106 protein-coding genes (1 of these 106 only partly in view) are annotated in these 114741 nt (G+C 60.3%); 57 read left to right on the top strand and 49 right to left on the bottom strand.

The genetic code is table 11. The features are described from left to right. The 5 genes from LIX91_RS18040 to LIX91_RS18020 all read right to left on the bottom strand — a co-directional run. Window positions 1-287, bottom strand: the 5' portion of a protein-coding gene (locus LIX91_RS18040) for a CDP-6-deoxy-delta-3,4-glucoseen reductase (protein ID WP_003414123.1). The gene continues 682 nt to the left of window position 1, outside the view; 287 of the gene's 969 nt are visible here — the first part of the coding sequence; it begins with the start codon at window positions 285-287; its stop codon lies off the left edge, out of view. Next, a complete protein-coding gene (ubiD, locus tag LIX91_RS18035) occupies window positions 287-1753 on the bottom strand; it encodes a 4-hydroxy-3-polyprenylbenzoate decarboxylase (RefSeq protein WP_003317344.1) in 1467 nt (488 codons plus the stop codon). The genes LIX91_RS18040 and ubiD overlap by 1 nt, the downstream gene beginning before the upstream one ends. Before the next feature lie 127 nt (window positions 1754-1880). Next, window positions 1881-3140, bottom strand: coding sequence for a transcription termination factor Rho (gene rho / locus LIX91_RS18030; RefSeq protein WP_002551560.1), 1260 nt, complete (start codon window positions 3138-3140; stop codon window positions 1881-1883). Between the two features lie 231 nt (window positions 3141-3371). Then, window positions 3372-3701 carry a thioredoxin TrxA gene (gene trxA / locus LIX91_RS18025; RefSeq protein WP_103697364.1) on the bottom strand — a complete coding sequence of 110 codons (330 nt, stop codon included), beginning with the start codon at window positions 3699-3701 and terminating at the stop codon, window positions 3372-3374. A gap of 121 nt (window positions 3702-3822) precedes the next feature. Next, window positions 3823-4527, bottom strand: coding sequence for a FadR/GntR family transcriptional regulator (locus tag LIX91_RS18020; RefSeq protein ID WP_003414120.1), 705 nt, complete (start codon window positions 4525-4527; stop codon window positions 3823-3825). Window positions 4528-4777: 250 nt separating this feature from the next. Here LIX91_RS18020 and LIX91_RS18015 point away from each other — a divergent pair, with 250 nt between their 5' ends. The 5 genes from LIX91_RS18015 (at window position 4778) to ppx (ending at window position 10212) form a co-directional block, all read left to right on the top strand. After that, window positions 4778-5563 (top strand): transporter substrate-binding domain-containing protein, encoded by a 786-nt coding sequence (locus LIX91_RS18015; protein WP_003317349.1) that lies wholly within the window; start codon window positions 4778-4780, stop codon window positions 5561-5563. A 29-nt stretch (window positions 5564-5592) separates the two neighbouring features. Continuing rightward, window positions 5593-6258, top strand: coding sequence for an amino acid ABC transporter permease (locus LIX91_RS18010; RefSeq protein WP_226488884.1), 666 nt, complete (start codon window positions 5593-5595; stop codon window positions 6256-6258). Continuing rightward, complete coding sequence (locus LIX91_RS18005) at window positions 6255-6905, top strand: amino acid ABC transporter permease (RefSeq protein ID WP_032697623.1); 651 nt, start codon at window positions 6255-6257, stop codon at window positions 6903-6905. The genes LIX91_RS18010 and LIX91_RS18005 overlap by 4 nt, the downstream gene beginning before the upstream one ends. After that, window positions 6892-7626: an amino acid ABC transporter ATP-binding protein gene (locus LIX91_RS18000; protein WP_226488883.1), complete on the top strand. Its 735-nt coding sequence runs from the start codon at window positions 6892-6894 to the stop codon at window positions 7624-7626. The genes LIX91_RS18005 and LIX91_RS18000 overlap by 14 nt, the downstream gene beginning before the upstream one ends. A 1083-nt stretch (window positions 7627-8709) precedes the next feature. After that, the gene (gene ppx / locus LIX91_RS17995) at window positions 8710-10212 is read left to right on the top strand and encodes an exopolyphosphatase (RefSeq protein ID WP_032697643.1); all 1503 of its coding nucleotides are present in this window, start codon (window positions 8710-8712) and stop codon (window positions 10210-10212) included. On the opposite strand, the gene ppk1 is transcribed toward ppx, so the two are convergent. Together ppk1 and hemB are read right to left on the bottom strand one after the other, a co-directional pair. Then, window positions 10199-12409, bottom strand: coding sequence for a polyphosphate kinase 1 (ppk1, locus tag LIX91_RS17990; protein ID WP_003341573.1), 2211 nt, complete (start codon window positions 12407-12409; stop codon window positions 10199-10201). The genes ppx and ppk1 overlap by 14 nt on opposite strands. 16 nt (window positions 12410-12425) lie before the next feature. Continuing rightward, window positions 12426-13436, bottom strand: coding sequence for a porphobilinogen synthase (hemB, locus tag LIX91_RS17985; RefSeq protein WP_003317357.1), 1011 nt, complete (start codon window positions 13434-13436; stop codon window positions 12426-12428). A gap of 231 nt (window positions 13437-13667) precedes the next feature. Between hemB and LIX91_RS17980 the strand changes: the two genes are divergently transcribed. From LIX91_RS17980 to LIX91_RS17960, 5 genes are all read left to right on the top strand, one after another. Next, window positions 13668-14330 carry a DedA family protein gene (locus LIX91_RS17980; RefSeq protein WP_032697621.1) on the top strand — a complete coding sequence of 221 codons (663 nt, stop codon included), beginning with the start codon at window positions 13668-13670 and terminating at the stop codon, window positions 14328-14330. Between the two features lie 201 nt (window positions 14331-14531). Next, window positions 14532-15200, top strand: a complete 669-nt coding sequence (gene elbB, locus LIX91_RS17975; RefSeq protein WP_226488882.1) for an isoprenoid biosynthesis glyoxalase ElbB — start codon at window positions 14532-14534, stop codon at window positions 15198-15200. 120 nt (window positions 15201-15320) lie between these two features. Continuing rightward, window positions 15321-16379 (top strand): PA0069 family radical SAM protein, encoded by a 1059-nt coding sequence (locus tag LIX91_RS17970; protein WP_003414105.1) that lies wholly within the window; start codon window positions 15321-15323, stop codon window positions 16377-16379. A 207-nt stretch (window positions 16380-16586) separates the two neighbouring features. Further along, window positions 16587-17327 carry a carbonic anhydrase gene (locus tag LIX91_RS17965; RefSeq protein ID WP_003414103.1) on the top strand — a complete coding sequence of 247 codons (741 nt, stop codon included), beginning with the start codon at window positions 16587-16589 and terminating at the stop codon, window positions 17325-17327. Window positions 17328-17431: 104 nt separating this feature from the next. After that, window positions 17432-18964, top strand: a complete 1533-nt coding sequence (locus LIX91_RS17960; protein ID WP_003392495.1) for a SulP family inorganic anion transporter — start codon at window positions 17432-17434, stop codon at window positions 18962-18964. A 120-nt stretch (window positions 18965-19084) separates the two neighbouring features. Here LIX91_RS17960 and LIX91_RS17955 read toward each other — a convergent pair whose 3' ends face one another. Further along, entirely contained in the window at window positions 19085-19735 is a 651-nt protein-coding gene (locus LIX91_RS17955) for a hypothetical protein (RefSeq protein WP_100073311.1), read from the bottom strand. 279 nt (window positions 19736-20014) lie between these two features. On the opposite strand from LIX91_RS17955, the gene LIX91_RS17950 reads away from it, so the two are divergent. Together LIX91_RS17950 and LIX91_RS17945 are read left to right on the top strand one after the other, a co-directional pair. Continuing rightward, window positions 20015-20509, top strand: a complete 495-nt coding sequence (locus LIX91_RS17950) for a cytochrome c oxidase assembly protein (protein WP_032702542.1) — start codon at window positions 20015-20017, stop codon at window positions 20507-20509. A 63-nt stretch (window positions 20510-20572) separates the two neighbouring features. Next, window positions 20573-21205, top strand: a complete 633-nt coding sequence (locus LIX91_RS17945) for an SCO family protein (protein WP_226488881.1) — start codon at window positions 20573-20575, stop codon at window positions 21203-21205. A 245-nt stretch (window positions 21206-21450) separates the two neighbouring features. Here LIX91_RS17945 and LIX91_RS17940 read toward each other — a convergent pair whose 3' ends face one another. Genes LIX91_RS17940 through LIX91_RS17930 form a run of 3 tightly spaced genes read right to left on the bottom strand, consistent with a single transcriptional unit; the run spans window position 21451 to window position 23957 of the window. Next, on the bottom strand, window positions 21451-22224 hold the full coding sequence (locus LIX91_RS17940) for a MetQ/NlpA family ABC transporter substrate-binding protein (protein ID WP_046236104.1): 774 nt from the start codon (window positions 22222-22224) through the stop codon (window positions 21451-21453). 51 nt (window positions 22225-22275) lie between these two features. Continuing rightward, entirely contained in the window at window positions 22276-22950 is a 675-nt protein-coding gene (locus LIX91_RS17935) for a methionine ABC transporter permease (protein WP_003317371.1), read from the bottom strand. Then, window positions 22950-23957 carry a methionine ABC transporter ATP-binding protein gene (locus tag LIX91_RS17930; protein ID WP_003414095.1) on the bottom strand — a complete coding sequence of 336 codons (1008 nt, stop codon included), beginning with the start codon at window positions 23955-23957 and terminating at the stop codon, window positions 22950-22952. The genes LIX91_RS17935 and LIX91_RS17930 overlap by 1 nt, the downstream gene beginning before the upstream one ends. 307 nt (window positions 23958-24264) lie before the next feature. Here LIX91_RS17930 and katE point away from each other — a divergent pair, with 307 nt between their 5' ends. Continuing rightward, the gene (gene katE, locus LIX91_RS17925; protein ID WP_226488880.1) at window positions 24265-26415 is read left to right on the top strand and encodes a catalase HPII; all 2151 of its coding nucleotides are present in this window, start codon (window positions 24265-24267) and stop codon (window positions 26413-26415) included. 328 nt (window positions 26416-26743) lie between these two features. On the opposite strand, the gene LIX91_RS17920 is transcribed toward katE, so the two are convergent. Genes LIX91_RS17920 through LIX91_RS17905 form a run of 4 tightly spaced genes read right to left on the bottom strand, consistent with a single transcriptional unit; the run spans window position 26744 to window position 29547 of the window. Beyond that, on the bottom strand, window positions 26744-27460 hold the full coding sequence (locus LIX91_RS17920; protein WP_003414093.1) for a PA5502 family lipoprotein: 717 nt from the start codon (window positions 27458-27460) through the stop codon (window positions 26744-26746). Between the two features lie 38 nt (window positions 27461-27498). Further along, window positions 27499-28287 (bottom strand): zinc ABC transporter permease subunit ZnuB, encoded by a 789-nt coding sequence (znuB, locus tag LIX91_RS17915; protein ID WP_226488879.1) that lies wholly within the window; start codon window positions 28285-28287, stop codon window positions 27499-27501. Further along, on the bottom strand, window positions 28280-29065 hold the full coding sequence (znuC, locus tag LIX91_RS17910) for a zinc ABC transporter ATP-binding protein ZnuC (RefSeq protein WP_226488878.1): 786 nt from the start codon (window positions 29063-29065) through the stop codon (window positions 28280-28282). The genes znuB and znuC overlap by 8 nt, the downstream gene beginning before the upstream one ends. After that, window positions 29065-29547: a Fur family transcriptional regulator gene (locus tag LIX91_RS17905; RefSeq protein ID WP_057407288.1), complete on the bottom strand. Its 483-nt coding sequence runs from the start codon at window positions 29545-29547 to the stop codon at window positions 29065-29067. Before LIX91_RS17905 ends, znuC begins: the two co-directional genes overlap by 1 nt. Before the next feature lie 67 nt (window positions 29548-29614). Between LIX91_RS17905 and znuA the strand changes: the two genes are divergently transcribed. Continuing rightward, window positions 29615-30556 (top strand): zinc ABC transporter substrate-binding protein ZnuA, encoded by a 942-nt coding sequence (gene znuA, locus LIX91_RS17900; RefSeq protein WP_003414087.1) that lies wholly within the window; start codon window positions 29615-29617, stop codon window positions 30554-30556. Window positions 30557-30681: 125 nt separating this feature from the next. Here the strand turns inward: znuA and LIX91_RS17895 are convergent, their stop codons facing one another. Continuing rightward, window positions 30682-31632 (bottom strand): homoserine kinase, encoded by a 951-nt coding sequence (locus LIX91_RS17895; RefSeq protein ID WP_024665687.1) that lies wholly within the window; start codon window positions 31630-31632, stop codon window positions 30682-30684. 36 nt (window positions 31633-31668) lie between these two features. Beyond that, a complete protein-coding gene (locus LIX91_RS17890) occupies window positions 31669-31956 on the bottom strand; it encodes a DUF2782 domain-containing protein (protein WP_003414082.1) in 288 nt (95 codons plus the stop codon). 74 nt (window positions 31957-32030) lie between these two features. On the opposite strand from LIX91_RS17890, the gene polA reads away from it, so the two are divergent. Beyond that, window positions 32031-34796: a DNA polymerase I gene (gene polA / locus LIX91_RS17885; RefSeq protein WP_100073305.1), complete on the top strand. Its 2766-nt coding sequence runs from the start codon at window positions 32031-32033 to the stop codon at window positions 34794-34796. Between the two features lie 241 nt (window positions 34797-35037). Here the strand turns inward: polA and yihA are convergent, their stop codons facing one another. Continuing rightward, window positions 35038-35673, bottom strand: coding sequence for a ribosome biogenesis GTP-binding protein YihA/YsxC (gene yihA, locus LIX91_RS17880; protein ID WP_003341625.1), 636 nt, complete (start codon window positions 35671-35673; stop codon window positions 35038-35040). Between the two features lie 294 nt (window positions 35674-35967). Here yihA and LIX91_RS17875 point away from each other — a divergent pair, with 294 nt between their 5' ends. The 4 genes from LIX91_RS17875 to LIX91_RS17860 all read left to right on the top strand — a co-directional run bounded on the left by LIX91_RS17875 (window position 35968) and on the right by LIX91_RS17860 (window position 40441). Then, a complete protein-coding gene (locus LIX91_RS17875) occupies window positions 35968-36612 on the top strand; it encodes a thiol:disulfide interchange protein DsbA/DsbL (RefSeq protein ID WP_003414077.1) in 645 nt (214 codons plus the stop codon). Window positions 36613-36621: 9 nt separating this feature from the next. Then, complete coding sequence (locus tag LIX91_RS17870) at window positions 36622-37497, top strand: endonuclease/exonuclease/phosphatase family protein (protein WP_003367393.1); 876 nt, start codon at window positions 36622-36624, stop codon at window positions 37495-37497. Next, window positions 37494-39566 (top strand): GGDEF domain-containing protein, encoded by a 2073-nt coding sequence (locus LIX91_RS17865; RefSeq protein WP_100073304.1) that lies wholly within the window; start codon window positions 37494-37496, stop codon window positions 39564-39566. The genes LIX91_RS17870 and LIX91_RS17865 overlap by 4 nt, the downstream gene beginning before the upstream one ends. Before the next feature lie 95 nt (window positions 39567-39661). Further along, entirely contained in the window at window positions 39662-40441 is a 780-nt protein-coding gene (locus LIX91_RS17860; protein ID WP_226488877.1) for an N-acetylmuramoyl-L-alanine amidase, read from the top strand. Window positions 40442-40469: 28 nt separating this feature from the next. Here the strand turns inward: LIX91_RS17860 and LIX91_RS17855 are convergent, their stop codons facing one another. Further along, window positions 40470-42257, bottom strand: a complete 1788-nt coding sequence (locus LIX91_RS17855) for a KinB sensor domain-containing domain (RefSeq protein WP_003414071.1) — start codon at window positions 42255-42257, stop codon at window positions 40470-40472. Window positions 42258-42267: 10 nt separating this feature from the next. After that, window positions 42268-43614, bottom strand: a complete 1347-nt coding sequence (algB, locus tag LIX91_RS17850; protein WP_003318895.1) for a sigma-54-dependent response regulator transcription factor AlgB — start codon at window positions 43612-43614, stop codon at window positions 42268-42270. 197 nt (window positions 43615-43811) lie between these two features. Here algB and LIX91_RS17845 point away from each other — a divergent pair, with 197 nt between their 5' ends. From LIX91_RS17845 to LIX91_RS17830, 4 genes are all read left to right on the top strand, one after another. Then, entirely contained in the window at window positions 43812-44651 is an 840-nt protein-coding gene (locus LIX91_RS17845; protein WP_003414069.1) for a BON domain-containing protein, read from the top strand. A gap of 228 nt (window positions 44652-44879) precedes the next feature. Beyond that, window positions 44880-45167 (top strand): hypothetical protein, encoded by a 288-nt coding sequence (locus tag LIX91_RS17840; RefSeq protein WP_011266283.1) that lies wholly within the window; start codon window positions 44880-44882, stop codon window positions 45165-45167. A 54-nt stretch (window positions 45168-45221) separates the two neighbouring features. Next, window positions 45222-45386 (top strand): DUF1328 domain-containing protein, encoded by a 165-nt coding sequence (locus LIX91_RS17835; protein WP_002555679.1) that lies wholly within the window; start codon window positions 45222-45224, stop codon window positions 45384-45386. A gap of 2 nt (window positions 45387-45388) precedes the next feature. After that, window positions 45389-45856 carry an inhibitor of vertebrate lysozyme family protein gene (locus LIX91_RS17830; protein WP_003414065.1) on the top strand — a complete coding sequence of 156 codons (468 nt, stop codon included), beginning with the start codon at window positions 45389-45391 and terminating at the stop codon, window positions 45854-45856. A gap of 254 nt (window positions 45857-46110) precedes the next feature. Here LIX91_RS17830 and LIX91_RS17825 read toward each other — a convergent pair whose 3' ends face one another. Together LIX91_RS17825 and ompR are read right to left on the bottom strand one after the other, a co-directional pair. Next, entirely contained in the window at window positions 46111-47421 is a 1311-nt protein-coding gene (locus LIX91_RS17825) for an ATP-binding protein (RefSeq protein ID WP_003392530.1), read from the bottom strand. 162 nt (window positions 47422-47583) lie between these two features. Continuing rightward, entirely contained in the window at window positions 47584-48324 is a 741-nt protein-coding gene (gene ompR, locus LIX91_RS17820; protein WP_003318889.1) for a two-component system response regulator OmpR, read from the bottom strand. 299 nt (window positions 48325-48623) lie between these two features. On the opposite strand from ompR, the gene LIX91_RS17815 reads away from it, so the two are divergent. The 3 genes from LIX91_RS17815 (at window position 48624) to gshA (ending at window position 53160) form a co-directional block, all read left to right on the top strand. Continuing rightward, a complete protein-coding gene (locus LIX91_RS17815) occupies window positions 48624-50942 on the top strand; it encodes a Tex family protein (RefSeq protein ID WP_003414063.1) in 2319 nt (772 codons plus the stop codon). Beyond that, entirely contained in the window at window positions 50942-51325 is a 384-nt protein-coding gene (locus LIX91_RS17810; protein ID WP_226488876.1) for a PaaI family thioesterase, read from the top strand. Before LIX91_RS17815 ends, LIX91_RS17810 begins: the two co-directional genes overlap by 1 nt. Window positions 51326-51567: 242 nt before the next feature. Next, window positions 51568-53160 carry a glutamate--cysteine ligase gene (gene gshA / locus LIX91_RS17805; RefSeq protein WP_181017167.1) on the top strand — a complete coding sequence of 531 codons (1593 nt, stop codon included), beginning with the start codon at window positions 51568-51570 and terminating at the stop codon, window positions 53158-53160. Between the two features lie 506 nt (window positions 53161-53666). Here gshA and argA read toward each other — a convergent pair. Then, window positions 53667-54965, bottom strand: a complete 1299-nt coding sequence (argA, locus tag LIX91_RS17800) for an amino-acid N-acetyltransferase (protein WP_003414058.1) — start codon at window positions 54963-54965, stop codon at window positions 53667-53669. 140 nt (window positions 54966-55105) lie between these two features. Beyond that, window positions 55106-56254 carry an acetylornithine deacetylase gene (gene argE / locus LIX91_RS17795; RefSeq protein ID WP_103689122.1) on the bottom strand — a complete coding sequence of 383 codons (1149 nt, stop codon included), beginning with the start codon at window positions 56252-56254 and terminating at the stop codon, window positions 55106-55108. 163 nt (window positions 56255-56417) lie between these two features. On the opposite strand from argE, the gene LIX91_RS17790 reads away from it, so the two are divergent. Next, the gene (locus LIX91_RS17790) at window positions 56418-57785 is read left to right on the top strand and encodes an inorganic triphosphatase (RefSeq protein WP_226488875.1); all 1368 of its coding nucleotides are present in this window, start codon (window positions 56418-56420) and stop codon (window positions 57783-57785) included. A gap of 347 nt (window positions 57786-58132) precedes the next feature. Here LIX91_RS17790 and LIX91_RS17785 read toward each other — a convergent pair whose 3' ends face one another. Further along, a complete protein-coding gene (locus LIX91_RS17785) occupies window positions 58133-58603 on the bottom strand; it encodes an Lrp/AsnC family transcriptional regulator (protein WP_003305413.1) in 471 nt (156 codons plus the stop codon). A gap of 125 nt (window positions 58604-58728) precedes the next feature. Between LIX91_RS17785 and LIX91_RS17780 the strand changes: the two genes are divergently transcribed. From LIX91_RS17780 to LIX91_RS17770, 3 genes are all read left to right on the top strand, one after another. Next, a complete protein-coding gene (locus LIX91_RS17780; protein WP_226488874.1) occupies window positions 58729-59076 on the top strand; it encodes a hypothetical protein in 348 nt (115 codons plus the stop codon). A gap of 110 nt (window positions 59077-59186) precedes the next feature. Continuing rightward, window positions 59187-60971, top strand: a complete 1785-nt coding sequence (locus tag LIX91_RS17775) for a GspE/PulE family protein (RefSeq protein WP_003414050.1) — start codon at window positions 59187-59189, stop codon at window positions 60969-60971. A 141-nt stretch (window positions 60972-61112) separates the two neighbouring features. Then, window positions 61113-61433, top strand: coding sequence for a DUF2388 domain-containing protein (locus tag LIX91_RS17770; protein WP_002551535.1), 321 nt, complete (start codon window positions 61113-61115; stop codon window positions 61431-61433). Window positions 61434-61502: 69 nt separating this feature from the next. On the opposite strand, the gene gcvH is transcribed toward LIX91_RS17770, so the two are convergent. The 5 genes from gcvH to LIX91_RS17745 form a co-directional block, all read right to left on the bottom strand. Next, window positions 61503-61889, bottom strand: coding sequence for a glycine cleavage system protein GcvH (gene gcvH / locus LIX91_RS17765; protein ID WP_004408970.1), 387 nt, complete (start codon window positions 61887-61889; stop codon window positions 61503-61505). 44 nt (window positions 61890-61933) lie between these two features. Next, complete coding sequence (gcvT, locus tag LIX91_RS17760) at window positions 61934-63016, bottom strand: glycine cleavage system aminomethyltransferase GcvT (protein WP_226488873.1); 1083 nt, start codon at window positions 63014-63016, stop codon at window positions 61934-61936. 154 nt (window positions 63017-63170) lie between these two features. Further along, window positions 63171-64787 (bottom strand): ABC transporter permease, encoded by a 1617-nt coding sequence (locus LIX91_RS17755; protein WP_032702539.1) that lies wholly within the window; start codon window positions 64785-64787, stop codon window positions 63171-63173. Between the two features lie 259 nt (window positions 64788-65046). Further along, window positions 65047-66048, bottom strand: coding sequence for an extracellular solute-binding protein (locus LIX91_RS17750; protein WP_003414043.1), 1002 nt, complete (start codon window positions 66046-66048; stop codon window positions 65047-65049). 116 nt (window positions 66049-66164) lie between these two features. Next, on the bottom strand, window positions 66165-66875 hold the full coding sequence (locus tag LIX91_RS17745) for a Crp/Fnr family transcriptional regulator (RefSeq protein WP_032697593.1): 711 nt from the start codon (window positions 66873-66875) through the stop codon (window positions 66165-66167). An 81-nt stretch (window positions 66876-66956) separates the two neighbouring features. Between LIX91_RS17745 and LIX91_RS17740 the strand changes: the two genes are divergently transcribed. Then, a complete protein-coding gene (locus LIX91_RS17740; RefSeq protein ID WP_226488872.1) occupies window positions 66957-67481 on the top strand; it encodes a DUF962 domain-containing protein in 525 nt (174 codons plus the stop codon). Window positions 67482-67535: 54 nt separating this feature from the next. On the opposite strand, the gene LIX91_RS17735 is transcribed toward LIX91_RS17740, so the two are convergent. The 6 genes from LIX91_RS17735 to dadA form a co-directional block, all read right to left on the bottom strand. After that, window positions 67536-69467 (bottom strand): acetyl-CoA hydrolase/transferase C-terminal domain-containing protein, encoded by a 1932-nt coding sequence (locus LIX91_RS17735; RefSeq protein WP_100073294.1) that lies wholly within the window; start codon window positions 69465-69467, stop codon window positions 67536-67538. A 300-nt stretch (window positions 69468-69767) separates the two neighbouring features. Beyond that, window positions 69768-70091 (bottom strand): c-type cytochrome, encoded by a 324-nt coding sequence (locus LIX91_RS17730; protein ID WP_226488871.1) that lies wholly within the window; start codon window positions 70089-70091, stop codon window positions 69768-69770. 24 nt (window positions 70092-70115) lie between these two features. Beyond that, the gene (locus LIX91_RS17725; protein WP_181017164.1) at window positions 70116-70664 is read right to left on the bottom strand and encodes a cupin domain-containing protein; all 549 of its coding nucleotides are present in this window, start codon (window positions 70662-70664) and stop codon (window positions 70116-70118) included. Window positions 70665-70789: 125 nt separating this feature from the next. Beyond that, window positions 70790-71863: an alanine racemase gene (gene alr / locus LIX91_RS17720; protein WP_226488870.1), complete on the bottom strand. Its 1074-nt coding sequence runs from the start codon at window positions 71861-71863 to the stop codon at window positions 70790-70792. A 73-nt stretch (window positions 71864-71936) separates the two neighbouring features. Further along, complete coding sequence (locus LIX91_RS17715; protein ID WP_226488869.1) at window positions 71937-72290, bottom strand: RidA family protein; 354 nt, start codon at window positions 72288-72290, stop codon at window positions 71937-71939. Further along, complete coding sequence (dadA, locus tag LIX91_RS17710; protein ID WP_003414029.1) at window positions 72262-73563, bottom strand: D-amino acid dehydrogenase; 1302 nt, start codon at window positions 73561-73563, stop codon at window positions 72262-72264. The genes LIX91_RS17715 and dadA overlap by 29 nt, the downstream gene beginning before the upstream one ends. Window positions 73564-73720: 157 nt before the next feature. On the opposite strand from dadA, the gene dadR reads away from it, so the two are divergent. Then, a complete protein-coding gene (gene dadR, locus LIX91_RS17705) occupies window positions 73721-74209 on the top strand; it encodes a transcriptional regulator DadR (protein ID WP_003314011.1) in 489 nt (162 codons plus the stop codon). Between the two features lie 7 nt (window positions 74210-74216). On the opposite strand, the gene LIX91_RS17700 is transcribed toward dadR, so the two are convergent. Continuing rightward, on the bottom strand, window positions 74217-74570 hold the full coding sequence (locus LIX91_RS17700; RefSeq protein ID WP_003314010.1) for a YkgJ family cysteine cluster protein: 354 nt from the start codon (window positions 74568-74570) through the stop codon (window positions 74217-74219). A 105-nt stretch (window positions 74571-74675) separates the two neighbouring features. On the opposite strand from LIX91_RS17700, the gene LIX91_RS17695 reads away from it, so the two are divergent. Continuing rightward, window positions 74676-75989, top strand: coding sequence for an NAD(P)/FAD-dependent oxidoreductase (locus LIX91_RS17695; RefSeq protein WP_103696927.1), 1314 nt, complete (start codon window positions 74676-74678; stop codon window positions 75987-75989). Between the two features lie 4 nt (window positions 75990-75993). Here the strand turns inward: LIX91_RS17695 and LIX91_RS17690 are convergent, their stop codons facing one another. Then, window positions 75994-76245: a DUF1127 domain-containing protein gene (locus LIX91_RS17690; protein ID WP_003414025.1), complete on the bottom strand. Its 252-nt coding sequence runs from the start codon at window positions 76243-76245 to the stop codon at window positions 75994-75996. 175 nt (window positions 76246-76420) lie between these two features. Between LIX91_RS17690 and LIX91_RS17685 the strand changes: the two genes are divergently transcribed. Together LIX91_RS17685 and LIX91_RS17680 are read left to right on the top strand one after the other, a co-directional pair. Next, window positions 76421-77842 carry a PLP-dependent aminotransferase family protein gene (locus tag LIX91_RS17685; protein ID WP_003414024.1) on the top strand — a complete coding sequence of 474 codons (1422 nt, stop codon included), beginning with the start codon at window positions 76421-76423 and terminating at the stop codon, window positions 77840-77842. A 72-nt stretch (window positions 77843-77914) separates the two neighbouring features. After that, window positions 77915-79495, top strand: a complete 1581-nt coding sequence (locus tag LIX91_RS17680; RefSeq protein WP_046236128.1) for a phospholipase D family protein — start codon at window positions 77915-77917, stop codon at window positions 79493-79495. On the opposite strand, the gene LIX91_RS17675 is transcribed toward LIX91_RS17680, so the two are convergent. Continuing rightward, window positions 79492-80640 carry an MFS transporter gene (locus LIX91_RS17675; protein ID WP_003414022.1) on the bottom strand — a complete coding sequence of 383 codons (1149 nt, stop codon included), beginning with the start codon at window positions 80638-80640 and terminating at the stop codon, window positions 79492-79494. The two genes, LIX91_RS17680 and LIX91_RS17675, sit on opposite strands and share 4 nt — an antisense overlap. 132 nt (window positions 80641-80772) lie before the next feature. Continuing rightward, the gene (locus tag LIX91_RS17670) at window positions 80773-82266 is read right to left on the bottom strand and encodes an aldehyde dehydrogenase (RefSeq protein ID WP_003414021.1); all 1494 of its coding nucleotides are present in this window, start codon (window positions 82264-82266) and stop codon (window positions 80773-80775) included. Between the two features lie 239 nt (window positions 82267-82505). Here LIX91_RS17670 and LIX91_RS17665 point away from each other — a divergent pair, with 239 nt between their 5' ends. Further along, a complete protein-coding gene (locus LIX91_RS17665) occupies window positions 82506-82874 on the top strand; it encodes a cupin domain-containing protein (protein ID WP_003403970.1) in 369 nt (122 codons plus the stop codon). 81 nt (window positions 82875-82955) lie between these two features. Here the strand turns inward: LIX91_RS17665 and rpmG are convergent, their stop codons facing one another. Further along, a complete protein-coding gene (gene rpmG / locus LIX91_RS17660) occupies window positions 82956-83111 on the bottom strand; it encodes a 50S ribosomal protein L33 (RefSeq protein WP_002551515.1) in 156 nt (51 codons plus the stop codon). 11 nt (window positions 83112-83122) lie between these two features. Beyond that, window positions 83123-83356 (bottom strand): 50S ribosomal protein L28, encoded by a 234-nt coding sequence (rpmB, locus tag LIX91_RS17655; RefSeq protein WP_002551514.1) that lies wholly within the window; start codon window positions 83354-83356, stop codon window positions 83123-83125. Window positions 83357-83720: 364 nt separating this feature from the next. Between rpmB and LIX91_RS17650 the strand changes: the two genes are divergently transcribed. Continuing rightward, a complete protein-coding gene (locus tag LIX91_RS17650; RefSeq protein WP_226488868.1) occupies window positions 83721-85307 on the top strand; it encodes an ABC transporter substrate-binding protein in 1587 nt (528 codons plus the stop codon). Window positions 85308-85459: 152 nt separating this feature from the next. Here the strand turns inward: LIX91_RS17650 and radC are convergent, their stop codons facing one another. After that, window positions 85460-86134 (bottom strand): RadC family protein, encoded by a 675-nt coding sequence (gene radC / locus LIX91_RS17645; protein WP_032697584.1) that lies wholly within the window; start codon window positions 86132-86134, stop codon window positions 85460-85462. Between the two features lie 135 nt (window positions 86135-86269). Between radC and coaBC the strand changes: the two genes are divergently transcribed. From coaBC to argB, 4 genes are read left to right on the top strand one after another with little or no spacing between them, the layout of a single operon-like run. Further along, on the top strand, window positions 86270-87478 hold the full coding sequence (gene coaBC, locus LIX91_RS17640; protein WP_003414013.1) for a bifunctional phosphopantothenoylcysteine decarboxylase/phosphopantothenate--cysteine ligase CoaBC: 1209 nt from the start codon (window positions 86270-86272) through the stop codon (window positions 87476-87478). 6 nt (window positions 87479-87484) lie between these two features. Continuing rightward, window positions 87485-87940, top strand: coding sequence for a dUTP diphosphatase (gene dut, locus LIX91_RS17635; protein ID WP_003414011.1), 456 nt, complete (start codon window positions 87485-87487; stop codon window positions 87938-87940). 51 nt (window positions 87941-87991) lie between these two features. Continuing rightward, window positions 87992-90577, top strand: a complete 2586-nt coding sequence (locus LIX91_RS25650; protein WP_317135435.1) for a phosphomannomutase/phosphoglucomutase — start codon at window positions 87992-87994, stop codon at window positions 90575-90577. Between the two features lie 28 nt (window positions 90578-90605). After that, a complete protein-coding gene (gene argB / locus LIX91_RS17625) occupies window positions 90606-91511 on the top strand; it encodes an acetylglutamate kinase (RefSeq protein ID WP_003414007.1) in 906 nt (301 codons plus the stop codon). 524 nt (window positions 91512-92035) lie between these two features. On the opposite strand, the gene LIX91_RS17620 is transcribed toward argB, so the two are convergent. Then, entirely contained in the window at window positions 92036-92593 is a 558-nt protein-coding gene (locus LIX91_RS17620; RefSeq protein WP_180301323.1) for a DUF4124 domain-containing protein, read from the bottom strand. Window positions 92594-92678: 85 nt separating this feature from the next. Further along, the gene (gene pyrE, locus LIX91_RS17615; RefSeq protein WP_003403990.1) at window positions 92679-93320 is read right to left on the bottom strand and encodes an orotate phosphoribosyltransferase; all 642 of its coding nucleotides are present in this window, start codon (window positions 93318-93320) and stop codon (window positions 92679-92681) included. An 82-nt stretch (window positions 93321-93402) separates the two neighbouring features. Here pyrE and LIX91_RS17610 point away from each other — a divergent pair, with 82 nt between their 5' ends. Next, window positions 93403-94182, top strand: a complete 780-nt coding sequence (locus tag LIX91_RS17610) for an exodeoxyribonuclease III (protein WP_002551505.1) — start codon at window positions 93403-93405, stop codon at window positions 94180-94182. A 69-nt stretch (window positions 94183-94251) separates the two neighbouring features. On the opposite strand, the gene LIX91_RS17605 is transcribed toward LIX91_RS17610, so the two are convergent. Together LIX91_RS17605 and rph are read right to left on the bottom strand one after the other, a co-directional pair. Then, window positions 94252-94620: a DUF4870 domain-containing protein gene (locus tag LIX91_RS17605; RefSeq protein ID WP_003313990.1), complete on the bottom strand. Its 369-nt coding sequence runs from the start codon at window positions 94618-94620 to the stop codon at window positions 94252-94254. A 20-nt stretch (window positions 94621-94640) separates the two neighbouring features. Beyond that, entirely contained in the window at window positions 94641-95363 is a 723-nt protein-coding gene (gene rph / locus LIX91_RS17600) for a ribonuclease PH (protein WP_003313989.1), read from the bottom strand. Window positions 95364-95675: 312 nt separating this feature from the next. On the opposite strand from rph, the gene LIX91_RS17595 reads away from it, so the two are divergent. The 6 genes from LIX91_RS17595 (at window position 95676) to LIX91_RS17570 (ending at window position 100971) form a co-directional block, all read left to right on the top strand. Further along, complete coding sequence (locus LIX91_RS17595) at window positions 95676-96539, top strand: YicC/YloC family endoribonuclease (protein WP_003344441.1); 864 nt, start codon at window positions 95676-95678, stop codon at window positions 96537-96539. A 13-nt stretch (window positions 96540-96552) separates the two neighbouring features. After that, window positions 96553-97197 carry a guanylate kinase gene (gmk, locus tag LIX91_RS17590; protein ID WP_003344442.1) on the top strand — a complete coding sequence of 215 codons (645 nt, stop codon included), beginning with the start codon at window positions 96553-96555 and terminating at the stop codon, window positions 97195-97197. A gap of 147 nt (window positions 97198-97344) precedes the next feature. Then, on the top strand, window positions 97345-97608 hold the full coding sequence (gene rpoZ / locus LIX91_RS17585; protein WP_003320174.1) for a DNA-directed RNA polymerase subunit omega: 264 nt from the start codon (window positions 97345-97347) through the stop codon (window positions 97606-97608). A gap of 60 nt (window positions 97609-97668) precedes the next feature. Continuing rightward, window positions 97669-99774: a bifunctional GTP diphosphokinase/guanosine-3',5'-bis pyrophosphate 3'-pyrophosphohydrolase gene (gene spoT, locus LIX91_RS17580; RefSeq protein WP_003404001.1), complete on the top strand. Its 2106-nt coding sequence runs from the start codon at window positions 97669-97671 to the stop codon at window positions 99772-99774. A gap of 24 nt (window positions 99775-99798) precedes the next feature. Beyond that, entirely contained in the window at window positions 99799-100179 is a 381-nt protein-coding gene (locus LIX91_RS17575) for a RidA family protein (RefSeq protein ID WP_003313984.1), read from the top strand. Window positions 100180-100233: 54 nt separating this feature from the next. Further along, on the top strand, window positions 100234-100971 hold the full coding sequence (locus LIX91_RS17570) for a hypothetical protein (RefSeq protein ID WP_003413993.1): 738 nt from the start codon (window positions 100234-100236) through the stop codon (window positions 100969-100971). A gap of 52 nt (window positions 100972-101023) precedes the next feature. On the opposite strand, the gene LIX91_RS17565 is transcribed toward LIX91_RS17570, so the two are convergent. Then, entirely contained in the window at window positions 101024-101872 is an 849-nt protein-coding gene (locus tag LIX91_RS17565) for an SDR family oxidoreductase (RefSeq protein ID WP_003413992.1), read from the bottom strand. Window positions 101873-102145: 273 nt separating this feature from the next. Between LIX91_RS17565 and LIX91_RS17560 the strand changes: the two genes are divergently transcribed. The 8 genes from LIX91_RS17560 (at window position 102146) to LIX91_RS17525 (ending at window position 111504) form a co-directional block, all read left to right on the top strand. Next, window positions 102146-102586 carry a hypothetical protein gene (locus LIX91_RS17560; RefSeq protein WP_003413990.1) on the top strand — a complete coding sequence of 147 codons (441 nt, stop codon included), beginning with the start codon at window positions 102146-102148 and terminating at the stop codon, window positions 102584-102586. 427 nt (window positions 102587-103013) lie between these two features. After that, window positions 103014-103967, top strand: coding sequence for a tonB-system energizer ExbB (exbB, locus tag LIX91_RS17555; RefSeq protein WP_226488867.1), 954 nt, complete (start codon window positions 103014-103016; stop codon window positions 103965-103967). A 3-nt stretch (window positions 103968-103970) separates the two neighbouring features. Beyond that, window positions 103971-104396, top strand: a complete 426-nt coding sequence (exbD, locus tag LIX91_RS17550) for a TonB system transport protein ExbD (RefSeq protein ID WP_002551495.1) — start codon at window positions 103971-103973, stop codon at window positions 104394-104396. Next, the gene (locus LIX91_RS17545) at window positions 104393-105139 is read left to right on the top strand and encodes an energy transducer TonB (protein WP_003413986.1); all 747 of its coding nucleotides are present in this window, start codon (window positions 104393-104395) and stop codon (window positions 105137-105139) included. Before exbD ends, LIX91_RS17545 begins: the two co-directional genes overlap by 4 nt. 92 nt (window positions 105140-105231) lie before the next feature. Further along, window positions 105232-106155, top strand: a complete 924-nt coding sequence (locus LIX91_RS17540; protein ID WP_002551493.1) for a hydrogen peroxide-inducible genes activator — start codon at window positions 105232-105234, stop codon at window positions 106153-106155. 11 nt (window positions 106156-106166) lie between these two features. Next, on the top strand, window positions 106167-108242 hold the full coding sequence (recG, locus tag LIX91_RS17535) for an ATP-dependent DNA helicase RecG (RefSeq protein WP_003413985.1): 2076 nt from the start codon (window positions 106167-106169) through the stop codon (window positions 108240-108242). Window positions 108243-108328: 86 nt separating this feature from the next. Beyond that, the gene (locus LIX91_RS17530; RefSeq protein WP_003413983.1) at window positions 108329-109726 is read left to right on the top strand and encodes an aminoacyl-tRNA deacylase and HDOD domain-containing protein; all 1398 of its coding nucleotides are present in this window, start codon (window positions 108329-108331) and stop codon (window positions 109724-109726) included. A gap of 470 nt (window positions 109727-110196) precedes the next feature. Further along, window positions 110197-111504 carry a CitMHS family transporter gene (locus tag LIX91_RS17525; protein ID WP_003313973.1) on the top strand — a complete coding sequence of 436 codons (1308 nt, stop codon included), beginning with the start codon at window positions 110197-110199 and terminating at the stop codon, window positions 111502-111504. 69 nt (window positions 111505-111573) lie between these two features. Here the strand turns inward: LIX91_RS17525 and LIX91_RS17520 are convergent, their stop codons facing one another. Further along, window positions 111574-113067, bottom strand: a complete 1494-nt coding sequence (locus LIX91_RS17520) for a YifB family Mg chelatase-like AAA ATPase (RefSeq protein ID WP_226488866.1) — start codon at window positions 113065-113067, stop codon at window positions 111574-111576. Between the two features lie 399 nt (window positions 113068-113466). On the opposite strand from LIX91_RS17520, the gene LIX91_RS17515 reads away from it, so the two are divergent. Further along, window positions 113467-114741: toxin VasX (locus LIX91_RS17515; protein WP_317135434.1), on the top strand; the 1275-nt coding region annotated here is incomplete at its 3' end.

Below are 114741 nucleotides of genomic sequence, written 5' to 3'. Positions count from 1 at the left end.
TGGCAGGCAAAACTGCGCACCGGCAGTTCACCCTTGGCCAGCACGCCATCCCAGAGCACCACGCAGTCCGTCAGCGGCTCGGCCACACAGGTATGAATTTCGCCGTGATCGAGCGTCTGCCCCGACTGCATCACCCGGCCCTCGACCAGCAGAGCCGAGCACACATGGCAGTTGCCATTGCGACAGCTCTGCGGGCACTCATAACCCAGGCGCTGTGCCGCATCGAGTATCCGCTCGCCCGGCAGGGTTTCCAGCACCGCACCTGATGGCTGCAAGGTTACGCGCATCAGTCTATTCCCAACTGAGTCCAGATTTCGTCCACCCGGCGTGTGGTGGCTTCGTCCTTGACGATCGCCCTGCCCCACTCGCGGCTGGTCTCGCCTGGCCATTTGTTCGTGGCATCCAGTCCCATTTTCGACCCCAGGCCGGACACCGGCGAGGCGAAATCGAGGTAATCGATGGGCGTGTTGTCGATCATCACCGTGTCGCGCTTGGGGTCCATGCGCGTGGTGATGGCCCAGATCACGTCGTTCCAGTCCCGCGCATTGATATCGTCGTCGGTGACGATCACGAACTTGGTGTACATGAACTGGCGCAAGAACGACCAGACACCCAGCATCACGCGCTTGGCATGACCGGGATACTGTTTCTTGATGGTCACCACCGCCATGCGGTACGAGCAACCCTCGGGCGGCAGGTAGAAATCGACGATTTCCGGAAACTGCTTTTGCAGAATCGGCACGAACACTTCGTTCAGCGCGACGCCCAGAATCGCCGGTTCATCAGGCGGACGACCGGTGTAGGTGCTGTGGTAGATCGGCTTGATACGGTGCGTGATGCGCTCGACGGTCAGCACCGGAAAGCTGTCGACTTCGTTGTAATAGCCGGTGTGGTCGCCGTAAGGTCCCTCGTCGGCCATCTCGCCCGGATGAATCACGCCTTCGAGCACGATTTCGGCGCTGGCCGGGACTTGCAGATTGCTGCCACGGCACTTGATCAGTTCGGTGCGCGAGCCACGCAGCAGACCGGCAAAGGCATATTCGGAGAGGCTGTCCGGTACCGGCGTCACGGCACCGAGAATGGTCGCCGGGTCCGCGCCCAGTGCGACGGCCACCGGATAAGGCTCGCCAGGATGCTTGACGCACCAGTCGCGGAAGTCCAGCGCGCCACCGCGATGGCTGAGCCAGCGCATGATGATCTTGTTGCGACCGATGACCTGCTGGCGATAGATGCCGAGGTTCTGGCGCTCCTTGTTCGGGCCTTTGGTGACCGTCAGGCCCCAAGTGATCAGCGGCGCGACATCGCCCGGCCAGCAGGTTTGTACGGGCAGCATGCCGAGGTCGACGTCATCGCCTTCGATGACGACCTCCTGGCAGGGCGCATCCTTGACGACCTTCGGGGCCATGGCGATGACCTTGCGGAAGATCGGCAGCTTGGACCACGCATCCTTCAAGCCCTTGGGTGGCTCGGGCTCCTTGAGGAACGCCAGCAGCTTGCCGATTTCACGCAGCTCACTGACCGCTTCGGCGCCCATGCCCATGGCGACGCGCTCTGGCGTGCCGAACAGGTTGCCCAGCACCGGGATATCAAAGCCAACCGGTTTTTCGAATAACAGCGCCGGGCCCTTGGCACGCAAGGTACGGTCACAGATTTCAGTCATTTCCAGCACAGGCGAGATCGGCATCTGGATGCGTTTCAACTCTCCGCGCTGCTCAAGCTGCTGCACGAAATCCCTAAGATCTTTGAATTTCATTAACCCGGCCATTTATCCAATAGACGCACATCGTACCTGCTCCAGCCCGTCAAGGCAGCTAATCGGCGGCATGCAGGCAAAAAAAATGGTGCCCCGAAGGACACCATTTTTTGTTTCAGCCTGCCCGTTACTTGCGTTTCATGGACAGGAAGAACTCGTCGTTGGTCTTGGTCTGCTTGAGCTTGTCGATGAGGAACTCGATAGCCGCGACTTCGTCCATCGGGTGCAGGAGCTTGCGCAGGATCCACATGCGCTGCAGCTCGTCATCAGCGGTCAACAGCTCTTCACGGCGTGTGCCGGAGCGGTTGATGTTGATGGCCGGGAACACGCGCTTCTCTGCGATCTTGCGATCCAGAGGCAGCTCCATGTTGCCGGTACCCTTGAACTCTTCGTAGATCACTTCGTCCATCTTCGAACCGGTTTCAACCAGTGCGGTGGCGATGATGGTCAACGAGCCGCCTTCTTCGATGTTACGCGCAGCACCGAAGAAACGCTTAGGCTTCTCGAGTGCATGAGCATCGACACCACCGGTCAATACCTTGCCGGAGCTCGGGATGACGGTGTTGTAGGCACGTGCCAGACGGGTGATGGAGTCGAGCAGGATAACGACGTCTTTCTTGTGCTCGACCAGGCGCTTGGCCTTCTCGATCACCATTTCGGCAACCTGTACGTGACGGGTTGGCGGTTCGTCGAATGTCGAGGCAACCACTTCGCCGCGCACGGTGCGCTGCATTTCGGTCACTTCTTCCGGGCGCTCGTCGATCAGCAGAACGATCAGATGCACTTCCGGGTTGTTACGCGTGATGTTCGACGCGATGTTCTGCAGCATGATGGTCTTGCCCGCCTTCGGCGGAGCAACGATCAGACCACGCTGACCTTTACCGATCGGTGCGCACAGATCTATCACACGACCGGTCAGGTCTTCGGTGGAACCGTTACCGGCTTCCATCTTCATGCGGATCGTCGGGAACAACGGCGTCAGGTTTTCGAACAGAATCTTGTTCTTGGCGTTTTCCGGACGGTCGTAGTTGATCGTGTCGACCTTGAGCAGAGCGAAATAACGCTCGCCTTCCTTGGGTGGACGGATCTTGCCAACGATGGTGTCGCCGGTACGCAGGTTGAAGCGGCGGATCTGGCTGGGGGAGACATAGATGTCATCCGGGCCGGCCAGGTAGGAAGCGTCTGCAGAGCGCAGGAAACCGAAGCCGTCCTGGAGAATCTCCAGCACGCCATCACCGGATATTTCCTCGCCACTTTTGGCGTGCCGTTTGAGCAGGGAGAAAATGACGTCCTGCTTGCGCGAACGGGCCATATTCTCGATGCCAGCCTGTTCGGCCATTTCGAGCAATTCGGTAATCGGCTTTTGCTTGAGTTCAGTCAGGTTCATATGGGGAATGACGTAATCATGTATGGAGGGGGAAATTAAGCTTTTGGCTTAATGAGGCCGCGCCGCAGAGAAGGCGACAGGATCGCGTACTAAATCGAAAGGAGAGCGTCGGCGACGGCTAGCAGGGGGCAACGGAGAAGCCGTTGCGGGGCCGAATGTACCACCTGATTTTCCAGGCGTCTAGTACGACACCCGAAAAAAACCCCGCGATTTGCGGGGCTTTGAAACGCTTCAGATGTTGGCGTCGAGGAACGCAGCCAGCTGCGACTTCGACAGCGCACCAACTTTGGTCGCTTCCACATTGCCGTCCTTGAACAACATCAGCGTAGGAATACCGCGAACACCGTGCTTGGCAGGAGTGTCAGGGTTTTGATCGATATTCAGCTTGGCAACAGTCAGCTTGCCTTCATAGGTACCGGCGATTTCGTCCAGAACCGGGGCAATCATTTTGCAAGGGCCACACCATTCAGCCCAATAGTCAACAAGCACAGGACCCTGAGCCTTGAGTACTTCGGCGTCAAAGGTGGCGTCGGTGACGTGTTTGATAAGGTCGCTACTCATGGAAGTCTCCGAGGTCATAGGCTAAAAACGACGCTCATCATAGCGGGCCTCAGGTGATTCAGGAAGCGAAGGTTCATTGAGTCTGACTATGATGACTCATGACTGGAGTTATGGCAGGGGCTCAGTTGGAAGGCGACACGAACACGATGCCGGTGCGCAGTGCTGCGCCACGGATATGATCCTGCATGGCCTTTTGCGCGGGCCCCGACGCATGCCGAGCCAGCGCGCGAAGGATCTTGCGGTGCTCCTGCCAGGTTTCCATGACCCTGGCCGCCCGGATGAACGGCATCTTCTGGCTTTCCAGAAAGATGTCGGCCCCGGCAGTCACGATCCCCAGCATCGCCTGATTGCCGCTGGCGACCAGAATGTGCCGATGAAACTCGAAGTCCAGCCGCGCCGCAGCCTCGAAGTCACCGGCCCGCAACTCCAGACGCATAGCTTCGACGTTGTCCTCCAGTACATCGCGCTCGTCGGCGGTCAGGGTCACGGCGGCCATGCCTGCTGCGAAACCTTCCAGTGCATAGCGCAACTGAAAAGTGTCGGCCGGGGAAACCTGAGCTTCATAAGGCCAGGAAAAACCACTCGTGCGCTGTTCTGGTTCAGAAATCGACTGCACGAAGACGCCTTTGCCGGGCTGGACACTGACCACTCCGAGTGCGCTGAGCGATGACAGGGCTTCACGCAAAGACGCCCGACTGACCCCCAGCAAAACCGCCAGATCGCGTTGCGACGGCAGACTTTCGCCGGGCTTGTACCCTTGCTCGGCGATCAATTTGCGAATGGCCCGGAGGGCTGATTCGGGTACTGCGAGTGAGGTGTGCGGCATCACTGTTCAGGCCAGTCAGTCCAGTAAAAATCCCTTTTATCCCCATCTCGAACATTCGGCAAGCGACGCCCAGCACTGGGGCGGCAAGGCTTTAAAGCGCGCCAAAGCAGGGCGCGAAGCCGCTCGACTGGTCTGACCAGTAAGACCATAAACGCGCTGCAAACCCTGATTCATGGCAGTTCACGAGCGGATGGCATGCGCTGTGCACTGGAGACAGGCCAACACCTTTCGTTTCGCCCGGAGACTTCATATGACCAAGCGTTACAGCGCCCTGCTTACTGCACTGTTTGCCAGTCTGATGCTGAGCCAGACACCCGCCCACGCCAACGGCCTGGACGACGTTGTAGCGCGCGGCACCCTCAAGGTGGCCGTTCCGCAGGACTTCCCGCCATTCGGCTCGGTCGGCCCGGACATGAAACCGCGCGGCCTGGACATCGACACCGCACAGCTGCTGGCCGACAAGCTCAAGGTCAAGCTGGAGCTGACCCCGGTCAACAGCACCAACCGCATTCCGTTCCTGACCACCGGCAAGGTCGACCTGGTGATTTCCAGCCTGGGCAAGAACCCGGACCGCGAGAAAGTCATCGACTTCTCGCGTGCTTATGCGCCGTTCTATCTGGCGGTATTCGGGCCACCTGATTCGCCGGTCAAGGACATCGCTGACCTGAAAGGCAAGACCATCAGCGTCACCCGTGGCGCCATCGAGGACATCGAGCTGTCGAAAGTGGCTCCGGAAGGCGCGGTCATCAAGCGCTTCGAAGACAACAACTCGACCATCGCGGCCTATCTGGCCGGCCAGACCGACCTGATCGCCAGCGGCAACGTGGTGATGGTCGCGATCAGCGAGCGCAACCCCAAGCGCATCCCGGCGCTGAAAGTGAAACTCAAGGATTCGCCGGTCTACGTCGGCGTGAACAAGGGTCAGCCGGAACTGCTGGGCAAGGTCGATGAGATTCTGAATGCCGCCAAGGCTGACGGCTCGCTGGAAAAAGCTTCCCAGACCTGGCTGAAGCAACCGCTGCCTGCCGATCTCTGATCACTGCTTTCCGGTAACAGGATTCACCAATGGCTTATCACTTCGACTTTACACCGGTCCTGCAGAGCATCGATCTGCTGTTGCGCGGGGCTTTGTTCACGCTGGAACTGACGGCCATTGGCACGCTGCTGGGCGTCAGTCTCGGTATTGTCGGTGCCGTCGTGAGGGCCTGGAAGATTCAGCCTTTTGCGACGATCTTTGCCATCTATGTCGAGCTGATCCGCAATACGCCGTTTCTGGTCCAGCTGTTCTTCATTTTCTTCGGTCTGCCGTCGCTGGGCGTGCAGATCATGGAATGGCAGGCAGCGGTGCTGGCGATGGTCATCAACTTGGGTGCCTACTCGACCGAAATCGTGCGGGCGGGTATCCAGGCGATTCCCAAGGGTCAGCTTGAAGCGTCGGCTGCGCTGGCGATGAACCGTTATGAAGCCTTTCGCCACGTGGTGCTGGTTCCGGCGCTGGGCAAGGTCTGGCCGGCACTGAGCAGCCAGATCATCATCGTCATGCTGGGCTCGTCAGTCTGCTCGCAGATCGCCACTGAAGAACTGAGCTTCTATGCCAACTTCATTCAGTCACGCAACTTCCGCTCGTTCGAAACCTACATTGTGACCACGCTGATCTACCTGGCCATGGCACTGCTGATCCGGCAGTTGCTGGCCTGGATCGGGCGGCGCTACATCTCGAGGAACCGCTGATGGATTTCACCCTCTGGGACATCGTGCGCAATCTGCTGATCGGCCTGCAATGGACCTTGGCCTTGTCGCTGGTGGCCTTCATCGGCGGCGGGCTGATCGGTTTGCTGATCATGGGCATGCGCACCTCGGAAAAATCCGGCCCGCGCGTGACCGCGAAGCTCTATATAGAACTGTTTCAGGGCACACCGCTGTTGATGCAGTTGTTTCTGGTGTTCTTCGGTGTCGCTCTGATGGGCATGAACATTTCGCCCTGGGCTGCGGCGGCACTGGCCTTGACGCTATTTACCAGCGCCTACCTCGCGGAAATCTGGCGTGGCTGCGTCGAATCTATTTCCAAGGGCCAGTGGGAAGCATCCGCGAGCCTGGCGCTGACCCCGTTCGAGCAGATGCGCTATGTGATTCTGCCGCAGGCGTTGCGCATCGCGGTCGCGCCGACGGTCGGCTTTTCGGTGCAGGTGGTCAAAGGCACGGCGGTGACGTCGATCATCGGTTTCACCGAACTGACCAAGACCGGCAGCATGCTGGCCAACGCCACGTTTGAACCATTCATGGTCTATGGCTTCGTTGCCTTGGGCTACTTCATCCTGTGCTACCCCTTGTCGCTGTGCGCGCGCCATCTGGAAAGGAGACTGCATGCCTCTGCTTAGAATTTCCGCCCTGCATAAATACTATGGCGATCATCACGTGCTCAAAGGCATCGATCTGTCGGTCGAAGAAGGCCAGGTCGTGGCGATCATCGGTCGCAGCGGCTCGGGTAAAAGCACCCTGTTGCGCACGCTCAACGGCCTGGAGTCGATCAACGATGGTGTCATCGAGGTCGATGGCGAATACCTGGATGCCGCACGCGCCGACCTGCGCACGCTGCGCCAGAAGGTCGGCATGGTGTTCCAGCAGTTCAACCTGTTCCAGCACCTGAGCGTGGGTGAGAACGTCATGCTTGCGCCGCAGGTCGTGCAGAAAGTACCGAAGGCCGAGGCCGCTAAACTGGCGAGGAAGATGCTCGAGCGCGTCGGGCTGGGCGAGAAATTCGACGCCTTCCCGGATCGCCTGTCCGGTGGTCAGCAGCAACGCGTGGCGATTGCCCGCGCGCTGGCGATGTCGCCCAAGGTCTTGCTGTGCGACGAAATCACCTCGGCGCTGGACCCGGAGCTGGTCAACGAAGTACTCAGCGTGGTGCGTCAGTTGGCAGCCGATGGCATGACCCTGATCATGGTCACCCACGAAATGCGCTTCGCGCGTGAAGTGGGCGACAAGCTGGTGTTCATGCATCAGGGCAAGGTGCATGAAGTGGGCGATCCGAAAGTACTCTTCGCCAACCCGAAAACCCCGGAACTGGCGAACTTCATCGGCACAGTGGAGCACGCCTGACGCTGAACGCAGAGCGTCCGGAACAGCATGTCCACGCGAAGCGATCAGCGTTATGCACAAACCCCGAAGAGCCTGGAAAAGGGCTGAAGCGGCAGTGTCTGGCTGGACAGAAATCTTGGTGGGCGTGAGCTTCCTCACGAAGACTTTGGTCCAAACACCATATCTCCGGGGGCTGCACCGGCCTCTTCGCGAGCAAGCTCGCTCCCACGAAGACTGTGTATTACGCTGAGCGCGGAGCATGTTGCGGGCACTTATCGTTCCTCACGCTCCGTGGACTGCATTACGTGACGCTCCGCGCCACAGCTACATGCTGTATCGGGCTGGACAGAAATCTTGGTGGGAGTGAGCTTGCTCACGAAGGCGTTGGTCCAAACACCATATCTCCGGGGGCTGCACCGGTCTCTTCGCGAGCAAGCTCGCTCCCACGAAGACTGTGTATTACGCTGAGCGCGGAGCATGTTGCGGGCACTTATCGTTCCTCACGCTCCGTGTGGAAATGCATTTCGTGACGCTCCGCGTCACAGCTACATGCTGCATCACGCTGGACAGAAATCTTTGTGGGAGTGAGCTTGCTCACGAAGGCGTTTGTCCAAACACCATATCTCCGGGGGCTGCACCGGCCTCTTCGCGAGCAAGCTCGCTCCCACGAAGACTGTGTATTACGCTGAGCGCGGAGCATGTTGCGGGCACTTATCGTTCCTCACGCTCCGCGCCACAGCTACATGCTGTATCGGGCTGGACAGAAATCTTGGTGGGAGTGAGCTTGCTCACGAAGGCGTTGGTCCAAACGCCATATTTCCCGGGGCTGCACCGGCCTCTTCGCGAGCAAGCTCGCTCCCACGAAGACTGTGTATTACGCTGAGCGCGGCGCATGGACACGATGGCGTTCTTAGGGATACCTCTCGTTCCGCACGCTTTAGCGTGGCAATGCATTTTGGTGACGCTCTGCGTCACATGGCATTGATAGCCATACGCCACGCACGCGAGTAATACCGGGTATTTCCGGTGCCTGAACAGCTTCGCGTTGGCGGCAAGCATGGATCGTGGCACGATGGTCCGGTTATCGAACCGGACTTCCTGACCATGCCGCACTCAACACCCAAGAATTTTTCACTGATCGCCGCTATCGACCTGGGCTCCAACAGCTTTCATATGGTTGTGGCAAAAGCCAATCAGGGCGAGATTCGCATTCTTGAGCGCCTGGGCGAGAAGGTGCAGTTGGCCGCTGGCATCGACGAAGAGCGCCAGTTGACCGAAGAATCCATGCAGCGCGGTCTCGACTGCCTGAAACGCTTCGCCCAGTTGATCAATGGGCTGCCGCTCGGTGCGGTGCGCATCGTGGGCACCAACGCCCTGCGCGAGGCGCGTAACCGCAACGACTTCATTCACCGCGCCGAAGAAATCCTCGGCCACCCGGTGGAAGTGATTTCCGGCCGCGAAGAAGCGCGCCTCATTTACCTGGGCGTTTCCCACACGCTGGCCGACACCCCGGGCAAACGTCTGGTCGCCGACATCGGCGGCGGCAGTACCGAATTCATCATCGGCCAGCGCTTCGAGCCGCTGCTGCGTGAAAGCCTGCAGATGGGCTGCGTGAGTTTTACCCAGCGCTATTTCCGCGACGGCAAGGTGACACCGGCCCGGTACGCTCAGGCCTACACCGCTGCCCGCCTGGAAATCATGAGCATCGAACACGCGCTGCATCGCCTCAAGTGGGATGAAGCGATCGGTTCGTCAGGCACCATTCGTGCTATCGGCCTGGCGCTCAAGGCCAATGGTTACGGCGCTGGCGAGGTCAACGCCGAAGGGCTGGCCTGGCTCAAGCGCAAGCTGTTCAAGCTGGGTGATGTGGAAAAGATCGACTTTGACGGCATCAAGCCCGACCGTCGCGCCATTTTCCCCGCAGGCCTGGCGATTCTCGAAGCCATCTTCGACGCCCTCGAGCTCAAGCGCATGGATCACTGCGAAGGTGCCCTGCGTGAAGGCGTGCTGTATGACCTGATGGGCCGCCATCATCATGAAGACGTGCGTGAGCGTACGCTCAGCTCGCTGATGGAGCGTTATCACGTCGATCTGGAACAGGCCGCACGCGTCGAAGCCAAGGCGCTGCATGCGCTGGAGCAGGTTGCCGAGAGCTGGGAGTTGCAGCACGAGAGCTACGCCGAACTGCTGAGCTGGGCGGCCAAGGTGCACGAGATCGGTCTGGACATCGCTCACTATCACTACCACAAGCACGGCGCGTACCTGATCGAGCACTCGGACCTGGCCGGCTTCTCACGCGAAGACCAGCAAATGCTCGCACTGCTGGTGCGCGGTCATCGCCGTAATATTCCCAAGGACAAGTTCGCCGAGTTCGGCGATGAAGGCATCAAGCTGATTCGCCTGTGCGTGCTGTTGCGTTTTGCGATTCTGTTTCACCACATTCGTGGCACCCAGGAGATGCCACGTGTGACGTTGCGTGCCGACGGCCCGAATCTGGACGCCGAATTCCCGAAAGGCTGGCTGGAAAACAACCAGCTGACTCAGGCCGACTTCGCGCTGGAAGCGGAGTGGCTGACCCGAGTCGGCATCGTCTTCAGCGTACGCTGAGGACCGGGTTGCTCAGGCGCTCCAAAAGGGTCGCCTGGGCGCTTCGCGGGTTCTGGTTGCCGGTCGGCGTGCTGCGCACGTAACGCCCGTCCGACTGCAACAGCCAGCTGTGGGTGTTGTCGGTCAGGTAGCTTTCCAGCTCCTTCTTCACACGCAGAATCAACTTCTTGCCTTCCACCGGGAAGCAGGTCTCGACGCGCTTGTCGAGGTTGCGCTCCATCCAGTCGGCACTCGACAGGAACATCTGCTCGTCTCCGCCGTTGAGGAAGTAGAACACCCGCGTGTGCTCCAGGAAGCGACCGATGATCGAGCGCACATGGATATTGTGCGAAACCCCGGCGATGCCCGGACGCAGGCAGCACATGCCGCGCACCACCAGATCGATGCGCACGCCGGACTGGCTGGCCTTGTACAACGCCCGGATGATCTTCGGATCGGTCAGCGAGTTGAACTTGGCGATGATGTGCGCAGGTTTGCCATCGAGCGCAAATTGCGTCTCGCGGGCGATCATGTCGAGCATGCCTTTCTTGAGCGTGAACGGCGCATGCAGCAGCTTCTTCATGCGCAGCGTCTTGCCCATGCCGATCAACTGGCTGAACAGTTTGCCGACGTCTTCGCATAACGCGTCATCGGAGGTCAGCAAGCTGTAGTCGGTATACAGACGTGCGTTACCGGCGTGGTAGTTGCCGGTCCCGAGATGCGCATAACGCACGATCTCGCCCGCTTCGCGACGAAGAATCAACATCATCTTGGCGTGGGTCTTGAAGCCGACCACGCCGTAGATCACCACGGCACCGGCGGCCTGCAGACGGCTGGCCAGTTGCAGGTTGGACTCTTCATCGAAACGCGCACGCAACTCGATCACCGCAGTGACTTCCTTGCCGTTACGCGCGGCATCGACCAGCGCATCGACGATTTCCGAGTTCGCGCCGCTGCGATACAGCGTCTGGCGTACTGCGAGCACGTGCGGGTCTTTTGCCGCCTGGCGCAGCAGGTCGACCACCGGCGTGAACGACTCGAAAGGGTGCAGCAACAGGATGTCCTGCTTGCTGACCACGCTGAAAACGTTTTCGCTGTTCTGCAGCAGCTTGGGGATGGCTGGCGTGAACGGCGGGTATTGCAATTCGGGGTGGCTGTCCAGGCCGGTGATGCTGAACAGACGTGTCAGGTTGACCGGGCCATTCACCTGATACAGCTCGGACTCGTGCAGGTTGAACTGCTTGAGCAGGTAATCCGACAGGTGTTTCGGGCAGGTGTCCGCCACTTCCAGACGTACCGCATCACCATAGCGACGCGAGAACAGCTCGCCACGCAGTGCGCGCGCCAGGTCTTCCACGTCTTCGGAGTCCAGCGCCAGGTCGGCGTTGCGGGTCAGGCGGAACTGGTAGCAGCCCTTGACCTTCATGCCCTGGAACAGATCGTCAGCGTGGGCGTGGATCATCGACGACAGGAACACGAAATTATCGCCAGGCCCGCAGACCTCCTCCGGCACCTTGATCACACGCGGCAGCAGACGCGGCGCGGGAATGATCGCAAGACCGGAGTCGCGCCCGAAGGCATCGATACCTTCCAGCTCGACGATGAAGTTCAGGCTCTTGTTGACCAGCAACGGGAACGGGTGCGTCGGGTCGAGGCCGATCGGGGTGATGATCGGCGCGATCTCGTCGCGGAAGTAGCGTCGTACCCAGGCCTTGAGCTTGGCCGTCCAGTGACGGCGGCGAATGAAGCGGACCTGATGTTTCTCCAGCTCCGGCAGCAGAATGTCGTTGAGGATCGCATACTGACGATCCACATGACCGTGGACCAGCTCGCTGATCCTGGCCAGCGCCTGATGCGGCTGCAGACCGTCGGCGCCCGCCTGTTCGCGGGCAAAGGTGATCTGCTTCTTCAGGCCTGCAACACGAATCTCGAAGAACTCATCGAGGTTGCTGGAGAAGATCAGCAGAAACTTCAGCCGCTCCAGCAATGGGTAGGACTCATCGAGCGCCTGTTCCAGAACCCGGATATTGAACTGCAGTTGCGACAGCTCACGGTGGATATACAGGCTGCTATCGTCCAGGTTTGGCGCGACGATAGCGGGCACCGCAGCGGCGGGTGCCTCGATGGCCGGGATTACTTCGATGTCAGGTTCGACCACGGGTGTTGCCTCCGGGACATCGACTTGAACAGCGGCTTCGATGAGTGCTTCGGTATTCATGAATGTTCCTGTGAGGCTATTGCCCCTTCAACAGTTGAGCGGCGCGAACAGCAAAGTAGGTAAGAATGCCGTCGGCGCCGGCGCGTTTGAAGGCAGTGAGGGACTCGAGAATCACCCCTTCACTCAGCCAACCGTTCTGGATTGCGGCCATGTGCATCGCGTATTCACCGCTGACCTGATAAACAAAGGTCGGCACTTTGAACTCATCCTTGACCCTGTACAGAATGTCCAGATAAGGCATGCCTGGCTTGACCATGACCATGTCGGCGCCTTCGGCAAGGTCGGCGGCCACTTCGTGCAGTGCCTCGTTGCTGTTGGCCGGGTCCATCTGATAGGAAGCCTTGTTGGCCTTGCCCAGATTCAGGGAGGAACCCACCGCATCACGGAACGGACCGTAGTAGGCACTGGCGTACTTGGCCGAATAGGCCATGATCCTGACATTCACATGCCCGGCCAGCTCGAGAGACTCGCGGATGGCCTGAATGCGACCGTCCATCATGTCCGACGGCGCGACCACCTGAGCACCGGCATCGGCGTGCGACAGCGCCTGCTTCACCAGCGCGTCGACAGTGATGTCGTTCTGAACGTAGCCCTCTTCGTCGAGGATGCCGTCCTGACCATGCGTGGTGAACGGGTCCAGCGCCACATCAGTGATGACGCCCAGCTCCGGGAAACGGTCACGCAGGGCGCGGGTCGCGCGCTGGGCGATGCCGTCCGGGTTCCAGGCTTCGGCACCGTCGAGGGATTTCTTTTCCGGCGGTGTCACCGGGAACAGCGCCAGCGCAGGGATACCCAGTGCGACCCAGTGCTCGGCTTCCTTGAGCAACAGATCAACGCTCAAGCGCTCGACGCCAGGCATCGAGGCGATGGATTCACGACGGTTTTCACCATCGAGAACAAATACGGGAAGAATCAGATCGTCGACAGTGACAACGTTTTCACGCACCAGCCGACGGGAAAAGTCGTCGCGGCGATTACGGCGCAGACGAGTGAGAGGAAACAGGCGGTTAGCGGGGGTAAAGCTCACGGCGAGACTCCTGAGCCCGCTTACGCGGGCAAGCGCGACAGTTATAAGCCGCCATTATGACCAATGTGTGACAGTCATGGTTCGACCTGCGACTGCACATCGCGGTCACGGCCTTAAAGGGGATACGACCATTGTGGTTGCAAGAATCTTTAACGTCGAGACACATATGGACACTTTCATGATTGCCTTGGGCGCGTTAGGCTGCGCGTTCATTTCGCCAGCATCCAGACAATGCTCCAGAATTTCTTGAACGAATTCGGCTACTTTGCCCTGTTCCTCGGCACCTTTTTTGAAGGCGAGACCATTCTGGTTCTTGCCGGATTCCTGGCGTTCCGCGGATACATGGACCTCAACATCGTCATCCTTGTGGCCTTTTTTGGCAGTTATGCGGGCGACCAGTTGTGGTATTTCATGGGGCGCAAGCACGGCCGCAAGCTTCTGGCGCGCAAGCCTCGCTGGCAACTCATGGGCGACAAGGCGCTACGACTGGTCCGCAAGCACCCGGACATCTGGGTATTGGGCTTCCGCTTCGTGTACGGCCTGCGAACGGTCATGCCCGTGGCCATCGGCCTGTCGGGTTATCCACCCGGGCGTTATCTTCTGCTGAACGGTATCGGCGCGGCTGTCTGGGCTGCGGCGCTGGGTTCGGCTGCTTACCACTTCGGCGCGGTGCTCGAAGGCTTGCTGGGTAACGTCAAGAAATATGAACTCTGGGTGCTGGGGGCGCTGGTTCTGCTGGGGCTGGCCCTGTGGATACGCAGACGCATCAAGAACGCCCGTATCGCCCGTGAAGAGCGTGAAGAAAAAAGCCGCTTCTGCGCATCGGCAGCGGCCTCCGACCTGGAAACGCCGGTCACCGTACCGGTCGATCTGACGAAAAAATCCGACGAATAAACTCCCCCGTACCTCTCCCGAGCCAGGCTGACAGGCCTCGCTCGGCGACAGCGCGATCACCGCCCTCCCCGTGCACCTCGTGCGCAGTCGGCTTTGCACCGCCGACGATGCCTCAACTGAACACTCGGCCCGCAAAACGATCAACTGAACAGACAAATTAAAACAAGCCTCAGGTTGATCGAGCACAAGGAGCCGAAATCGATGCAGAAAAAAGTGGCTGTAATCCTCTCCGGCTGTGGCGTCTACGACGGTGCCGAGATCCACGAAAGCGTTCTCACCCTGTTGCGTCTGGATCAGCGCGGTGCGCAGGTTCAGTGCTTCGCGCCCGACATCACTCAGCATCACGTCATCAATCACCTGACCGGTGAGGAAATGCCCGAGTCGCGCAATGTGCTGGTCGAGTCTGCGCGCATTGCACGGGGCGAAGTGAAGGACATCCGCGAAGCAAATGTCGAAGACTTTGACGCCCTGATCATCCCGGGCGGCTTCGGCTCGGCAAAGAACCTTTCCGACCTTGCCCTGCAAGGTCCGGCCTGCCAGGTCGAAGCGGGATTGCTGGAGCTCGCCGAGGCGTTTGCCGAAGCCGGTAAACCGGTCGGGCTGATCTGCATCACCCCGGCACTCGCAGCCAAGATCTATGGGCCCGGCGTGACCTGCACCATCGGCAGCGACCCTGAAACCGCTGCGGCCATCACCAAAATGGGTGGCAGCCATGCGGAATGCGCCGTCGATGACATCGTCGAGGACGAAGCGCGAAAACTGGTCAGCACACCTGCCTATATGGTCGCCAAGAGCATCAGCGAGGCGGCCTCGGGCATCAACAAGCTGGTTGACCGCGTGCTGGAGCTGACTCACGAGGGCGATGCCTGACCGTCGCCCCGCCTGCAAAACACCGCCCGTCAGGCGAGCGGTGTTTTGCAGGCCGGCCATGGTGATCCACCCGGGCTTTATGCTGTACTGTATGCATGAACAGTATATGAGTAATGCCAGATGTCCAGCCTCTATCCGGTTCGTGGCCGAGGTACTGCCAGCAATCCGCATAACCGCTTCGCGCCCAGTCAGTCGGTGGCCGAAGACGATGGCTGGTATCAGGAAGTGCCGCTTACGCAAGGTACTCAGGTCACCAGCGAAACAGCCAAAAGCATCATTACCCGCAACAGCTCGCCGGATATCCCTTTTGACAGGTCGATCAACCCTTACCGGGGCTGCGAGCACGGCTGCATCTATTGTTTCGCCAGACCCAGCCACGCCTACTGGGACATGTCGCCGGGCCTGGACTTCGAGACCAAGCTGATCGCCAAGACCAACGCGGCGGCGCTGCTCGAGCAACAACTGTCCAAACCCGGCTACCGCTGCGCGCCCATCACCCTCGGGGCCAATACCGACCCTTACCAGCCGATCGAGCGTGAGTACCGCATCACCCGGGCGACACTGGAGGTGTTACTGCGTTATCGGCATCCGGTCAGCATCATTACCAAAGGCTCGCTGATCCTGCGCGATCTGGATCTGCTGGCAGAAATGGCCAGGCTGCGGCTGGTGTCGGTGTTCATCAGCCTGACGACGCTGGATGACGAGCTCAAATGCATCCTCGAACCCAGGGCCGCAGCGCCCAAGGCTCGCCTGCGGGCCATTCGGGTATTGCGTCAGGCGGGGGTCCCGGTCGGTGTGCTGTGTGCGCCGATGATCCCGATGATCAACGACAGCGAGCTGGAGGCACTGCTGAGCGAAGCGAAAGCTGCGGGCGCCTTGAGCGCCAGCTACGTGATGCTGCGCCTGCCGCTGGAAGTCGCACCGCTGTTCGACGAGTGGCTGAAGACGCATTACCCGCAACGCGCCGAGCATGTCATGAGTCTGATTCGTCAAAGTCGCGGCGGAGCCGTGTACGACAGCACGTTTGGTTCTCGAATGCGTGGCGAAGGACCGTTTGCCGACCTGCTGGCTCAACGCTATGCCTTGGCAATCAAACGACTCGGATTGAACAAACGGGGTGGATTTGCACTCGATTGCGATGCGTTTTGTCCGCCGGGAGGGCAAATGTCGCTGCTGTGACGAACTTGGTACTATCGTGCAAACCCGCGTCCCAGAGCCATCGCATTCAGTTTCGTTTAAGCTTCGGCGATTAGTCTGTAACTCGGAGTGTCATCAGCGATAGCGCTCAAGGGATTTGTTCGTGATGCCCTTCAGAGAGGGATCACATCCGGCTCTGGTCAAACAGGCATGAAGAATCCACATCAATTCGTCAGAGAGGGTGAAGACATGACAGACATCGGTAAACAGCATTCGGCTACGTCGTCCAGCACATCAAGCCATTCAGACAGCGCCGACGTAGCGTTGAAACATATCGTCGATGGCTTTGTACATTTCCGTAAAGAGGTCTTCCCCCAGCAGGAAGAACTGTTCAAGAAGCTGGCGACTGCCCAATCGCCACGGGCCATGTTCATCACCTGCGCCGACTCGCGCATCGTGCCCGAATTGATTACCCAAAGTTCGCCAGGCGACCTGTTCGTCACGCGTAACGTCGGCAACGTCGTACCGCCGTATGGCCAGATGAATGGCGGCGTGTCCACCGCTCTGGAATACGCAGTGGTTGCACTGGGCGTGCAGCACATCATCGTTTGCGGACACTCTGACTGCGGCGCCATGCGCGCAGTGCTCAACCCTGACAGCCTGGACAAGATGCCTACGGTAAAAGCCTGGTTGCGCCATGCCGAGGTTGCCCGCACGGTGGTCGAGCAGAACTGCAGCTGCAGCGGCGAACTGGAAACCATGCAGGTCCTGACTCAGGAAAACGTGATTTCCCAGTTGCAACACCTGCGCACCCACCCTTCGGTCGCAGCGAAAATGGCCAGTGGCCAATTGTTCATTCACGGCTGGGTCTACAGCATCGAAACCAGCGAGATCCTGGCTTATGACGCCGAGCTCGATCGTTTCATACCGCTCGACGGTACGGGACCGACGCCGATGGCTTCACCGAAAGCACGCTTTTCAGCCGACTGATCACCAGTCCGACTGACGGCAAGCCCTTCTTAATCAGCTGATGGCGACTGCGCAGGATGCGCGTCGCCCGTCTTGCCTCGTCTGAAGAATCCCGGAGAAGCGTCATGGGTATTACAGCATTGAAAACCGCTTTACCCCGGGAGCTGCTCGCTTCCGTGGTCGTGTTCCTGGTCGCCCTGCCGCTGTGCATGGGGATCGCCATTGCATCCGGCATGCCTCCGGCAAAAGGTCTGATCACCGGCATCGTGGGCGGGCTGATAGTCGGCTGGATAGCCGGTTCGCCGTTGCAGGTCAGCGGTCCCGCAGCCGGTCTGGCAGTACTGGTTTTTGAAGTGGTGCGCGAGCACGGCATGGCCATGCTGGGTCCTATTCTGGTACTCGCCGGACTGCTTCAGCTGCTGGCAGGTCGATTCAAGCTTGGCTGCTGGTTCCGCGTCACGGCACCTGCGGTGGTCTATGGCATGCTCGCCGGTATCGGTGTGCTGATCGTACTGTCACAGGCACACGTGATGTTCGACAGCGGTCCCAAACCCTCCGGGCTGGACAATCTGATCGCCTTCCCTTCCACACTGATCCAGGCCTTCGGACCCGGCACCGGCATGCAGGCCGGTATGCTCGGCCTGGGCACCATGCTGATCATGTGGGGCTGGGAAAAACTCCGTCCGCAGTCCTTGCGCTTCGTACCCGGCGCGCTGCTGGGCGTGGGCATCGCCACCGGCATCAGCCTGTTCATGGCCTTGCAGGTCAAGCGTGTCGAAGTACCTGACAACCTGGCCGACGCCATCGACTGGCTTCGCCCGGCCGACCTGATGAATCTGGCCGATCCGGCCATTCTGGTTGCCGCGATCGTCGTAGCCTTCATCGCCAGTGCCGAAACGCTGCTTTCCGCCTCGGCGGTTGACCGCATGCACAGCGGCCAGCGTTCGGACTTCGACAAGGAACTCAGCGCTCAAGGCGTGGGCAACATGCTCTGCGGCCTGCTCGGTGCGTTGCCGATGACCGGCGTTATCGTACGCAGCTCGGCCAATGTCCAGGCCGGTGCTACCACGCGCTTCTCGACGATCTTCCACGGCCTGTGGCTGCTGGCGTTCGTGTTGCTGCTGTCGAGCGTACTGCAGAGCATTCCGGTCGCGAGTCTGGCTGGCGTGCTGGTCTACACCGGTCTGAAGCTGGTCGATCTGAAGGCGTTTCGCGGTCTGGGCCGCTATGGCCGGATGCCGATGTTCACCTATGCGGCAACTGCCATTGCGATCATCTTCACCGACCTGCTGACCGGTGTACTGGTCGGTTTCGGCCTGACTCTGGTGAAGCTGGCGTTCAAGGCTTCGCGTCTGAAGATCAATGTGGTCGAACTGGCGGGCGAGAAGGAATTCGAGCTGCGTTTGGTCGGTGCCGCAACCTTCCTCAAGGTACCGGCGCTGACTCAGGCACTGGGCACTATCCCGCAGGGCAGCACGGTGCATGTACCGTTGGGCAATCTGTCCTACATCGACCACTCGTGTCTGGAACTGCTGGAAGAATGGGGTCGTTCCAATGCCGCTCATGGCACCCGGTTGCTGATCGAATCGCGTGGCTTGAAGCGTCGTCTTGAAGGGCGGATCTACACGACAACGGGGATCGGCTCGGGCGCCGCCTGATAGTCGCGGCCCTGTTATCACAGCCCCGGAAACATGGGAGCCGGATGGGTCTTCGCGTAGCAGCGGAGCGATATCCGGCTCCTTCCATTGCCGGCGAAGACAGTGATTCGGGCCTCTGAATCAGACCGCGGAGCGCTCCAGCTCCAGGCCGACGCCCAATTGCCGTGACAGGCTTGGCCAGCGCTGCCAGGCCGCCCCCGTTGCAGGGCTGATCAGCTTCTCGCGATAGGCCTCGACCGAGTCCAGCGCGAAACTCTCCTCATCAAGCAATTCATCGACAGCATGGTGCACCGCTTCGTCCAGCTGGTTGGCAAATTGCTCGCCGATCAACTGGTGGGCGATCACGCTGGCAACCGTGGTATTGGACGGTATCAGCGGCTGACCGAAATGCTTGATGTACAGGTCATTCACTTCCTCGACCAGCCGGTGGGCCAGATAAGCCTCGTCCAACAGGCTTTCCAGGCCTTCGTGCCCATTCATGATGGAAGGCGGGGCCGCGAAAAAATGCTCGGCGATTTTCAGCACCGGCTTGATCTGCCCTTCGATCCCGGCTTGCAGCGCGACCTCATGAGCAGCGTCCAGCAGATCGGGGACCAGATCGATATAGGCCGTGACGAAACGCGTCAGTACGTCTTTCGCGTCGACTTCCGGCAGGTGAATGGCGGGATGAAGATGTGGGAGCTTTTGTTCCAACTGTTGCAGCAAGTGGCCGGTCCGGGCCTCATGTTGATGGGCTAGTTGTATCTGCTCGCGCAATGCGGCGGTGTTCATGGCTGCTGGCACTCCTTGAGGCGTCAGACCCCGTGGTTGGTTGATGAAGAGTCATACGTTAGCTTGCTTAACTAACCGCCTAAGACGGTTTTGCTATATGCGACTCACATTTAGATATTTCGGCTATATCAAGATATCTTTTGCTCAATTTCTGACCAAAGCCGGCTGCCGTGCCCGGCTATGCGGACGCGCTGCAGCTCGCGTTTTGCATAAGCAGGCTACTCTGAAGTCGCCCGCAGCTCTTTCGACACGCGGTCCGACATAAAAAGTGAGCCACGCATGAGCCAGCCTCTTTTGTCCAAACGGCTCGTTCTGCGTTTGACGTGTTTAATAGTGATCATGCTGATGTGCGGATTGGCATTGCCGTCGCTCTACGGCGTGCTGACCGGACATGGCAGGACCGGCGTGCAGGGTCAGGACGCTTCGCGTCAGGTCGAGGTGCAGTTCACTGCCAGCAACGCGGCCGGGATGACCTGGGCGTTCTACCCGCAGTCCCGCCAGATGCAGGTCCACCCCGGTGCGGTCAACGAGATGATCTTCATCGCGCAGAACCCGACCGACAGGCCGATGCAAGCCCAGGCCGTACCGGGTATTTCGCCTGTAAAGGCGGCAGCGTGGTTTCACAAGACCGAATGCTTCTGCTTCACCCAACAGACATTGCAACCGGGCGAGCGCATCGAGATGCCGGTGCGCTTCATCGTCGACCGTGACCTGCCCGACGATGTAAAAAGTCTGACGCTGGCTTATACGCTGTTCGATGTCACCACGCGCTAGGCTCGGTGCGCAATATAGGCCATCATCCCCGGCCTTACGCCGATCACGACTCGCGCTGACACCATGACCCGTACCCAGAAAGCCGTTTTCATTGCTGCCGCCATCGTCGCCCTGATTCTGGGCGTGATCCTCAGTCAGGTGCTGCCTGGCCGCAGCTCCCAGGACCAGGCGGCACTCAACGACGCGGGTATTGTGCTGCTCCCCAAAAGCCGCCAATTGCCAGCCCTGAGCATGACCGACCAGAACGGCGCGGCTATAGCGCTTGATGGCTTGAAAGACCAATGGACGCTGATGTTCTTCGGCTACACCTTCTGCCCGGACATTTGCCCCACGACGCTGGCGCAGATCAAGCAGATCAGGGCCGATCTGCCCGAAGAGACAGTCAAGCGTATGCGGGTGGTACTGGTCAGCGTCGATCCGAACCGCGACACGCCGCAGCAGCTCAAGCAGTACCTGGGCTACTTCGACCCGCAGTACATCGGCCTGACGGCACCTGTCGCTGATATTCAGACACTGGCCAATGCGGTGAGCATTCCGTTCATTCCCGCAGACACTAGTAAACCGAACTACTTCGTCGATCACAGCGGTAACCTGGCTTTGATCGGCCCGGATGGTACGCAGCGAGGCTTTATCCGCGCACCGCTGAACAATCAGAAGCTGGTGAAGCAATTGCCGGGGCTGCTGGAAAGGGATTAGGACCTGTGAGATTCCTGCGAGAGTGACCGGGGCAGCGATCCGCGTTGCTCACGAAGACTTGGTCCAAACGCTCTATTTTCTGGAGGCTTTACCGGCCTCTTCGCGAGCAAGCTCGCTCCCACGACACGCATGTATAACTATGAGCGCAGAGCGTGGGAGCGATAGAGTGCTCCAGAATGCAGCCCGATGCTCTGCGTCGCAAGGGACGCAGAGCATTGGCGCGAGAACCGCAGGTCGCGATCAGATCAGAACGCCGGAACCACAGCGCCTTTGTACTTCTCGGCCAGGAATGTTTTCACTTCCGGGCTTTGCAAGGCGGCGACCAGCTTCTTCATCGCGTCCGAGTCCTTGTTGTCCGGGCGGGCCACCAGAATGTTCGCGTAGGGCGAATCGGCACCTTCGATGATCAGCGCGTCCTTGGTCGGATCGAGCTTGGCGCTCAAAGCATAGTTGGTGTTGATCAGCGCCAGATCGACCTGAGTCAGCACGCGGGGCAGCGTAGCGGCTTCCAGTTCACGGAATTTCAGGTCTTTCGGGTTATTCACGACATCCGAAGGCTTGGACAGAATGTTGTCCGGCTCCTTCAGGGTGATCAGACCGGCCTTGGCCAACAGCAGCAAGGCGCGGCCTTCGTTGGTGGCGTCATTGGGCAGCGCGACGTTGGCACCATTGGGCAGGTCTGCCAGCGTCTTGAGCTTGTCCGAGTAAGCGCCGAAAGGCTCGATGTGCACCTTGGCCACGGCCACCAGATCAGTACCTTTGCCCTTGTTGAACTCATCCAGATATGGCTGGTGCTGGAAGAAGTTCGCGTCCATACGGTTCTGCGACACCTGCACGTTAGGCTGAATGTAGTCATTGAACACCTTGATGTTCAAATCCACGCCTTCTTTGGCCAGGGTCGGTTTGACGAACTCGAGGATCTCGGCGTGCGGCACGGCAGAGGCCGCGACGGTCAGGGTTTCGTTGGCTTGCGCGGACAAGGCGGTGACAGCGGCGAATATGGCCAATAGTTTTTTCATGCAACAACTCCTTTGGGCCCGTGCGAGACGGGCCGATACCAACGGGTTCGATCAACGATGTGTGAAATGCGCGACCAGTCTGTCGCCGATGGTCTGCAGAATCTGCACCAGCACCAGCAACAATACGACCGTCACGAACATCACATCGTTCTGGAAGCGTTGATAACCATAACGGATCGCCAGGTCGCCCAGCCCGCCAGCGCCCACGGCACCGGCCATGGCCGTGAACGACACCAGCGCAATGGCGGTCACCGTGATCGCTGCCAGAATGCCCGGCCGCGCCTCGGGCAGCAGCGCCTTGACGATGATCTGCCGAGTCGTTGCGCCCATGGCCTGCGTGGCTTCGATGATGCCGCGGTCCACCTCGCGCAAGGCGGTCTCTACCAGGCGCGCAAAGAACGGCGTGGCGCCGGCGATCAGCGGCGGCAACGTGCCGAGGATGCCCAGTGATGTGCCGGTAATGATCTCGGTCAGCGGCATCATCACGATCAGCAGGATGATGAACGGCAGCGCGCGCAGCATGTTGACGATCACCCCGACCGTCGCATACAGCTGCTTGTGCTCCAGCAACTGACGCGGCGAGGTGAGAAACATCAGCACGCCCAGCGGCAGGCCGAGCAGGATGGTGAAACCGAGCGATACACCGAGCATGATCAGCGTGTCGCCAGTGGCCACCCAGATCTCGTACCAGTCGACATTGGAAAACAGGTTCAGGAAAGCGTCCATCAGCGCAGCACCTCCATATGAACATCAGCGGCGGTGAAGCGCGCGAAGGCGGCGTCCATGTCGCCGCCGGTGATGGCCAGCGTCAGCTGCCCGTAAGGGGTGTCCTTGATGCGGTCGATACGACCGGCGAGGATGCTGTAATCGACGCCGGTTTCCCGCGCCACGGTGCCGAGCAACGGCGCGTAGGTGGCCTCGCCCTGAAACGTCAGACGCACGATACGGCCTTGAACGTGAGCGAAGTCGTCACGCTGCTCGTTTTCGTCGACCTGCTCGTCTTCCTGCACAAAGCGCCTGGTCGTCGGGTGTTGTGGATGCAGAAACACATCAGCGACCTTGCCGTGCTCGACAATCACCCCGGCGTCCATCACGGCCACCTGATCGCAGACGCGACGAATCACGTCCATTTCATGGGTGATGAGCACGATGGTCAGCTTCAGCTCACGATTGATCTCGGCCAGCAGTTGCAAGACCGACGCAGTGGTCTGCGGGTCCAGTGCGCTGGTGGCTTCATCGCATAACAGAATTTTCGGCTTGGTGGCCAGTGCGCGGGCGATGCCAACGCGCTGCTTCTGGCCGCCCGACAGTTGTGCCGGGTACTTTTTGGCGTGATCGGACAGGCCGACCCGCTCCAGCAACTCGGCCACGCGCTGGTCGATCTGCTTGCGCGGCATATCGCCTGCCAGGGTCAGCGGCATGGCGACGTTGTCGGCCACGGTTTTGGACGCCAGCAGATTGAAGTGCTGAAAAATCATCCCGACCTGTTGGCGGAAGCGGCGCAGGCCATTGGCATCGAGCGCAGTGACGTCTTCGCCATCGACCACGATCTGTCCACCACTCGGGGTTTCCAGGCGGTTGATCAGGCGCAGCAGGGTACTTTTGCCCGCGCCGGAGTGGCCGATGATGCCGAACACCTGGCCGCTGTCGACGCGCAGGCTGGTGGGGTGCAGGGCCGGTATTTCCTTGCCTGCCACCCGATAGGTTTTGTGGACGTTATGAAACTCGATCACGGAGCGAACCTTGTGGGGCGCGTTAAAAAATCAGCGCAGTGGCTAGAGCGCCACCTGCTTCGTTACCTCGGCCGGATAAAGCCGGGCGCGCATTTTAGCCTGTCCGGCCCGCTGTGCTTAGCATTTATTTACCGGCTGTCCTGTGCAATGGGCATAACACGACCGTTGGTGAGCGTATGCCGAAAATAAAAGGAACGGCTGTTTTTTGCTCCGGTCACTTCTTGGATACCGTGATTTCCCGCTTACGCCAGGGAAGTCGTAATCAGCGAACCCAACTCAATGATTGGGGCGAGATAAGGAGTCTCTGATGGCTAGCAAGAAAGCACCACCTGTAACCCAAACGCCCAAGAGCGAAATGGCAGGCACCGACACCCTGGACCGCGGCAATACCAACGAGAAGCTGGAAAGTATCGAGCAGTTTCGCTCGGACGCGACCCAGCAGGCCCTGCGCACCAATCACGGTGTCAAGATTTCCGATAACCAGAACACCCTGAAAGTCGGCAGCCGCGGCCCATCGCTGCTCGAAGACTTCATCATGCGTGAAAAGATCACGCACTTTGACCATGAGCGTATTCCGGAGCGTATCGTCCATGCTCGCGGTACTGCAGCACATGGCTATTTCCAGACTTACGAAGACCATGGCGCCCTGAGTAAAGCAGGCTTCCTGCGTGATCCGGGCAAGAAGACCCCGGTGTTCGTGCGTTTCTCCACCGTTCAGGGCCCACGCGGCTCGGGCGACACCGTGCGTGACGTGCGTGGCTTTGCCGTCAAGCTCTACACCGACGAAGGCAACTTCGACCTGGTGGGCAACAACATGCCGGTGTTCTTCATTCAGGACGCCATCAAGTTTCCTGACTTCGTGCACGCGGTGAAACCCGAGCCGCATAACGAAATCCCGACGGGCGGCTCGGCTCACGACACCTTCTGGGACTTCGTCTCGCTGGTGCCGGAATCCGCGCACATGGTGCTGTGGACCATGTCCGACCGTGCGATCCCGAAAAGCCTGCGCACCATGCAGGGCTTTGGTATCCACACCTTCCGCTTCATCAACACCGAAGGTAAGTCGAGCTTCGTGAAGTTCCACTGGAAGCCCAAGTTCGGCGTGTGCTCGCTGGTCTGGGACGAAGCACAGAAGCTCGCCGGCAAGGACACCGATTTCCACCGCCGCGACCTGTGGGAGTCCATCGAGATGGGCGACTACCCGGAATGGGAACTGGGTGTACAGATCGTTGCCGAGGAGGACGAGCACACGTTCGACTTCGACCTGCTCGATCCGACCAAGATCATCCCGGAAGAGCTGGTGCCGGTAACCCCGCTGGGCAAGATGGTCTTGAACCGTAACCCGGACAACTATTTCGCCGAAACCGAGCAGGTTGCCTTCTGCCCGGGCCATATCGTGCCGGGTATCGATTTCTCCAACGACCCGCTGCTGCAAGGTCGCCTGTTCTCCTACACCGACACGCAGATCAGCCGTCTGGGTGGGCCGAACTTCCACGAAATCCCGATCAACCGTCCGATTGCGCCGAACCACAACGGTCAGCGTGACGCACAGCATCGCACCACTATCGACAAGGGCCGCGCGTCCTACGAGCCGAACTCGATCGATGGCGGCTGGCCGAAAGAAACCCCTGCCGGCCCGGTAGATGGCGGCTTCGAGACCTACCCTGAGCGTGTTGAAGCGCACAAGGTGCGTGAGCGCAGCGAATCGTTCGGCGACCACTTCTCGCAGGCCACCCTGTTCTTCCAGAGCATGAGCCACCACGAGAAAGAGCACATCATCGCGGCCTACAGCTTCGAGTTGGGCAAGGTCGAGCGCGAGTACATTCGTGCCCGTCAGGTCAACGAGATTCTGGCCAACATCGATCTGGAGCTGGCCAAGCGTGTGGCCGCCAACCTCGGCTTGCCAGCACCGACTGCCGGTACCGTGCCTGCGCGTCAGACGTCGGTCAAAGAGTCGCCGGCGCTGAGCCAGGTCAACCTGCTGTCTGGCGATATCGTTTCGCGCAAGGTTGCCATTCTGGTGGCTGACGGCGTCGACGGCAAAGCGGTCGAAGCCATGAAAGCCGAGCTGACTGCCAAAGGCGCACATGCCAAGGTACTGGGCCCAACTTCCGCACCGGTCAAGACAGCTGACGGCAAGAGCCTGCCAGTGGACGCATCGGCTGAAGGCCTGCCTTCGGTCGCGTTCGACGCAGTCTTCGTGCCGGGTGGCAAGGCTTCGATCGAAGCGCTGAAAGGCGACGGCGTGGCATTGCACTTCATCCTCGAAGCCTACAAGCACCTCAAGGCCATCTCCTTTGCCGGGGAAGCCAAAGAGCTGTTGAGCCTGCTACGCCTGGAAGAAGATGCCGGGCTGCTGGAAGTGTCCGATAGCAAATCGTTCAAAGCGTTCTTCCACGCGATTGCTCAGCACCGTGTGTGGGATCGTGAAGTGAAAGCCAAGGCTGTTCCGGCTTGATCTGACGCTGCTACATCGCTCCCACGCTCCGGCGTGGGGGCGCCTTTCTGGACGCTCTCGCCCCCCCCCGCATAGACTCCCCTACACTTCTCGTTCTTTAGGCTCCGCGTGGGAATGCAGTTCGGCACGCTAATCGTGATACATCATCTCGATGAGCACACGAAATGGGGTTTCTGACCGCAGGCATCCGAGAGAACCGAGCGACGCTTTGCTTGTTTGAGAAAGCGCTATTCCGGGCGATACATACTCAGCGGATGTAACGGCCCTTTCGCGAACAAGTTCGCTCCCACGGCCTTCGGCCAGAATCAAGAGCAGATCAAGGATCGACTCAGGACTTGGCTGGTGTCAGGATGATCTGCGCTTTTTCATTGCGCTCGATCTGGCGACGCAATTGCAGTTCGAAATCCGGATTGGTCTTGACCACTCGCTTGGTCAGCAACGTCGCCAGCCACGGATAGTCTTCAGTGCGCGGCACCACCATCAGCACTTCGCAGTTGAACGCTACGGTATCGGCTGCGATATCGTCCAGTTGGCGACGTAGTGCACGCATATCGCCGATCTTGAGTTCAATCGTCGTGCTTTCTGCCGACGGATCAATCAGCTTGGCAACCCTTCTGGCCTCGGCCGCCTTCAAATCCGCTTCGGCTTTTTCCAGCTCGGCCTTGCGCGCATGGGCAATGGCGCCGTTGACGCCGCTGGTCAGCGCCGGTGCCTTGGGCATCAGGGCGCGTGCACGGCTCAGCGCAGAGGCCGCCGCGTTCATGTCACCCTTCTGCAGGCTGATCTGGCTGCGGCTCAGATAAGCTTCGGCCAGTCGACGTTGAAAGGGCTCCAGACGGATGTCGGCAGGATTGGCAGCCTGCAACGCCGCCAATTGATCCTCGGCGGTTGCCAGCTCATTGCCGGCGATGTTCTGCTCGAGCTGAGCGAACGCGTCAGGCTGAGCCTCGGAGGCAGGCGTCTCGACAGTGGGCGCACTCTGGCAGGCACCCAGCAGGATGGAAAATGCGACAAGCAGCAGATAGCGTGGGGCGAACGGCTTCATTCCTGCGATTCTCTAGTTTGCGCAAAAAACGAGCAAGTCTACACCCCTCGCCTGGGTAGAACAAAGCTGAGCAAGAACAACGCCGCAGCGGATACCACTATAGACGGTCCGGCGGGGGTGTCCTTGAACCAGGACAATGATAGCCCGGCACACACGGCTATCACGCCCAACAGGCTCGCGCCCAGCGCCATTTGCTCCGGCGAACGGGCGTGACGCTGTGCCGCAGCCGCCGGGATGATCAACAGCGACGTAATCAGCAGCACACCGACGATTTTCATCGCGACCGCGATCACCACGGCGATCAGCAGCATCAGCGTCATGCGCAGTGTAGCAACCGGCAGGCCTTCGACCCGCGCCAGTTCTTCATGCACGGTCATTGCCAGCAGTGGGCGCCACAGCGCGACGATCAGCACCAGCACCAACGTGCTGCCGCCCAGAATCCAGCCCAGATCAGCCGGGCTGATGGCCAGCAGATCGCCGAACAGGTAGGCCATCAGGTCGATGCGCACTTCATGCATGAAACTGAGCACCACCAGCCCCAGCGACAAGGTGCTTGGCGCCAGAATCCCCAGCAGCGTGTCCGAGGCCAGCGGCTGACGCTGCTGCAACGTGACCAGCAACACCGCCAGCAGCAGGCAGCCGACCGTGACAGCGATGGTCGGGCTGATATCCAGCAGGAAGCCCAGTGCGACGCCGAGCAGCGCGGCGTGGGACAGTGTGTCACCGAAATACGCCATGCGCCGCCAGACCACGAATGATCCCAGCGGGCCAGCGACCACGGCCAGAGCAACGCCTGCGAGCAAGGCATACAGTAGAAAATCAGCCATGCTTGCAGCTGTCTCCGTGAACGTGAGTGTGAGAGGTAGCAGCGTCATTCACCACCGCGCCATGCAGATCATGGGCGTGGTCGTGATGGTGGTGATAAATCGCCAGGCTCTGCGCATTGTTGCCGAACAGCTCGACAAAGGCCGGGTCATGGCTGACCTGCTCGGGATGCCCGGAGCAGCAGACGTGACGGTTCAGGCACACCACCTGATCGGTGGTGCTCATGACCAGATGCAGATCATGGGAAACCATCAGCACGCCACACTGGTGGCGGTCGCGCAGCCGGGTAATCAGGCTGTACAGCTCGGCCTGTCCGGCTACGTCGACACCCTGCACCGGTTCGTCGAGGACCAGCAACTCAGGCTTGCGCAACAACGCGCGGGCCAGCAGAACACGCTGCATCTCGCCACCGGAAATACCCTGAATCGGGCTATCGATGACCTTTCCGGCGCCGACTTCTTCCAGCGCCGACGCTGCGGCGGTGCGATCCACACCGGGAACCAGACGCAGGAAACGCAGCACCGACAGCGGCAGAGTCTGGTCCACATGCAGCTTTTGCGGCATGTAGCCGACACGCAACTTCGGCTTGCGCCAGACGCTACCGGAGTCGGGCTTGAGCAGCCCCAGCACCGCACGCACCAGCGTGGTCTTGCCCGCACCGTTGGGGCCGATCAGGGTGACGATCTCGCCGGGTTTGACGCTCAACTGGATGTCATCCAGGACGTTTTGCCCGGAAAGCGTCACGGCGACCTTCTCCAGACGTATCAATGCATCCGACATCAAGCGGCCTTGCAGCCAGCGCACACGCCGACGATCTCGACCGTCTGGCCTTCGACCGCGAAGCCGACGCCTGCGGCGGCATCGACCACGGCATTGCTGATGGCCGGGTGCTGCAGCTCGATCGCCGCATGACACAGGCGGCAAATCAGGAACTGGCCCTGATGCGCGTGGGTGGGGTGGTTGCAGCCAGTGAAGGCGTTGAGCGAGGCAATCCGGTGCACCAGACCGTTTTCCAGGAGGAAATCCAGCGCACGGTAAACGGTTGGCGGGGCCGCACGGCGCCCGTCTTCATCACTCAGCACCGCAAGGATGTCGTAGGCACCCAGCGGCTTGTGGCTTTGCCAGACCAGTTCCAGCACGCGACGGCGCAAGGTGGTCAGGCGCAGACCCTGTCTGGCGCACAGCGCATCGGCTTCGGCGAGGGCCGAATGCACGCAGTGAGAGTGGTCATGGGGGCGACTGGCCAGGGGAGTATTGGGCATGAGCAGCGACGATATTGGCTAGAGACGTTATTATGTTACCCGTTCCTGGCTGATATGAGTGATTCGAGTGCGCCGTCTTTTAAATCTTGCTGCTGTTTTCTGGGTCAGCCTGCTGATCATCGCCCCTGCTCAGGCCGAGGTCCGAGTGCTGACCAGTATCAAGCCTCTGCAGCTGATTGCGGCGGCTGTACAGGATGGCGTCGGTACACCGGAAGTGCTTCTGCCACCGGGTGCCTCACCGCATAACTACGCGCTGCGCCCATCCGACGTACGGCGTGTACAGGAAGTCGAGTTGCTCTACTGGATCGGCCCGGACATGGAAACCTTCCTGCCGCGCGTCCTTCAGGGCCGCAAACTGCCTGCGGTTGCCGTACAGACGCTGCCGGGCATGCATTTGCGTCACTTTGGCGAAGACAACGCCTCGCATGATGACCACGAGCATGATCACGACAACGACGCAGATGAACATGACCACGACCACCGGCCAGGCAGTCTCGATTCGCACCTGTGGCTGTCGACCGTCAACGCGCGAGTGATCGCCGCAAAAATGGCCGCTGACCTGAGCGCTGCCGACCCTGCCAATGCAACACGCTACACCAGCAATGCCGAGGCCTTCAGCAAACGTCTCGATACGCTGGACGCTCGTATCAAGCAGCGTGTCAGCGCAGTGGCAGGCAAGCCCTACTTCGTGTTCCACGAGGCCTTCGATTATTTCGAAGAGGCCTATGGGCTCAAGCATGCCGGCGTATTCGCCATCGCCGCCGAAATCCAGCCCGGCGCCCAGCACGTCGCCGCCATGCGCGAACGCCTGAAAGCTGCAGGCAAGACCTGCGTATTCAGCGAACCACCCCTGCGCCCGCGCCTGGCCGAAACCCTGAGCGCCGGCCTGCCGGTCAAACTGGCCGAACTGGACGGACTGGGCGGCTACACCCCGGCCACCGCGCAGGGTTACGAGCAAGTACTGCAAAAGCTGGCTGATGATTTGGCGGGCTGCCTGAGCAGTCTCTGACTGCAACCGCCCACATAGCAGCACTGCTGTGTGACGCGGAGCGTCACGAACGGCATTCCCACGCGGAGCATGGGAACGATAGTCAACCGCCCAACTAGCTCAGACTTGCCGAGACAGGTCTGGTCTCAGAGCGCAAACGGCAATGCAATGTGCGCTTCCTGGCGCTCGGCCAGGCGGCGCTCGAACTCCGCAGGATCATGAATCAGCACATCCTGCCCGGCGAAGGTTTCGGCGGCGATCAAACGTGACAGCCAGAAACGCACACAAGCGATACGCAACATGATCGCCCACAGCTTCGACTCCGCAGCCGTGAACGGTCGCAAGCCCGCATAGGCACCCAGCAAGGCGCGCGCGCGAACAGCGTCGAGCTGACCGTTTTCCCGGGAACACCAATCGTTCAGGGCAATCGCCAGGTCGTACAACATCGGACCCGAGCAGGCATTGTAGAAATCGATCAACCCGGTCAGGTGCGTCCCTTCGAACAGCACGTTGTCGCGGAACAGATCGGCATGCAGATTGGCGCGCGGCAGCGCCATGATCTGCGGCTTGAACGCCTCGATCTCCTGAAGGCTCTTTTCAAGCAGCGCTCGCTGAGTCTCGCCCAGGTGCGACAGAAAATTGCGCCCCTCATTCAGCATCCAGTCCAGGCCGCGATCAGTCTTGCGCTCGACGATCTGCCCGCGGGTCGCCAGATGCAGGTTGGCCAGCAACTCGCCAATCTGCACACAGTGCTGGGTGTTCGGCTCACTGATGTGCTTGCCCGGCAGACGCGGCTGCAACAGCGCCGGTTTGTCTGCCAGCTCGCGCAGCGCCTGACCGTCGGTGGTGCGCAGCGCATAAGGCACCGGCAGATCGGCCTCATGCAGCACGTCGAGCAGCTCGATGAAGAACGGCATCTCCTGAACCGGGCCGCGCTCGACCAGCGTCAGCACGAACTCGCCCTGCTCCAGGCTGATGAAGTAATTGGTGTTTTCACTACCGGCAGCGATGCCCTGATAGTCAAGCAGACGGCCGAGCCCGTAAGGGGCGAGAAATGTTTCCAGCTCGGGCCGGGCCAACGGGGTAAAAACGGACATGTCAAAACTGCCAGCAATTAAAGTGAAAGTAGGTTGTTACCATTCGAATATTTTCCACTCCGGGATCAGCATGTCCGGTTGGTCCGAACGAATGAAATTGGGGCTTGTACCATCGGCGCGCACCAGAAAATAGGGTTTGCCGCGTTTCGGGGTGATTTTAATCGCATACAGAAAGCCGTTCTGGCGGTACTCCTTAATGGTTCTGTCACCGTCAGTGCGAATCGTCACGTCCGGCGCCGCTGAAGGTGGATCTTCTGCTGCAACAGCGAGCAAAGGGCAAAAGGCCAACAGCCCGGTCAATATCAGTCGATTTACCTTGCGCATGATAACCTTGTCCCTTTGTCGTCAATGGTTCGCGCATTCTAGCGCCGACCCCGCCGAAAAGGTTGATTCTGCTCATGACCCAAGCGCCACTCGTCCTGGTAGACGGTTCCTCCTACCTCTACCGCGCCTTCCACGCACTGCCACCACTGGCCACCTCCAAAGGATTGCCGACCGGTGCCGTCAAGGGCGTGCTCAACATGCTCAAAAGCCTGCGGCGCCAGTACCCGGACAGCCCGCTCGCCGTGGTGTTCGACGCCAAGGGCGGGACGTTCCGTGATGCGCTGTACAACGACTACAAAGCCAACCGGCCGAGCATGCCGGACGATCTGCGCGTGCAGGTCGACCTGCTGCATGCCTGCGTCAAAGGCATGGGCTACCCGTTTCTGTGCGTCGAAGGCGTTGAAGCCGATGACGTGATCGGCACGCTGGCACGCAGCAGCGCGGCAGCCGATCGTCCAGTGGTGATCTCCACCGGCGACAAGGACATGGCGCAACTGGTCGACGGCCACATCACCCTGGTCAATACGATGACCGGTAGCGTGATGGATGTGGCGGGCGTGAAAGAGAAATTCGGCGTCGGTCCGGAGCACATCATCGATTACCTGGCTTTGATGGGCGACAAGGTCGATAACATTCCCGGCGTGCCCGGCGTTGGCGAGAAGACTGCAGTCGGCCTGCTGGTCGGCATCGGCGGCGGCATCAAGGAGCTTTACGAGAACCTCGACAAGGTCGCTTCCCTGCCGATCCGTGGCGCCAAGACCCTGGCCGCCAAACTCGAAGAACATCGTGAGATGGCCTTTCTATCTTACGAACTGGCGACCATCAAGATCGACGTACCGCTGGACATCGAGCTGGATCAATTGCATTGCGGCGAGCCCGACCGCGACACGTTGATGGAGCTGTACGCCGAGCTGGAATTCAAGAGCTGGATCGAAGACCTGCAACGCGACGCCAAACGTGCCGGCCAGGAGCTGACCGTCGAAGAGCCGACCGTTGAGGCCAGAGAAGCGGCTTATGAAGTCATTCTTGAACAGAGCCAGTTCGATGCCTGGCTGAAGAAGCTGCAGGCCGCGCCACTGTTTGCCTTCGTCACCCAGAGCAACGGCACCGATGCCCAGCGTGCGCAACTGGTCGGCCTGTCCTTCGCCATTCAGACCCACGAAGCCGCTTACATTCCGCTGACCCATTCATACATGGGCGTGCCGCAGCAGCTGGACCGCGACACCGTGCTCAAGGCGCTCAAGCCGTTGCTGGAAGACCCGGAAAAAATCAAGGTCGGCCAGCACGCCAAGTTCGCCATCAACCTGCTTGCCAATTGCGCGATCGACGGCGATCAGGCTCAAGGCATCGACCTGCAGGGCGTGCGCTTCGACACCATTCTGGAATCCTATGTACTGGACTCCACCGCCACCCGCCACGACCGCGACAGCCTGGTGGCCAAGTACCTGACGCACACGCCGATCAATTTCCAGGAGATTGCCGGCAAAGGCGCCAAACAGCTGAGCTTTGACCAGATTGCCCTGGAGCAGGCGGGCAATTACGCCGCCGAAGAAGCGGACCTGACCCTGCGCCTGCATGAAGTCTTCGACGCACGGCTGGCCGCGATTCCGACCCTGCAGCCGGTATTGAACGATATCGAGATGCCGCTGGTGCCTGTGCTGGCGCGTATCGAGCGCCAGGGCGCGCTGGTCGATGCCAACCTGCTGGGCATCCAGAGCGTCGAACTGGGCGACAAGATGACTGCGCTGGAGCGCGAAGCCTTCGCCATTGCCGGCGAAGAGTTCAACCTCGGCTCACCCAAGCAGCTGGGCGTGATTCTCTACGAGAAACTCGGCATGCCGATTCTCAGCAAGACCGCCACCGGCCAGGCATCGACTGCCGAAGCGGTGCTCGCCGAACTCGCGGAGCAGGATTTCCCGCTGCCCAAGGTGCTGATGCAATACCGCTCGATGAGCAAGCTCAAGAGCACCTACACCGACCGCCTGCCAGAGCAGATCAACCCGCGCACCGGGCGTATTCACACCTCCTATCATCAGGCAGTGGCCGTCACCGGTCGCTTATCGTCCAGCGATCCGAACCTGCAGAACATCCCGATTCGTACCGCTGAAGGCCGGCGCATTCGTCAGGCGTTCGTGGCCCCGAAGGGTTACAAACTGCTGGCCGCCGACTATTCGCAGATCGAACTGCGCATCATGGCGCATCTGGCTCAGGACGAAGGCTTGCTGCATGCGTTCCGCAATGACCTGGACGTTCACCGCGCGACGGCTGCGGAGGTTTTTGGCGTCGAGCTGGAAAACGTCACCACTGACATGCGTCGTAGCGCCAAGGCAATCAACTTCGGTCTGATATACGGCATGAGCGCATTTGGTCTGGCCAAGCAGATTGGCGTCGATCGCAAGCAGTCACAGGCGTATGTCGACCGCTACTTCGCCCGCTACCCTGGCGTGCTGAACTACATGGAGCGCACCCGGGCCCAGGCTGCCGAGCAAGGTTTTGTCGAAACCATCTTCGGTCGTCGCCTGTACCTGCCGGACATCAACGCCAAGAACCAGTCCCTGCGCAAAGGCGCGGAACGCATGGCGATCAACGCGCCGATGCAGGGCACCGCTGCGGACATCATCAAGAAAGCCATGGTGGCGGTGAACGGCTGGCTGGACGAGTCCGGTCTGGATGCACGGGTCATCCTGCAGGTTCACGACGAACTGGTGCTTGAAGTGCACGAGGACCTGGTCGATCAGGTCAGTGAACAGATCCGTCCACACATGAGCGGCGCAGCGGAACTGGCAGTGTCGTTGCTGGTAGAAGTGGGGGTTGGCAACAATTGGGACGAGGCTCACTGAGCCTGAAATGGCGAACCTGTACGCAGGTTCGTCAAATATTGTAGGAAATGTGAACTTTTCTTCACCGCTGGAACTTAACCGTTTGGACAGGAGTCAGACGTGTCGATTGGTTGAAAAATCGATCGTGCTCCTAGTTGTGTTAAGTGTTGGCAGTTATCCAGATCCCACCCTAAGGTCTGGACCTTAAGCCCCGGAACTTCCCCCTCCCCATGCGAAGTCCGGGGTCTTTTTTGCCTGCGATTTACTCCGCAGGTGCCTTGTCTTCCAGTTCCATCCAGTCGGCCAGCACGGTGTAGGCCTCTTCCAGCCCCATGCGCTTGGGGGCCGAGAACAACTGGATGCTCACTGCATCACCCCAGCCTTTGCGAATCTCGGCCTGAACCTTGAGCAGCGTGTTCTTGGCCGCGCCGTAGGTCAGTTTGTCGGCCTTGGTCAACAGAATGTGCATCGGCATGTTGCTGGCGATGGCCCAATCGAGCATCAGCACGTCGAAGTCGGTCATTGGATGACGGATATCCATCATCAGAATCAGACCCTTCAGGCTTTCGCGGCTGCCCAGATAGGCTTCCAGGTGACGCTGCCAGTGCAGTTTGAGCGGGATGGGCACTTTGGCGTAGCCGTAACCGGGCAGGTCGACCAGACGACGATCTTCGTCCAGACCGAAAAAGTTCAGCAACTGGGTACGCCCCGGGGTCTTGGATGTACGCGCCAGGCTGGCGTGGGTCAGGGTGTTCAGCGCACTCGATTTGCCCGCGTTGGAGCGACCGGCAAACGCGACCTCAAAACCTTCGTCGTCGGGGCATTGGTCGACCTTGGCGGCGCTGAGCATGAACGTGGCCTGTTGGCACAGACCGAGGATGGGGTTTTTGAGTTGCATGTGATTTCCGGTGAAGACCTGCCTGCAAGGGGTGCGGCAGGAGGTGTCGGTTTCGTTTGGATGCGTGCGCATATAATGACACACCTGCCCCCCGGCCCACACTCACACCGTATCGGGCCGCTCTGACGGATGTGCTGGAACATTCAGACATGACCTGCTTCACTCCTTATGCAAAAAGGCCGTCCTCGGTCGCCCATTTTTACAACCTCAGCGTTACACTAACGAACTCAGGCTTTCGCGTCCGGTCGAAACCACCGTCGCTTGAAGGCGATTCAATCTGCTCAGGAGTAAAGCATGCGTAATCTGATCATCAGCGCCGCTCTGGTTGCCGCCAGTCTGTTCGGTATGTCCGCCCAGGCCGCCACGCCCATCGAGGCCGGCAAGCAATACGTCGAGCTGGCAAGCGCTGTGCCTGTTGCCGAGCCAGGCAAGATCGAAGTCGTCGAGCTGTTCTGGTATGGCTGCCCGCATTGCTACGCGTTCGAGCCAACCATCAATCCGTGGGTTGAAAAACTGCCGTCCGACGTCAAGTTCGTACGCATCCCTGCCATGTTCGGCGGCCCTTGGGACGCTCACGGCCAACTGTTCATCACCCTGGACACCATGGGCGTCGAACACAAGGTTCACGCAGCCGTATTCGAAGCCATCCAGAAAGGCGGCAAGCGTCTGACCGACAAGAATGACATGGCTGATTTCGTCGCCACACAGGGCGTGAACAAGGAAGACTTCCTGAAGACGTTCGACTCTTTCGCAGTCAAGGGCAAGATCGCCCAGTACAAGGAACTGGCCAAGAAGTACGAAGTGACTGGCGTTCCGACCATGATCGTCAATGGCAAGTACCGCTTTGACCTGGGTTCTGCCGGTGGTCCGGAAAAGACCCTGGAAGTTGCCGACCAGTTGATTGCCAAAGAGCGAGCGGCTACCACAGCCGCCAAGTAAGCGCACATCATGCGCCGCTGGGGCAAAGGCAGTACCCGTATCGTTGGCCTGCATGATCCGCAGGTCAACGAACATCATCTGCTGCAAAACGGCTTGCCGGAAGACGGCAGGCTGCGTTTGCTCAGTTTCAATATCCAGGTGGGTATCAGTACCCAGCGCTACCATCATTACCTGACGCGCAGCTGGCAGCATTTGCTGCCGCATGGCGGTCGAGCTGGCAACCTGCAGAAGATCGGCGATCTGATCAATGAATTCGATCTGGTGGCACTGCAGGAAGTCGACGGCGGCAGCATGCGCTCCGGCTTCATCAACCAGGTCGAGCACCTTGCCCAGCTGGGTGGTTTTCCGTACTGGTATCAACAACTCAATCGCAACCTCGGGCGCCTGGCGCAGCACAGCAATGGCGTGCTGAGCCGTCTGCGTCCGACCAAGATCGAGGATCATCCGCTGCCAGGCCCGGCCGGGCGCGGCGCAATTCTTGTGCGCTTCGGCGAGGGTGAGGATGCGCTGGTCGTGGTCATGATGCACCTGGCGCTGGGGACCCGGACCCGAACCCGGCAGCTTGCCTACATTCGCGAACTGATCGGCGGCTATCGCCATCAGGTGCTGATGGGCGACATGAACACCCACGCCAATGACCTGCTGGAACACTCGCCGCTACGGGATCTTGGGCTTCTGGCCCCGCAGATAGAGGCGACCTTTCCGAGCTGGCGGCCACAACGCTGCCTCGATCACATTTTGCTCAGCCCGACCCTGACGCTCGAGCGCGTGCAGGTGCTGGCGCAACCCATTTCCGATCACCTGCCTGTCGCTGTCGAGATTCGCCTGCCTGACTCACTGCGTGGGGACTCACTGCCTGTGCCCTCTGGTGGAAGCCTTGCATGAGCGACGACGCGGAGCGTTGGAAAGAGAAATACCTCAAAGGGATCGAGCAACAGGACAAGCTCGAAAAGCGCTGGGATGCGCGGCTCGATTTGTTGCGACGCGGTCTGGTGCGCAGCAGTCTGGCGGCGGAGGGCTCTGACCGCGCTGTCGATGAATGCATGAAGGAAATGCGCGAAATCGTCCGCAAGGACGATATGGATGCGGGCCTGGCAGCCCTGATCCCGCGCCTCGAAAAAGCCGTACTGGACTCTGAACAACGCCGCGAAGTACGGGCCGCGCAAATCAGCTCGGCACTGACCGCACTGGTTGCACAGCTGCAGTCACTGCCGCTGCCGCGCGACGTACGCAAGCCGCTCAAGCGCTTTGCCAAGGAGCTTGAAGAGCGCGCCTCCCAGGCCCGCGAGCTGCCCCTGTTGCTCGGCGAGTTGAGCAATTTGCAGGGCCAGGCCCTGACCCAGGTTGAAAAACCCGAAGAAGGTCCGCGCCAGGGATTGCTGCAACGCCTGTTCGGTTCGCGCGAAGGCCACAGCAACGACTCCCATCCCGAGACTGCTCACCCCGACGACGCCGCCTCCTCCGCGCCGGAACCCCATGAACCTCATGCCGAGCCGCAAGCATCGAACACTCACGCCCCGCCAGACGCCGCTCCTGTCGAAGCCGAGGCTGTTGATTCCCCTGCCGCAGCACCCATTGCCGCAGACAGCACGCCGCCAGCGCCTGCCCCGGAAACCGCTGCGCCTGCCGCAGTGATACCCGCTGCAGTGACGTCTGAAGAACCTGTGCCACAGGCCACTGCCACGGATATTGCACCGATATCGGCAGAAGCCGTCGCCGAACCTGCACCTGCCACCGTCGAACCCATCGATTTTGCGGATGTTCTGGCGCCAGTCCCATCAGTGCCCTACCAGCAGCGGCCCGCGCCAATCGAGGTGACAGTTGAGGAACCCGACGCAGAGGCCGAGCAGCAGCCCGAATCGGCAGAGGGCGAAGAAGGTTACGCGCTGCCCTCCTCACCAGAGCCCAGCTACAGCTCGGTGGCGGCACACATTGAACAAACCCTGCTGGGCCTGCTGGACGACCTGACCCTGTCCGAGCACTTTCGCCCGCAGGTCGAGGACATGCAGTTACGCTTGAAACATGGGCTTAACTGGTACGAGTTGCTGCCGATCCTCGACGATCTGGCGGTGTTGATGCTGGCGATCAACAACGGTGGTCAGCAGGAGTTCGGCACTTACCTCAAGCAGCTCAATGAGCGGCTCGAATCCTTTCAAAGCCACTTGCAGGCCGCCAGTGAAGATCACGCCGAGGATCAGTCCACCGCGCGCGACCTGAACGACCAGTTGCGCGAACAGGTGGGCGGCCTGCAAAGCAGTGTTCAGGACGCCTCCGATCTACCCAGCCTCAAGCGAGTGCTCGATAATCGGCTCGAGGCTCTGCTTGGCACCATGGATCACTACCAGCTCAAACGCGATGCCCGCGAGCGCGAAGTGGCCTCGCGCCTGCAAGGTCTGGCGGCCCGCGTCGCGAGCATGGAGCAGGAAGCCCTGGGTTTCAGGACTCACCTGGAGGAACAGCGTCAAAAGGCCCTGATCGACCCGCTTACCGGACTGCCCAATCGTGCCGCCTGGGGTGAGCGCCTCGAACAGGAGATGGCCCGGTGGCAGGAAGAAAAAAACAGCTTGCTGGTGTGCATTCTGGACCTGGACCATTTCAAACGCATCAACGATGGCTACGGTCACCTGGCTGGCGACAAGGTATTGAAGATCGTCGCCAATGTCCTCAGCAAACGCCTGCGCGCCGATGACTTCATGGCACGGTTTGGCGGCGAAGAATTCGTCATGCTGCTGCCTGCAACGCCTCTTGCCACCGGGTTGACGCTTCTGGATGAACTGCGCGCCGCCGTCGAGTCATGCCCTTTCCACTTCAAGGGTGAGCGAGTCACCATCACCGTCTCCATTGGCCTGACGGCTTTTCGCCCGTCAGAGAAGAGAGACACTGCCATCAAACGTGCCGACCAGGCGCTTTACAAGGCCAAGGAGAACGGCCGGAACCGCATCGAACAGGGCTGACTGAAACATTTTGACCTGAACAAATGGCTGGCGCCCCATGCTATTTGTACACATTTTGTTATGATGTTTCATTTCCTGCCGACGCTGCCGACCTCATGAAGCTGTATTTCTCTGCCTTGCTCATGCTCCTCCTCACTGCCTGTGCCAGCGGCCCCAGGCTGGATACCAGCCATCCCTCGGTAAATTTCGATGGCCGTGCCCAGTATGTGGTGATGCACTACACCTCGGCTTCGCTGGAACGCTCGCTGCAGTTACTGACCCATGGCGAGGTCAGCGCCCACTACCTGATCGGTGACGACAGCAAGGCCACCATCTACAAACTGGTCGATGAAAACGCACGTGCCTGGCATGCCGGCGAAAGCGAGTGGGAAGGCCGCACCTGGCTCAACTCCAGTTCGATCGGCATCGAGATCGTCAACCCGGGTTTCAAGGAAACGCCGACAGGTCGCCTGTGGTATCCGTACACCGAAGCGCAGACCCAGTCGATCATTGTCCTGCTCAAGGACATCGTCAAACGCAATAAGATCGACCCCAAACACATCATCGGTCATAGCGACATCGCCCCGTCGCGCAAGCAGGATCCGGGGCCGTTGTTCCCGTGGAAACGCCTCGCTGCCGAAGGTCTGGGGAACTGGCCGGACGAACGCCAGGTTGCCCAGCGTCAGGCATTGCTGGCAGTCAATCTGCCGAGCATCACCTGGTTCCAGCAGCAATTGGCACGCCTGGGCTACAGTACCCCGCAGACCGGTGAGCTGGACGTCGCAACACGTCAGGTACTGACCGCCTTCCAGATGCACTATCGCCCGGCACGCTTCGACGGCGAGCCTGACGCACAGAGCGCGGCCATCCTGCAGGTGCTCAATCATTCGAATTGAAGCGCGTGAGGGCCTGGAGCTCAAGCCCTCAGAGCGGTAACGCCATATAGAACTGCGTGCCCTGCCCCGGCCGTGAATAAACGCCCATGCGTCCGCCGTGCAGCTGGACAATCTCCTTGCACAGCGCCAGCCCGAGCCCGGCACCGCCTTTCTTGCGCCCGACCTGGACGAAGGGTTCGAAGATCCGCCCCTGCTGTCCATAGGCAATGCCCTCACCGTTGTCTTCGACGCTGATGATCGCCCGCTCGCCGTGACGCCTGGCCTGCAGGCGAATCAGGCCGTTCGGCGGCGTATGACGCAAGGCATTGTCCAGCAGATTATCCAGCACCCGTTCCAGCTGGGACTGATCGGCATGCAGGCGCGGCATCGGCTCCTGCATATCCAGCATCAGCACAATATCCTGCTCCTGGGCCTGATCCTCAAAGCGCGCCTTGGCTTCTTGCAGCAAGGTCTCGACGGAGCACGGTGCAAGTTTGAGCTTCTGCAGACCGTTCTGATAACGCGAGAAATTCAGCAGGTCGTTGATGAGCTGCATCAGGCGCTGCATTTCTTCAGTGACCGTATTGAGCAGATCCGCCTCACGTGACTCGGGAGCGAAATGCAGACGCTCCTGAAGAAGGCCGAACGCCATGTGCATGCCCGTGACCGGCGTGCGCAACTCATGCGAGGCGCGCAGGACGAACTCGCTGCGTACCCGCTCGAAAGCACGCTGCTCGGTCACATCGTGCAGCACCATCACCGCACCCAGGATGTGGCCCTTGGTGTGGCTGACCGGCGTCATGCTGTAGGTCAGCAGTCGTGACTCGCCGTCGATCTCGATGGCCAGGTCTTCCGGCGCACGCTCCAGCGTTCCGCCTCGCAGCACCAGATGCAATTGCTCATCCAGCTCGGGGCGGCCCAATGCCTCGCCCAGACTGTGCCCGAGGCGACTCTCGTCCCATCCGAGCTGGCGCTGCGCAACAGGGTTGAGGTGCTCCAGGTGGCCCTGGCGATCAATCATCAGCAAGCCATCGTCGATACTGTCGAGAACCGCCTGCAGACGTTGCTGGCCCGCCAGAAGCTCATCGACGTTGGTCGCCTGATGCTGACGCAGGGCTTCGGCCATGATGCCGAAGCGCCGGGTCAGCAGGTTCATTTCGGCGGCCGAGGAAATGGGCAGCGTGACCTCGTAATCACCCTCACCGATGCGATCGGCAGCCTTGGCCAGCGCCTCGATCGGCGCACCGAAACGACGGGCGATGCCGTGCGCGGTCACAAAGCCGATGCACAGCACCGCCAGCCCGACCAGGCCCAGCAAGCCGGCGATCCACAATGCACGATCCCTGGAGTTGATCTCGGCGTTGCTGATGTTCTCCAGCGCCTTGCGATGCACATCCATCAGGCCGTTACGCAACGTGTCGAAACTTTCGCTCAATTGCGGGTTGCCGCGTATACCTCGCGGATCATTGCCATACTGCTGCCAGGCGGCAATGAATCGCTGATAATCGCCCCGGGTCTTTTCAAAACCGTTGCGTACGTTTTGCTGGGTGTCCTGCACCGATCCTTGCTCCAGCAGCTCTTCGAACTGCTTCTGGATTCTGTCCAGCTCAACGTCATTGCGATTGGAACCGGTCATCAACACCAGTTGATCACCCATGTTCTGGCGCAACTTCAAGCCCAGATCGAGGATGGCGAAGTTATGCTGAATCAGTGATTCCTGAGTCCGGGCCATCTGCATGACACTGACGAGCCCCAGCAGCAGCCCGAGCAAAGCGACCGTGATAAGCGCCGAAATACTGAGAAAGAGGCGGGTGCGCAACTTCATGGCCAGCTTCATTTGAGGTATTTCATAGGTTGTACTGTTTTCGTTTGCGGTAAAGCGTCGAAGCATCGATACCCAGCGTCTTGGCGGCCTGATCAAGGGTTTCACTGGTTGCCAGTACGGCCCCGATGTGTGCCTTTTCAAGCTCGTCCAGACTCAAGGCCGCTCCCACTCGCGGTGCGTTGTTGGTCGGCTGCTCAGCCATGCCCAGATGGCTTACTTCCACGCGTTCCTGTGGACAGATGATGCTGGCTCGCTCGATCACGTTACGCAGCTCACGAATGTTGCCCGGCCAGCGGTAATTGAGCAGCGCCGCACGGGCCTCCTCGCTGAAGCCGCGAGCCGGACGAGCGTACTCCTTGACGAAACGCGCCAGAAAGCGGTCCGCCAGGGTCAGAATGTCTTCGCTGCGCTCACGCAGGGCTGGCAGATTTAGAGTAATCACGTTCAGGCGGTACAGCAGATCCTCACGGAAACGTCCGCTGCGCACCATGTCCTCAAGGTTGAGGTTGGTGGCGGCCAGGATGCGCACGTCGGCACGTCGAGTCACCGGGTCGCCGACGCGCTCGTATTCCTTGTCCTGAATGAAGCGCAGCAACTTGGGCTGCAACGTCAGCGGAAAGTCGCCGATCTCGTCGAGAAACAGGGTGCCGCCATCGGCCTGATTGACACGACCCAGCGTGCTTTCGCTGGCACCGGTGAAAGCGCCGCGGCTGTGGCCGAACAGTTCGCTTTCCATCAGTTCTGCAGTCAGCGACGGGCAGTTGATGGTGACGCAGGACTTCTTGGCGCGCTTGCTCCAGCCATGAATCGCCCTGGCCAGCTCGCCCTTACCGGTACCCGACTCGCCCAGAATCAGGATGTTGGCATCGGTGACCGCCACCTGACGGGCCGTTTCCAGAATGGCCATCATCGAAGGGCTGTGGGAATCCAGACCATCCTTGGGCTTGCGAACCTCGCCTTCCAGTGCTTCGAGACGTGCAGACAGTTGCCTGACTTCAAGCTGCTTGGCCGTTGCAAGACGCAACTGGTCAGGACTGCACGGCTTGACCAGATAGTCGGCTGCGCCAGCCTGAATGGCATCGACAGCCGTATCCACCGCCGAATGGGCAGTCACGATCACCACACGCATCCACGGCGCCTGAATCCGCATCTGCGCCAGCACGTCCAGGCCATTGTCTTCGCCCAGACGCAAATCGAGAAAGCACAGATCGAACACTTGGCGCTGCATGAGCGTGTCAGCCTGGGCTGCGCTGTTGGCAGTGGCGACACTGTAGCCTTCGTCTTCCAGACAGTACCGGAAAGTGCGGAGGATGGCGGACTCGTCGTCCACAAGCAGAATACGGCCCTGATTCTCAGTGGCTGCTTCCATTTTTCCTACGCTCCTTAATGAATTGTCTCAGTTAGTCTCGGAATCATCGGGCAAGTTGCATGGTCAATTCTGATTGATTCTTCGGCATGCATGGTAGCTTTCTGATCAGCTAATGGCGAACAGCCTGATTAATCCGCGTTTATGCCGTTAAAACCGTCCATTCGGAGACGAAATCTCACCGCAAAAGGAACGCTCTTATGTTTTCACTGAAAAAGATTGCTCTGATCACCGCCGCCGCTGCGCTACTGGGCAGCGGCCCGGTACTCGCCCAGCCTGACCTGCCCACTCAGCTCACCGAGGCGCGCCAGGAAGGCTCGATCTGGACAGCTTTCGCGCTGAACAAGCATCTGAGCCCGTTCAAGATCGATGTGGGTGTCGAGCAAGGCACTGCGACGCTAAAGGGCAAGGTTGAAAACGAGGTGGACCGAGAGCTGGCCGAGCGCATCGCGCTGGATACCAAAGGCATCGAAAAGGTCGACAACCAGCTGGAGGTGGATCCAGCTGTCGCCAGCGAGCCTGGCACCCGGACCAACATGGCTCAGCGCTTCGAGGATGCAACGCTGGTCGCGACGGTGAAATCCAAGCTGCTGTGGAGCAGCGTGACCGAAGCGCTGAATATCGAGGTCGACAGCAAGGACGGCGTCATCACCCTCAAGGGCCGGGCACAGAGTCCCGAAGCCAAAGAACTGGCGGGTAGCCTGGCCAGCAATACCGATGGCGTGGTCAGCGTCAATAACCTGATCAGCCTGAGCGCGGCCGACTCGATCGCGGCCAAGACCCAGCCACAGTCACTGACCCCGACCGAGGAAATGAGTGACGCCTGGATCACCAGTAAGGTGAAGGCGAGCCTGATCTACAGCCGGACGCTGGATGGGCTGAACATCAAAGTGGACACCAAGGCCGGTGTGGTCAGCCTGAATGGCGTGGTTGCCAACTTCGCCGAGAAAGAACTGGCGGTGGAAATCGCGAAAAATATTCGTGGTGTCAAAGGCGTCAACGGCGATGCGCTGAAGGTCATGGCGCGCAGCGCAGGCTGAGGGTTCAGCGCCATCGCGCCGAGCGCTTCGTGCAGAACGCACGATTACAAAGGGGTAATCGTGCAGGTTGCTGGTAGGACGCTCTTGCGTGACTTATTAACTTATTGATTTTAAAAGGATTTATATCGATCAAAAACTGGCATGCAGTCTGCAATAACCCATTCAACAAAGGTCGATCCACAACGACCCATCAGATTGAATGCCCACTCAGGCAAGGGGATTTTGCAGATGAACAGCCAGCGTATTGCACAATTGCGTATCTCTCCCCTGCACATCCAGCAAGGTCTTTTTCTGCTCCTTGCCTTGCTCGTCACTCTGATCGCCATTCAGCAGTTCCAGCGTTGGAATCAAGCCAACGAGGCAGCTCAACCGAAACAGCAATTCATCCAGACCAGCAGCATCTCCTATCGCGGTGTTAGTGCACCAGCAGTCAAGGACATGTCCTCAAGCCTGCGCAATGTCGACGGCCTGGTTTCTGTAGATGAAGTCGCTCCGCAGCAAAAATGGGTTTTCTGACCCGACCTTAAAAAGCAGCACCCTTATTAAAACGGCATCAAAAGGAGTATCACCATGTTGAGTTGGGCAATCACGTTTCTGATCATCGCTATCGTCGCTGCAGTACTGGGCTTCGGTGGCATCGCGGGCACGGCTACTGGTATCGCCAAGATCCTGTTCGTCGTCTTCCTGGTGATGTTCGTTGTGTCGTTCTTCTTCGGTCGTCGCGGTCGAGGCTGATAATGCACACGTCATTTCGCACACTGGCCGCTGCCCTGTTGATGGGTGGCAGTGCCATGGTCATGGCAGCCAATGATGGTCAGTCTCGGGTCAATGAGCTTCTAAGCTCCGCCCCCGAGTACCGCACCACCTGGGCGAAGGTCGTCAAGAAGGAAGAGCGTTTGCCGGATTGGGTGATCAACCTGTCCGGTGCTTCCGGGCAGCAGATGACAGCGGCCCGTGAGGACGATGACAATTATCTGGTTGGACCGCTTTGCGAAACGGCCGATACGTGCAAAAGCAAGCGCCTGATCGTGGTTTTCAGCCTCGACAAGGAAGATGCTTACGCCATGTTGGTTGAAGTGCCTGCCGGTCTTCCTGCAGACAAATCGCCAACACGTCACGCGACTTACCGTTACCTGGGTAAGCCTGACGAGGGTATGCAAAAGCTCTTGAATGAAGAGCTGCGCAAGGATCCGAACTGGTATTGATCCAGAAGAAAGGTGTCGGCTCCAGGAGTCGACACCTTTCGGCTTTGTGCGGCCTGAGGAAGGTACGCACATGACCAGGGGGCCGGGACGCGTTGATCATATGATCGGCGTGACCTAGGGGTACAGGGAGTACCTCCGCCAAGGGCCGGGTCAGGCAAGCCGCCGTGCAAGGCTACGAGAATGCGTTGACCTTTCGAACGCCTCCCGTGACCTTGCGCGGCGCTTTATATATCCCTTCTCGCTTCGCACTCTTCTTAAATCGCATCCCTCGGCAGCATCAGCCCCAGCGGCAGCCTTACGCGTGCTTCCAGTCCGCCTCCCGAACGATTTCTCAACTCGACATTACCGCCGTGCATGGCAGCGATACGCTTGACGATGGCCAGGCCGAGGCCGGTGCCCTTGCCACTGCGTGCGCGATCACCACGAATGAACGGGTTGAAGATGGTGTCCAGCTCGGACGGATCAATGCCCGCGCCCCTGTCCAGCACACTCAACACCACGTAGGGCGCGTTTCGGTCACCGGATACGTAGGCGGCTACTTCGATACCGTTACCGGCGTGGTGCTTGGCGTTGCCAATCAGGTTGGTCAGCAGGCGCTTCATCGAGACACGGCGCAGCGGGAACGGCGGAATGGGCTCCAGGCACAGACGAATGCTGTCTTCATCATCATTGAAGGGGGCAACCACATCGCGCACCAGGTGCCCCAGATCGACCTCTTCGATCTCTTCGTCGCGTCCATCGCGGATGAACGCCAGGAACTGATCGAGAATGGCGTCCATGTCCTCGATATCGCGCACCATGCCTTCGGAGAACTCATTGTCGTTCATCAGTTCGAGAGACAGGCGCAGGCGCGTCAGCGGTGTGCGCAAGTCGTGGGAAACACCGGCCAGCATCAGTTCGCGCTCCTGCCCGGCCTGCTCGACGTCTTCAGCCATCTGATTGAAGGCCCGGTAGACTTCGGTCATCTCGCTCGGCGTGTCACTCACCGGCAGCCGCACGCTGCGCCCCTGCCCCAACTGGCGCGCCGCAAACACCAGACGCTTGAGCGGCTGACTCAGTTGACGCACGAAAATCCAGGCGGATGCCGTGGAAAGCAACCCGATGGCCAGGAACCAGCCCAGCACGTTCCAGATTTTCTGACCGCGCAACGGGTGCGGATAAAGCGGCACTTTCAGCCAGCCGTCACCCAGGCTCGGCGCTCGCACCCACAGCGCGGGTGGCGCGTGTACCCGCAGACGCACTTCCGTATCGGCGCCCAGCTCAGCCTGCATCTGCCGCTGATAGATCTCACTGTAAGGCCAGTGCTGCTCACCTTCCGGCACGCCGCCGCCCACCACCCGAATCAGACCTGCCGCCTCGGCAATCGCCTCGCGATCGTTTTCACCGGCGGCCCAGTACGCGCGCAGGGTCAGAGCAACGCCGTGGCTGTATTGCCTGTCGACCAGCACGTCTTCGTTCATCAGCAGATAAACCAGCGTCAGGGCCTTGGAAAACAGCACGACGATGAGCACCAGCCAGAGCGTGCGGGAGAAAAAGCTTTGCGGGAACCAGAGCGGAGTCTTCATAACTGCAGCCATACACTTTGCAGGGCGAGCGAGGCTCGCAGGTTTGCCGAACGCGGGCCGGACCCGATGGACGAACGCAAAAAACCAGTACGCCGATAACCCTTTTAAGATTATCGACGTGACTGGCAGCAATGACGGATTTCCAGGCCGACAACCGGGTTATCAGCGACTTCCGGCACCGTCCGGAACAAATACATAACCTACGCCCCAGACCGTCTGGATATAACGGGGCTTGGACGGGTCAGGCTCGATCAGGCGACGCAGGCGGGAAATCTGCACGTCGATGGATCGCTCCAGCGCATCCCACTCCCGGCCACGCGCCAGGTTCATCAGTTTGTCGCGGGTCAGCGGCTCGCGAGCGTGCATGACCAGCGCTTTCAGTACCGCGAATTCACCGGTGGTGAGCATGTGCACTTCTTCACCGCGCTTGAGCTCGCGGGTTGCCAGAGACAGCACGTAGTCACCGAAGCTGACCGACTCGTCCTCGCTGCCGGGTGCGCCGGGCACCGGTGCCGCCTGACGACGCAACACCGCCTTGACCCGCGCCATCAACTCGTCCGGGTTGAACGGCTTGGCCAGATAATCGTCAGCACCCAGTTCGAGCCCCTTGATGCGGCTCAGCTCATCGCCCTTGGCGGTCAGCATGATAATCGGCACCTGATTGTTCGCGGCACGCAGACGACGACAGGCTGAAAGGCCGTCTTCGCCGGGCAGCATGAGGTCCAGCACCACAAGGTTGAAAACCTCACGGGCCAGCAACCGGTCCATTTGTTCCACATTTGCCACGGCGCGGGCACGATAGCCCTTGCTGGTGAAAAAACGTTCCAGGAGGCTGCTCAGCCCCGGATCGTCATCGACAATAAGGATTTTTTCGCCTTCGGCATTTTGTGCGGTGCTGCTCATCGGATGCTCCTCTGATCTCGGGGCGCATTATGGCGTAGCTGCGGTGATGCGCACCTTGTGCATTGTTAGCAGATTTTACTGGAGGCGACACTTGTGCCTGCGTTTTCGCCGAAAAAACACCCCATTTATCGGCCGATCCCCTAATCCGGCTTCGCTGGGTATAATGCGCCGCCCTCGAAGTCAGGCAACGCCGGACTCATGGCGGTTCGCCAGCCCTGAAAATAAATGCTGGCGCACGATACCCAGGCAAGGCAATTCGTACATAGCCCAGTTTTTTGCTCACAACTCCAGGTGGTTTTATGGACAGCATCAACAGCCGCATCGCCGAAGAACTCGGCGTACGCCCACAACAGGTCGCAGCGGCCGTCGCACTACTGGATGAAGGCTCGACCGTGCCCTTCATTTCCCGCTACCGCAAGGAAGTGACCGGCAGTCTTGATGACACGCAACTGCGCCATCTGGAAGAGCGCCTGCGTTATCTGCGTGAACTGGACGACCGGCGCGTCAGCATTCTTGCCAGCATCGAAGAGCAAGGCAAGCTGACCCCGGAGCTGGCCCGCGACATCAAGCTGGCCGACACCAAGACCCGCCTCGAAGACTTGTACCTGCCTTATAAGCAGAAACGCCGCACCAAGGGCCAGATCGCCCTTGAAGCCGGTTTGGGCGAACTGGCTGACGGCCTGTTCAACGACCCGAGCCTGGCCCCGGAAGCAGAAGCAGCCCGCTTCGTCGACGCGGAAAAAGGCGTGGCCGATGTAAAGGCCGCGCTGGAAGGCGCCAAGTACATCCTGATGGAGCGCTTTGCCGAAGATGCCTCGCTGCTGGACAAGCTGCGCAGCTTCCTCAAGCAGGAAGCGGTGATCAGCGCACGCGTGGTGCCGGGCAAGGAAGAGGAAGGCGCCAAGTTCCGCGACTACTTCGAACACGACGAACCGCTCAAGAGCATGCCGTCGCACCGTGCGCTGGCGATTTTCCGCGGTCGTAACGAAGGCTTCCTGAGTTCCGCACTGAAAGTCGGTGAAGAATTGCCGGGCGCCATGCACCCGTGCGAGCTGATGATCGGTGAGCGCTTCGGTATCCAGAACCAGAACCGCCCGGCAGACAAATGGCTGGCCGAAGTGGTGCGCTGGACCTGGAAGGTCAAGCTGTACAGCCACCTTGAAACCGATCTGCTGGGTGAGCTGCGTGACGGCGCGGAAACCGAAGCGATCAATGTCTTCGCCCACAACCTGCACGACCTGTTGCTCGCCGCGCCGGCCGGTCAGCGCGCCACGCTGGGGCTCGATCCTGGCCTGCGCACCGGCTGCAAGGTCGCCGTGGTCGACGCCACCGGCAAGCTGCTCGACTACGCCACCGTCTATCCGCACGTACCGAAAAACCAGTGGGACCAGACCATCGCTGTACTGGCCGCACTGTGCGCCAAGCATTCGGTGGATCTGATTGCCATCGGCAACGGCACCGCCAGCCGCGAAACCGACAAGCTGGCTGCCGACCTGATCAAAAAATACCCAGGCCTGAAGATGACCAAGGTTATGGTTTCCGAAGCAGGCGCTTCGGTGTACTCGGCATCGGAACTGGCCGCCAAGGAATTCCCGGACCTCGACGTGTCGATCCGTGGCGCGGTGTCCATTGCCCGTCGCTTGCAGGACCCGCTCGCCGAACTGGTGAAAATCGACCCGAAATCCATCGGGGTCGGCCAGTACCAGCACGACGTTTCGCAGCTCAAGCTGGCGCGCGGCCTGGATGCAGTGGTGGAAGACTGCGTAAACGCCGTGGGCGTGGATGTGAACACGGCCTCCGTGGCGCTGCTGGCACGCATTTCCGGCCTCAACACCACGCTGGCGCAGAACATCGTTGCGCATCGTGATGAAAACGGCGCGTTCAAGACCCGCGCGGCGCTGAAGAAAGTCAGCCGCCTGGGCGAAAAGACCTTTGAACAGGCCGCCGGCTTCCTGCGCGTCATGACCGGTGACAATCCGCTCGATGCCTCCGCCGTTCACCCGGAAGCCTACCCGCTGGTGCAGCGCATTGCGGCTGAAACCGACCGCGATATACGCTCGCTGATCGGCGACGCCAGCTTTCTCAAGCGACTGGACCCGAAGAAATTCACCGACGAGACCTTTGGTCTGCCGACCGTGACCGACATCCTTCAGGAACTCGAAAAGCCGGGCCGCGATCCGCGTCCGGAGTTCAAGACGGCAGAGTTCCAGGACGGGGTCGAAGACCTCAAGGATCTGCAACTGGGGATGATCCTCGAAGGCGTGGTCACCAACGTCACCAACTTCGGTGCATTCGTCGATATCGGCGTGCATCAGGACGGTCTGGTGCACATCTCGGCGTTGTCCGAGAAGTTCATCAAGGACCCGCGCGAGGCGGTCAAGGCCGGTGATGTGGTGAAAGTGAAGGTCATGGAAGTCGATATCCCGCGCAAACGCGTCGGTCTGTCGATGCGCATGAGCGACACGCCCGGCGAGAAAATCGATGGCGCGCGCGGTGCCCGTCCGGGTTCTTCGCCTCGCCAGAACAACGCCCCGCGCAAGGAAACCACTGCGCCAGCACCCGCCAACAATGCGATGGCGTCGCTGTTCGCCAATGCCAAGCAATTGAAGAAGCGCTGATGGATATTCCTGAAGATCTGACCCACAGCGCCTACTTCAAGATGCTCGGCTGCGAGCTGCGGCGTCTGGACGAGGGCGTTGCCGAGGTTGCGTTGCCGCTGGAGGCGCACCTGCGCAATCGCGGCAACGTGATGCACGGCGGTGCAATCTTCAGCCTGGTCGATATCTCCATGGGCCTGGCCTGTTCCAGCGTTCACGGTTTCGACCAGCGCAGCGTGACCATCGAGTGCAAGATCAACTACGTGCGTGGCGTCTCCGAGGGTGAAGTCCTGTGCATCGCCAAGGTGCTGCACGCGGGTCGCCGCACGCTGGTGGTCGAGGCCGAAGTCGTTCAGGGCGACAAGCTCGTCGCCAAGGCCCAGGGCACATTTGCGGTGATCTAGACTTGATCGAGGGCTGATGAACAGCATCCCTGCGAACTGAACCTAGCCGTACCGACATCATTTGGGTTAATTTCGGCACCATTAGCGTGGTGCCGAGTCCATTTGGGTAGTACGACAAAGAGCAGTGATTGTGAACAGGCGCTACCGACCAACCAGGCGACTACGCCAGTTCCTTTCTTCACCCTTGTAGACCGTCAAGTCCACCCCCATATCGGGGCGACCGATGCGTGAAGGATTACACCTTGAGCGAACTTTTAAACCGTCGTCTTGCATTGCTCGGCGAGCGTAACAACCTCTCTCTTCTGGAGCAGTGCCTGCACGGTATCGAGCGTGAGTGCCTGCGCGTTACCGCAACGGCAGAACTGGCCCGGACGCCACACCCGCAAGCTCTGGGTGCCGCCCTGACCAATGGTCAGGTGACGACCGATTATTCCGAATCGCTGCTGGAGTTCATCACCCCTGCGTTGAAGAACCCGGCTGAGACCATCGACAACCTGGACCGGATCCACCGCTTCGTTTACAGCAAGCTGGGCGACGAGCTGCTGTGGAGCCCGTCGATGCCGTGCCCGTTGCCCGATGAAGAGCACATACCGATCGCCTATTACGGCACGTCGAACATCGGCAAGCTCAAGTACGTGTACCGCAAGGGCCTGGCGCTGCGTTACGGTAAGACCATGCAGTGCATTGCCGGCATTCACTACAACTTCTCGTTGCCGGAAGACGCCTGGGCGCTGCTCAAGCAGACCGAGGACTTTGCAGGCGATGCGCGCGACTACCAGTCGCATTCCTACATCGCGCTGATTCGTAACTTCCGCCGCTACAGCTGGCTGTTGATGTACCTGTTCGGCGCTTCACCGGCACTCGACGCGGGTTTCCTGCGCGGCCGCAAGCATCAGCTGGAGCAGCACTTCGACGCCGATACCCTGTATCTGCCGTACGCCACCAGTCTGCGCATGAGCGACCTGGGTTATCAGAGTGACGCCCAGGCCGATCTGACCCCTTGCTACAACGACCTGGTCAGCTACACCGACAGCCTGCGCAAGGCCGTGGCCACGCCTTACAAGCCTTACGTCGAGGTCGGCACCCATGACCAGAACGGCGAGTGGGTGCAGCTCAACACCAACGTGCTGCAGATCGAGAACGAGTACTACTCCAACATTCGCCCTAAGCGTGTGACCTATAGCGGCGAACGCCCTATTCAGGCGCTGGTGGCCCGTGGTGTGCAGTACGTCGAAGTGCGCTGCCTGGACATCAACCCGTTCCTGCCGACCGGCATCAGCCTGGAGCAGTCGCGCTTCATCGATGCCTTCGTGCTGTATTGCGCCCTCGAGGAAAGCCAGCAACTGGCCAGCCACGAATGCTCCAACGCAAGCTCGAACTTCCTGTCAGTGGTCAAGGAAGGGCGTCGCCCCGGCCTGAGCCTGATGCGCGACAACCGCCCTGTCGATCTCAAGACCTGGGCAACCGAGCTGATGGAGAAGATCACGCCGATTGCCCGCCTGCTCGATCAGGCTCAGGGCACCGATGAGCACCTCAAATCGATTGCCGTGCAACAGGCCAAGATCGACGATACCGCGCTCACACCGTCTGCCCAGGTGCTGGCCAGCATGGAAGCGCATAACGAGGGCTTTACCGCGTTCTCCCTGCGCCAGAGCCAGGTCCACGCCGAATACTTCCGCACTCACCCGCTGAGCGCCCAGGAACAGGCAGACTTCGAAGCCCAGGCCAAAACCTCGATCGAAGATCAGGCAGAGCTGGAAGCGACCGAGGAAGTGGTGGATTTCGACACGTTCGTGGGTTCGTATCAGGCGAGCATTCTGTCGATCAGCAACTGATCGTGCAACTACTGTGGGGAGCTTGCTCACGAAGGTGCCGGTGCAGGCGCGACTATCGTGCGGCGCTCTGCGTCGCATGCCTTTCTGGACGCTCCGCGTCCTCTTGACGACGCAGAGCGTCAAGAACTGCGTTCCCACGCTGGAGCATTGGGCACGATCATCTCAACTATCGTGCCCAATGCTCTGCGCTTCTGCCCGAAGGGCGTGGGTGAGCTTGTTCACGAAGGTGCCGGTGCAGGCGCGACTATCGTGCGGCGCTCTGCGTCGCATGCCTTTCTGGACGCTCCGCGTCCTCTTGACGACGCAGAGCGTCGAGAACTGCATTCCCTCGCTGGAGCGTGAAGAACGATCATCTCAACTATCGTGCCCAATGCTCTGCGCTTCTGCCCGAAGGGCGTGGGTGAGCTTGCTCACGAAAGGGACGGTTCAAACGCCCCTTTCTGGGGGCTTGCTCCAGCCTCTTCGTGAGCAAGCTCACTCCCACAAAATATAGTCCGCACTCAGGCTTATATCGCCTTTTCGAAGATCTTCGAATTACGCTGGTAGTTGTACAGCGAGGCGCGGGCGCTTGGCAGGCGGTCGACGCTGCTGGGTTCGAAACCGCGCTCGCGGAACCAGTGTGCGGTGCGGGTGGTGAGGACGAACAGGGTCTTGATACCCAAAGCCCGGGCGCGGTTTTCAATACGCTCCAGCAACTCGTCGCCACGGCCACCATGCCGGTATTCCGGATTGACGGCCAGACACGCCAGCTCGCCCGACTCCGAATCGGCAATCGGATACAGCGCCGCACAGGCGATGATCAGCCCTTCGCGCTCGACCACGCTGAACTGCGTGATCTCGCGTTCCAGCACTTCGCGGGAACGACGCACCAGTATGCCCTGCTCTTCCAGCGGCGTGATCAGGTCCATCAAACCGCCGACATCCTCGATGGCCGCTTCGCGCACCAGTTCGAACTGTTCCTGCGCGACCAGCGTGCCGCCACCGTCACGGGTAAACAGCTCGGTCAGCAGCGCGCCGTTCTCGGCATAACTGACGATATGGCTGCGCGCCACGCCGCCACGGCAGGCCTCGGCCGCAGCATCCAGCAGTTCTGCCTGATAGTTGGAACCCAGGCGCTGCAGGTGCGCGGGCACCTGTTGCGGACGCAGTTCGCGCACCAACCGGCCCTGCTCGTCCAGCAGGCCGGTTTCGGCGCCGAACAGCAGCAGTTTGTCAGCAGCCAGATCGATGGCTGCGCGGGTGGCGACGTCTTCGCAGGCCAGATTGAAAATCTCGCCCGTCGGTGAATAACCCAGTGGCGACAGCAGCACGATATGGCGCTCGTCCAGCAGGCGATTGATACCCTTGCGGTCGACCCGGCGCACTTCGCCGGTGTGCTGATAATCGACACCCTCAAGCACCCCGATAGGCCGTGCGGTGACGACGTTGCCGCTGGTCACTCGCAAGCGCGAGCCCTGCATGGGCGATGCAGCCATGTCCATCGACAGACGCGCCTCGATCGAGATGCGCAGCTGACCCACGGCATCGATCACGCACTCCAGCGTTTCGGTGTCGGTGATCCGCAGGTCACGGTGGTAACGCGGCGTAATCCCGCGCTGGGCCAGACGGCTTTCAATCTGCGGGCGGGACCCGTGAACCAGCACCAGGCGCACGCCCAGGCTGTGCAGCAGCACCAGGTCGTGGACGATATTGCCGAAATTGGGGTGCGCAACGCCGTCGCCGGGCAGCATGACGACGAAGGTGCAATCGCGGTGAGCATTGATGTACGGAGACGCGTGGCGAAGCCAGTTGACGTATTCGGGCATGACAACAAGAGCCTGTAGAAAAAATGGACGAAGAAAAGAAGCACGCACAACGGTGTGGTGGTTATCGTCGGAACAGGCTTGGCAGCACGCGCAGTCTCCTTTTGCTCAAGATACTTTGATTGTTACGGGTTATGCCTGACTCACTGGGGCGTCAGGCAGTAATGTTCGATCAATTGACGTAACAGACGCACTGTAGGGTCAAGACGTGACATTTCGAGGTATTCCCCCGGTTGATGCGCACAGGCGATGTCGCCCGGGCCGAGCACCAGTGTCTCGCAGCCGAGGCGCTGAAGATAAGGCGCTTCGGTGCCGAATGCTACTGCTGCGGCCGTATGACCGGTCAGACGTTCAGCGACACGCACGAGTTCAGCGTCAGCGACCTGCTCGAACGGTGCGCATTCGGGGAACAATGGCGCATAGTCGATCTGTACCTGATGCAGCTCGGCCAGCGGCTGCAGCTTCTGCCGAATGGCCGAGCGCAGCATCTCCGGGTCCATGCCCGGCAGCGGGCGCAGGTCGAATTCCAGCGAGCACTGGCCACAAATCCGGTTCGGGTTGTCGCCGCCATGAATACAGCCCAGGTTCAACGTCGGCTGCGGCACCGTGAATTGCGGGTTGCGGTACTTCGCCTGCCACTGCGTGCGCAGGCCCTTGAGTTCGCTGATGGCGTCGTGCATGGCTTCGAGTGCGCTGTGCCCAAGGCTCGGGTCGGAGGAATGGCCGCTGCGCCCGAGAATATCGATGCGCTCCATCATCACGCCCTTGTGCAGGCGGATCGGCTTGAGCCCGGTCGGCTCGCCAATCACTGCCGCACGACCCAGCGGGCGTCCGGCCTCGGCCAGCGCGCGGGCACCGGCCATCGAGCTTTCCTCGTCGCAGGTGGCGAGGATCAGCAGCGGCTGCTTGAACGGCTGGTCAAGAAGGCCACGCACCGCCTCGATGACCAGCGCAAAGAAGCCCTTCATGTCGCAACTGCCCAGCCCGACCCAGCGGCCATCCACCTCGGTCAGCTTCAAGGGGTCGGTCTTCCACAGTGCCTCATCGAACGGCACGGTATCGCTGTGCCCCGCCAGTACCAGACCGCCTGGGCCTGTTCCGTAGGTCGCCAGCAGATTGAACTTGCCGGGCGACACTTGCTGGATGTCGCAGGCAAACCCCAGATCGCCCAGCCATCCGGCCAGCAGATCGATGACGGGACGGTTGCTCTGGTCCAGGGAAGGCTGAGTGCAGCTCACCGAGGGTACGGCGATCAGCGCGGCGAACTGGTCTTTCATGGACGGCAACGGCATGGACGCTTCCTGTAATCGAGACGGAACACGGCCCATCATAGGGCCATAGCAACCCAGGAATAAACCGTTTCGGGCCATGTCCTGTACACTGACGGCCTCAGCAGCCGTTCAATCATGGGCTGCGCTCCCGTTTATCCGTATCAGCGTTTGGATTCCCCCGGCCATGCAAAAAGAAACTGAAATCAAACTCCGCGTCAGCCGCGAGACCCTCGCTGCACTGCGTGAACACCCGTTGCTCAAGAAGCGCAACAAGAGTGGCTGGGAGCGCCTTGAACTGTCGAACCAGTATTTCGATACCCCCGAAGGTGAGCTGGCGCAGGCCAAAGTCGCCCTGCGTATCCGCCGCGACGGCGATCAGATCATCCAGACCATGAAGACTCGCGGGCAAAGCGTGGCCGGTCTGTCCGAGCGCAATGAGTACAACTGGGACCTGAGCAAGGCCAAGCTGGACCTGAAGAAGCTCGAAGGCGATTGCTGGCCCGAGCAACTGGCCGATCTGGACAAGAAAACCATCAAGCCGCTGTTCACCACCGATTTCGTGCGTGAGAAAGCCGAGATTGCGTGGGGCCGTGGCAAGGCCAAAGTGGTGATCGAAGCCGCACTGGACCTTGGTCAAGTGGTGGCCGGCAAGCAGAAGGAAGAAATCTGCGAGCTGGAGCTCGAACTGCGTGAAGGCGAACCTGCCGCACTGCTGGAACTGGCCGCCGAGCTGGCTGCAACGTTGCCGCTGATGCCGTGCGATATCAGCAAGGCCGAGCGCGGCTACCGTCTGCTCGATGCCAGCAGCTACTCGCTGAGCCTGCAGGCGCCCGCCCTGAATGCCGAAACGCCACTGGACGACGCTTATTCCGCGCTGGCCTGGCACCTGCTGGGCAGCAGCCAGCGTCTGGCCGAGCAATACCGTTTCAACGGCCACTGGCGTCTGCTGCAGGACTGGGTCGAGATGCTCGCCGAACTGCGTGCTCTGACCAGCAGCCTCGGCCAGGCCGCGCCACGCACCTCGACCGCACACCTGCGTACTGCGCTGGACGCTTTGCTGGAAGACTGGCGACCGCTGGTTCAGGCCGGGCAGGACGATGCCGATGTACGCGGTGCCGCCCACGAGCAATTCCTCGAAGAATTGCAGGACACGCGCTGGGGCGAGTTCTCGCTGAATACCTCACGCTGGTTGCTGGCCCGCAGCTGGACCGCCGAACGCAACACCCGCGGCAATCGTCAGGGCGCCGCGCTGTTGAGCAGTTGGCTGCCACGCCTGCTGGGCGAAGAAGCCACGTCCCTGCAATTGAGCCGCTATCAGCAGCAGCCGGAAGACCTGGCCGAGCAACTGCCCCGCATCGAGCGCATCCAGTCCTGGCTGCACTGGGCACGCGGCGCGCTGGACCTGCCGGAACTGGATCGCCTGTATGGCGAACTGCGCAAGCTGGAAGAACTGGCACATCTGGATATCAGCGACGAAGTCCTCGATGCCCGCGTGCAACAGGCAATCACCGTCTTCCAGAGCCGCGCCTGGAAAACCCTGCTGCGCTTGTAAGGCTGGATCAGAAGGCCGTAGAAGCGGACCAAGCGACGCTTCGTTTGTCCGCGAACTGCCTGAAACGTTTTAGGGCCGCTTCGCAGCCCATCGCGGACAAGTCCGCTCCTACGCCCTCCGGGCAGAAGCACTGCTGCAGGCCAGATCATTCAGCGTCATACGCAAGTCCGCTTTTGATTCTGCCCGAAGGGCGTGGGAGCAGACCGGGCGACGCTGCGCTCGTACATGATCTCCCGTTTTTTGTAGGAGCGGACTTGTCCGCGAACTGCCGGGAACCGGCAGCAAAACCAGTCACCTCGGTGCACGAGGCACAACCGAGGCGGGCGCAACTCCGAGCACCAGCCCCGTCAGCGCAACAGTGGCAGGCTGGTGGTGGATTTGATCTCGGAGAGGGCCACTGTCGAGTTCACTTCCTGAATGCCGGGTACCAGCGACAGTTTTTCGAAGAAGAACCGCTCGTACGCCTCGATATCCGGGGTCACGATGCGCAGCAGAAAATCCACCGACCCCATCAGCACATAGCACTCCAGCACCTCCGGGAAGCCACGAATCGCGTCGGTGAACTCGGTGAAGTTGGAGCGCCCGTGGGCGTTGAGTTTTACCTCGGCGAATATCTGCGTGTTCAGACCGATTTTCTTGCGGTCCAGCAACGCCACCTGACGGCGAATCACCCCTTCATCCTTGAGCCGCTGAATGCGGCGCCAGCAGGGTGATTGCGACAGACCGACCTGCTCGGCAATCTGCGCACTGGAAAGCGAAGCATCTTCCTGCAGCAGCGCCAGAATCCTGCGATCGTAACTGTCCAGCTCGATTTGCATAATTAATTTTCCGAAATAGCCTGCAGCGCATTAACAAGTCTTATAAAGACTAATCCACCCAATGATGGACCAGAAATTTCTTTTCACGCATGCAAAGATTTCCAGCATCCTTGTGGAGTATCAGCATGCCCAATCTCGAAGCCGTCACCCCCTCTTCGCAACGTCCAGATAGCTGGTCGTCCAGCAATGCGCAGTGCTGCGCACGCTACCGTGTCTGCGCCGAAGCCGAGCCTGCCTTGCTCTGTCAGGTGTTGAACCTGTTTGCCATGCAGTACCTGATTCCCGACCAATTGAGTGCTGTGCAACAAGAGAGCCTGCTGCTCATCGACCTTCAGGTTTCCAGATTGAGCTGGCATCGAGCCCAGGTGATCGGCGAAAAAATGCGCAACCTGATCGACGTCTGCTCAGTGGAAGTCGAGCAGGTCGACGCCCGGAACACCGCGCAATCCCGTGTCGCCCTGGCGACGGGCTGAATCAATTCGCCTGCTCCGGCAATTCCCGGTCGCATAGAACCAATAACGCTGTCACGCTTGGCGTCTACTCTTGTTCATCGTCCAATGACGAATTGCCTCAAGGAGCGCACATGGCAGCCCTGGCCCCCTCTTCACAGGATCGCTGGCTTGATCTGAATGATGTGTTGCGTGATCTGGTTGCCGAAGGCTACCTCGGCCAGGACGACGCGGAAACGGCACTCACCCAACGTCGCAGTGCGGTGAACATCCAGCTGCACCCCCTCGAGTTTCTCGCTTCGCTGCAGTTTGACGACCTCAAGCGACCGGGCAAGAAGCTGGACGTGGAAACCCTGACCGCCTGGCTGGCCAAAACCTGTGGCCAGCCTTACATGCGTATCGACCCGCTGAAGATCAACGTTGCAGCGGTCACGCCATTGATGTCCTACGCCTTCGCCCAGCGCCACAAGATTCTGGCCGTGGCGGTCGATCGCGAATCGGTGACCATCGCCAGCGCGCAGCCTTATGTGCGCTCATGGGAAGCCGACCTGGCGCACGTGCTCAAGCTGCAGATCAAACGTGTGGTCGCCAACCCGACAGACATCCAGCGCATGGCGATGGAGTTTTTCAGGCTGGCCAAATCGGTCAGCGGTGCCAGCGCCTCTGAGCAAAAAATGAGCAACATGGGCAACTTCGAACAGTTGCTCAAGCTCGGTGCCAGCGATCAGGAGCCTGACGCCAACGACGCGCACATCGTCAATATCGTCGACTGGCTGTTCCAGTACGCCTTCCAGCAGCGCGCCAGTGATATTCACATCGAGCCGCGCCGCGAACAGGGCACCGTGCGCTTTCGCATCGACGGGGTGCTGCACAACGTTTACCAGTTTCCGGCGCAGGTGATCATGGCGATTGTCAGCCGCCTGAAAAGCCTGGGGCGGATGAACGTCGCCGAAAAACGCAAACCACAGGACGGGCGGGTCAAGACCACCACGCCGGAGAATCGCGAAGTGGAGTTGCGCCTGTCGACCCTGCCGACCGCGTTTGGCGAAAAAATGGTCATGCGGATCTTCGACCCCGAGGTATTGCTCAAGGACTTCGACCAGTTGGGCTTTTCCAGTGACGACCTGCGGCGCTGGCAGGAAATGACCCGCCAGCCCAACGGCATCATTCTGGTTACCGGTCCGACCGGTTCAGGCAAGACAACCACGCTGTACACCACCCTCAAGAAGCTGGCGACCTCCGAGGTCAACCTGTGCACCATCGAAGACCCCATCGAGATGGTCGAACCAGCCTTCAACCAGATGCAGGTTCAACACAACATCGACCTGAGCTTTGCCGCCGGCGTGCGCGCACTGATGCGACAGGACCCGGACATCATCATGATCGGCGAGATTCGCGACCTGGAGACAGCAGAAATGGCGATTCAGGCGGCACTCACCGGTCACCTGGTGCTGTCGACGCTGCACACCAACGATGCGCCCAGCGCCATCAGCCGCATGCTCGAACTGGGTGTGCCGCACTACCTGCTCAAGGCGACCATCCTCGGCGTCATGGCCCAGCGCCTGGTGCGCACCCTTTGCCCACACTGCAAGGCGCCCATCAACCTCAACGAGACCGACTGGCAAACCCTGACGCGCCCCTGGCAGGCACCGGTGCCGCCCGGCGCGCATCAGGCGGTCGGCTGCGTGGAGTGTCGCGATACCGGCTACCGGGGTCGGGCGGGTGTCTACGAGATCATGGTCATGTCCGACAACATCAAGGCATTGATCTCGGCGGACCTGGACCTGACCGCCATGCGTCGTCAGGCCTTCAAGGAAGGGACGCGCAGCCTGCGTCTGTCCGGCGCGCAGAAAGTCTCGGCGGGCCTGACTACACTTGAGGAAGTGCTGCGGGTAACACCGCAAAGCGAACAACGCTGATCAGGGTTGAAAGCGTTGTTCCAGAAGGCCGCACGGCATGGCGAGCCAGCTAAAGTGAACTATGCGGTACACCTTGATTGAACTAGTTCGTGGCTTTGGCTATCCAACCCCTCAGAACAACCACAGCTGGAGTAATTCATCATGCGTCTCAAGTTCGCTGTCGCCACCGTAGCCTTGCTTTCCATCCCAATGGGTTCAGCGATGGCTGACACCTTCTGGCGTAATGTGCTGTCTTCCGGTGCAACCACCGGCTCGACTTACCTGACCTTCAAGGATCACAAACTGATCGTCGCCGCCCAGGACGACGCAGGCAGCTTCGTCGCCAGCGACGGTGGCATCCGCGGTCCGTTCCTGGAAGCGGCCATCGAGCAGGTACGCAAAGACAATCCAGGCCTGAAAGCCACCGACATGGAACTGGCTAACGCGATCCTGGATAAAAACCTGGTCGCTGAAAACCAGTAAGTCTTGCCGATTAGCTTCGCGCATAAAAAATGCCGCTCCATGAGCGGCATTTTTGGGAGCGGTAATCGGTTATTCGCCGATAGCGCTCTTGTACCCGGCTGGATCCAGCAGCTTGGCCAGATCGCCTTCGGCGTCGCTTGGCTTGAGCTTGAAGATCCAGGCGCTGTACGGCTCGCTGTTAAGCGACTCGGGCGAATCGCCCAGCGCTGTGTTGACTTTGATCACCTCACCCGCAACCGGCGAGTAGATATCCGAAGCGGCCTTGACCGACTCGACAACACCGGCGGTGTCACCGGCAGCGAACACCTTGCCGATTTCCGGCAGTTCGACGAAGACCACATCGCCCAGTGCTTCCTGTGCATGGTCCGAGATGCCGACGGTCACGGTGCCGTCTGACTCCAGACGTGCCCATTCATGACTTTCGGCGAAACGCAGCTCGGCGGGAATATTGCTCATTTAGTCATCCTCAACATCGGGTCAGCGGAAAACCCGCCATTAGGTTAGATCAAGGTTTTGCCATGGCGCACGAACGCAGGCTGCACCACCCGCACCGGGTACCATTTGCCGCGGATTTCCACCTCGGCCCGGTCAGCGGTCGCCATCGGAACGCGAGCCAGTGCAATGGATTTGCTCAACGTAGGAGAGAAACTACCACTGGTGATCTCTCCTTCGCCAATTTCTGCGACACGTACCACCTGATGCGCCCGTAAAACGCCGCGCTCTTCGAGCACCAATCCCACGAGCTTGAAAGCGGTTCCTTCAGTCCGTTCGCTCTCCAGCGCCTTGCGACCGACAAAATCACGCTCGGCAGGCTCCCAGGCGATGCTCCAGGCCATATTCGAGGCCAAGGGCGAAACATGTTCACCGATGTCCTGGCCATACAGGTTCATGCCGGCCTCGAGGCGCAGCGTGTCGCGAGCGCCAAGGCCGATCGGGGAAATACCCGCGCCAACCAATTCATTGAAAAAGCTCTGGGCCTCTTCGGCAGGCAGCATGATCTCCAGGCCGTCCTCACCGGTATAGCCGGTGCGCGCGATGAACCAGTCGCCATCATCAAGCCCTTCGAACGGCTTGAGCTGGTGAATCAGTTCGGCGCGGGCGCTTGAAACCAGCTCGGCAATACGGGTTCTGGCCTTGGGGCCTTGAATGGCGAGCATCGCCATTTCACTGCGCTCGACCAGTTGCACGTCGAAATCGCCCAGTTGCGCCTGCATCCAGGCAAGATCCTTGACGCCGGTCGCCGCGTTGACGACCAGCCGATAACCTTCGGGCGTGAGGTAGACGATCATGTCATCGATCACCCCGCCGCGCTCGTCCAGCATGGCGCTGTACAAGGCACGACCGGGGGTTTTGAGCTTGTCTACATCATTGGCCAGCAAGTAACGCAGCCAGGCATTGGCCTGAAGGCCGCGCACATCGATCACGTTCATGTGAGAGACATCGAAGACCCCACAGTCGCGACGCACCTGATGGTGTTCCTCGACCTGCGATCCGTAATGCAACGGCATGTCCCAGCCACCAAAATCGACCATTTTCGCGCCAAGGGCGAGGTGCAGGTCGAACAGGGGGGTACGCTGTCCCATGGGTTTCTCCTTCCGGGCGTGGCGAAGGTGCGGACAGACGAGATCGGCAAGCCCCCCAATAAACCGGGGTTTGCAGCACGTAACAGCTGACCGAATTATCTGACAGACCGCACCAATTGCGGCGCATTGTAGCCGCTAGGTGAGGCCCCCGCACCTAGCCAATCTGACGGGCAGAGCGACGAATCAGCCCAATGACGGGTAATAATCCTACAAGCACCAGCGACAAAGCTGGCAACGCAGCCCGTGCCCACTCGCCCTCGCTGGTCATTTCGAAGATGCGTACCGCCAGCGTATCCCAGCCAAACGGGCGCATGAGCAGGGTTGCCGGCATTTCCTTGAGCACATCGACGAATACCAGCAGCGCCGCGCTCAGCGCCCCTGGCACCAGCAACGGCAGATACACGTTGAGAAACAACTTTGGCCCGCTGACCCCCAGACTGCGCGCCGCTTCAGGCAATGACGGGCGGATGCGCGACAGGCTGTGTTCCAGCGGACCAAAGGCGACGGCGATGAAGCGCACCAGATACGCCAGCAGCAAGGCCGAGAGGCTGCCCAGCAGCAAAGGCTTGCCTGCGCCGCCCAGCCAGCCGGACAGTGGAATGACCAGTTCGCGGTCCAGGTAACTGAACGCCAGCATGATTGAAACGGCCAGTACCGAGCCTGGCAATGCGTAGCCCAGGTTGGCGAGGCTGACGCCGGAGCGGATCGCGGGCGTGGGCGCCATACGTCGGGCAAACGCCAGAATCAGCGCCACACTGACGGTGATCAACGCCGCCATGCCGCCCAGATAGAGCGTGTGCAGAATCAGACCGGTGTAGCGCTCATCCAGATCGAAGCGGCCGCGCTGCGAGACCCAGACGATCAATTGCAGCATCGGCACCACGAAGGCACAGAGAAACACCAGCCCACACCAGAAGCTCGCGGCCCATGCCTTGATGCCGCGTAACCGGTAAAGCGCAGCGCCACGCGGACGCTCGTTGGCCGGTCGGCTTGCACCCCGGGCGCGGCGTTCGCCGTACAGCAGCACCAGCACGGCCAACAGCAGCAGGCTGGCCAGTTGCGCGGCGCTGGACAGGCTGAAGAAGCCGTACCAGGTCTTGTAGATGGCAGTGGTGAACGTGTCGAAGTTGAACACCGACACCGCACCAAAATCGGCCAGGGTCTCCATCAGCGCCAGCGCCACCCCCGCGCCGATGGCCGGACGCGCCATTGGCAGCGCCACGCGCCAGAATGCCTGCAAGGGCGTATTGCCCAGCACTCGCGCAGCTTCCATCAGGCCCTTGCCCTGCGCCAGAAACGCCGTGCGCGCCAACAGGTAGACGTAGGGATAGAAAACCAGCACCAGGACGATGATCACCCCACCAGTGGAGCGCACCCGAGGCAGGCGCAGACCGGAGCCGAACCATTCGCGCATCAGGGTCTGCACCGGGCCGGAAAAATCCAGCAGCCCGACAAACACGAACGCCAGCACATAGGCGGGGATCGCGAACGGCAGCATCAGCGCCCAGTCCAGCCAGCGGCGACCGGGGAATTCACACAGGCTGGTGAGCCACGCCAGGCTCACCCCCAGCAGCGTCACGCCCACGCCGACACCCAGCACCAGGATCAGCGTATTGCCCAGCAGACGCGCCATCTGGGTTTCGAGCAAGTGCGACCATATCTGCTGGTCAACCGTCTCCCACGACAGCAGCAGAACGCTCAGCGGCAGCACGACCAGCGCGGCGATGGCAAAGACCAGGGGGTACCAGCGGCGTTGCACAGGATGGGCCAAGGAGGTTCTCGAAATGAGGGGGGTCAAGAGGGGTGCACAGGCCTGCTTCTGATTCTGGCTGCAAGCCGTAGGAGCGGACTTGTCCGCGAAAAGGCCGGTACATTCTCAGAAAATGCACTATCTGAACTGACGGCTTCGCGGACAAGTCCGCTCCTACGCCCTGCGGGCAGAAGCCTGAAAGCCCCGTGTCCCAGGCTATTCAGTACCTGAGCTAACGCTGAGCACTGAAGCGTGAAGCGATAAGGCGCTGGATATTAAATCAATTCCAGCCCGCGCGATCCATCATGCGTATCGCTTCTGCCTGACGCTTGCCTGCCACTTCAACCGGGAGGGTGTCAGCCTTGAACGGCCCCCAGCTCGCCACTTCTTCTGAAGGCGCCACGTTCGGATTGGCCGGGAACTCCTGATTGACGCTGGAAAAAATCTTCTGCGCCTCAGGGCCGGTCATCCACTCGACCAGCGCCTTGGCCGCTTCAGGGTGCGGGGCGTACTTGGTCAGACCGATACCCGACAGGTTGACGTGCACACCGCGATCCGCCTGGTTCGGCCAGAACAGCTTCACCGCCAGGTCGGGTTTTTCCTTGTGCAGGCGACCGTAATAATAGGAATTGACGATGCCCACGTCGCACTGCCCGGCATTGATCGCCTCGAGCACCGCGATGTCATCGGAGAACACGTCGGTGGACAGGTTGTTGACCCAGCCCTTGAGAATTTTCTCCGACGCTTCGGCGCCGTGGGTTTCGATCAGCGTAGCGGTCAGCGACTGGTTGTAGACCTTCTTCGCGGTACGCAGGCACAGACGGCCTTCCCAGTTCTTGTCGGCCAGCGCCTCGTAGGTGCTCAGCTCGGCAGGCTTCACGCGGTCGGTGGAGTAGGCGATGGTGCGCGCGCGAAGGCTCAGACCGGTCCAGCCGTGAGTTGACGAGCGATACTGCGGAGGAATGTTGGCTTCGATCACCGGCGAGGTGAACGGCTGCAGGATACCCATCTGCTCGGCCTGCCAGAGGTTGCCCGCATCGACCGTCAGCAACAGGTCGGCGGTGGCATTCTCGCCCTCGGCCTTGATGCGCTGCATCAGCGGCGCTTCCTTGTCGGTGATGAATTTGATCTTCACCCCGGTACTGGCCGTGTACGCATCGAATACCGGCTTGATCAGCTCGTCGATCCGGGATGAATACACCACCACTTCATCGGCAGCCTGAGCGGTGCTGCCCAGTAAAGTCAGTGTCAGAGCAGCCAGAAGACGCTTGCTTGCCTGCATCAGGGTATCTCGCGTTCGCAAAGGAGGCGAAATGGTAGTGAATCCCATTTGCTATCTCAATCGAAGCGACAGCGGAGCCGTTACCGGATGTGTCCAGGCTCGATCATGACCGGTGATCAGCACACAGCCCTGGCTCTGGAAAAGTTCGCCACCCTGCGCAGCTTGTCCACATCGAACACTTCCAGGTGTCCCTCTCCCAGGCGCACGATCCTGCGCTCATGCAGGTCCTGGAGCACTTCCAGCAAGGCCGGCGAGGCAAGCGCGAGACGCTCCGCCGCCTGAATGTCATCCAGCGCAATCAGGCGGCGTGCCTGGCTCAACGGGCCATACCCCTCGCTGAGCATCAACAGGCGCCAGGCAACTCGCGCCCGCGGCGGCAGGCGACGCATTTTTTCGGGGCTCTGCAGTGGCAAGCCGACCTTCTGGCTGAGCAGCGCGGCAAACCAGCGCCAGTACTCGGGGTGCCTGTCGAGCAGCCGGGCCAGGAATGGCTGGGGAATGTGCAGGAAGATGCTCTGTTCCAGCGAGCAGACTTCGAAACGGCGCGGCAGCCCGTCAAACAGCGAGACTTCGCCAAACCAGCACGGCGCGCTCGCCGATTCCACGTGCGTCAGAAGCCGCTGCTCGTGGGCGGCGCCGATCCGCACGCTGCCCTCCAGCAGCACATAAACACCGCACGGCAGATCGCCCTTGTCGAACAGCCGTCTGCCGGGCGTCTTGCGGCGCTGGCGGGCAGCCTCCAGCAGGCTATCCTGCAGATCGGCAGGCAGATGGGAAAACCAGTAATCGGATAGCAATCGTGACCGCCACGACACTCCATTTGTCATTTTTGCTCCCTTCTCTTTCAGCCATGCATGTTGTACAAGAAATCAGGCTCAAGCCGGCCATCGTCTCAGGCAGGAATAATAATGAAAACCCTTGTCGATCATCTCAGTCAATACGCGGCTTATCACCGTGATTCACGCAATATCGTGACGCACTTCGTGGGTATTCCACTGATCGTGCTGGCCGTGGCGGTGCTTCTCTCGCGACCGGGCTGGCATATCAGCGGATTGTGGCTTTCACCTGCGGCGCTGCTGGCCTTGGGCTCGACGATCTTTTACCTGCGACTCGACCGCGCTCTGGGCGTCGTCATGGCGGTGTTGCTGGCGCTGTGTCTCTGGGCCGGGGCCAACCTTGCGCAGCAGGCAACCATGGTCTGGCTGAGTGCGGGCGTCGGGCTCTTTGTGATTGGCTGGATCATCCAGTTCGTCGGCCATTACTACGAGGGGCGCAAACCGGCCTTTATCGATGACCTGACCGGGCTGATCATCGGCCCGCTGTTTGTGGTCGCAGAGCTGGCGTTCCTGATGGGCCAGCGCAAACCGCTGCAGCACGCCATCGAAGAGCGCGTCGGCCCGGTCGGGCGTGCGACCCGCAAGGCGACGACCTAGGCGCCAAGCGCCGGGCACCGATCGTCGCCAGCGGCAATGATCAGTGCCCGCCTCTTAGCCGGCAAGCCCGGAGCTGTTCTGCAACCCGGCCAGCAACAGCCGCTGATACAACTCTTCGCGCAAGCCCTGCGGCGCGTCGAGCTGCATGCGTTGCAAGTGCGCGAGGAAGGCTTCGGGGTCCGGAGCGTCGAGGGTCGCTTTGCCCAGCTCGAGGATTTCAGTGAGCTTGAGCTTGCTCTTCAGCCAGTTCAGGGCTCTCAGCAGGTCGCGCTCCTCGGCGGTAAAGTCGCAACCCAACGGGTACTCGGTAAACAGTGACGGGTAGCGTGATGCAGTGTCCTTGAGGCGCTCGGGCGTGTTGTCGGTAAAGCGCGGATCGAGACGGAAGTCCTTGGGCAGCTTGCCAGCCTTTTGCGCCTGCTCTATCAGGCCCGACTGAAACCGCGAGTCAGTGATATTCAGAATTCGCTCGATCACCGTCGCATCGGTCTGCCCGCGCAGATCGGCGATGCCGTATTCGGTCACAACAATGTCGCGCAAGTGTCGGGGAATGGTGGTGTGGCCGTACTGCCAGACGATGTTGGAGCTGACCTCGCCGCCCGACTCGCGCCAGCTGCGCAGCATCAGAATCGAACGGGCGCCTTCAAGTGCATGGGCCTGCGCCACGAAGTTGTACTGACCGCCCACGCCACTGAGCACCCGGCCGTCTTCCAGCTGATCAGCCACTGCCGCGCCCATCAGGGTGACGGTAAACGCACTGTTGATGAAGCGCGCATCGCGGCGTTGCAGGCGCTTGAGTTCTTCCTGGCCGTAAAGCTCGTTGATGTAGCTGATGGCGGTCATGTTGAACTGCGCCAGCCGCTCGGCGGGCAGCTCGCGCAGCCGCGCGTAAAAACTCTGCGGACCGAGGAAAAAGCCGCCATGCACGACCACGCCACCAGGATGGGCATCCTCATCCAGCGTGCCCATGTTGGCCAGCCGTTGCAGCTCTGCATCGGCGTACACCTTGCGCCGCACGATGCCGGCATCGGCGAGTACCAGCAGGCCGTTGACGAACATTTCGCTGCAACCGTAAAGGCCGCTGGCAAACGGCTGAACGCCGCCTTCCCGATCTATCAGGGTCTGCCAGTTACTCATGTTCAACTCGGCCAGCAGGCCACGCCAGGTTTCGTTATCGGCCTGACGGGCCAGCAGCGCGCCGGTCAGTGCATCGCCCATCGAGCCGATGCCGATCTGTAACGTGCCGCCGTCACGCACCAGCGTGCTGGCGTGCAGGCCGATCAGATGGTCCTGATAGCCCACCGGCATATTGGGGGTGGAAAACAGCGTACTGCGCTCGTCTTCGTCGATCAGCACATCGAAGGCGTCGACATCCAGTTCCGAGTCGCCCGGCATGTAAGGCAGGTCGGCGTGCACCTGGCCGAGCATCAGAATGGTCTCCCCGGCGGCCCGGCGCTTGGCGATCATGGGCAACAGGTCGAGGGTCACGTCCGGATTGCAGCTCAGGCTCAACGTGCCTGGGCGCTGTTCGTCACGGGCCACCAGTTGCGCGACCAGATTCAGGCCATTGGCATTGATGTCGCGGGCGGCATGGCTGTAATTGCTGCTGACGTAGTCTTGCTGGGCTGAGTGGCTGTTGAGCAAACTGCCCGGCTGCATGAAGAATTGTTGCACACGGATATTGGCAGGGAGTTTGTCGCGGCGCAGTGCAGCGAGGAAATCGAGCTCCGGATAGTCAGCGAAGACGCGCTCCAGAAACGGTTCGAGAAACCGTGCCTGCAAACCCTCCCCCGGCGTCGGCCGTCCGAGTGTCAGCGCGGTATAGATCGTCAGCCGTCGTTCGGGCAACTCGCTGATGCGCTGGTACAACGCGTTGACGAAGCGGTTGGGCTTGCCCAGCCCCAGCGGCATGCCGAGGTGGATATGCTCGGGTAGCTGCGCAAGAACGTGATCGACGGCATGCTCGATGGAACAGGAATACGGCATCCCAGCTCTCCTGAATTGTTATTGGGTGCAGGTTGGACCGGCGACAACGTCAAAGTGCTGCATGCTCGTCACGCAGAGCATCATCGTTATACACAATCCCTGGAACACCCGGAACAAAAGGCTTCCTGGCTTCTGCCCAAAGGGCGTAGGAGCGAACTTGTTCGCGAAAGGGCGTGAAATATCGCCAAAAAAGCATCGATCTAAACATCATCTTCGCCAGCGAGCGAAGCGTCGCCCGGCTCGCTCCCACAAAACGTATGCACAGCGTCGGGCGCTCAGGCACGGGAACGAGGGTGCACCTCACTTCAGCCCGGACATGCTCTGGATAGCGCTCTTCAGTTCGTCGTTTGTGCAATCGCCGCAGGTGCCTTTCGGGGGCATGATGCCGAGGCCTTTGATGGTGCTGGCCAGCAATCCATCAAGGCCGCCTTTTTGCTGGGCGCGCTGTTCCCAGGCCGCCGTGTCACCGATCTTCGGCGCGTTGAGCAGACCGACGCTGTGGCAGGCGACACAATGCGCCGCGATGATGGCGTCAGGGGCTCGGGCGCTATCTGCGGCTTGCGCATTGAACGCCCACAACACCAGAACGCCTGCGCTGCTCAGAATCTTCCAGGTCAGTTTCACGCGTCACTCATCGTAAGGGACAGGTCAGAAATTGGCCGGGGTGGCCGCACTGATCAATCGTGCCGGGACGTCGAACGGGTTACGAAAACGATGCGGCCGGGTGCTTTCGAAATAATAGCTGTCACCTGCTTCGAGCACGTAGGTATCCAGCCCGACCACCAGTTCCAGCCGCCCCTCGACGAGGATGCCGGTCTCTTCACCTTCGTGAACGAGCATTTCTTCGCCGGTATCGGCACCCGGTGGGTAGGTCTCGGTGAGAAAGGCAATGGCACGGCCCTGATGCGATTTGCCGACCAGCTTCATGGTCACGGCACCGTCCGATATATCAATCAGCTCGCTGGCCTTGTAGACCACTTGAGCCGCGTTTTCGGACACGGATTCTTCCGAGAAAAATTCGACCATGGACATGGGGATGCCGCCGAGCACCTTGCGCAGCGAACTGATCGAAGGGCTGACGCTGTTTTTTTCGATCATGGAGATGGTGCTGTTGGTCACACCGGCGCGCTTGGCGAGTTCACGCTGGGACAAGCCTTTGAGCTTGCGAATCGATTGCAGTCGTTCACCCACGTCCAATGCGATATTCCCCCAGGTTTTGTCAGGTCTAGTCGATATAAACGCCATCATGGCAACAGCGTTCGATATTTACAACACTTCGACAGACACCTGACCTGACGCGGCCTGGGGCAAAGAGGACTGAATCAGTCTTCGGAATAGATGCGCGGAACGCGACGCAGATTGCAGAAGATTTCGTAGGGAATGGTTTCCGCGCGCTGGGCCACTTCACTGGCGAGCACCTGCTTGCCCCACAGCTCGACGCGGCTGCCGAGCCCGGCCTGCGGCACATCGGTGAGGTCCACGCAGAGCATGTCCATGGACACGCGTCCGAGCAGCCTGGATGGCTGGCCGTCGATCTGCACGGGGGTGCCGGTCGGCGCGTGACGCGGATAGCCGTCGGCGTAGCCCATCGCCACAACACCGATACGCGACGGCCGGTCACAGACAAATGTCGCGCCATAGCCCACGGGCTCACCAACGGGCAGTTCACGCACGCTGATGATCTTCGATTCCAGGGTCATCACCGGTTGCAGGCGATCAGCCAGCGGGTGCGCCTGATCAAACGGCGTAGCACCGTAGAGCATGATGCCCGGGCGCGACCAGTCGCTCGGAATCTGTGGCCAGCCCAGCACCGCCGGGGAGTTTTTCAGACTGGTTTCTGCTGCCAGCCCCTTGCGAAAGGTCTCGAATACCGCGAGTTGTTCATCACTGCAGCCGCTGTTCAGCTCGTCGGCACGGGAGAAGTGGCTCATCAGCACGATTCTGGCCACTTTGCCGGTTGCCAGCAGACGCTGATAAGCCGCCTGGTACTCGTGAGGATGCAGGCCAACCCGGTGCATGCCAGTGTCGAGCTTGAGCCACACCGTTATCGGCTTGCCCACGCGCGCCTGCTCGATAGCTTCCAGTTGCCAGGTCGCGTGTACAACGGTCCACAGGTCATGCTCGACAATCAGCGCCAGCTCGTCGGCCTCGAAAAAGCCTTCGAGCAGCAGGACAGGCGCACGGATACCTGCCGCGCGCAGCTCTAGCGCTTCTTCAATGCAGGCCACTGCAAAACCGTCGGCCTGTGACTCCAGTGCCCGAGCGACGCGCACCGCGCCGTGACCGTAGGCATCGGCCTTGACGACGGCGAGCGCTTTGCCGCCGCTGTTTTCACGGGCCAATTGGTAGTTGTGACGCAGTGCCTGAAGATCGATAAAGGCGCGAGCTGGACGCATGATGACGTTTACTTGCCTGAAAGAATGGAAGGGGACGATCAACCCGACGCGGGGACGCGCCGGGCAAAAAGGGTCAGGGCAGCGCGGCAACCACCGACAGTTCAACGAGGATTTCCGGCTCGCACAGCTTGGCCTCGACCGTTGCGCGTGCAGGCGCGAAACCCTTGGGCAGCCATTTGTCCCAGACGCTGTTCATGCCGGCGAAGTCGGCGTCGATGTCTTTCAGGTAAATGGTGACCGACAGGATACGCGTCTTGTCGGTGCCGGCCAGGTCGAGCAGGCGCTCGATGCTGTTCAGAACCTCTTGGGTCTGCTGCTCGACACCCGCAGTCATGTCATTGCCGACCTGGCCCGACAGATAGACGGTGCCATTGTGGACAACGACCTGACTCATGCGCTCATTGGTGAGCTGGCGCTGGATTGACATGCTGTGCATTCTCCTGAGTGTTGCCGTAACGAGAGATATCAAGGCCTTCAGCACTGATACGGGGTGTCTTGCGGGCGATGAGGTCTGCCAGCAAACGACCGGAACCACACGCCATCGTCCAGCCCAAAGTGCCATGGCCGGTATTGAGGAACAGGTTACGGAACGGTGTCGCACCCACAATCGGTGTGCCGTCGGGCGTGGTCGGACGCAACCCGGTCCAGAAATCGGCCTGGGTCAGGTCGCCGCCCTGAGGATAGAGGTCACCGACGATCATCTCCAGTGTTTCGCGTCGACGCGGATTGAGCGACAGGTCAAAACCGGCGATTTCCGCCATGCCGCCGACGCGGATCCGGTTGTCGAAACGGGTGATCGCGACTTTATAGGTTTCATCGAGAATGGTCGAAGTCGGCGCCATGTCCGGGTTGGTGATCGGCACGGTCAGCGAATAGCCCTTCAGCGGATAGACCGGCGCCTTGATGCCCAACGGCTTGAGCAACTGCGGCGAGTAACTGCCCAGCGCCAGCACGTAACGATCAGCGGTCTCGAGCTTGCCGTCGATCCACACGCCATTGATGCTGTCGCCTGCGTGATCGAGGCGTTCGATGTTCTGCCCGTAGCGGAACTCGACTCCCAGCGCGACGGCCATTTCCGCCAGGCGCGTGGTGAACAGCTGACAGTCACCGGTCTGGTCATTGGGCAGGCGCAACGCGCCACTGAGGATGCCGGTCACGCCGGCCAATGCGGGCTCGACCCGGGCAATGCCTTCGCGGTCCAGCAGTTCATAGGGCACACCGGACTGCTCGAGCACGGCGATGTCCTTGGCAGCGTTATCCAACTGGGCCTGGGTACGGAACAACTGTGTGGTGCCCAGGCTGCGCCCTTCGTAGGCAATGCCGGTCTCGAGGCGCAGTTCATCCAGGCAATCGCGGCTGTATTCGGACAGGCGTACCATGCGCTCTTTATTGATGGCATAGCGGCTGGCCGTGCAGTTGCGCAGCATTTGCGCCATCCACAGGTACTGATCGATATCTGCCGTTGCCTTGATCGCCAATGGCGCATGACGCTGCAGCAGCCATTTGAGCGCTTTGAGCGGAACACCCGGCGCAGCCCATGGCGAGGCATAGCCGGGAGAAACCTGGCCGGCATTGGCAAAACTGGTTTCCATGGCAGCAGCCGGCTGACGGTCAACGACGGTCACCTGGAAACCGGCACGCGCCAGATAATAAGCACTGGTTGTACCGATGACGCCACTACCCAGGACCAGAACGCGCATGTCGATGACCTCATCGCGGATATCCGCTGATAATTCGAAGTTTTAAGCAAGGATGTGCGCAGTATATTGAGCAATGGGCAGTGCTTCTCACTGTATAAAGATCTATATTCAGTTTTTATTCGCGGCGATAAACGCTTTGCTAGAGGGGAAATGACCCGTGCGCACTCAACACCAGTCAAATCGTGAACTGGACAAGATCGATCGCAATATTCTGCGCATCCTGCAGGCCGACGGGCGCATCTCGTTCACCGAGCTTGGCGAGCGGGTCGGCCTGTCTACCACGCCTTGTACCGAACGGGTGCGCAGGCTGGAGCGCGAGGGGATCATCATGGGCTACACCGCCCGACTGAACCCGCAAAGCCTCAAGGCCAGCCTGCTGGTATTCGTCGAAATCAGCCTGGACTACAAGTCTGGCGACACCTTCGAAGAATTCCGCCGTGCCGTGCTGAAGCTTCCCCATGTGCTGGAGTGCCACCTGGTGTCAGGCGACTTCGACTATCTGGTCAAGGCGCGGATTTCCGAAATGGCGTCCTACCGCAAACTGCTGGGCGATATCCTGCTCAAACTGCCGCACGTACGTGAGTCCAAGAGCTACATCGTTATGGAGGAAGTCAAAGAGAGCCTGAATCTGCCGATTCCCGACTGATTGCTCGCTATACCAGGACTTGCCGGGTCGAGGCCATATACTCATGAATCTGCTTTTCGACCCGGGGATGGATCAACTCGACCGGGCGACGTCCATTCGGGCAGGGCAGGCTTGCGGTGGTGCCGAACAGGCGGCAGATCAGCGGACGCTCGTCATACACGGTGCAGCCTTGCGGCCCCAGGTGCACGCAATTGAGTTCGTCAAGCGCAGCGTCCTGTTCGGCAGCCGTCTTGCGCGGCAGACGCGACATTTCTTCGGGCGACGTGGTCACCGGCCCACAGCAGTCGTGGCAGCCAGGCACACACTCGAACGAAGGAATCTGGCGACGCAGATCCGCTATTTTCTGACGGTTGCAGCTCATTGACTCGACCACTCCTACACAAGGCCGAGAGTTTGCCTCAGTTGGCAGGCTCATGACAGCGGCTTATCCTCCCGACACGCCATCCGCCACCAACAGGACACGCTCATGAACGCCCGCGTTCAGCACTCGACTCGTCACGATCTGCACGCTGCTTCCTACTACGCCGCCAGCAGCCATGCGCAAGCGGATCATCCTGCGCTGCAAGGTGAGGTGAAGGTGGATGTGTGCGTGGTCGGCGGTGGATTCTCCGGCCTCAACACCGCCATCGAACTGGCCGAGCGCGGGTTCAGCGTTGCGCTGCTCGAAGCGCGCAAGATCGGCTGGGGGGCCAGCGGGCGCAACGGCGGCCAGTTGATTCGCGGGGTCGGTCATGGTCTCGAACAGTTCGCCAATGTCATCGGCAGCGAAGGCGTGCGGCAGCTCAAGCTGCTGGGCATCGAGGCCGTCGAGATCGTGCGTCAGCGCATCGAACGGCATGCTATCGATTGCGACCTGAAGTGGGGTTATTGCGATCTGGCCAACAAACCGCGCGACCTGCACAGCCTTGCCGAAGACGCAGAAGAGTTGCGCAGCCTGGGTTATCGCCATGCACTGCAGTTGCTGCAAGCCGAAGAGATGCACAGCGTGGTGGGCTCATCGCGCTATGTCGGCGGCCTGATCGACATGGGCTCGGGGCATTTGCATCCGTTGAACCTGGCCTTGGGCGAAGCGGCTGTGGCGCAGTCGCTCGGCGTTCAGTTGTTCGAGCATTCAGCGGTGACGAGCATCGATTATGGCCCGCAGGTCAGGGTGCATACGGCTGGCGGCTCGGTGCAGGCGCAGACGCTGGTGCTGGGTTGCAACGCCTACCTTAATGACTTGAATCCGGAAATCAGCGGCAAGGTATTGCCTGCCGGCAGCTACATCATCGCCACCGAGCCGTTGAGCGAAGCGCAGGCCCGTGAAGTGTTGCCGCAGGACATGGCGGTCTGCGATCAGCGGGTGACAGTGGATTACTACAGGCTGTCTGCCGACCGCCGCTTGCTGTTCGGCGGTGCCTGCCATTACTCGGGGCGTGACCCTCAGGACATTGCCGCGTACATGCGACCGAAGATGCTCGATGTGTTCCCGCAACTGGCCGCCGTGAAGATCGATTACCAGTGGGGCGGGATGATCGGCATCGGCGCCAATCGCCTGCCGCAGATAGGCCGGCTCAAGCAGCACCCCAACGTGTTTTATGCGCAGGCCTACTCGGGCCACGGTCTGAATGCCACACATCTGGCGGGACGGCTGCTGGCCGAAGCCATCGCCGGGCAACACAGCGATGGCTTCGAGTTGTTCGCCAAAGTGCCGCACATGACCTTTCCCGGCGGCAAGCACTTGCGCTCGCCTCTGCTGGCATTGGGCATGCTCTGGCACCGCCTCAAAGAGCTGCGCTAAAAGCTCAGGGCCTCCAGAACGGCTTCATGGCCTCGACCCGCGCCTGGCGAAAATCCAGGCCGATGTCGCGTAACTGATCGTCGGTCAGTGTCAGCAAGCTGCGGCGCGATGCCCAGCGATGGCGGTACAGCGCCCAGCGCCCCATGCCTGCCAACAGATCGACCTTGTTTGCGCGGACGGTTCTGACCGTCGCGGGCCGATACTCATTCAACTCCTGGCTGTGAAGCACAAGGCGCACATCGCTGAACCCGTTCATGTCCTGTTCCCTCATCCTGGGTGGCTGTGGGTCCATGATGAAGCGAACAGCAAAACCAATACAGATTCAAAAGTCTTTTATATTTTCCATACAGATGATCAAAAAATGCTACTGAATGCTATATTTCCGGCCAATCTGTATTGCTTTAACGCACTTTACTTCCTGAGAGTACGCCATGACGCTCTACGTCAACCTCGCCGAACTGCTCGGCTCGCGCATCGAAAACGGCTTCTACCGCCCCGGCGACCGCCTGCCCTCGGTCCGCGCGTTGAGCGTCGAACATGGCGTCAGTCTGAGCACCGTGCAGCAGGCGTATCGGGTGCTGGAAGACAATGGCCTGGCCGCGCCGAAACCTAAATCCGGCTATTTCGTCTCGGTCAGCCGAAAAGCCCCTGCACTGCCAGCGGTCGGCAGGCCAGTGCAGCGGCCTGTGGATATCTCTCAATGGGATCAGGTGCTGGACCTGATTCGCGTCGCCCCTCTTGAGGCCGTCACGCAACTGGGGCGCGGCATGCCCGATGTCACCAGCCCGACCCTGAAACCGCTGATGCGCGCGCTGAGTCAGTTGAGTCGCCATCAGGACATGCCGGGGCTGTATTACGACAACATCTACGGCGTGCGCAGGCTGCGCGAACAGATTGCCCGGCTGATGCTCGACTCGGGCTGCAACCTGACCGCCAATGACCTGATCGTCACCAATGGCTGTCATGAAGCGCTGTCAGCCAGTGTCCGGGCCATCTGCTCGCCGGGGGACATCGTGGCGGTGGACTCGCCGAGCTTCTTCGGCGCCATGCAGACGCTCAAGGGCGTGGGCATGAAAGCCATGGAAATCCCTACCGACCCGCTGACCGGCATCAGCCTCGAAGCGCTGGAACTGGCGCTGGAGCAATGGCCGATCAAGGTCATTCAGCTGACGCCCAACTGCAACAACCCGCTGGGTTATGTCATGCCCGAAGCACGCAAGCGGGCACTGCTGACCCTGGCGCAGCGCTTCGACGTGGCGATCATCGAGGATGATGTGTATGGCGACCTGGCCTACAACTACCCTCGTCCGCGCACCATCAAATCCTTCGACGAAGACGGTCGCGTCCTGCTGTGCAGTTCGTTTTCCAAGACATTGGCACCGGGGCTGCGGATCGGCTGGGTAGCGCCGGGTCGCTATCTGGAGCAGGTGCTGCACATGAAATACATCGGCACCGGCTCGACCGCCCCGCAGCCGCAGCTGGCCATCGCCGACTTCATCGAAGGCGGCCATTACGAGCCTCACGTGCGGCGCATGCGCAGCCAATACCAGCGCAGTCGCGACCAGATGATCGACTGGGTGATGCGCTATTTCCCTGAAGGCACCCGCGCCAGCCGGCCACAAGGCGGCTTCATGCTGTGGGTGGAACTGGCCGAAGGCTTCGACACCCTGCGCCTGAACCGCGCCTTGCTGGGCAAGGGTGTGCAGATTGCGGTGGGGAGTATCTTTTCGGCATCGGGCAAGTACCGCAACTGCATGCGCATGAACTTCGCGGCCAAACCCAACCGCGAAATCGAGAATGCTGTGCGTATCGTGGGCGAGACAATTGCCCTACTGAATGCGCAAACTGACTGATGCGGGCAAATCTTTCCCGGTTTTGTGGGTCATATCGCCAAGTCGAGCCATGTCCAGACGCGGAAGATCAATTTGAATAACTCATGGGCCTTGCCCTTTTGCTTGCTGGTTGCGTTGTGCGTCAGCGGTTGTGCGCATCAACAGATCACCAGTGAGCCAAGCCAGGCCATGCCGTCTTCAGGCTCCGCGTTCGGCCGCTCGATCCAGGCCATGGCCATGCCGCACGAAGGGCGTTCGGGCTTTCGCCTGCTGCCTGACAGCAGTGACGCTTTCAAGGCTCGCGCCGAACTGATCCGCAACGCCAAAAGCAGCCTTGATCTGCAGTATTACATCGTCCACGACGGCCTGAGCACGCGCGCCCTGATCGACGAACTGCTCAAGGCGGCAGACCGTGGCGTTCGTGTGCGCATCCTGCTGGACGACACCACCAGCGACGGCCTGGATCAGGCCATCGCCACCCTCGCCGCTCACCCGAACATCCAGATTCGCCTGTTCAACCCGCAAAACCTGGGGCGCGAGACCGGCATCACCCGCAGCCTCGGGCGCCTGATGAACCTGTCGCGCCAGCACCGGCGCATGCACAACAAGCTATGGCTGGCCGACAGCAGTGTGGCCATCGTCGGCGGGCGCAACCTGGGCGATGAATACTTCGATGCCGAGCCGAACCTGAACTTCACCGATATCGACATGCTCAGCGTGGGGCCAGTGGCCGAACAGCTCGGCCACAGCTTCGACCAGTACTGGAACAGCACGCTCAGCAAGCCTATCGGTGAGTTCATCTATTTCCTGCCCGACGGCGAGGATCTGGCCGAGGCCCGGCGCAAGCTGGATGACTCTCTGGAGCAGGCGCACCAGCAGCACAAGGCGCTGTATGAGCGACTGATGGCGTACAAGACCCAGCCGCGCATGAAAACCTGGCTCAACGAACTGGTCTGGGCATACAACCAGGCGCTATGGGACGCACCGACCAAGGTTCTGGCGCAGGGCGAGCCTGATCCGCACCTGCTGCTGACCACGCAACTGGCGCCTGAACTGCTGAACACTCACAAGGAACTGATGCTGATCTCGGCCTACTTTGTACCGGGTCAGGAAGGCTTGCTGTACCTGACCGGCCGGGCCGATGCCGGCGTCAATGTCAGCCTGCTGACCAACTCTCTGGAAGCCACCGACGTGCCTGCCGTGCATGGCGGCTATGCGCCGTACCGCAAGGCACTGCTGGAGCATGGCGTGAAGCTGTTCGAGCTGCGCCGGCAGCCTGGCGATACCGAGACGATGCGCGGCAGCGGCCCGCATCTGTTCAAGAAAAGCCATTCTCTGGTCAGTTCCGAATCGAGCCTGCACAGCAAGGCGATGATCTTCGATCGACAGAAAGTCTTTGTCGGCTCATTCAACTTCGACCCGCGCTCTGTGCTGTGGAACACCGAAGTGGGCGTACTGGTCGACAGCCCGCAACTGGCCGAGCAACTGCGCGAACTGACCTTGCAGGGCATGGCCCCGTCGCTCACCTACGAAGCGCGGCTGGAGGACGGCAAAGTGGTGTGGGTGACCGAAGACAACGGCCAGATCCACACCCTGCATACCGAACCGGGCGACTGGTGGCGACGTTTCAACGCATGGATGAGCCGCGCCATCGGCCTGGAAAGAATGCTTTAAGCGGGCGCAGCCTGCGCATCCCCGAACGCGCCGCGTCGCCGGATCAGTATCAGCAGACCCAAGGCACCGGCAGCCATCATCAGCGGCAAGGCCTCACCGCTGACCCACTGGCTGCCCGCGCCGGCTATCAACGGGCCGAGCAGGCAGCCGATGCCCCACAGTTGCGCCACATGTGCGTTGGCGCGGACCAGCGAGTCATCGCGATAGCGTTCGCCGATCAGAATCAGCGACAGGGTAAACAGCCCGCCGGCACTGGCACCGAAGACGGTCCACAGCGGCCAGATCAGAACAGTGTCGATCAGCAATGGCACCAGCAGGCTCGACGCCAGCAGCAAGGCGGCACAGCCGGTGAACATCGCACGACGTGAAATGCGGTCGGCGAGCATGCCGATCGGCAGTTGCAGCAGCGCATCACCGACCACCACCACGCTGACCATGATCAGGGCGATTTCCGGGGTGAAGCCGTGGCGTATGCAGTACAGCGGCAACAGGGTGAGGATCAGCGCTTCGAACGCAGCGAACAGGGCGACCGCCCAGGCGATCGCAGGCATGCCGCGACAGAAGCCGGACAGATCGGCAAACGTCACGTTGCAGGATTCGGTCGACGGCGCGCCGGTACGCCCCAGCAGCAGAAACGGTGAGCCGACCAGCAGCGCGACACCAATCCAGAAACCATAGTCGGCCTGGGTGCCGATCACGCCCAGCAGCAGCGGACCTGCCAGTTGACTCAATGCGTAGGTGCTGCCATACAGCGCCACCAGACGCCCGCGCAGGCGCTCGATGACCAACTGATTGATCCAGCTTTCCCCCAGCACGAAGACGATGGTCAGAATCACCCCGAGCATCAGGCGCAAGACCAGCCAGATCCAGTAATACGGCAGCAGCGCCAGCGCACCGACCGAAACCGCCCCGGCCCATAAGCACAGGCGCATGAGATTGGCCGTGCCGAAGCGCGCCGCCAGACGACTGGCCAGCGCCGCGCCGAGCAGCACGCCCACCGCAGGCATCGCCGCCATGATACCAATGGCAAACGAGCCATAGCCCCAGCCTGCCAGCCGCAATGAAACCAGCGGCATGCTGACGCCCATTGCCAGACCGACGCCCAGCACGGACGCCAGCACAGCAAAATAAGTCCCCCAACGCATTTCCACGCTCCTGCCCGGCGCTGCGCTACGCGCTTATCGCCTTGTACAAATCCTGTGTGGCGCGATGATCAATCTTGAGACCCCATCGTGCCAATGCTCCGAGGGCAGAGCCTCGGAGCAATCGGCAAATGACTACAGCTTGATCCAGGTCGACTTCAGCTCGGTGTATTTGTCGAACGCATGCAGCGACTTGTCACGACCATTGCCCGACTGTTTGAAGCCACCGAACGGTGCGGTCATGTCGCCGCCGTCGTACTGGTTGACCCATACGCTGCCTGCGCGCAAAGCCTTGGCGGTCAGGTGCGCCTTGGAGATGTTCGCGGTCCATACGGCAGCCGCCAGGCCATACTGCGTGTCGTTGGCGATCTGGATCGCCTCTTCGGCCGTATCGAACGTCAGCACCGAAAGCACCGGGCCGAAGATTTCTTCCTGAGCGATTTTCATCGCATTGTTCACACCATCGAAAATGGTCGGCTCGACATAGGTGCCGCCGGTTTCCTGCAGGATGCGCTTGCCGCCCGCAACCAGCTTGGCGCCATCGGTGTGGCCCGCTTCGATATAGGACAACACGGTGTTCATCTGCTGGGTATCAACCAGCGCGCCCACGGTGGTCGCAGGGTCCAGCGGATTGCCGGGCTTCCAGGCACTGAGCGCCTCGATCACCATCGGCAGGAAGCGATCCTTGATGGAGCGCTCGACCAGCAGGCGCGAACCGGCGGTACACACTTCGCCCTGGTTGAAGGCAATCGCGCTGGCGGCTGCGCTGGCGGCGGCCTGCAGATCAGGCGCGTCGGCAAAGACGATATTCGGGCTCTTGCCACCGGCTTCCAGCCACACGCGCTTCATGTTCGATTCGCCCGCATAGATCATCAGCTGCTTGGCGATCTTGGTCGAGCCGGTGAACACCACAGTGTCCACATCCATATGCAGGGCAAGCGCCTTGCCGACGGTGTGGCCATAGCCAGGCAGTACGTTGAGCACGCCCGCAGGAATGCCAGCCTCGATGGCCAGTTGTGCGATACGAATGGCCGTCAGCGGAGATTTTTCCGATGGCTTGAGGACGACCGAGTTGCCAGTGGACAGCGCAGGACCCAGCTTCCAGCAGGCCATCATTAGCGGAAAATTCCATGGCACGATGGCGGCCACGACACCCACCGGCTCGCGCGTTACCAGACCCAGTTGGTCATGAGGCGTTGCCGCGACTTCGTCATACAGTTTATCGATCGCCTCGCCGCTCCAGCTCAGGGCTCTGGCGGCACCGGGAATGTCGACACCGAACGAGTCGCCAATCGGCTTGCCCATGTCCAGGGTTTCAAGCAGCGCCAGCTCTTCGGCATTGTGCTTGAGCAGCTCGGCGAAACGGATCATCGTTTCCTTGCGCTTGGCCGGAGCCAGTCGCGACCAGGCACCGGAGTTGAAGGCGCTGCGCGCACTGTCGACCGCGCGTTGTGCGTCAGCGGTGTCGCAGCTGGCAACCTTGGCAAGCATCCGGCCATCGACCGGGCTAATGCAGTCAAACGTCTCGCCGGAGGAGGCTGCGGTGTATTCACCTTGAATGAAGGCACGGCCTTCGATCTTCAAATTCTGGGCGCGTTGCTCCCAGTCAGCACGAGTCAGGGTGGTCATTTGCATGTCCTCCTCTTGTTGAATGTGGGTGTGTCATGGTTGATTAAAGACACAATCTGAAATTTTTCAGGACGGCCGTTACCCTAAACCAGCGGCCCGACAAAACCAATATATTTGACATAAATAGCCGCTACGGTGCTTTTATGTTGATTTTATTAAACAGCTCCGCACGCGCGCCGAGGCACTAACGCACTGCACGCACGTCAAACCTTCAACGCATTCAGGACAAGGGGCCCATCATGAGCATCGAAAGCATCGTCGACTTCAGTGAAGCCAGCACCGCCGCCGAGCACTATCGCCCTGCACCGGAAAAGGTCTTCAAGGGCGATCCGGCACAAACCCTCTACAACCACTACAACAGCCCCTGCGGACAGATGAGCGCGGGCGTCTGGAATGGCGAGCCCGGGCAGTGGCAGGTGAATTATTCAGAGCATGAGTATTGCGAGATTGTGCAGGGTGTTTCAGTCCTGCGCGACGAGCAGGGCCACGCGAAAACCCTGCGCGCAGGCGACCGTTTCGTGATCCCGGCAGGCTTCAAGGGTACCTGGGAGGTGCTGGAAACATGCCGCAAGATTTATGTGGTGTTTGAGGCGGCTGCAGATAAATAAATACCGCCCTGGCAGCGACGCCAGGAGCGCAGGCACAAAAAAACCCGCCAGAGCGGGTTTTTTTGTAGCCGACAGAATCAATTACTTGATTTTGCCTTCTTTGTAGATCACGTGCTTGCGTACAACCGGATCGAATTTTTTGATTTCGATTTTATCCGGGGTAGTACGTTTGTTCTTGTCGGTGGTGTAGAAATGGCCTGTACCAGCGCTCGACACCAAACGGATCAATTCACGCATGATTTTCTCCCTTAAATTTTGCCGTCGCGACGCAGTTCAGCGAGCACAACTTCAATGCCACGCTTGTCGATGATACGCATGCCTTTAGCAGATACGCGCAGACGAACAAAACGCTTCTCGCCTTCAACCCAGAAGCGGTGATGCTGCAGGTTTGGCAGGAAACGACGACGGGTTTTGTTGTTTGCGTGGGAAATGTTATTCCCAGTCACCGGACCCTTACCGGTAACTTGACATACTCTCGACATGCCTCAGCCCTCTAAAACCACATGCCCAACCCGGCATGGGTTGGCCGCTTAATCTCTCAGTCATTTGGCGCCAGGCGCCGCGTTTCTTTAAGGGTCTTACCGGCTACACCTACAGTGAAGGAACCGGGCCCCTAGAAAAGAGCGCTGCTTTATACCAGAAAGCCTCGGGCACAACAACAGGCAAAGCACTTTGACCCGAATGATCACGCCTCGCGCAGCGGTATGCTCAAGCACTGCGGGGGCACAGGCAAATCGACCGCTCGTCGCTCCATGACGATTGTTCTGCGCCAGTACATGGTCTAGGGTTAGTCCCTCACCAGACTGCGCCGGCAGATGGGGCCCTTTCTGAACAGGAAATAACGCCATGCGCCTAGCTGCACTCCCTTTTTTACTCGTTCCATTCCTGCTTCCCGTCGCTGCCCAGGCATCGAACCTTGTGGTCTGCACCGAAGCCAGCCCCGAGGGTTTCGACGTTGTACAGTACAACTCGCTGACCACCACCAACGCATCGGCCGACGTGCTGATGAACCGCCTTGTGGACTTCGATGCCAAGAGCGGCAAGCTGGTGCCGAGCCTGGCAGAAAGCTGGACCGTGTCCAAAGACGGCCTGACTTACGACTTCAAGCTGCACCCCGGAGTGAAATTCCATACCACCGATTATTTCAAGCCAACTCGCGAGCTGAGCGCGGATGACGTGCTGTTCAGCTTCCAGCGCATGCTCGACCCGCAGAACCCGTGGCACAAGATCGCCCAGAGCGGTTTTCCGCATGCGCAGTCCATGCAGTTGCCCGCCTTGATCAAGAGCATCGAAGCGCCTGACGCACACACCGTGCGCTTCACGCTCAACCATGCGGACTCGACCTTCCTGGCCACGCTGAGCATGGGTTTCGCCTCCATCTACTCAGCCGAATATACCGCGCAGTTGTTGAAGGCGGGCACTCCAGAGAAACTCAACAGTCAGCCGATCGGCACCGGGCCGTTCGTGTTCAAGCGCTTCCAGAAAGATGCCGCGGTGCGCTATGAGGCGTTCGACGATTACTTCGCCGGCAAGTCTGATATCGACACACTGGTGTATGCCATCACCCCGGACGCCAATGTGCGCCTGCAGAAAATCCGTCAGGATGAGTGCCAGATAGCGCTCTCGCCCAAGCCCCTGGATATAAAGGCAGCCAGCGAGGACAAATCGCTCAAGGTCGAGAAGACTGAAGCGTTCATGACCGCATTTGTCGCGATCAACAGCCAGCATCCACCGTTCGACAAGCCGGAAGTTCGCCAGGCCATCAACCTGGCGTTCGACAAAGACAACTACCTGAAAGCCGTGTTCGAAGGCACCGCTGAAAAGGCCAATGGTCCTTACCCGCCCAACACCTGGAGTTACGCCAAGGACCTGCCCGGCTATCAGCACGATGTTGCCAAGGCCAAGGCGCTGCTGGCCAAGGCCGGTGTAAAAGAGGGCTTGAAGACCACCATCTGGGCGCGACCATCCGGGAGCCTGCTGAACCCGAACCCGAGCCTGGGCGCTCAATTGCTACAGGCTGACTTGAAACAGATCGGCATCAATGCCGAGATCAAGATCATCGAATGGGGCGAGCTGATTCGCCGCGCCAAGGCGGGCGAGCATGACCTGCTGTTCATGGGCTGGGCGGGCGACAATGGCGACCCGGATAACTTCCTGACCCCGCAGTTCTCGTGTGCGGCCGTGCAGTCGGGCACCAACTTCGCCCGCTATTGCGACAAGACACTGGACAAGCTGATCGCAGACGGCAAATCAGTCAGTGATCAGACCGAACGCAGCAAGCTGTATCACCAGGCTCAGCAACAGATTCAACAGCAGGCACTGTGGCTCCCCCTCGCCCACCCGACGGCTGCAGCCCTGGTACGCAAGGATGTCGCTGGCTATCAGGTCAGCCCGTTCGGCAGGCAGGATTTCTACAAGGTGCAGGTCAAGTAAGTCGCCAGACTGACCTTGGCGTCTGTGTGTGATGTCGTGCCAATGCCTGCATTGGCACGACCCACCTCAAGACCGGGAAGACCGGACGCAGAGCGTGGGAACGATAAACCGAGTCGCGCCCGTCGCTCTGCGTCAGTTCTTCGCACAGCTCGCTACATCAACCCGCGTTCCACCATCGACAGTGGCTCGCCGTCTCCCACGATCACGTGATCAAGCACATGCACATCCACCAGCATCAGTGCTTCCTTGAGGCGCTTGGTCAGGTCGATGTCGGAACGGCTGGGCGTGGTGATACCGGAAGGATGGTTGTGGCAGAGGATCAGGCAGGCAGCGTTGTGCGCAATGGCCCGCTTTACCACCTGGCGCGGGTGCACGTAGGACGCGTTGATCGTCCCGCGAAACAATATCTCGAAGGTCATGACCCGGTGTTTGGTATCGAGAAACAGACAGCCGAAGACTTCGTGCGGCTCATGCCGCAGCAGGGCCTTGAGATAGCTGCGGACCTGGGTCGGGTTTTCCAGCGCTGATTCACGGCGCAGGGACTCGGCCATGTGCCGACGCGCCATTTCCATGACCGCCTGCAACTGCGCGAACTTGGCGGGCCCAAGCCCCAGTTGCGAGGTGAATGCCGACAGATCCGCATCCAGTAACGGTCTGAGCCCGTCAAATTGATTCAGCAGATGACGCGCAAGGTCTACAGCGCTTTTTCCGGCCACGCCGGTGCGTAAAAAGATAGCCAGCAACTCGGCGTCGGAAAGGCTCGCCGCCCCCAACTCCAACAAGCGTTCCCGGGGGCGTTCAGCCGCGGGCCAACTGCGAATACTCATAGCACCTCCATGTGATTGGGCACCGCTGTTCCGGTGCGGTCGCTGTGCTATCTTAGCCCATCTTTTTTGCACGACGATCTGGCCTGGGGAGGCGTCATGGCCGTCGTGTGTTCACTCGACCAAAAAGGCAGGTCTATGCAGCGGCTGTATCGAAAACGCATCGTTCTTGGCGTCGGCGGCGGCATCGCGGCCTACAAGAGCGCTGAGCTGGTCCGCCGCCTGCGCGATCAGGGCGCTGAAGTGCGTGTGGTCATGACCCGGGGCGGCGCAGAGTTCATCACCCCTCTGACCATGCAGGCCCTGTCCGGGCACCCCGTGCACCTGGACCTTCTCGATCCGGCCGCCGAGGCCGCGATGGGCCATATCGAACTGGCCAAATGGGCCGACCTGATCCTCATCGCACCGGCCACCGCCGACCTCATCGCGCGCCTGGCGCAAGGCATCGCCAACGACCTGCTGACCACCATCGTGCTGGCCACCGACGCGACTGTCGCCATCGCCCCGGCGATGAACCAGGCGATGTGGCGTGACGCTTCCGTGCAGGCCAATACCCGCCTGCTCGAAGAGCGCGATTTTCGTGTGTTCGGGCCGGCATCCGGCAGCCAGGCGTGTGGCGATGTCGGCTTCGGGCGCATGCTGGAGGCCGACGACCTGGCCCAGTGCGCGGCCGACTGCTTCCAGCGCCTGACCCTGACCGGCAAGCATGTGCTGATCACCGCAGGCCCGACCCAGGAAAACATCGACCCGGTGCGCTACATCACCAACCACAGCTCGGGAAAAATGGGCTTTGCCCTGGCCGAAGCGGCGGTGGAAGCTGGCGCCCGCGTCACGCTGATCACCGGGCCGGTCAACCTGCCTACGCCTGATCGCGTCTCGCGCATCGACGTGGTCAGCGCCCGCGACATGCTGGCAGCGTGTGAGGCGGCCATCCCCTGCGACCTGTTCATCGCCTCGGCAGCCGTGGCCGACTACCGCCCGGAAGTCGTTGCCCCGCACAAATTGAAGAAAGATCCTTCGAACGGTGATGGCTTGCTGCTGCAGATGGTGCGCAATCCGGATATTCTGGCGACCATCGCAACCCGCCCGGATCGCCCCTTCAGTGTCGGCTTTGCCGCCGAGACCGAACACCTGCTCGACTACGCTGCCCGCAAGCTCAAGGACAAGAACCTCGACCTGATTGTCGCCAACGATGTCGCTAACCCGAGCATTGGCTTCAACAGTGAGGAAAACGCCTGCAGCGTGATTGACCGAGGGTTGCACGCAACGCTTTTCGCCCAGACCAGCAAGGCCAAGATCGCTCGCCAGCTGGTCACTTTTATCGCCGACCGCATGAATCAGGTTTAACTACGAATGCACGCTCTACAAGCCAAGATCCTCGACCCTCGCATTGGCAACGAATTCCCGCTGCCGGCCTACGCCACTGTCGGCTCGGCTGGCCTGGACCTGCGCGCCATGCTCAAGGAAGACACGGTCCTTGAGCCGGGCCAGACCCTGCTGATCCCTACCGGCCTGTCGATTTACATTGGCGATCCGGGCCTTGCCGCGCTGATCCTGCCGCGCTCCGGCCTGGGCCATAAACACGGCATCGTGCTGGGCAATCTGGTGGGTCTGATCGACTCCGATTATCAAGGCGAACTGATGGTCTCCTGCTGGAACCGCGGCCAGACGGCTTTCAACATTGCCGTCGGCGAGCGCATCGCCCAATTGGTCCTGGTGCCGGTCGTACAGGCGCATTTCGAGCTGGTTGAAACGTTCGACGAAAGTCAGCGCGGCGCTGGCGGCTTCGGTCATTCCGGCAGCCATTGATCGCCATTCGGCACATAATCCGGGTTCGGGACAAGGCTCAGGGAGAGGTCGGTGAAAGGTAGTCAGCACAGCGCTTCACAGCACGCCGTACCCGCCGATAACTCGCCTCCGGCTGCGAGCCTCAAAGGCCTCGCGCCCGGCCTGGTGCCTGCCGCCATCGGCCTGCTCATCGCTGCGGCACTGGTCTGGATGGCTCTGGCCACCGGCCCGCAGCAACAGGACCAGCTGGTTCAGGCCTGGGGCGGCAGTCAGGCGGCAGCGGCGGGTCTGGCCCTGCGCCAGATCAACGCGGACACTCAGTCGGCCGCCTCCGGTGCTGCGCTTGTGCAGACACTGCAAAGCAATGATGCCGCTGCCCTGCTGTCCGCTCAGGATCGATTCACCCGCTGGGACGGTCTTGCAGGCGCTCGGCTTTACCCCAAGGGGCTGGCCGATGTGGACACGCAAGGCACACTGCCCGTCAGCTTCGCCACCCTGGACATGCTCAACAAGGCCGCACAAGGTGAGGCCGTCGCTCCGGAGGCGCGCAAGGTCGGCGAGCGCTGGTTGATCTACAGCGCCGCGCCGGTGCGTGCCGCTGCCAGTCAGCCTGTGGTGGGTACGTTGCTGTTGGCCTTTGACCTGCAGCGTTTGCTCAATGCCTTGCCGGCGCTGCCTGCCGATGCCGGGCAAGTGGTGCTCAGCCAGCAGTTCGGCAGCGGACCTGCTCAGGTTTTCCTGCAGCGCGGTCAGGCAGACGAAGGCAAAGCCCAGGCCTTCGATACCGGTTATCCCGGCTGGAAACTCGAATTCACGCCCGGTCCCGGGCTGAAAACCTCTCCGTCCGTGCTGCTTCTGCTGCTGGCACTGATTATCGCTGCAGCAGGCGTGCTGCTTGGCTTGCACCGTAATGAGCGGGCCCTGCAGAAGCGTATTTGCGCCGACGCACGGCAACTGGATCAGCTACTCCAAGAACTCTCACGCGGAAAAGCCGTCAAACCCTTCGGTTTGAGCCTCCCGGCCCTTAGCGGTCTGGCTCAGGCCCTTGCTCGTGTCTCGCTTCGTAGTCAGCCTCAGGCAGCGCCTGTCCTGGCGGCGGGCGAGCAGCGCGATGCAGATATTGCCAAAGGCAGTGCTTCGTCCACCGTGGCTGCATCACGCACCGACTGGACCGATCCGCTGTTTCAAGATACCGATATCCTTGATATCGACCTTCTCGACGAAAACCAGGACTTCCTGAGATCGGAGCATAACCTCGCTATGAACAGCCCAGCATCCGTGGCACCCAACCTTCCCGAGACTATTTTCCGTGCCTACGACATTCGTGGCGTGGTCGGGGACACCCTCAACGCTGAAACGGCTTACTGGATCGGCCGCGCCATTGGCTCCGAAAGCCTGGCGCAGAACGAACCCAACGTCAGCGTTGGCCGCGATGGTCGCCTTTCCGGTCCTGAACTGGTACAGCAACTGATTCAAGGCCTGCACGACAGCGGCTGCCACGTCAGCGATGTGGGCCTGGTGCCAACGCCTGCGCTGTATTACGCAGCCAACGTGCTGGCCGGCAAAACCGGCGTCATGCTGACCGGCAGCCATAACCCGAAGGACTACAACGGCTTCAAGATCGTCATCGCTGGCGACACCCTCGCCAACGAGCAGATCCAGGCGCTGCACGAGCGCATCAAGACCAACAACCTGACGTCGCAGAAAGGCAGCATCACCCAGGTCGACATCCTTGAGCGCTACTTCCAGCAGATCAGGAACGACATCGTCATGGCGCGCAAGCTGAAGGTCGTGGTCGACTGCGGCAACGGCGCGGCAGGCGTGATCGCTCCGCAACTGATCGAAGCGCTGGGCTGCGAAGTGACTTCGCTGTTCGCGGAAGTCGACGGCAACTTCCCTAACCACCACCCGGATCCGGGCAAGCTGGAAAACCTGCAGGACCTGATCGCCAAGGTCAAGGAAACCGGTGCCGACCTGGGCCTGGCTTTCGACGGTGACGGCGACCGTGTCGGTGTCGTGACCAACGCAGGCAACGTGGTGTACCCGGACCGCCTGTTGATGCTGTTCGCGCTGGACGTGCTCAAGCGCAATCCGGGTGCCGACATCATTTTCGACGTCAAATGCACACGCCGCCTGACTCCGCTGATCAGCGAACATGGCGGTCGTCCGGTGATGTGGAAAACCGGTCACTCGCTGATCAAGAAAGAAATGAAGAAAAGCGGTGCGCTGCTGGCAGGCGAAATGAGCGGCCACATCTTCTTCAAGGAACGCTGGTTCGGTTTCGACGACGGTATCTACAGCGCAGCACGCCTGCTGGAGATCCTCAGCCAGGAGTCGGCCAATGCCGAAGACCTGTTCGAAACCTTCCCGAACGATATTTCGACGCCTGAAATCAACATCAAGGTGACGGATGTCACCAAGTTCAGCATCATCGAGGCCCTTGAGACGGATGCACAGTGGGGCGACGCCAAACTGACCACCATCGACGGTGTCCGTGTGGACTATCCGAAGGGCTGGGGTCTGGTTCGCGCTTCCAATACCACGCCGGTACTGGTGCTACGCTTCGAAGCCGAGACCGAGGCCGAATTGCAGCGTATCAAGGACGTGTTCCACGCAGAACTGAAGAAAGTTGCGCCGGACCTCGACCTGCCATTTTGATTGTTTTTCCTTTTGACTGGAGCCCTGAATGACCCTCGAACGCGATGCCGCCTCTAATGTAGCCAAGGTCCTTTCCGAAGCGCTGCCTTACATTCGCCGCTTTGTCGGCAAGACGCTGGTTATCAAGTACGGCGGCAACGCCATGGAGAGCGAAGAGCTGAAAACCGGCTTTGCGCGCGACATCGTGTTGATGAAAGCAGTGGGCATCAACCCGGTGGTGGTTCACGGCGGCGGGCCGCAGATCGGTGATCTGCTCAAGCGCCTGTCCATCGAAAGCCACTTCATCGACGGCATGCGGGTTACCGATGCGCAAACCATGGATGTCGTGGAGATGGTACTGGGCGGCCAGGTCAACAAGGACATCGTCAACCTGATCAACCGTCACGGCGGCAGCGCGATCGGCCTGACCGGCAAGGACGCTGAGCTGATTCGTGCGAAGAAGCTCACCGTCACGCGCCAGACGCCGGAAATGACCAAGCCCGAAATCATCGACATCGGTCAGGTCGGTGAAGTGGTCGGGGTCAACACCGGGCTGCTCAACATGCTGGTCAAAGGGGACTTCATTCCGGTCATCGCGCCTATCGGCGTGGGCCCGGACGGCGAGTCGTACAACATCAACGCCGACCTGGTCGCAGGCAAGGTTGCCGAAGCCCTCAAGGCCGAGAAGCTGATTCTGCTGACCAACATCGCCGGCCTGATGAACAAGCAGGGCGAAGTGCTGACCGGCCTGACCACCGAGCAGGTCGACAGCCTGATCGCCGACGGCACCATCTACGGTGGCATGCTGCCGAAGATTCGCTGCGCGCTGGAAGCGGTTCAGGGCGGCGTCAACAGCTCGCACATCATCGACGGTCGAGTGCCCAACGCGGTCTTGCTGGAGATCTTCACCGACAGCGGTGTAGGTACCCAGATCACCAACCGCAAGCGGCACTGATGCACACGTAACACCCAAAGGCCCCGTGAGCTAACACTCACGGGGCCTTTTTTGTTGGCTGATGCTCGAGAACACTATCGTGCTCATGCTCCGCGCTCAGCGTCATATACAAGTATGCTCTTGATTCTGGCCGCAGGCTGTGGGAGCGAGCTTGCTCGCGAAGAGGCCGGTAAAGCCCCTGAAAATGGGGCGTCTGGACCATCGTATTCGTTAGCATTGCGGATCGCCGCCCGGTCACTCCCACGCACTTCGGGCAGAAGCCGGAAAGTCACGTTTCACGGGCTCTTCAAGACTTATGTATAACGTTGAGTGCTCCGCGTGGGTATGCCGTTCTGGACGCTCTGCGTCCTATCCTGAATGTGTGGCGCGGCGCAGATTGTGACGCAGAGCGTCACGACAGGCATTCCCACGCTGGAGCGTGAGGAACGATAGGTGTCTGGCGGCGGCTCCTTTCGCGAACAAGTTCGCTCCTACGGCCTTCGGCCAGAATCAAAAACAGACCCGGGCATGACTATAGTGTCCGGTCACTGAGTCAGCCGCTGGACGCGGGCGCGATCGACGGCGAAGTCTGCTTCGGCCTTTACGCGCGCGGCCTGATACCCGGCGATATCGGCTTGCAGTTTCTGCTGCTGATCGCGCAGGTCGTTCAGTTGATCGACAAGTGCCTGCTGAACCGGACGCCCTGCGCGCTCAAGGTCGGCGGCCTGGCCTTGCAGACTGCGCTGCTGCGCCGCCAGCCCCTGAATGTTGCCCTGGGCAACGCCAACCAGTGCATCGAGCTCAGCCAGTTTACGGGCCTTCATGCGGTCCACTTCAGCGACGCTGCTGTACAGGCTCAGCAGTTGTGCATCGGCGGCGGCCTGGCGTTTGTCTGCCTCGGACTGGCGAATCTGCTCGGCCGTAGGCGCAGGTGGCACGACCTGAACCACCCGGCCACGACTGTTGAGCACTTCATAGCCTTTGGCAACGTAGTCGGGCGGCACGCCTTGCGTGTCGATCACTGTCACCCCGCGGCTGTCGACGTAGCGATAAAGCCGTGGCTCAGGTGCGTCGGCCGCTTGGGCGAGCATGGGCGCAAGCATGACGACAGCCAGCAAGGCCCGAAAAACGCTCAGCGCGCCTGAAACCGAAACCCATGCACCGCCGCCGACCGCCATAGGCACGTCCTCAGATTCCGAATTGCGCGCGATAGGCTTCGACGGCAGGCAGATGCTGCTTGAGCTGCGGATCGTCGGCCAGGAACTCAAGCACCTGATTCAGCGACACGATACTCACCACCGGAATCCCGAAGTCTCGCTCGACTTCCTGAATCGCCGACAGCTCGCCATTGCCACGCTCCTGACGATTGAGCGCGATCAGCACGCCCGCAGCTGTCGCGTCCTGGTCCTTGATGATCTGCATGACCTCACGGATCGCAGTGCCTGCAGTGATCACGTCGTCGATGATCAGCACATTACCCGCCAGCGGGGAGCCCACCAGACTGCCGCCTTCGCCGTGCGCCTTGGCTTCCTTGCGGTTGAAACACCACGGCAGATCACGGTCATGATGCTCGGCCAGCGCCACAGCAGTGGCCGACGCGAGCGGAATGCCCTTGTAGGCCGGACCGAACAGAACGTCGAAGGCAATACCGCTTTCAACCACGGCTGCTGCGTAGAAACGCCCCAGTTGTGCCAGTGCGGAACCGGTGTTGAACAGCCCGGCATTGAAGAAGTACGGGCTGGTGCGCCCGGACTTGAGAGTGAACTCACCGAAGCGCAGAACACCGCGATCGATGGCAAAACGAATGAAATCGCGTTGATACGCTTGCATGAAAAAAGCTCCGAATACCACGGATTTAGCTAATTAGGTAGAGCTCGGGTATCATACACGCACGTGATTTTTGGGGCCATTTATGCGGATCATCAGTGTGAACGTAAATGGCATTCAGGCTGCGGTCGAGCGTGGTTTGCTCAGCTGGCTGCAAGCTCAGAATGCCGACGTCATCTGCTTACAGGACACCCGCGCCTCCACCTTTGAACTGGACGATCCAGCCTTTCAGCTGGATGGTTACTTCCTCTATGCCTGCGAAGCCGAGGTTCCCGCTCAGGGTGGTGTGGCGCTGTATTCGCGGTTGCAGCCGAAGGCGGTAATCAGCGGCCTCGGCTTCGAGACAGCCGACCGCTACGGGCGCTACCTGCAAGCAGATTTCGACAAGGTCAGTATCGCTACCCTGCTCTTTCCGTCGGGGATGAATGGCGATGAAGACCTGAATCAGAAATTCAAGCTCATGGACGATTTCGGCAAGTACATGGACAAGCAGCGCCGCAAGCGTCGCGAATACATCTACTGCGGATCGCTCTATGTGGCGCAGCAGAAGCTCGATATCAAGAACTGGCGCGACAGCCAGCAGTCGCCCGGCTTCCTCGCGCCCGAGCGCGCCTGGATGGACGAGATCGTCGGCACCATGGGCTACGTCGATGCCCTGCGCGAAGTCAGCCGTGAAGGTGACCAGTACAGCTGGTGGCCGGACAACGAGCAGGCCGAGATGCTGAATCTGGGATGGCGCTTCGATTATCAGATCCTGACTCCAGGCCTGCGCCGCTTCGTGCGCAGCGCCCGTCTGCCACGCCAGCCGCGCTTCTCGCAACACGCGCCGTTGATCGTGGATTACGACTGGACCCTGACTATCTGATAGCCAGGCAAGGCAGCGAACACGAAAAAGCCGACTTGAAGTCGGCTTTTTGCGTTGCCTGAAGTGATGCTACTTGATCAGGCGCAAGGTGAACGGATAGCGATAATCGACGCCGTCATTGGCTTTTATCCCGGCAATGATCGCCAGCACTGCGGCTCCGATCCCCACCAGCGTCAGTAACGCAAAGCCGATGATCAGCAGCACCAGCAGCATGCTGACGGTGGCCGCAATGGCGACCGTGATCTGAAAGTTCAGCGCTTCCTTGCCTTGCGCGTCGATAAACGGATCGGAATCTTTCTTCAACTGCCAGATAATCAGCGGGCCCAGCAGATTGCCGAACGGAAACATCAGTCCGGCAAACGCCGACAAGTGACAGAACATCGCCCACTGGCGAGCGCTTTGCGGCGGTTTGCTGAACGGTTGCAAGCTGTCACTCATGATCGGACCCCTTCTGGGTATCAGTCGGCCAACGCGGCGCGCTGCAATTCAAACAACTCGGTCATGCCTTTCTGCGCCAGCGCGAGCATCGCGTTCAGCTCTTCAGGCTGGAATGGCGCGCCTTCGGCAGTACCTTGAACTTCAATGAAACCGCCTGCGCTGGTCATCACCACGTTCAGGTCGGTTTCGGCAGCAGAGTCTTCGAGGTAGTCCAGGTCGAGCACCGGCTCCCCCTGATACATGCCGACCGAAACAGCCGCGATCATCTGCTTGAGCGGGTCGCCGCCTTTCAGGCCGCCGCGCTTCTTGATCACCTTCAGCGCATCTGCCAGAGCAACCATCGCACCGGTAATAGAAGCCGTACGAGTGCCACCGTCAGCCTGAATGACATCGCAATCGACGTACAGGGTGACGTCGCCCAGCTTGGACATGTCCAGCGCAGCGCGCAGCGAACGACCGATCAGGCGCTGGATTTCGAGTGTACGACCACCCTGCTTGCCGCGGCTGGCTTCGCGCTGATTACGCTCGCCGGTAGCGCGTGGCAGCATGCCGTATTCGGCTGTCAGCCAGCCCTGGCCCTGGCCCTTGAGAAAGCGTGGCACGCCGTTTTCGACGCTGACGGTGCAGATCACCTTGGTATCACCAAACTCGACCAGTACAGAACCCTCGGCGTGTTTGGTGTAGTTGCGGGTGATGCGGATCGAGCGGAGCTGATCGGCGGCGCGACCACTTGGACGTTTCATCTGGGATACCTGTACTGAGACGGAAAACTGCTGGGCATTATAGAGGCCACAGCTGCCGCTGGGCATCTCTAAAAGCCGTCAATGCCGATCCGGCGCAACCAGAAGGCCCTGAATCAAGGCTTTCGACGCGCAAATATGGGGTAAAACAACGCCTTGCGTCACTTGTCACACTGTCGGATTGGGAGCCTGCGCCGCACTGCGCTACAATCCTGCGCCTCTACAGCCAGCCGGCTTTCACGACGCCCATGACCGCCACTTCTGCGCGCTCATGAACCGAACCACGCTTTGAAAGCGAACCAAGAGGTATTTCCCATGGTGCACAGCATGACTGCCTTTGCCCGAGTAGAGCGGGCCGGTGCCCAGGGCACACTGAGCTGGGAACTGCGCTCGGTCAACCACCGCTATCTTGAGCCACACCTGCGCCTGCCGGAGTCGTTCCGCGATCTGGAAGGCGCGATTCGCGAAGCGCTGCGTCAGGGCCTGTCGCGCGGCAAGGTCGAGTGCACATTGCGCTTTGTCGAGGAAACCGCCGGCAAGCCGCTGCAGGTGGACCTTGAACGCGCAGGCCAATTGATCGCCGCAGCCGAGTCGGTTGCCGGCTTGATCAAACAGCCTGCTGCATTGAACCCGCTCGAGGTGCTGGCATGGCCGGGCGTGCTGGTCGCCGATGCCAACGATCCGCAGGTGTTGAACACCGAGGCCCTGAAACTGTTCAATGATGCGCTGACCGAATTGAAAAGCGGGCGCGGGCGCGAAGGCGCAGATCTGGCGCGGCTGCTCGACGAGCGTCTGTCCTCCATCGTCGAAGAAGTCGCCACCTTGCGCACGCTGGTGCCACAGATGCTCGCAACCCAGCGGCAGAAGGTGCTCGATCGCTTTGCCGACATGAAAGCCGAACTCGACCCTCAGCGCCTGGAGCAGGAAATGGTCCTGCTGGCACAGAAAAGCGATGTCGCCGAAGAACTGGACCGCCTCAGCACCCACGTCACCGAAGTGCGTCGCGTACTCAAGGCTGGCGGCCAGGCAGGACGCCGTCTTGATTTCCTGATGCAAGAGCTTAACCGCGAAGCGAATACACTGGGCTCCAAGGCCTTTGACCCACGCAGCACGCAGGCTGCCGTCAACCTTAAAGTGTTGATCGAGCAGATGCGTGAGCAAGTGCAGAATATTGAGTAAGGCTAAACCTGACATGACCCATATCACTGGCACCCTGTACATCATTTCCGCTCCGTCCGGCGCGGGCAAGACCAGTCTGGTCAAGGCGCTGATGGACGCTCAGCAAGAGCCTCAGCACGGCGCGCAGGCAAAGATTCGTGTCTCTGTCTCGCACACCACGCGCGCCATGCGCCCCGGCGAAGTGGACGGTGTGAACTACAACTTCGTCGATCGTGCCACGTTCCTGAGCATGATCGAGCACGGCGACTTTCTCGAGCAGGCCGAGGTCTTCGGCAACCTGTACGGCACGTCGCAGAGCCACCTGCAGCAGACGCTGGACGAAGGCCACGATCTGATTCTGGAAATCGACTGGCAGGGTGCGCGTCAGGTTCGCGCGCAGATGCCGCAGGCCCGCTCCATCTTCATTTTGCCGCCGACCCAGCAGGCCTTGCGCCAGCGCCTGACCAATCGCGGCCAGGACAGCGACGAGATCATCGAAGCGCGGATGCGTGAAGCGGTCAGCGAAATGAGCCACTACAACGAGTACGAGTACGTCGTGGTCAATGATGACTTTGCCGGCGCGCTGGAAGACCTCAAGGCGATTTTCCGCGCCAACCGCCTGACTCAACAGCACCAGCAAGAGCAATACAGCGAGCTTTTTCAGGAGTTGCTGGCTTGATCGAAACGTTTCCAGACATCAGGCAACAGGTTAAAAGCATGCCGTTGGTGGCATGCCGCTTGATGACTGGCACTGTCCGCTTGTAAACTACCGAGTCCGCTCGCCCATCCGGGCATCGCGCATCCGCATTTGCTACGAGGAATACCCATGGCCCGCGTAACCGTTGAAGACTGCCTAGAACACGTGGATAACCGCTTTGAGCTGGTCATGCTCTCTACCAAGCGTGCCCGTCAACTGGCAACCGGCGGCAAAGAACCAAAGCTGGCCTGGGAAAACGACAAGCCTACCGTTATGGCCCTGCGTGAAATCGCAGCTGGCGTAATGGATTACTCTGTAATCGCAGAAGCTGAAATCGTTGAAGATGAGCCATTGTTCGCAGCGTTCGAGGACGAGTCCAACGAGGCCGTCTAAGCCTATGCCAGGTCGACGTAGTACGGCGCAGGGTAAAAGCCATTGGCAAGGGGTAGCGCCTTGCCGAGCATAGACGCCCTCGCCGACAGACTGTCGGCCTACCTCGGCAAGGACCAGGTCAATCTGGTCCGCCGAGCGTATTTCTACGCCGAACAAGCCCACGATGGCCAACGCCGTCGCAGCGGTGAAGCCTACGTCACCCATCCTCTTGCGGTGGCGAACATTCTTGCCGACATGCACATGGACCATCAGAGCCTGATGGCTGCAATGCTGCATGACGTCATAGAAGACACCGGGATTGCCAAGGAAGCGCTCAGCGCCCAATTTGGCGAGACCGTCGCGGAACTGGTCGACGGGGTCAGCAAACTGACCCAGATGAATTTCGAGACCAAGGCCGAAGCCCAGGCGGAAAACTTCCAGAAAATGGCCATGGCCATGGCGCGCGACATTCGCGTCATTCTGGTCAAGCTCGCCGATCGCCTGCACAACATGCGTACGCTGGAAGTCCTGTCCGGCGAAAAGCGCCGGCGCATCGCCAAGGAAACCCTCGAAATCTATGCGCCCATCGCCAATCGGCTGGGCATGCACAGTGTGCGTATCGAATTCGAGGACCTGGGCTTCAAGGCGATGTACCCGATGCGTTCCTCGCGAATCAACCAGGCGGTCAAACGCGCCAGGGGCAATCGCAAGGAACTGGTCAACAAGATCGAAGAGTCCCTGAGTCATTGCTTGGCCGTCGATGGCATCGAAGGCGACGTCAGTGGGCGGCAGAAACATCTGTACGGCATCTACAAGAAGATGCGTGGCAAGCGTCGCGCCTTCAACGAGATCATGGATGTCTACGCGTTCCGCATCATCGTCGACAAGGTCGACACCTGCTATCGCGTGCTCGGCGCTGTACATAATTTGTACAAGCCGCTTCCCGGTCGCTTCAAGGATTACATCGCGATCCCCAAGGCCAACGGCTATCAGTCCCTGCATACGACCTTGTTCGGTATGCATGGCGTGCCTATCGAGATCCAGATTCGCACCCGCGAAATGGAAGAAATGGCCAACAACGGCATCGCAGCGCACTGGCTGTACAAATCCAGCGACGACGAGCAGCCCAAGGGCACTCACGCCCGAGCCCGACAGTGGGTCAAGGGCGTGCTGGAAATGCAGCAGCGTGCTGGCAACTCCCTGGAATTCATCGAAAGCGTCAAGATCGACCTGTTCCCGGACGAGGTCTACGTTTTCACGCCCAAAGGCCGAATCATGGAGCTGCCCAAAGGTTCTACGGCAGTGGATTTCGCCTACGCGGTACACACCGATGTCGGCAACAGCTGCATTGCCTGCCGGATCAACCGCCGACTGGCGCCGCTTTCCGAACCGCTGCAAAGTGGCTCGACCGTCGAGATTGTCAGCGCCCCCGGCGCACGTCCGAATCCGGCCTGGCTGAACTTCGTCGTCACCGGCAAGGCGCGCACCCACATTCGTCATGCACTCAAGCTGCAACGCCGCTCCGAGTCGATCAATCTCGGTGAGCGCCTGCTGAACAAGGTCCTCAACGGGTTTGAGTGCAGCCTCGACAAGATCGGTCAGGAGCGCATTCAACTGGTGCTCAACGAGTACCGGGTCGAAGTGCTGGAAGACCTGCTCGAAGACATCGGCCTGGGTAACCGCATGGCTTATGTCGTTGCCCGCCGCCTGCTGGGCGAAGGCGATCAGTTGCCAAGCCCTGAAGGCCCGCTGGCGATTCGTGGCACCGAAGGTCTGGTGCTCAGCTACGCCAAGTGCTGCACGCCAATCCCGGGCGACCCGATTGTCGGCCACCTGTCTGCAGGCAAGGGCATGGTTGTGCACCTGGACAACTGCCGCAACATCAGCGAAATCCGCCACAACCCGGAAAAATGCATCCAGCTGTCCTGGGCCAAGGATGTGACGGGCGAATTCAACGTCGAGCTGCGTGTCGAACTCGAGCATCAGCGCGGCCTGATCGCGCTGCTGGCCAGCAGCGTCAACGCGGCGGACGGCAATATCGAAAAAATCAGCATGGACGAACGCGATGGTCGCATCAGCGTGGTCCAACTGGTGGTCAGCGTGCACGATCGCGTGCACCTGGCTCGTGTGATCAAGAAACTGCGCGCCCTGACCGGTGTCACACGCATCACCCGGATGCGCGCGTAGGCCATCCCACTATCAGGAGTTCTCATGACCAAGACTGTCATCACCAGCGATAAAGCCCCTGCGGCCATCGGCCCTTACTCACAGGCCATCAAAGCTGGCAATACCGTCTACATGTCCGGACAGATCCCGTTGGACCCGAGCACCATGGAACTGGTCGAGGGCATCGAAGCCCAGATCACTCAGGTTTTCGAAAACCTCAAGTCGGTTGCCGAAGCAGCGGGCGGATCCTTCAAGGACATCGTCAAACTGAACATCTTTCTGACTGATCTGGGCCACTTCGCCAAGGTCAACGAGCTGATGAGCGCCTACTTCACCCAGCCTTATCCGGCCCGTGCAGCCATCGGCGTTGCGGCCTTGCCGCGTGGCGCCCAGGTTGAAATGGACGCGATTCTCGTCATCGAATAAATCCCCGACGGAGCGTGCCTTGCGCTCCGTTCTCCCTGAAGGAAGGAATCCGTTATGCGCTCCGCGCTCGCCATCTCGCTGCTCGCCGTCATTCTGGGCGGCTGCGCCAGCCACGCCGACCGCAATCCGGACGGCACCTGGATCAACCAGACCGCCATCGACGCCGCGGTCAAGCAAGGCAACTTGCGCCAGGCCCTGCTCGCCAATGGTCCCAACCTGGAGTGGAAAATCAACTCCAAGGCCAATCAGGCCATTTACTCCAATGGCTTCGAGCTCGGCGAAGGCAAGATCGTCAGCGCTGCCGAAGGCAAGATGCATGTCGATTTCTACGGCAACTTCTTCGAAGACCTGAGCGTCAAGGGCGACGAACTGGTCCAGGCGGCCAGCGAATCAGGCCCTGAACAGCACTTCCAGAAACCCGAAGATCCGGCACCGGACGGCGCTCAGCCAGGCAGCAGCTTCGAAAAAGCTCTGTATGGCGCCTACATGGGCGGCAAGTGGACGGTTGTAGAGGGTGACGGTAAGGGCAGCATTGTGCAATTCATGCCTGACGGCAGTGTGCAGGGGCTTCCGGAAAACGATCGTTACGCGCTCTGCCTGGCAGGCGATTGTGCAGCCATGAGCGGCGAATACGACAGCATGTGGCTGGAGAAGGCCGAGAAAGGCAACCCGTGGATTTTCGCCCGCAAAGGCAAGCAGCTGGAGATATTCCAGGCTGTGAACAACGCTGGCGCGGACCAGATGCCCGAGCTGCGTCCCGGCCCACGTCGCTGGTTGCTCGAACAGCAGTAAGCGATTCAGGCATCAGGAGCGCCCTGCTTGGCGCTCCTGATCGACCACTGTTTTAGCCCAGCAAAGCCGCATAACCGGCCCTGTAGTCCGGGTACATGGGTTTCCACCCCAACGCTCGCGCCCTGGCATTGCTGCAACGCTTGCTGCCCACGCGCTGCACGCTGACCTCCTCTGACCATTCGGTCACCCCCAGATACTCTCGGATCCACGCCACCACATCGGCCAGCGCGGCCGGATCGTCGTCGACGCCCAGGTAGCAACTCTCCAGCGCAACGCCGCGTTGATCCGCCAGCAGCACGTGCTCCAGCAGACCGGCCGCATCGTCGGCATGAATGCGATTGGCGTAGACCGGCGGATCGATCCTCACGCTGTGCCCCTGACGGACACGGTTCGACAAGTCACTGCGGCCCGGGCCGTAAATACCGGTCAGTCTCACCGCCGTGGCCGGAAACCCGCTGTTCAGCGCGACCTGCTCGGCTTCCAGCATCACCGTGCCGGTGTAGTTGCCGGGCTCGGTGGCGGAGGTTTCATCCACCCATTCCCCATTCTGCTGACCGTACACACCGCTGCTTGAAACGAAGATCAGGCGCTTTGGCCGCTGCCCGGTCTGCTCGAGCCAGCTCAACACATTACGCAGGCCCTCGACGTAAGCCATCCGGTAACCCGCTTCGTCACGCTGCGAGGGGGTCGCGCAATACACCACATAGTCCAGTGCTGCAGCAGGCCATTGGGCAGGTTTTGGCGTCTCGAACAGATCGCCCGCCACACCGTGAACACCGGCAGGAAGCTCGGAAACAGTGCGCCGCAGCCCATGCACGGTCCAGCCGTGAGGCAGCAGGCGAGTAGCGAGTCGCGAACCAATGTCGCCACAGCCGGCGATCAGAAGCGAAGGAGCTGTCATTCGGTATCTCCAGAAAAGGCGGTGTCAGTATCGTTAAAAACGCTCATCGAAACGCGACACTCGAAACAAAGCTGTAAACAGATGTAAGCATCCAGCGCTGTGCTCCCATGCGATCACGCTGGTGACTCGTCGTTCCCGAACCTGGGGTCCGAGCATTTTCAGACGACCCCGTGTTAAGCGCAAATCACGCGGCTACAATGCGCGCCTTCAACGGGATTGGCGAAGATTCACATGCGATGGAGAGACATAAAAATAGGAGACCGGACATTCTCCATGGCGCACCTTCAGCCTTTTGATCTGGTGTTTAACGTTGCGCAGGAACAGGTCACCGTCAAATTCGAGTTCGGGTTGCACTGCTTTACAGATGATAAGGGCAATGGCCACCTCATCCATTACAGAGGGGAGCGCCGTTACTTTTGCAGCGAGCGCTACAATTGCAGCACCCAGTTGGTGGAGTACATCCAGAAACGCTTTTTTCAGGGGCTGGCCGTTCCGTTTTATACGGAAAACAGCCAAAGGTATTTTTGCCTCGACCTGCATGACTATGCGATTTTTTTCTCGATCAGCAAGCCACAAGACACCACCAACCTTCTGAAGCTTCGCGTTATCTCAGCGTATGAAGTCGCTACATGGGGTCGGTCTACCCTGCCGAAAGGGAAGCCTCATAACGTTCGCTACATCCTTGAGATGCGCAACGCCGGAAAACCCGTATAGCGAAAAGCAAAAAGCCCCGTTGCCGAAGCAACGGGGCTTTTTGTGAATCTCAATATCGGCCTGTCCTTTTGCAGTTGCCTGCTTATCCCGCTCACTGGCTGGGAGTGACGTGAGTCACCGAAATCGACACCCCTTGCTGCCAAGGTTCCGGTCTGTGTCGACAGCGCAATGTTAACGCTCGCATCAAATTTGATCAACCGATGCTTTCGCAGCTTCCCTTGGCTTCTTCTCGTAGCCGAAGCCATTCGTGCCTAAAAACGCTCATCGACAGGCAAGCGTTCGGGCGAATATGTAAAAAAGATACTGTATTACTTTTGTTAACAAGAACGATTTGCAATAATGGCGGCCCATTCGTTCCCCGTGAGCGTCGACAGCACCACGCGACGCACTGGAACCATCCCCTTTTTTCCTCTCAGGTCCGGCCAGCATGAAACGCATTCAATCAATCGCTTCGCCTACCCAGATGCCTCGCCTGCCTCGTGCATGGCGCAGTATCGCAGCCCTTGTCTTGAGCCTGATGTTCGTCCCCATGGCACTCGCGGATCAATCGGCTCCGACCGCGGCCCCTGCGACCTCCACCGCATCTGCGGCAACGGCACCTGCCGCACCTGACGCAGCAGTCCCGGTGCAGGCCATGGAGCCCGCCGCCGAAGACAACAGCCTGGGCATGGCGCACGACCTGTCGCCGTGGGGCATGTATCAGAATGCCGACGTCGTGGTCAAAGCGGTCATGATCGGTCTGGCCATCGCCTCGATCATTACGTGGACCATCTGGATCTCCAAGGGTTTCGAGCTGCTGGGCGCCAAGCGCCGGTTGCGCGGCGAGATCGTCAACCTGAAAAAAGCCCGCTCCCTGACTGAAGCGAGCGCCACCGCCAGCACGGAAGGCACCCTCGCCCACCTGCTGGTGCATGACGCCCTCGAAGAGATGCGCCTGTCGGCCAACAGCCGCGAGCGCGAAGGGATCAAGGAGCGTGTCAGCTTCCGCCTCGAGCGTCTGGTCGCCGCCTGTGGCCGCAACATGAGCATGGGCACCGGCGTGCTGGCGACCATCGGTTCGACTGCGCCGTTCGTGGGTCTGTTCGGTACGGTATGGGGCATCATGAACAGCTTCATCGGCATCGCCAAGACCCAGACCACCAACCTCGCCGTGGTCGCACCCGGCATCGCCGAAGCCCTTCTGGCCACGGCGCTGGGCCTGGTCGCTGCGATCCCTGCGGTGGTGATCTACAACGTCTTCGCCCGCTCCATCGCCGGTTACAAGGCTCAGGTGTCCGATGCCTCGGCACACGTCCTGCTGCTGGTCAGCCGCGATCTGGATCATCTGCCAGAGCCGTCCGAGCGCAATCAACAACAACCGCACATGGTCAAGGTGGGCTAACACGTGGGCCTGCATCTTAACGAAGGCGGCGACGATCTCGCCGAGAACCATGAAATCAACGTGACGCCGTTCATCGACGTCATGCTGGTGCTGCTGATCATCTTCATGGTGGCTGCGCCGCTGGCGACCGTAGACATCAAGGTCGATCTGCCAGCGTCTACCGCCACACCGCAGCCCAGGCCCGAGAAGCCGATCTTTCTCAGCGTGAAAACCGACAAGAGCCTGTACCTGGGCGAAGAGAAGGTTGCCCGCGAGCAGATCGGCCAGGTGCTGGACGCCCGCACCAAGGGCAAGAAAGACACCACGATCTTCTTCCAGGCCGACAAGGGCGTGGATTACGGCGATCTGATGGAGGTCATGAACACGCTTCGGGGTGCGGGTTACCTGAAGGTCGGTCTGGTGGGTCTTGAGACGGCTGGTAAGAAATGATCAGTACGCGCCAAAAACTGACGCGCTATAGCGGTAGTCTGTTGTTGGTGCTGGCCGTGCACGCCATCGCAATCATTGTTGCCGTTCGCTGGCCTGCCCCGCAGCCTGTCGAATTGCCACCGGCCGCTATGATGGTCGAACTTGCGCCAGTGCCCGAGCCCGCTCCGCCGCCACCGCCCAAGGTCGTTCAGCCGCCCCCGCCGCCAGCCCCGGAGGAGCCGACACCGGTGCCGGAAGTCGTGCAGGCGCCGAAGCCGGAAATCGTGGTGCCCAAGAAGGTCGAGAAGCCCAAGCCCAAACCACAGCCGCCAAAGCCGCAGAAGAAGCCTGAGCCGCCCAAGGAAAAGCCTGCCGACGAAAAGCCGGTCGATACACCGCCGACCACGGCGCAACCGGCAAAGCCGGTGGCTCCCAAGCCTGCTCCTGCACCTTCGCCACCCAGCAACGCATTGCCGAACTGGCAGGGTGATTTGCTCGGTCATCTGAGCAAGTACAAGAAGTACCCTGAGGATGCACGCCGTCGTGGCATGCAGGGTGTTGCTCGTTTGCGCTTCGTGGTGGACGCTGACGGCAACGTGCTGTCCTACTCGATTGCCGCCAGTTCAGGCAGCTCTTCGCTGGACCGGGCGACCATGGAAATGATCCGTCGCGCTCAGCCTTTGCCCAAGCCGCCTAAGGAAATCCTCAACAACGGCACCATTGAAATCCTCGCACCGTTCGTTTATTCGCTGGATAAACGCTGAATTGTACTTTTGTTACTCATAAGTACTTCTGATAACGTGCGTCTATCGATCGCACCCGCTATGCTGGGGTCGCAACTTCATGGACGCACGTTATGACTCTTACAGAATTGCGCTACATCGTTACGCTCGCCCAGGAGCAGCACTTTGGCCATGCGGCGGAACGCTGCCATGTCAGCCAGCCAACGCTGTCGGTGGGTGTCAAAAAACTCGAAGACGAACTCGGCGTGCTCATTTTCGAGCGCAGCAAGAGCGCTGTACGACTGACACCGGTCGGTGAAGGCATCGTGGCGCAGGCGCAGAAAGTGCTGGAGCAGGCCCAGGGTATTCGCGAGCTGGCCCAGGCCGGCAAGAACCAGCTGACCGCCCCGCTGAAAGTCGGCGCGATCTACACCGTCGGTCCTTACCTGTTTCCTCACCTGATCCCGCAACTGCACCGGGTCGCCCCGCAGATGCCGTTGTACATCGAAGAAAACTTCACGCATGTGCTGCGCGACAAGCTGCGTAACGGCGAGCTGGATGCCGTCATCATTGCGTTGCCGTTCAACGAAGCCGACGTGCTGACCCTGCCGCTTTACGACGAACCGTTCTCCGTCCTGATGCCGGCCGACCATCCCTGGACTCAGAAAGAGACCATCGATGCCTCGGCGCTCAACGACAAGAGCCTGCTGTTGCTGGGCGAAGGTCACTGCTTCCGTGATCAGGTTCTGGAAGCCTGCCCGACGCTGGGCAAGGGCAACGAAGGCGCCAAGCACACGACAGTAGAGTCCAGCTCGCTGGAAACCATTCGGCACATGGTCGCCTCCGGGCTGGGCATTTCGATCCTGCCACTGTCGGCAGTCGACAGCCACCACTACGCGCCCGGCGTGATCGAAGTCCGCCCGCTGACGCCGCCCGTGCCTTTCCGCACGGTCGCCATCGCCTGGCGCGCAAGCTTCCCGAGACCCAAAGCTATCGAAATCCTCGCTGACTCTGCACGTCTGTGCTCGGTGGCACGTCCGAAAACAGTCGCTAGCTAGGCAGAACAGAAATGAGCGAGCTTTCCAGGGTCTCGGTCACGGCGCTCAAGGGTGTCGGCGAAGCGATGGCAGAAAAGCTGGCCAAGGTCGGCCTGGAAACCCTGCAGGATGTGCTGTTCCATCTGCCGCTGCGTTATCAGGACCGTACGCGCATCGTACCGATCGGTGCGCTGCGTCCTGGTCAGGATGCCGTCATCGAAGGCGTGGTCAGCGGTGCCGATGTGGTAATGGGCAAGCGCCGCAGCCTGCTGGTGCGGCTCGGCGATGGCACCGGGGTCGTCAGCCTGCGCTTCTACCATTTCAGCAACGCCCAGAAAGAAAGCATGAAGCGTGGCACGCACCTGCGTTGCTTCGGCGAAGCGCGTCCCGGAGCTTCCGGACTGGAAATCTATCACCCGGAATATCGGGCGATTACCGGTGATGAGCCCGCGCCCGTCGAACAGACCCTCACGCCGATCTACCCGACGACCGAAGGCCTGACCCAACAGCGTCTGCGCCAGCTGTGCCAGCAAAGCCTGGCCATGCTCGGCCCCAAAAGTCTGCCGGACTGGCTGCCTGAAGAACTGGCCCGCGATTATCAGCTGGCCCCGCTGGATGATGCGATCCGTTACCTGCATCACCCACCGGCCGATGCCGACGTGGAGGAGCTGGCCCTCGGGCATCACTGGGCGCAGCACCGACTGGCTTTCGAAGAACTGCTGACTCACCAGCTTTCCCAGCAACGCCTGCGTGAAAGCCTGCGTTCACAGCGCGCACCGGCATTGCCCGTTGCGAAAAAACTACCGAAACAGTTTCTCGCCAACCTCGGCTTTGCCCCCACCGGCGCGCAGCAGCGTGTCGGCAAGGAAGTGGCCTATGACCTCAGTCAACCCGAGCCGATGCTGCGGCTTATTCAGGGCGATGTGGGGTCGGGCAAGACCGTGGTTGCTGCGCTGGCTGCATTGCAGGCACTGGAAGCGGGTTATCAAGTGGCGCTGATGGCGCCCACCGAGATTCTCGCCGAGCAGCACTACATCAACTTCCAGCGCTGGCTCGAGCCCTTGGGCGTGGGCGTGGCATGGCTGGCAGGCAAGCTCAAAGGCAAGGCGCGCATCGCGTCCCTGGAGCAGATCGCCGGTGGCACACCCATGGTCGTCGGCACCCATGCGCTGTTTCAGGACGAAGTGCAGTTCAAGAACCTGGCGCTGGTGATCATCGACGAGCAACACCGGTTCGGCGTGCAGCAGCGCCTGGCGCTGCGCAAAAAGGGCGTTGGTGGCCTGATGTGCCCGCATCAGTTGATCATGACCGCCACACCGATCCCGCGCACGCTGGCCATGAGTGCCTACGCCGATCTGGATACTTCGATCCTCGACGAACTGCCGCCGGGCCGAACGCCGGTCAATACCGTGCTGGTTGCCGACAGTCGCCGCCTGGAAGTCGTGGAGCGGGTGCGCGCCGCCTGTGCAGAAGGTCGCCAGGCCTATTGGGTGTGCACGCTGATCGAAGAATCCGAAGAGCTGACCTGCAAGGCCGCTGAAACCACGTACGAAGAATTGAGCAGCGCGTTGGGTGACGTGCGCGTCGGGCTGATTCACGGGCGCATGAAACCTGCAGAAAAGGCCGCGATCATGGCCGAGTTCAAGCAAGGTGCGCTGCAATTGCTGGTGGCGACGACGGTCATCGAAGTCGGTGTCGACGTGCCGAACTCCAGCCTGATGATCATCGAGAACCCCGAACGCCTCGGCCTGGCGCAATTGCACCAGTTGCGCGGCCGTGTCGGGCGCGGCAGCGCGGTGAGTCATTGTGTGCTGCTCTACCATCCGCCGCTTTCACAGATCGGACGGCAGCGACTGGGCATCATGCGCGAAACCAACGACGGTTTTGTCATCGCCGAAAAAGACCTCGAACTGCGCGGCCCCGGCGAAATGCTCGGCACCCGACAAACGGGCCTTCTGCAGTTCAAGGTCGCCGACCTGATGCGCGACGCAGACCTGCTACCGGCCGTACGCGACGCGGCTCAGGCGCTGTTGGAGCGCTGGCCGCAACACGTCAGCCCGCTGCTCGACAGGTGGCTGCGTCATGGCCAGCAGTATGGCCAGGTGTGATGCAGACTATGCTTTGCAAACCGCGTGCGACCCAAATCGAATAACGTGGTTATACTTCAGAAAATGTAGGAATTTGGACATAGCTCATGACAGAAGTCGCCCACGTCAATGATCCGCACCATGCGCCGTCGGTAATCCGGCAGTTGCTTGAAAAATTGGCTATCAGCTACAACGAAGTCGTGGACGAAAAAAACCTTCCTCCAGCGCGCAAGGTTCAGGCTGTGCTGGTCGAGGACGCTGTCGGTGCATTGCTTATCCTGTTTCCGCAAAGCCAGTTGCTCGACCTCTCCCGCATCACCGAGCTGACCGGCCGCAAACTGACCGCCGTGCCGCACGAGCGGCTGGAGCGCATGCTCACCAAGCACAACCTGCGCGTACTGCCAGGTCTCCCGGCGCTGACCAGCTCACCCTGCCTTTACGACGAGCGCCTGCTTCAGGAGCCAACCCTGCTGGTGGGTTCGGGCGAGCCTGGGGTCCTGCTGGAAATCAGCAGCGACGACTTCAAGGGCATGCTGAGCAAGGCCAGCGCTGCGCACTTTGGTCAACCGGTGGCGACGATCCGGCCGAACCTCGATCGTCCTGACGACGATCCTGCAGAAATCACCCAGGCCATGCATGCCTTCACAGCGCGCCGCATCCAGCAGCGTCTGGAGGCGACCCTGGAGATTCCGCCGCTGGCCGGCACTGCGCAGAAAATCATCAAACTGCGTGTCGATCCCGATGCGACTATTGATGACATCACCGGCGTCGTCGAAACCGACCCTGCGCTGGCCGCTCAGGTCGTCAGCTGGGCCGCTTCGCCGTATTACGCGTCGACCGGCAAGATTCGTTCGGTCGAAGACGCAATCGTCCGCGTACTGGGCTTCGATCTGGTGATCAATCTGGCACTGGGCCTCGCACTGGGCAAAACCCTGAGCCTGCCCAAGGATCAGCCACAACAGACCACGCCGTACTGGCAGCAATCGATCTACACCGCTGCCGTGATCGAAGGCCTGACCCGCGCCATTCCGCGCGCCAGCCGGCCGGAGGGTGGTCTGAGCTACCTCGCCGGCTTGCTGCATAACTTCGGTTACCTGCTGCTGGCGCACGTGTTTCCACCGCACTTCACCCTGATTTGCCGCCAACTGGAAGTGAACCCGCATTTGCACCACAGCTTTATCGAGCAGCATCTGCTGGGTATCAGCCGCGAGCAGATCGGTGCGTGGCTGATGCGCTATTGGGACATGCCGGATGAGCTGTCCATCGCATTGCGTTTCCAGCACGACCCGCACTACAAGGGTGAGCATCACGTCTATGCCAACCTGGTCTATCTGGCAGTGCGCCTGCTGCGAGCCAACGGTATCGGCTCCGGTCCCGAGCAGGACATCCCGGACGAATTGTTCGATCGCCTGGGCCTGACGCGCGATAAAGCCAACGAATCGGTGAAAAAAGTGCTCGAGGCCGAAGTGCTGCTGCGCGAACTGGCGTCGCAGTTCAGCAAGTAACCTGCGGATCTAGTATGCGAATAGTGCCGACGGCTATGGCTCAGGCACTACTCCCCCGAACCTCAAAAAGGCTCGCTCTCACACTCGGTCAGGTGCTCATCAAGGCATAGCCAGGGAAACACGTTGCTAACACAGCCCGCCGCAATGGCAGCCACCCGAGTGTATCTCGCTCATCCGCGCTTCTCCTGTTCATGCCCATAATCCCTGTGACAATAAAATTCCGGCAACTGCCGAATGAAAGCTCGGTGAAAGCTTGGCCAATTAGCATCAACCCACTTCCGGCAAAAAGACCGGTTAGCCAGGAACGGATTCCGAGGTGTTTCAGGCTCAATTAACAACAATAATGGTGATTCCGATGCTTCCTGACTTCTCGTTCCACACTCTCCTTGCGCCCCCACTCCACGTACCGATCTGCTGAGCTGACTCGTTCATTTCACGTTCTGTAGCCGTATTACGTCTGGAGTATTCCCATGCTGACTTTCCTTGGCTTTGCCATGGTTATTGCGTTCATGTACCTGATCATGAGCAAGCGCCTGACTGCGCTGATCGCCCTGATCCTGGTGCCGATCATCTTCGCCCTGTTCGGTGGCTTCGCGTCGCAAATCGGCCCGATGATGCTGGCAGGTATCACCAAGCTGGCGCCGACCGGCGTGATGCTGATGTTCGCCATTCTGTACTTTGCGCTGATGATCGACTCCGGTCTGTTCGACCCGGCCGTGCGCAAGATCCTGAAAATGGTCAAGGGCGACCCGATGCGCATTTCGGTCGGCACCGCCGTACTGGCGCTGGTGGTGTCCCTCGACGGTGACGGCGCGACCACCTACATGATCTGCGTTGCCGCCATGCTGCCGCTGTACAGCCGCATCGGCATGAGCCCGCGCATCATGGCCGGCCTGATCATTCTGGCCGGCGGCGTGATGAACATGACGCCCTGGGGCGGCCCGACCGCTCGTGCGGCCAGTGCCCTGCACGTCGATGCCTCCGACATCTTCGTGCCGATGATCCCGGCCATGCTGGCAGGTGTGATCGCGATCCTGGCGATTGCCTACTTCTACGGCAAACGCGAGCGTGCCCGTCTGGGTGAACTGCACCTGCAGGGTGATGAAGTCGACCACAGCGAAATCAGCGTCTCGCAATTCCCCGACGCGCGCCGTCCAAAGCTGATCTGGTTCAACGCCGCCCTGACCCTGACCCTGATGGTCGCCCTGATCATGGGCCTCCTGCCGCTGCCGGTTCTGTTCATGATCGCGTTCAGTATCGCGATGATCATCAACTACCCGAACCTGCAGGACCAGAAAGACCGCGTATCGGCCCACGCCGGTAGCGTACTGGCGGTGGTCGGCCTGATCTTCGCCGCGGGTATCTTCACCGGCATCCTGTCCGGCACCGGCATGGTCGACGCGATGTCGAAAAGCCTGCTGGCCGTGATCCCGGATGCGCTGGGCCCGTACCTCGCCGTGATCACCGCGCTGGTGAGCATGCCGTTCACCTTCTTCATGTCCAACGACGCGTTCTACTACGGCGTACTGCCAGTGCTGTCCGAAGCCGCTGCCCACTACGGCATCAGCCCGGTGGAAATGGCCCGCGCCTCGATCGTCGGTCAGCCGGTCCACCTGCTCAGCCCGTTGGTGCCTTCGACCTACCTGCTGGTGGCTCTGGCCGGTATCGAGTTCGGCGATCACCAGCGCTTCACCCTGAAATGGGCGATTCTGGTGTGCATGTGCATCCTGGTTGCCGCGCTGCTGATGGGCATCTTCCCGTTCTATAGCAGCATGTAAGCGTCTTTAGCTGTCCCAAAACTCGCCGTCGACTTGATCGTTGACGGCGAGTTTTTGCGTTTGCGACCATCAATTGGTTGAAGGCCGATACTGCAAGGCCTCGGCCAGATGACTGCGGTTGATCGCGTCTACCTGCTCCAGATCCGCCAACGTCCGCGCCACCTTCAGCAATCGATGCGCCGAGCGTAATGAGAGGGTCAGACGCTCACACGCTGTCTCCAGCCAGCTTTCATCGACACTGGACAGCGCGCAATACTCGCGCAGCCCTGGCAGATCGAGAAACGCATTGGCACAGCCCTGACGACGTTGCTGACGGTCTCTCGCCTCAGCGACCACGGCTGCGGCACTGGCAGTGTTTTCACTGGTGGTCGGGTCAGGGTTGAGGGCGGTGGCTTCGCGAGCGACGGTCAGGTGCAGGTCGATCCGGTCCAGCAGCGGGCCGGACAACTTGTTGCGATAGCGCTGCACCTGCTCGGCGGAACAACGGCAGCGCCCGGTCGGCTCACCAAGATAGCCACAGGGGCACGGGTTCATCGCCGCCACCAACTGGAACCGCGCCGGAAAGCGCACGCGATCCCGCGCCCGGGAAATCACGATATGCCCGGACTCCAGCGGCTCACGTAAAACCTCCAGCACGCGGCGATCAAACTCCGGCAGCTCATCAAGGAATAGAACACCGTGATGCGCCAATGTGATCTCGCCAGGTTGCGGACGACTGCCGCCGCCCACCAACGCAGGCCCGGACGCCGAGTGATGCGGCTGGCGAAACGGCCGCTGCGGCCAACCGGTCAGCGGCACCTGGCTGGCAACCGACTGAATCGCTGCCACTTCAAGCGCTTCGTGCTCATCCAGCGGCGGCAACAACCCCGGCAGGCGGCTGGCAAGCAGCGTCTTGCCGGTGCCGGGTGGCCCGCTGAACAGCAGGTTATGCGCACCCGCAGCGGCAATCACCAAGGCACGCTTCGCGGCGGTCTGGCCCTGCACTTCGCTAAGGTCCGGATACGGCTTGGGCTGATGCAGCAGACCGCTGGACTGATACGGCACAATCACCGTACGCCCGTTGAAATGCGCGACCAGCTCCAGCAAGTGACTCACCGCAATCACCCGCAGCCCCGACGCCAGACAGGCTTCCTCGGCGTTCACCGCCGGGATGATCAGCGTCCGCTCCGCAGCACGCGCCGCGAGCGCAGCAGGCAGCACACCCTGAATCGGCCGAATCGCCCCCGACAACGCCAACTCGCCCAAGCATTCAACGTCCTGCAACGCCACCAACGGCACCTGCCCGCTGGCGGCCAGCAAACCCAGCGCAATCGCCAGATCGAACCGCCCGCCATCCTTGGGCAAATCAGCCGGCGCAAGGTTGAGCGTGATCCGCCGCGCCGGAAAATCCAGCCCGGAATTGAGAATGGCACTGCGCACCCGGTCCTTGCTCTCCTTGACAGCACCCTCCGGCAACCCCACCAGCGTCAGGGCCGGCAGGCCGTTGGCCAGATGCGCTTCAACAGTAACCGCCGGGGCTTCCACCCCGACCTGGGCACGACTATGGACGATAGCCAGCGACATGGATCATTCCTTGATATGAGCGATGGGCGGGTATGGTGCTTTATCTGCGGGGTGGGTGGTGAGGGGGGAATGGATACAGGGTGTGAGTGGGGTCGACAGGCACGACACTTAGTCGGCTAAAGGCTGCATGCAAAACATAGATGCGCAAATTTTTGCGCATCCGATGGCCGGGGCTTAACCAGCAAAGCCCTATATTCAAAGCGATGCGGCACACATTAACGAGTCGGCGCATGTGCGCAGACGTTTGCGCACTATTTCATGCTTTTTTTGCTCGATGTCTTTGCTTTAAATCTCCATCTATTTGTTTTTTAAGGATAAATAGACAGTCGGCACATATCTTGGAATGCACCTCTGTATACAGCGGGCGATATCGCCCGTTTCTGCGCAGAGATTCCATGCATGACCGACAAATCCGGCACCCATACACAACGACGTGCTGCAACGTTCGCCAAAACTCCCGCCACGGCCACCAGCCTGTGTCCCTTCCGAGGACCTGACGTGGCTATCGTGCCGGTGCGCTATGCGCTGGACCGCTCCCGCTACGATACCGCGCCCGAGAAGCTGAAACCGCTACTCAAGGGCAGCCGCTGGGCGGTGATGCCGAAGCTGAAAACACGCAGCTATACCCTTCGCCAGCTGTATGACGGCTACGTGTATGTCTATGACGAGACTGCCGAGACCTTTCATGAGTACGTCTCGTCAGCTGCCAATGGTCATCTGAGCCGCATCATCTGGACAGACGCACAGATCGGCAGTGACCAGCGAAGCGGTACCGACGATGGCAAACCCTTCCTGCTCTATCCGCGAAACAACCGGCTTCACATCGCCTTTTCCCCTCAGCAATGGACTTGGCGAATCTGCGAACATCTGCGCTCCAATCCGGCAAGCCGCGCGTCATGGATGAAAGCGCTGGATCTGAAACGCTACTGCATGACCATGGCCGAGCCGGATACCTTGCCACTGAACCGTATCGCCGAAGCGGTAGCGGACGTCGACAAAGAGCATGTAGTTGATGATGGCCGCTTTGCAGACTCGGCGATTCCTGCTGCTCGCCCGCCTTCGGATAGCGATGAAGGTAAGGCGCTGTTTTCACCAATCGGCGCTGACGTTTTCTGGCAGGGCAGCGTTGAAGATCAGGACAGCTCCCTGCTCATCGCCCTTGATGATCCGCTGGCCATTTTTAACGATCTGGGCATGCAACTGGCCGCCGATCAGGCCGCTTACCGCAACTGGCAAGCCGAGCACGAACACAAGCTCCAGATAGCCCAGACCGTCACCACGCTATGTGGCGCTGAAAGCGAACCGGAGAAACTGCCGGCATCGGTGCGCGACAATGCCGCGCTCACCCATCAGTACCTGAGCGACGTCGAAGCCTATTTTGAACAATGCATGTTTGAACAAGAGCAGATCGGCAACAACACCGCTCCCGGTGGCGCACTGTTGCTGTCGGATGTTTTCAAGAGCCCGGAGATGCGCAGATCGCTTGAAATGCGTTACGGCAGCGCGCCCTCCGACGAGGCCCTGCAAGTCTGGAAAGATCGCCACAAATGGCGGCGCGAGGTCGATCTGAGCGGTGCGCGTCAGTACCTTCAGCAGCACCTGCCAACCGGCGACACACTGCTGCAACAGGTGCGTGACACGCAAAGCGACTTTCGGCAATGGTCGACCTATCTA

The sequence above is a fragment of the Pseudomonas sp. B20 genome (assembly GCF_020515755.1).
Lineage (GTDB): Bacteria > Pseudomonadota > Gammaproteobacteria > Pseudomonadales > Pseudomonadaceae > Aquipseudomonas > Aquipseudomonas syringae.
This window is presented reverse-complemented; position numbering and strand designations above follow the sequence as displayed.

Bases quoted from the DNA above. Each gene is read 5' to 3' on its own strand.
- ubiD (WP_003317344.1), bottom strand. From the start codon at position 1,753: ATGAAATTCAAAGATCTTAGGGATTTCGTGCAGCAGCTTGAGCAGCGC.
- rho (WP_002551560.1), bottom strand. From the start codon at position 3,140: ATGAACCTGACTGAACTCAAGCAAAAGCCGATTACCGAATTGCTCGAA.
- trxA (WP_103697364.1), bottom strand. From the start codon at position 3,701: ATGAGTAGCGACCTTATCAAACACGTCACCGACGCCACCTTTGACGCC.
- LIX91_RS18020 (WP_003414120.1), bottom strand. From the start codon at position 4,527: ATGCCGCACACCTCACTCGCAGTACCCGAATCAGCCCTCCGGGCCATT.
- LIX91_RS18015 (WP_003317349.1), top strand. From the start codon at position 4,778: ATGACCAAGCGTTACAGCGCCCTGCTTACTGCACTGTTTGCCAGTCTG.
- LIX91_RS18010 (WP_226488884.1), top strand. From the start codon at position 5,593: ATGGCTTATCACTTCGACTTTACACCGGTCCTGCAGAGCATCGATCTG.
- LIX91_RS18000 (WP_226488883.1), top strand. From the start codon at position 6,892: ATGCCTCTGCTTAGAATTTCCGCCCTGCATAAATACTATGGCGATCAT.
- ppx (WP_032697643.1), top strand. From the start codon at position 8,710: ATGCCGCACTCAACACCCAAGAATTTTTCACTGATCGCCGCTATCGAC.
- ppk1 (WP_003341573.1), bottom strand. From the start codon at position 12,409: ATGAATACCGAAGCACTCATCGAAGCCGCTGTTCAAGTCGATGTCCCG.
- LIX91_RS17980 (WP_032697621.1), top strand. From the start codon at position 13,668: ATGCTCCAGAATTTCTTGAACGAATTCGGCTACTTTGCCCTGTTCCTC.
- elbB (WP_226488882.1), top strand. From the start codon at position 14,532: ATGCAGAAAAAAGTGGCTGTAATCCTCTCCGGCTGTGGCGTCTACGAC.
- LIX91_RS17970 (WP_003414105.1), top strand. From the start codon at position 15,321: ATGTCCAGCCTCTATCCGGTTCGTGGCCGAGGTACTGCCAGCAATCCG.
- LIX91_RS17965 (WP_003414103.1), top strand. From the start codon at position 16,587: ATGACAGACATCGGTAAACAGCATTCGGCTACGTCGTCCAGCACATCA.
- LIX91_RS17960 (WP_003392495.1), top strand. From the start codon at position 17,432: ATGGGTATTACAGCATTGAAAACCGCTTTACCCCGGGAGCTGCTCGCT.
- LIX91_RS17955 (WP_100073311.1), bottom strand. From the start codon at position 19,735: ATGAACACCGCCGCATTGCGCGAGCAGATACAACTAGCCCATCAACAT.
- LIX91_RS17950 (WP_032702542.1), top strand. From the start codon at position 20,015: ATGAGCCAGCCTCTTTTGTCCAAACGGCTCGTTCTGCGTTTGACGTGT.
- LIX91_RS17945 (WP_226488881.1), top strand. From the start codon at position 20,573: ATGACCCGTACCCAGAAAGCCGTTTTCATTGCTGCCGCCATCGTCGCC.
- LIX91_RS17940 (WP_046236104.1), bottom strand. From the start codon at position 22,224: ATGAAAAAACTATTGGCCATATTCGCCGCTGTCACCGCCTTGTCCGCG.
- LIX91_RS17935 (WP_003317371.1), bottom strand. From the start codon at position 22,950: ATGGACGCTTTCCTGAACCTGTTTTCCAATGTCGACTGGTACGAGATC.
- katE (WP_226488880.1), top strand. From the start codon at position 24,265: ATGGCTAGCAAGAAAGCACCACCTGTAACCCAAACGCCCAAGAGCGAA.
- LIX91_RS17920 (WP_003414093.1), bottom strand. From the start codon at position 27,460: ATGAAGCCGTTCGCCCCACGCTATCTGCTGCTTGTCGCATTTTCCATC.
- znuB (WP_226488879.1), bottom strand. From the start codon at position 28,287: ATGGCTGATTTTCTACTGTATGCCTTGCTCGCAGGCGTTGCTCTGGCC.
- znuC (WP_226488878.1), bottom strand. From the start codon at position 29,065: ATGTCGGATGCATTGATACGTCTGGAGAAGGTCGCCGTGACGCTTTCC.
- LIX91_RS17905 (WP_057407288.1), bottom strand. From the start codon at position 29,547: ATGCCCAATACTCCCCTGGCCAGTCGCCCCCATGACCACTCTCACTGC.
- LIX91_RS17895 (WP_024665687.1), bottom strand. From the start codon at position 31,632: ATGTCCGTTTTTACCCCGTTGGCCCGGCCCGAGCTGGAAACATTTCTC.
- LIX91_RS17890 (WP_003414082.1), bottom strand. From the start codon at position 31,956: ATGCGCAAGGTAAATCGACTGATATTGACCGGGCTGTTGGCCTTTTGC.
- polA (WP_100073305.1), top strand. From the start codon at position 32,031: ATGACCCAAGCGCCACTCGTCCTGGTAGACGGTTCCTCCTACCTCTAC.
- yihA (WP_003341625.1), bottom strand. From the start codon at position 35,673: ATGCAACTCAAAAACCCCATCCTCGGTCTGTGCCAACAGGCCACGTTC.
- LIX91_RS17875 (WP_003414077.1), top strand. From the start codon at position 35,968: ATGCGTAATCTGATCATCAGCGCCGCTCTGGTTGCCGCCAGTCTGTTC.
- LIX91_RS17870 (WP_003367393.1), top strand. From the start codon at position 36,622: ATGCGCCGCTGGGGCAAAGGCAGTACCCGTATCGTTGGCCTGCATGAT.
- LIX91_RS17865 (WP_100073304.1), top strand. From the start codon at position 37,494: ATGAGCGACGACGCGGAGCGTTGGAAAGAGAAATACCTCAAAGGGATC.
- LIX91_RS17860 (WP_226488877.1), top strand. From the start codon at position 39,662: ATGAAGCTGTATTTCTCTGCCTTGCTCATGCTCCTCCTCACTGCCTGT.
- LIX91_RS17855 (WP_003414071.1), bottom strand. From the start codon at position 42,257: ATGAAGCTGGCCATGAAGTTGCGCACCCGCCTCTTTCTCAGTATTTCG.
- algB (WP_003318895.1), bottom strand. From the start codon at position 43,614: ATGGAAGCAGCCACTGAGAATCAGGGCCGTATTCTGCTTGTGGACGAC.
- LIX91_RS17845 (WP_003414069.1), top strand. From the start codon at position 43,812: ATGTTTTCACTGAAAAAGATTGCTCTGATCACCGCCGCCGCTGCGCTA.
- LIX91_RS17840 (WP_011266283.1), top strand. From the start codon at position 44,880: ATGAACAGCCAGCGTATTGCACAATTGCGTATCTCTCCCCTGCACATC.
- LIX91_RS17835 (WP_002555679.1), top strand. From the start codon at position 45,222: ATGTTGAGTTGGGCAATCACGTTTCTGATCATCGCTATCGTCGCTGCA.
- LIX91_RS17830 (WP_003414065.1), top strand. From the start codon at position 45,389: ATGCACACGTCATTTCGCACACTGGCCGCTGCCCTGTTGATGGGTGGC.
- LIX91_RS17825 (WP_003392530.1), bottom strand. From the start codon at position 47,421: ATGAAGACTCCGCTCTGGTTCCCGCAAAGCTTTTTCTCCCGCACGCTC.
- ompR (WP_003318889.1), bottom strand. From the start codon at position 48,324: ATGAGCAGCACCGCACAAAATGCCGAAGGCGAAAAAATCCTTATTGTC.
- LIX91_RS17815 (WP_003414063.1), top strand. From the start codon at position 48,624: ATGGACAGCATCAACAGCCGCATCGCCGAAGAACTCGGCGTACGCCCA.
- LIX91_RS17810 (WP_226488876.1), top strand. From the start codon at position 50,942: ATGGATATTCCTGAAGATCTGACCCACAGCGCCTACTTCAAGATGCTC.
- argA (WP_003414058.1), bottom strand. From the start codon at position 54,965: ATGCCCGAATACGTCAACTGGCTTCGCCACGCGTCTCCGTACATCAAT.
- argE (WP_103689122.1), bottom strand. From the start codon at position 56,254: ATGCCGTTGCCGTCCATGAAAGACCAGTTCGCCGCGCTGATCGCCGTA.
- LIX91_RS17790 (WP_226488875.1), top strand. From the start codon at position 56,418: ATGCAAAAAGAAACTGAAATCAAACTCCGCGTCAGCCGCGAGACCCTC.
- LIX91_RS17785 (WP_003305413.1), bottom strand. From the start codon at position 58,603: ATGCAAATCGAGCTGGACAGTTACGATCGCAGGATTCTGGCGCTGCTG.
- LIX91_RS17780 (WP_226488874.1), top strand. From the start codon at position 58,729: ATGCCCAATCTCGAAGCCGTCACCCCCTCTTCGCAACGTCCAGATAGC.
- LIX91_RS17775 (WP_003414050.1), top strand. From the start codon at position 59,187: ATGGCAGCCCTGGCCCCCTCTTCACAGGATCGCTGGCTTGATCTGAAT.
- LIX91_RS17770 (WP_002551535.1), top strand. From the start codon at position 61,113: ATGCGTCTCAAGTTCGCTGTCGCCACCGTAGCCTTGCTTTCCATCCCA.
- gcvH (WP_004408970.1), bottom strand. From the start codon at position 61,889: ATGAGCAATATTCCCGCCGAGCTGCGTTTCGCCGAAAGTCATGAATGG.
- gcvT (WP_226488873.1), bottom strand. From the start codon at position 63,016: ATGGGACAGCGTACCCCCCTGTTCGACCTGCACCTCGCCCTTGGCGCG.
- LIX91_RS17750 (WP_003414043.1), bottom strand. From the start codon at position 66,048: ATGCAGGCAAGCAAGCGTCTTCTGGCTGCTCTGACACTGACTTTACTG.
- LIX91_RS17745 (WP_032697593.1), bottom strand. From the start codon at position 66,875: ATGACAAATGGAGTGTCGTGGCGGTCACGATTGCTATCCGATTACTGG.
- LIX91_RS17740 (WP_226488872.1), top strand. From the start codon at position 66,957: ATGAAAACCCTTGTCGATCATCTCAGTCAATACGCGGCTTATCACCGT.
- LIX91_RS17735 (WP_100073294.1), bottom strand. From the start codon at position 69,467: ATGCCGTATTCCTGTTCCATCGAGCATGCCGTCGATCACGTTCTTGCG.
- alr (WP_226488870.1), bottom strand. From the start codon at position 71,863: ATGCGTCCAGCTCGCGCCTTTATCGATCTTCAGGCACTGCGTCACAAC.
- LIX91_RS17715 (WP_226488869.1), bottom strand. From the start codon at position 72,290: ATGTCAATCCAGCGCCAGCTCACCAATGAGCGCATGAGTCAGGTCGTT.
- dadA (WP_003414029.1), bottom strand. From the start codon at position 73,563: ATGCGCGTTCTGGTCCTGGGTAGTGGCGTCATCGGTACAACCAGTGCT.
- LIX91_RS17700 (WP_003314010.1), bottom strand. From the start codon at position 74,570: ATGAGCTGCAACCGTCAGAAAATAGCGGATCTGCGTCGCCAGATTCCT.
- LIX91_RS17695 (WP_103696927.1), top strand. From the start codon at position 74,676: ATGAACGCCCGCGTTCAGCACTCGACTCGTCACGATCTGCACGCTGCT.
- LIX91_RS17690 (WP_003414025.1), bottom strand. From the start codon at position 76,245: ATGAACGGGTTCAGCGATGTGCGCCTTGTGCTTCACAGCCAGGAGTTG.
- LIX91_RS17685 (WP_003414024.1), top strand. From the start codon at position 76,421: ATGACGCTCTACGTCAACCTCGCCGAACTGCTCGGCTCGCGCATCGAA.
- LIX91_RS17675 (WP_003414022.1), bottom strand. From the start codon at position 80,640: ATGCGTTGGGGGACTTATTTTGCTGTGCTGGCGTCCGTGCTGGGCGTC.
- LIX91_RS17670 (WP_003414021.1), bottom strand. From the start codon at position 82,266: ATGACCACCCTGACTCGTGCTGACTGGGAGCAACGCGCCCAGAATTTG.
- LIX91_RS17665 (WP_003403970.1), top strand. From the start codon at position 82,506: ATGAGCATCGAAAGCATCGTCGACTTCAGTGAAGCCAGCACCGCCGCC.
- rpmG (WP_002551515.1), bottom strand. From the start codon at position 83,111: ATGCGTGAATTGATCCGTTTGGTGTCGAGCGCTGGTACAGGCCATTTC.
- rpmB (WP_002551514.1), bottom strand. From the start codon at position 83,356: ATGTCGAGAGTATGTCAAGTTACCGGTAAGGGTCCGGTGACTGGGAAT.
- LIX91_RS17650 (WP_226488868.1), top strand. From the start codon at position 83,721: ATGCGCCTAGCTGCACTCCCTTTTTTACTCGTTCCATTCCTGCTTCCC.
- radC (WP_032697584.1), bottom strand. From the start codon at position 86,134: ATGAGTATTCGCAGTTGGCCCGCGGCTGAACGCCCCCGGGAACGCTTG.
- coaBC (WP_003414013.1), top strand. From the start codon at position 86,270: ATGCAGCGGCTGTATCGAAAACGCATCGTTCTTGGCGTCGGCGGCGGC.
- dut (WP_003414011.1), top strand. From the start codon at position 87,485: ATGCACGCTCTACAAGCCAAGATCCTCGACCCTCGCATTGGCAACGAA.
- argB (WP_003414007.1), top strand. From the start codon at position 90,606: ATGACCCTCGAACGCGATGCCGCCTCTAATGTAGCCAAGGTCCTTTCC.
- LIX91_RS17620 (WP_180301323.1), bottom strand. From the start codon at position 92,593: ATGCTTGCGCCCATGCTCGCCCAAGCGGCCGACGCACCTGAGCCACGG.
- pyrE (WP_003403990.1), bottom strand. From the start codon at position 93,320: ATGCAAGCGTATCAACGCGATTTCATTCGTTTTGCCATCGATCGCGGT.
- LIX91_RS17610 (WP_002551505.1), top strand. From the start codon at position 93,403: ATGCGGATCATCAGTGTGAACGTAAATGGCATTCAGGCTGCGGTCGAG.
- LIX91_RS17605 (WP_003313990.1), bottom strand. From the start codon at position 94,620: ATGAGTGACAGCTTGCAACCGTTCAGCAAACCGCCGCAAAGCGCTCGC.
- rph (WP_003313989.1), bottom strand. From the start codon at position 95,363: ATGAAACGTCCAAGTGGTCGCGCCGCCGATCAGCTCCGCTCGATCCGC.
- LIX91_RS17595 (WP_003344441.1), top strand. From the start codon at position 95,676: ATGGTGCACAGCATGACTGCCTTTGCCCGAGTAGAGCGGGCCGGTGCC.
- gmk (WP_003344442.1), top strand. From the start codon at position 96,553: ATGACCCATATCACTGGCACCCTGTACATCATTTCCGCTCCGTCCGGC.
- rpoZ (WP_003320174.1), top strand. From the start codon at position 97,345: ATGGCCCGCGTAACCGTTGAAGACTGCCTAGAACACGTGGATAACCGC.
- LIX91_RS17575 (WP_003313984.1), top strand. From the start codon at position 99,799: ATGACCAAGACTGTCATCACCAGCGATAAAGCCCCTGCGGCCATCGGC.
- LIX91_RS17570 (WP_003413993.1), top strand. From the start codon at position 100,234: ATGCGCTCCGCGCTCGCCATCTCGCTGCTCGCCGTCATTCTGGGCGGC.
- LIX91_RS17565 (WP_003413992.1), bottom strand. From the start codon at position 101,872: ATGACAGCTCCTTCGCTTCTGATCGCCGGCTGTGGCGACATTGGTTCG.
- LIX91_RS17560 (WP_003413990.1), top strand. From the start codon at position 102,146: ATGGCGCACCTTCAGCCTTTTGATCTGGTGTTTAACGTTGCGCAGGAA.
- exbB (WP_226488867.1), top strand. From the start codon at position 103,014: ATGAAACGCATTCAATCAATCGCTTCGCCTACCCAGATGCCTCGCCTG.
- LIX91_RS17545 (WP_003413986.1), top strand. From the start codon at position 104,393: ATGATCAGTACGCGCCAAAAACTGACGCGCTATAGCGGTAGTCTGTTG.
- LIX91_RS17540 (WP_002551493.1), top strand. From the start codon at position 105,232: ATGACTCTTACAGAATTGCGCTACATCGTTACGCTCGCCCAGGAGCAG.
- recG (WP_003413985.1), top strand. From the start codon at position 106,167: ATGAGCGAGCTTTCCAGGGTCTCGGTCACGGCGCTCAAGGGTGTCGGC.
- LIX91_RS17530 (WP_003413983.1), top strand. From the start codon at position 108,329: ATGACAGAAGTCGCCCACGTCAATGATCCGCACCATGCGCCGTCGGTA.
- LIX91_RS17525 (WP_003313973.1), top strand. From the start codon at position 110,197: ATGCTGACTTTCCTTGGCTTTGCCATGGTTATTGCGTTCATGTACCTG.
- LIX91_RS17520 (WP_226488866.1), bottom strand. From the start codon at position 113,067: ATGTCGCTGGCTATCGTCCATAGTCGTGCCCAGGTCGGGGTGGAAGCC.